We start from the raw sequence: 115,343 nt of genomic DNA on the forward strand, positions 1-115,343 counted from the left end.
AGCATTGGCCGGAATCGCGACGGTGTCGGTCACGGCAGAGGGGCAAAACGGCGCAGTGGCGGTGGTGGGGAGTTTGTATTTCACGGGAGTCCGGCGGGTGATTGCGATCAGCCATGAAGCTTAAACGCAGGGAAATATTTTGTCTTGAATCTCTGCAAAAGCTCTAACATGCGTCGTCCCACGGAACTGGAAAACAATAATGTCTTCGCTTTCGCCCTCCTCCGACCCTGCCCAAACCCCAATGGATGGCATCGACCCCGTTCGTGCCGCCCGGATTTCTGCCCGCATCGATCGCCTTCCTGCCGTTTCAACGATCTGGAAACTGGTGGCGCTGCTGTCCATCGGCGGGTTCTTCGAACTCTATGACCTGTTCCAGACCGCCTACATCAGCCCCGGTCTGATTCGCGACGGCCTCTTCGCCACGGGCGCGCAGGGCGTGTTTGGCTTTTCCGACCAGGCCGCATTCGCCTCGGCGACCTTTCTCGGCCTGTTTCTCGGCGCCAGCCTGCTTAGCCCGATTGCCGATCGCTTTGGCCGCCGAGCGATCTTCACCTTTGCGCTGATCTGGTACACCGTCGCCACGGTACTGATGGGCATTCAGACGTCAGCGCTGGGCATCATCTGCATGCGTTTTCTGGTGGGCATCGGCCTGGGCATCGAGCTGGTGACCATCGACGCCTACCTCTCGGAGCTGGTGCCCAAGCGCATGCGCAGTTCGGCGTTCGCCTTTGCGTTCTTTGTGCAGTTTCTGTCGGTGCCGTCGGTGGCGTTGATGTCTTGGTGGCTGGTGCCACAGGACCCGTTCGGCATTGCGGGCTGGCGTTGGGTGGTCATCGCCAGTGCGGTGTTCGCGCTGTTCATCTGGTGGTTGCGTTCACGGTTGCCGGAATCGCCACGCTGGCTGGCGCAGCACGGACGGTTCGCCGAGGCCGAAAAGATCATGGACGACCTCGAAGCACGCTGTGTGAAGGACCATGGCCAGGCGCTGGACGCTCCGGAAACCCACAACGTGGCTGTCGAAGGCAAAGGCCGTTTCGCTGACATCTGGCAGCCGCCTTACCGCCGTCGTGCGCTGATGCTCATTGTGTTTCATGTGTTCCAGGCCATCGGCTTTTTCGGCTTCGGCAACTGGCTGCCGGCCTTGCTCTCGGGTCAAGGCGTCAGCGTCACCCACAGCCTGGCATATGCCTTCATCATCACCCTCGCCTACCCGCTGGGGCCGCTGCTGTTCGTGAAGTTCGCCAACCGTTTCGAGAACAAGTGGCAGATCGTCGGTTCGGCGCTGGGGGCCATGATCTTCGGCACCCTCTTCGCGCAACAGAGTACGGCGGTGGGGCTGATCGTCTGCGGGGTGATGATCACGTTCTGCAATGCGTGGCTGAGCTTCGCCTATCACTCGTACCAGAGCGAGCTGTTCCCCACCAATATTCGCGCCCGCGCGGTGGGGTTCTGTTACTCGTTCAGTCGCTTGTCCACGGTGTTCAGCAGCCTGTTGATCGGCCTGTTCCTCGACCATTTCGGCACGCCGGGGGTGTTGACCTTCATCGTCGTCAGCATGCTGATCGTGATCATCACCATCGGCGCGTTCGGGCCGAAAACGCGGAACCTGGCGCTGGAGGATATTGCGCATCGGTGAGGGGCGCAGGGCAAGGGCTTTTGATTCTGGCCGAAGGCCGTGGGAGTCCAGCTTGCTGACGATCTGGTGCGAAGCAGCAGTAAAACCAATGAGCGCGATTTACCTGATACGACTGAGTTGTCAGGCTTTGCTGCCGGTGCCCGGCAGATCGTCAGCAAGCTGGACTCCTACGGCCTCCGGCCAGAATCAAAAGCGGAGCCTGGCGCTCACTTGATCGCCAATCGCTTGGCCAGCCGACTGAGGTTGGCCCGGTCTACGTTTAACTCGCGCGCCACCTCGGCCCACCGTCCCTGATGCCGGGCCAAGGCCTCATTGATCAACATCGTCTGAAACCCGTCGACCGCCTCTTTCAGCCCCTCGCCGGGTTTGACCACCGGATGCACGTCCGCCAGCAGCGGTGGCGTACGGGGGGCGATGGGCGATTCATCCTCCAGCCCCAGCGCGGGCGCCTCGATGGTCAGAATGCGGGGCCTTTCGCTGTGGGCCGACAGGGCTTTCAGCACAGCGCGGCTGATCAGGTGCTCCAGTTCGCGCACGTTGCCCGGCCATGAATAACCCAGCAACACCCCTTGCGCCTCGGGACTCATCCGTAGGCTGCGCAAGCCCATCCGTGCGCGGTTCTCTTCCAGAAAATACCCGGCGAGCAGCAACACATCCCGGCCTCGCTCGCGCAAGGGCGGCACCACCAACGGGTACACGCTCAGACGGTGATAGAGGTCAGCCCGGAAACGCCCGGCGCGCACCTCTTCCGCAAGATCACGATTAGTGGCGGCGATGATGCGCACGTCCACGTGATGCTCCTGATCGGACCCCACCCGCTGCAATTGCCCGCTCTGCAACACCCGCAGCAACTTGGACTGCACCGGCAGCGGCAACTCCCCTACTTCGTCGAGGAAGATCGAGCCCCCGTCGGCCAGTTCGAACTTGCCGCTGCGTCCACTGACTGCCCCCGAAAAGGCGCCTTTGACGTGACCAAACAGTTCGCTTTCCACCAGTAATTCAGGGAGGGCGGCGCAATTGAGGCTGATCAGCGGCTTCTGCGCACGAGGCGATTGCAGGTGAATGGCTTCGGCCACCAACTCCTTGCCGACCCCGGTTTCCCCAGTGATCAACACCGTCAGCGGGCTGTTGCCCACCAGCTGGATTTCCTGCTGCAAGCGGCGGTGCACCGCGCTTTGCCCTATCAACTCTCGGGGCCCGCGCCCTCCCGCGGCGCGTTTGTAGACTTCAGCCAGTTGCCGCTGATCTTCAACGCTGCGGGCCAGCAGGCTCATGCGTTCACTGGCCATGACCGTGGCTGCCGCCAGGCTGGCAAACGCTTGCAGATCCCGCAGATCGGCGCTGCCGAAACGCGCCGGGTCCAGCGAGTCCAGCGTGATCACGCCCCATAACGTATCCTGCACGTACAGCGGACAGCCGAGGCAATCGTGCACTTCGAGGTCGCCATGCACGCCGTCTACCAGACCGTCGTAGGGGTCCGGCAAGTCACAGTCGGTGGAAAAGCGCGTGGGCTCGCGGTTTTGCACGATGATGTCCAGCCGCGGGTGCTCGCCCAATCGAAAGCGTCTGCCCAAGGTGTCAGGGCTCAATCCCTCGACCGACAACGGCACCAAGACGTCCTCCTCAAGCCGGAGCAACGCGACGGCATCACAGGGCAGCAACTGCCGCAGCGAGCGTAACAGCCGCCGATAACGTTCCTGGTCTGGCAAATCGCGGGACAAGTCGGCCACAAGGGGCACGAGGGCCAGCAGCAAGGGGTGGGTCATAGAGCTCCAGAACACGGTTAAACGCCGAAAACGTTGTCATTATGACACTGGCTCGGAGCGCCGCCACGGCCAATTCGCGCCATTTCATCCATGCAACGGCTTGAATATACGTCATTAGTTGGTCGCCAATTAATCGCCGCGCGCTGTTTCACCCTTGAGACATTTGCACTTCATAGTGCGGGTAAAAATCGCTGTTTAATTCTGACGTCAGACACTCGTCGCACCGCGCAGGACCCTTTAATTTAAATGAAGTTTCGAAAAAACATTTTTGTTTATAGTCGGACTGATCCCCAAAGGAGCACCCGAACATGGCAAGAATTCAGGGAAGAGTTCAGGAAACGTTTCCCCCCCTGGTCGTTGATCTGGACGGCACATTGTTGCGTTCGGATCTGCTCATGGAAACAGCCATGGCCTTTGTCAGAGGCACGCCACTGAAGGCGTTCAGCCTCTTCAGGTGGTTGCTCAAAGGCAAGGCGGCGCTCAAGGAAGGCTTGGCACTGGGGACGGAAATCGACGTATCCGTATTGCCGTACGACCCCCAGATCATTGAAATGATCCAGTCCGAAAGAGCCACGGGACGCATGATCGTATTGGCCACGGCCAGCCATGTCAGCCTCGCTGAAAAGATTGCCGAACACCTTCAACTGTTTGACCTGGTATTGGCGTCCAACGCCAATCGCAACTTGTCCGGCAATAACAAACGTGACCTGTTAGTTGCGCACTACGGTGAAGGCGGCTTCGATTACATCGGCAACTCGAAAGATGATTTGCCGATCTGGAAAGTCTCCCGCCAAGCCTATGTGGTCAACCCGGATTCAGGAGTAGAGTCCCGCGTCGAGGCCATGACCCAAGTCGAACCGACGATCCGCACCAACACCGCCAGCCTGCGGGACTGGCGCAAGGCGCTGCGCATGCACCAGTGGCTGAAAAACGCCCTGATTTTTGTGCCACTGCTGGCGTCCCACCGCCTGGCGCAATTCGACCTGATGCGCGACGGCATATTCGCCTTCTTCTGCTTCGGCCTCTGCGCCTCCAGCGTCTACATCCTTAACGACCTGCTGGACCTGTGCGACGACCGCCACCATAAGAGCAAATGCAACCGCCCCTTCGCCAGCGGACGGCTGTCGATCAAGGCCGGGCTGATACTGGTGCCAACCCTGTTGCTCACGGCCTTCGGCGCGGCGTTGCTGTTACTGCCCTGGCAGTTCTCGGCGGTGATGGCGGCCTACTACGGCCTGACACTGGCTTACTCGCTGAAGCTCAAACGGCTGATGGCCTGGGACGTGATCGCGCTGGCGATGCTCTACACCGCGCGCATCATTGCCGGGGTCGCCGCGTTCAACCTCACGCTGACCTTCTGGATTCTCGCGTTCTCGATGTTCATCTTCTTGAGTCTGGCGATGGTCAAGCGCTACGCCGAGTTGCGCGACGCTCGCGCTCGGGAAGTGAACACCTTTGCCCGAGGGCGCGGCTATTACCCCGGTGACCTGGACATGATCGCCTCCCTCGGTGCGTCGTCCGGGTATCTGGCGGTGATGGTCCTGGCGCTGTACATCCAGGACGCCAAGACCACCGCGCTGTACGTCACGCCCCACGTGATCTGGCTGGCGTGCCCGCTGTTGCTGTTCTGGGTCACCCGCGTGTGGATGCTGACCCATCGCGGGCAGATGAACGAAGACCCGGTGGTGTTCGCCATCCGCGACCGCACCAGCCAGCTGATCGGCGCGATTTTCCTGCTGATGTTCTGGATCGCCGCATGAGCACACCCCTGTATTCCTGGGGCCGCTATCCCCAGAGTCCGCAAAAGGGTCACAGCTGCGTCTGGCTCGACGATCTGCCCGCGCACCTCGACCAGGTGATCGACGATCATCGCAGCAGCCTGCCTTATGGCAACGGCCGCAGCTACGGCGACAGTTGCCTCGCGACCAGCGATCAGGTGCTGCACATGCGCTCGCTGGACCGTCTGATCGAAGCCGACTGGGACAACGGCGTGCTCAAGATCGAAACGGGCATCACCCTCGCCGAAGTCCTGAGCGTCGCGATTCCCCACGGCTGGTTTCTCCCAGTCACCCCCGGCACCCAATTCGCCACCGTCGGCGGCGCCATCGCCAACGACGTACACGGCAAGAATCACCACGTGCGCGGCACGTTTGGCCGCCACGTGCGCAGCTTTGGTCTGCTGCGCCACGGTCAGCCCGAGATGGTCTGTTCCCCCAGCGTCAACGCGTCGCTGTTCGCGGCGAGTATTGGCGGTCTGGGGCTGACCGGGATCATTCATTGGGCGCAAATCCAGTTGATGCCGATCCGCGCCAGTCAGATCGACACCACCACCGTGCGCTTCGCCAACCTCGCCGAGTTTTTCGCGCTGTCGGATGAACTCGACGAGCAACACGAATACAGCGTCGCCTGGGTCGATTGCCTGGCCAAAGGCGCCGAAACCGGGCGTGGCGTGTTCATCGTCGGCGACCACGCGCAGTACGGCTCGCTGACCACCGAACGCCGCGCCAAATTGAGCGTTCCAGTGACGCCGCCGGTCTCGCTGATCAACAAACTGTCCCTGAGCGCTTTCAACAACTTGTATTGGCGCGTGCATCCAAGCAAGCGCACACCAGGGCGCAGCGCCTACGAACCGTTTTTCTATCCGTTGGATCGCATCCTGCACTGGAACCGCATCTACGGTCGCCGAGGCTTTCAGCAGTATCAATGCGTGATTCCTACCGCCAACGCCGAAGCGGCGATGGGCGAGTTGTTGCGCGCCATTGCCGATGCGGGGCAAGGCTCGTTTCTCGCGGTGCTCAAGCGCTGCGGCGACGTGCGTTCGCCGGGCCTGCTGTCGTTCCCGATGCCAGGCACCTCGCTGGCGCTGGATTTCCCCCAGAGCGAACACCTGGAAGACGTTGTATTCCCGCGCCTGGACGACATCGTTCGTGCTGCGGGAGGCCGCTTGTATCCGGCCAAGGATGCCCATATGAGCGGCGCGGACTTTCGTCGGGCGTACCCCGCCTGGGAGCGACTGGAAGCGCTGCGCGATCCCTCTCTGATGTCCCGTTTCTGGAGCCGCGTGCTGCTATGAACACACCCCACATGAAAAAAGTGCTGATCATTGGCGCGACATCGGCCATCGCCACTGCCTGCGCCCGTTTGTGGGCCACCGAGGGCAGCGATTTCTTTCTCGTCGCGCGCAACGTCGACAAGCTCCAGCAGACTGCCGCCGACCTCAAGGCCCGGGGCGCGAAGAACGTCACGCTGCACGAGATGGACGCCAACGACATCGATGCCCACCCGTTGATGATGGGCCGCTGCCTGACCGCCCTGGGCCAGATCGACATTGCGCTGATCGCCCACGGCACCCTCCCTGATCAGAAAGCCTGCGAACGCGATGTGCATCTGGCCCTGCGTGAATTCGCCAACAATTGCACGTCGGTCATCGCCTTGTTGACGGTGCTGGCAACGCAATTCGAGACCCAGCGCTGCGGCAGTCTGGCGATCATTTCGTCGGTGGCGGCAGATCGCGGGCGGCCTTCGAATTACCTGTACGGCAGCGCCAAGGCGGCGGTTTCCACCTATTGCGAAGGGCTGCAGGCGCGGCTGTTCAAGCTGGGTGTGCACGTCACCACGATCAAGCCGGGCTTCGTCGACACCCCGATGACACAAGGCCTGTCGCTGCCCGCCGCGCTGTTGGCGCAGCCGGCGCAGGTCGCGCAACGGATCGTCAAAGGCATCGCCAATAAGGTGCCGACCCTGTACGCGCCAGGGTTCTGGGCCTTGATCATGCTGATCATCCGCTCGATCCCGCAGCCGGTGTTCAAGAGGCTGAACCTGTGAACGCGACAGCCTCCGAAGAGCCGGTCCAGCTGTCGGGCTGGCGCTACCGCGCTGTCGTGCTGTCAGTGGTGGGCTCGGCGCTGGGCTACCTGGCCTTTTCGCTGTGGGGCGGCTGGCAGGCCGTGGGCGCGGCGGTGCGCGAGGTTGGCTTGATCGGCATCGTCATCGCGCTGTTCATGTCGTCGGTGAACTACGGTCTGCGTTTCGTGCGCTGGCAGGCCTACCTCAAGGTGCTGGGTCATCCCATGCCGTGGCGCCCGAGCCTGAACATTTACCTGGCCGGGTTCGCCTTGACCACCACGCCGGGCAAAGCCGGAGAAGCGTTGCGCGGCGTGCTGCTCAAACGCTGGGGCGTACCCTACCCGCAAAGCTTCGCCGCGTTCTTCAGCGAGCGCCTGTCGGACCTGTTCGCCGTGGTGCTGCTGACCCTCTTCGGCCTGTCGCTATACCCCGAGGCGATGCCGATGATCGTGGTCGGGGTCAGCCTGGTACTGGTCGGTCTGCTGGTGCTGTCGCAGCGACGTCTGCTGGAGCGCCTGATGCTGATGGTGCCCTCCGAGGGCGGCAAGGTCATCGGCCTGTTGCGCCATCTGCTGCAAGTGCTGGTGCACGCGCAGCAGTGCCATCGCCTGCGCCTGATGCTCGGCCTCACCGTCTTGAGCGTCGTGGCCTGGAGTGCGGAAGCGCTGGCTTTCGACTGGATTCTGCACTGGATGGGCGCCGAGATTCCGCTGACTTTCGCGGTGTTCGTGTACGCCTTGGCGATGCTCGCGGGGGCGGTGAGCTTCATGCCGGGCGGCCTCGGTGGCGCAGAAGCGGTGATGGTCGGGCTGCTGGTGTGGAAAGGCATGAACAGTGCCGACGCCGTGGCCGCCACCGTGCTGATTCGCGTGGCGACCTTGTGGTTCGCCGTGGCCATCGGCGCAGTCATGTTGTTCAAGCTCAAAGGTGAAACGGCGCCTCGGCGCGAAGCGGTTCAGTAAGGTTCACGCGCACCCCCGTTCGGCTGCGCGTCATGGAAAAACAGGGACAGGAGTGCAACTCATGGTGGCAGCTGTACGCAATCGATCAATGCTGATTTCCGCGCTGTTGATGATCGGGGCGATTCTCGCCAGCTTTCTCGCGTCAAGCGGGCCCATCCAGTGGATGGACAACGGCATGTTCCTCGCCGATGCGTCCCAAGGCCATTTCTTCAGCCAGACCCTCGGCCCGCTGGATCACCCGCTTTATCTGTTCGTCAGTACCGCGCTGTTCGCAGGCTTCGGGCCGCTGGTCTTGAGCTTCATGAATTCGCTGTTGCTGATCCCGCTGGGCTGGGCCATCTACCGTCTCGCCAAAGGCGTCGGCGCGACGAGCCAACAAGCGCTGATCGCGGTGGCCTCCGCTGTCCTGTGTCACTGCGTGTTCTGGGTCTCGACCAAGGCCGAGGTCTACATCCTGCACACGGTGCTGGTGATCTTCGCCTACATGATCCAGTTCAACGACAAACCGCGTCTGGGCGTGATGCCCGCGCTGTTCCTGATCGGCGTCTTGACCGGCCTCGCCGCTGCGATTCACCAGTTGACCTTCATCGTGCTGTTCCCGCTCTACGTACAGATGCTTTGGCAGCACAAGGCGCGGGTGCTCGTCACTCTGCCCGGCTTCGTGGTGGGTTTCGCCGTGGCGATCCCCGGCGTCATCAATGAAATGCACAACGGGCTCAGCCTCTACGACATCGGCCACCGCTACCTGATCGGCATCCCCGACCGCACCACGGAGCAAAGCTGGCAAGGCTCGCTGTTCCGCTTCGACGACATGTGGCACGAGAAAAACTCGGTGGTGCTGCTGATGCTTTCGCTGATCGGCCCGCAACTGGTTGGCCTGCTGCTGTTCCCCAAGCGTCCGGCGCTGCGGGTGTTGTGGGCGGCGGCGATGATGAACTTCATCTTCGCGGTCTCCTATAACGTCACCGACCGCTTCACCTTCTTCCTGCCAGGGGCCGTGCTGCTGAGCATCATCGGGGTGATTCAGCTGTACGCCCTGCTGCCGCGCAACGCCACCGGACTGGCGACCGCCTCGCCCCTCGCCGCCCCGGTGCTGATTCTCGCGGTATTCGCCGTCTACGCCAGCGGCGCGATCCAGTTGCCCGTGCACAAGGAAACCTTGCCGTTTCGCGACGACATTCACTATTTCATGGTGCCGTACCTGACCGACCGCTCTGCCGAAGAGTTCGTGCACAGCTACGAAAAGTCCGCCCCCGAAGGCGCCCTCATCATCGCCGACTGGACGCCCAACGGCGCGTTGCGCTCGGCCCAGGCCAGTGGTTTGCTCAAGGGAAGGACGTTTGAGTTGTGTGAGGAAGTCGCGAACATCGACGCTTATTTGAAAGGGCCAGGGGCGTACCTGGCAAGGACGAGTTACTGCGGAATGATTGCGGATCGGTTTACGTTGGAGACGCTGCCGGTGGGGTATGAGTTGAGGGTGAAGTAAAAGGCTGTTAGTGCCCCGCTTTGATGCTCGGTCACCCTTACATCACCAACAACCATCGTCTCCACAGGTGCTGCGAGTGATTACTTGGTCATCGTTAAATCATCGACGTAGAGCGCGTGCCAAGCGTCCGGGACAACGATCCTGGAACTGAACCTCAGAAACTTTATTTTCCGCTGCGCAGTACCACGGACCGTGACAGTGGCTGTCGTAAACTCAGGGCTGGGAAACGTATGGGTCTCGATCATCCCCCTGGAGGCGTCGAGCGCTTCTACCGTCACGGATGCTCTTCCTTCCCACCCGGTCTGAGATGTACTTCTAAACGAGACGACGGAATATTCTTCTTTAAAATCCATCACGTAAACCGTGCTGTAATCACCACTGCTGCCTGCTCTACCGTTGAACGAACTTATTAACAAAGACTTGCCCGATCCTGGATTATTACCTCCCTCTAAAATACGAGTGGGCGGATTAACACCGTTGCCCAGATGCCCCTCATAAGAAGTCGCACCCTGGTAATACGGACGAGAAAGCGCAAAAAAAGTCCCCATCGGTGCGGTCTCGAATGTTTCTTCGTGCGGCTTCTCCAATTCGACAATTACGCTCCACGCGGGCGACTCTTTACCTTTATAACTCGCCGTCAGACTGTGTGCAGCGACGGGTAATCCGGAGTGGGCATAGTCCCACTTTCCATCAACCACATCTGCCCAACCCAGGTGCTGGCCATTATCAAGAATTTCCAAGCGTTCCTCAGCAGATACTGTTTTCATCGATAAACCCCTTTCTATCAATAAATCACCTTGCCTCAGTATGGACACGAGAAAATCTTTTGCAACGGACGTTATTTACGTTGAGCGTTAGAAAAAAACAACACCCGCAACGTTCTCCCTGCCATTACAAGCACTTAGTACTTATAAATAGTGAATTGGAATAATGTTTAATTCGATCAAATCTAAGCCGCACAGCTTAATGTGAAAAAACAGAAACGCTTACGTCATCGGCATATGCCCAATTCACGTACAGTCTGTCCGCCCCGTACCTGAGCAGGATACGCTGAATACGACCTTACACCGCTTCACACCTTCTCCGACGCCCCTTCTTTATGCATCGCCAGATGCCCGGTCTTGTCACTCTTGACCTCATACTGCGGTTCATCTTTCGACGCAGGCCGATGCCGTCCCATGAATTCGACGTCCTTGGTATGCACCTGGGTGACCACTCCCACCACATGCCCCACGTCCGAATTCCAGCGCACGTGATCGCCTTTCTTTAATGTGTGGGCCATGTGACTGCTCCTTGATAAGCGTCAGGGCTGCCAGAGGTCTGGCTGCCCCAAGTTTGCGGTCGAGGAAAGTGGGGGCGCTGATGGGGCCATGTGGCTCAACGCCTGGAGCGTGTTGCCGACTGGATGGAAGTGAGTGTCGAGCCGACTGCCCCCCCCAACGGCGCCCCGCGCTCGGCCCAGGCCAGTGGCTTGCTTAAGGGGCGGACGTTTGAGTTGTGTGAAGAAGTCGCGAACATCGACGCCTATCTCAAAGGCCCGGGGGCGTACCTGGCGCGGACCAGTTACTGTGAGATGATTGCGGACCGGTTTACGTTGGAGACGTTGCCGGACTTCGGCACAGCAGATAGGCAGTGGCCACCGTCGTCTTCAGCTCGATGGGAAGTTGCGGAATGGTCAAGGCAAAGGTGCGGGAACTGGGGCAGAATGTGGTTGTGGTAATCGATGGGGGCGGTTCCGGTATAGCGATCTGTGCGTTCCACCAGAATCAAAGCTTTATCCGCTGTACCATCCTGTACGCCGCGCCCAAGGGTCTGACCTATCTGACGTGAGGCGCCAGGGTCAGTTGGGGAACATACATTTATTGGCGCTGGCGTGCACCTTTGAGATGCACGGAAGCAGGGTCATCATCGAGCAGAGACTTCGAGGGTGTCGACATAAATTCGGAGCGCCGCACCGCCTTCATCAGCGGGTATCAAATTGAATCGCAAAGCTCGTATCGAGCGCTCTCCATTGCTCAGAACAATCCGTTGCAACCCTCTGGTATGGGGTAATGTGAAGCTATTTAAAATGTCATTACTATCGTTCAACGTTTCGATCCATCTGCGCGACGCTTCGGTATGAGTCTGCACATAGCAGTCAAAGGTGACAGTTTTCCATAATGAATGGAATGTCATCGTATAGATGCAATCACTGACGATGCCATTCACCCGCTGAGCCACCAGATCGAGCGCTTTTCCATGGAGCCCAAGCCTAGAGCCGTTCAGTGTTGCTTTTGGCCTTAACGCATTGTTCGGATTTTGGGGCGCCCAAATCGCACTGTACCAAGATTGCTCGAACTCAGTGAAACGTTCACTAGGTAGCCCCTCAAAGTCCTCGACATATTCTGAAGCCCCCTGAGCAAATAGCCAGGGTGTGGAGTCCGTTCCCCGGTATCTGCCAACGACTCGGTGATCTCCCTCGTCCAGATCGCTTAAATCATAAGACCAGATTCCATCCTTGATATCCGCCCACCCCACATGTTCATCCTGATCCAGAATTTCCACCCGATCTTCCATCGATTCGGTATTCATTTCTCGACTCCTTGCCTCAGATAAACATCCCTCTACAGATTATGACCATGACCGGGCTAATTACAATCTGCTGCGCCGGACTGAGGACAGACAGCGATCACGATGAAAAGATTATTCTCATGTCCGACAGTCAGTTATGACTTTTCAAACATGCATTGGAAATAACAGTTACTTCAAATGATTCTAAAAACCGTGACCGCGTCAGGCGAGCAGAGTGACTTAAACTTTCTCCAACGCATTTTCTTTGTGCATTGCCAAATGCCCGGTCTTGTCACTCTTTACCTCGTACTGCGGCTCGTCTTTCGACGCAGGCCGATGCCGTCCCATGAACTCGACACCTTTGGTATGCACCTTGGTGACAACCCCCACCACATGGCCCACGTCGGAGTTCCAGCGCACGTGATCGCCTTTCTTGAATGCATGGGCCATGTGATTGCTCCTTGATGAGGGTCAGGGCTGCCAGAGGGTCTGGCTGCCTTCGAGTTTGCGGTCCAGAAAACTTGCCGCGCTGATGAGTGCCAGGTGGCTCAGGGCCTGCGGCGTGTTGCCCAGATGATGACCGTGGGTGTCAAACTCTTCGGCGTAGAGGCCGAGGGGGTTGGCGTAGCGCAGCAGTTGCTCGAATTCCAGGTGCGCCTGTTCCACGCGCCCTGCCCTCGCCAAGCATTCGACGTACCAGAACGAGCAAGCGACAAATGCACCTTCGTCGCCGTCGAGGCCATCGCCGTAGCTGTCGTCGTTGCGGTAGCGGAAGACCATACCGTCACGCACCAGGGTGCGTTCGATGGCATCGAGGGTCGATAGCCATTTCGGGTCGCTGGCGCCGACGAACCGCACCAGCGGCATGAGCAGCATCGAGGCGTCGAGGTTCTTGCTGCCCTTGTGCTGGACGAAATGGCCGAGGTCGTGGTCCCAGAAGTTTTCCCAGATGTCGTCGTGGATGGCCTGACGCTCGTTGGTCCAGCGCTCGAACGGCGCGGGCAGCGAACGCTTGAACGACAGACGCAGCGCGCGATCCAGTGCCACCCAGCACATCAGTCGCGAGTGCAGGAAATGCTGATCGTCGCCGCGCATCTCCCAAATGCCAACGTCCTTGCTGCGCCAGTTTTCGCAGAGTTCGTTGACCAGTCGGGTCGTGTGCTTCCAGCCTTCATGGGAGATGGCTTCGCCGTATTTGTTGGCCAGGTACACGGCGTCGAGCAGCTCGCCGTAGATGTCGAGTTGCGTTTGTTTGTAGGCCTCGTTGCCGATGCGGACCGGGGTCGCGCCGCCGTAGCCGGACAGGTGGGACAGGTTTTCTTCGGGCAGCTCTTCCTGACCCGCGAGGGAATACAGGATGCCGAGCTTGGTCGAGTCGTCGCAGCAATCACCCATGCGCTCGCGGACCCAGTGCATGAAGGCGTTGGCTTCGTCGATGTAGCCCAGGCGCATGAAGGCGTAGACGGTGAAAGACGCGTCGCGTATCCAGGTGTAGCGGTAGTCCCAGTTGCGCTCGCCGCCCTCTTCTTCCGGCAGCCCGAAGGTGGCCGCCGCAACGATGCCGCCGTGCTTGCGCGAGGTCAGAAGTTTAAGGGCGAGCGCGGAACGGTTGACCGTTTCCCGCCAGCGGCCCCGGTAGTTAGAGTGACGGCTCCAGTGTTGCCAATAGTCCACGGTGCTTTTGAGGTCGCAGTCGCATTGGGTGGCGCGGACGTTTTCGTCGTCGGCACCGCCGAGCATGAACTCAACGATATCGCCCTGCTTCATCTCGAATTCGGCAATGGCGGCGTGGCCGTCCAGCGACAGGTCCACCGTGGCGCAGAGGCGCATGGCCGGTTGACCATCAGCTTCGAAGCGCACGTCTTTGCCCTCCATCTGCGCGGTGGTTTCCGCGCGGCTGTAGTCGTGGCGGACGCGGCACAGCATCCGCGCTTTCGTCGTGCCATGGCGCACGTGAATGCGCCGTACCAGCCGTGGCAGGTCCTCGACATCGTCGGCGATGGGCATCAGGTCGGTGACTTCGACCACTGCATCCTTGGCGATCCAGCGGGTCATCAACACGTTGGTTTCGGGCAGGTACAGCTGCTGGCGGCGTGCGTCAGGAAGGATGGGCGACAGCTGGAAGATCCCGGCGTCCGGGGTGTCGAGCAGCGCAGTGAAGATGCTCGGGCTGTCGAAATCCGGCCAGCAACAGAAGTCGATGCTGCCGGTGTCGGCCACCAGCGCCGCGCTGCGCATGTCGCCAATGATGCCGTGGTTCTCGATGGCATTCTGCGGCTCGTCGCGCGGGTCGTGTTGCGTGCGGGAAGGCTCAGCCATTGTTGCGGAACTCCGGGTACAGGCTCATGCCGCCGTCGATGAACAGCGTGGTGCCGTGCACGTAATCGGAGGCGTCGGAGGCCAGCCAGACCACGGCGTTGGCGACGTCTTCGGCTTCGCCCACGCGGCCGTAGGGGATCAGTTTCAGGAGTGCTTTCTCGGCGTCGCCGGTGGTGGCTTTGGTGTTGATGGCCGTGCGAATGGCCCCCGGCGCGATGCTGTTGACGCGGATGCGCTGCTCGCCGACTTCCTGGGCGATGCTGCGCATCAGCAAGTCCACCCCACCTTTGGAGGCCGCGTAGTTAACGTGTCCGGCCCAAGGAATGACCTGGTGCACGGAACTCATATGAATGATCTTGCCCAGTGCGCGGGAAATCTCGGGACGGATTTCCTGTTTGGCGAACTGGCGCAACGCCGCACGGGCGCAGAGAAACTGGCCGGTAAGGTTGACGCTGATCACGGTGTTCCAGTCGTCGAGGCTGAGTTCGGCGATAGGGGCGTCTTTTTGCAGGCCCGAGTTGGCGAGCAGGATGTCCAGACGACCAAAGGCTTTCAGGGTTTCGGCGAACAGGGCCTCGACCTCCTCCTCTTTCGACACGTCGGCGCGGACGGCAATGGCCTGGCCTCCCGCTTTCAATATCTCATCTACCAGTTTTTCTGCGGGTTCGGGTTGGGAGTGGTAATTGACCACGACCGCGGCGCCGGAAGCCGCCAGCCCTCGGGCCGCGCCCAGGCCCAAGCCAGAGCTGGCACCGGTTACCAGTGCGACCTGGCCTTTCAAGGAAATCTGCATGGAATGTCGTGCCTCAGATGAGCGTTTAAATGCTGACTGATGGCGCTGGATGGAAGTTCATTGAGGCTGTCGCCAGACTGGACACGATCCGAATCTGTAGGAGCGAATTTATTCGCGAATCGTCGGCCCAGGCGCTGCATCTCCTTCGCCTGGAATACCGTTTTCGCGAATGAATTCGCTCCCACAAATTAGGTCCGTGTCTGGCTCAGACGCCGCAGCGCAGGTGAACCTGTGGGAGCGAATTCATTCGCGAATCGTCGGCCCAGGCGCTGCATCTCCTTCGCCTGGAATACCGTTTTCGCAAATGAATTCGCTCCCACAGGTCTGTGCGTCGGTCGACAGGCACAGGGCGCAAAGCCCTTCCGTTAACCAACCGGTCCGCGAAACATACGGTTACGCTGGACGGCGGGCGACAGCGCTCCATAAACTGCCGGTCATCATTTCGCAGGCTTTCAACGAGCAGGGTGACGAATGTCGCGTAACGGGGATCAGGTATGAATCGCAACGAACTGCGCAAGGCCGACATCAACCTGATGGTGGTGTTCGAGACCTTGATGCAAGAGCGCAACGTGACCCGTGCCGCCGAGAAGCTGTTCCTTGGCCAGCCCACTATCAGCGCCGCCCTGAACCGGCTTCGAGCGTTGTTCAACGACCCCTTGTTCATCCGCGTTGGCCATCGCATGGAACCCACGGCCCGCGCTAACGAGATCATCCATCACCTCTCGCCCGCCCTGGACGCGATGTCCGTGGCACTGAGCCTGACCCGCGATTTCGATCCCGCCAGCAGCGACATGACCTTCCGCATCGGCCTGTCCGACGATGTCGAATACAGCCTGTTGCCGCCCCTGTTGCGCGCCATCCGCCAGGAAGCACCGGGCGTCGTGATCGTCATTCAGCAGGTCAGCTACTGGAATGTCTCCGAATTGCTCATGTCCGGTGAGATCACGGTCGGTGTGTGCCTGACCCGCGAACTCCCCGCCAATGCCAAGCGCAAGTTGCTGCGCAGCGTGCAGCCGATGGTGGTGCGGGCAGACGATTCGCCCGAACCCTTGACCCTGGACGAATACTGCTCACGGCCGCATGTGGTGGTTTCTCACGTGGCGAACATTTCGAGCTTCGCGGATGAGTGGCTGGCGGCCATCGGGCGCAAGCGCAAGGCCGTCCTGTCTGTGCCGCAATACAGCACCCTGCCCGCCTTGATGGCCGGAACGGATCTGCTGTGCAACCTGCCGGATCATCTGACGTTGGCGATGGGCAATTCGGGACTGTTGAGGGGGGAGCCGTTGCCGTTCATCACCCCGAATCTGGAGCTGTCGATGGTCTGGCTGAGCGTGATGGACACTGATCCGGCCGAGCGCTGGCTGCGCAAGCGGCTGGAGCAGTTCATGGGGGATTACAGCCCGATTCCGCCGCTGCCCAAAGGCTGAGGTGAAGCAAGCCCAACTGTAGGAGCGAATTCATTCGCGAGGCGTTCAAACATCCGATAGAGAAGTGTCGGATGTACCGGCCCTTTGCGAATGAATTCGCTCCTACAGAGGTTTCGTGGTGCTGCAGGTCTACAAGGTGTTCGGGGTCGTGCCTGTGGCAACCCGGTTGAGCGGCCACAGGCAACGGCGTGGGGCGTGAATCAGCCGAAACGACCAGTGATGTAATCTTCGGTCTGGGTCTTGGTCGGCTTGGTGAAGATGGTGTCGGTGTCGCCGTGTTCGATCAGTTCGCCCAGGAACATGAACGCGGTGTAGTCCGAGCAGCGCGCGGCCTGTTGCATGTTGTGGGTCACGATAACCACCGTGAACTGTTCCTTCAGCTCAGTGATCAGTTGCTCGATGCGACCGGTGGAGATCGGGTCGAGTGCCGAAGTCGGTTCGTCCAACAGCAGCACTTGCGGACGCAGGGCGATGGTGCGGGCGATGCACAGACGCTGCTGCTGACCACCGGACAGGCTCTGAGCGCTTTGCTTGAGCTTGTCTTTCACTTCGTCCCACAGCGCAGCACCGCGCAGGGCTTCTTCGACACGCTCTTCCATCTCGCGACGCGACAGCTTTTCGTGGTGCTTTACGGCATACGAAATGTTGTCGTAGATCGACATCGGGAACGGCACTGGCTTCTGGAACACCATGCCTACGTGGCTGCGCAGACGGTTCATCGAATAGCCCGGCGCCAGGATGTTTTCGCCGTTGAGCAAGACTTCGCCCTTGGCTTCCAGTTTCGGGTACATCGAGTAGATCCGGTTGAACACGCGCAGCATGGTCGACTTGCCGCAACCCGACGGGCCGATGATCGCCGTGATGCGCTTCTCGGGAATGGTCATGTTGATGGACTTCAACGACTGGTGGCCGTTGTAGTAGAAGTCGAGGTTGCGGACCTGGATCTTGGTTTTTTCGTCGGCAAGCGAAAGGTTATTCATCAGGATGCCTTATTGCGCAGAAGAAGGAGACGGGAGCTGAGGCTCAGCAACAGTACGAACAGGGTCATGATCAGGGCGCCGGCCCATGCCAGAGAGTGCCAGTCGTCGAACGGGCTCATGGCGTATTGGAAGATCACGACGGGAATGCTGGCGATCGGCTTGAGCAGGTTACCGCTCCAGAACTGGTTACCGAACGCGGTGAACAGCAGCGGCGCGGTTTCACCGGTGATGCGCGCCAGGGCCAACAGAATACCGGTGACGACACCGGCACGGGCGGCACGCAGGACGATCTGCAGGGTCAGTTTCCACTGCGGAACGCCAAGGGCCAGGGCCGCTTCACGCATGGTCGCCGGTTGCAGTTGCAGCATTTCGTCGGTGGTACGCACCACGACCGGAATCACCAGCAACGCCAGGGCGAGCGCACCGGCAAAGGCCGAGAAGCCAATGCGGTGGTCGGTCACGGCACTGATCGGCAGGATCACGGCGGTGTAGACAAACAGGCCGAGCACGATCGACGGTGCTGACAGCAGGATGTCGTTGATGAAGCGAACGGCGTTGCCCAGCTTGGTGTGGCGCGCGAATTCCGCCAGCCAGATACCGGCCATCAAGCCGATAGGGGTGCCGATCAACAGACCGATGCCGGACATCAGGAAGCTGCCGTAGAAGGCGTTGGCCAAACCACCTTCGGCGCCGGGCGGCGGCGTCATCTCGGTGAACAGGCGCAGGTTCAGCGCCTGAAAACCGTTGACCAGGGTGGTGATCAGAATCCACACCAGCCACAGCAGACCGAACACGGTCGCGCCACAACTCAGGACCATCGCCAGCTTGTTTTTGAAAGCCCGCATCCGATACAGGTTTTCGTTGTCGACCTTACTCATAGGCCCTCCTTGCGCGACAGACGGGACAGCATCAGGCGGGCAATGGCCAGCACGATGAACGTAACAACGAACAGCAAGAAGCCCAGGGCGATCAGCGACGAGCGATGCAGGTCGGTGTACGCCTCACTGAATTCGTTGGCGATCACAGACGCAATCGAACTGCTTGGCATCATCAGCGATGCAGAGAACTGGTGAGCGTTACCCAGTACGAAGGTCACGGCCATGGTTTCACCCAGTGCGCGACCCAGCCCCAGAAAGACGCCGCCGACCACCGCCGAGCGGGTGTAGGGCAGGACGATGTCCCAGACCACTTCCCAGGTCGTGCCGCCCAGTGCGTAGGCCGACTCTTTCAGGGCGACTGGCACGCTGCGGAACACTTCCGTCATGACGGAGGTAATGAACGGGGTAATCATGATCGCCAGCACGATACCCGCGGTGAGCATGCCGATGCCGAGCGGCGGGCCTTGGAAGACCGGGCCGATCAGCGGCAACGCGCCGAGGTTGTCGTTGATCCACGGCGCCAGGTACGCAGCCATGAACGGGCCGAAGACGAACAGGCCCCACATGCCGTAGATGATGGAGGGGATGCCCGCCAGCAACTCGACAGCGGAAGCAATCGGTGTGCGCAGCCAGGGCGGCGCCACTTCAGTCAGAAAAATCGCGATGCCGAAACTCACCGGAACGGCAATCAGCAGCGCAAGGAAAGAGGTGACCAGCGTGCCGTAGATCGGCACCAATGCGCCGAAATGACCGGCGACCGGGTCCCATTCGGTACTGGTAAGAAATTCGAAACCAAAGGTCTTGAACGCCAGGGCACCGCCCCAGAGTGTCGAGCCGGCGATGCTCGCCAGCAACAGCAGCACCAACAGAGCCGCTCCCAGCATCGTGCGCCGGAACCAGGCGTCGTGTCGGTGATCGCGGGCCGCGCGTTTTTCGCTCTCGGATTCAGCATCCGGAATCACAGCGGACATATATTGGGTGTTCTCAGTCATGGTGGGTCCACTCGCAAGGAAACCCTGTCACCGAGCGCTCGGTGACAGGGGTTAGCCGGATAACGTCGAGTTCTTACTTGAACTCGGCTTTCCAGTAGGTTTCGATCTTGCTGACCAGCTCTTTAGGCAGTGGAACGTAGTCCAGGGACTCGGCTTGAGCCTGACCGCTTTCCAGAGACCACTTGAAGAAGTCGAAAGCGGCTTTGCTTTCTTCAGCCTTCTTCGGCTGCTTGTACATGATGATCCAGGTGGTGGCAGTGATTGGCCATGCCTCAGCGCCCGGGGCGTTGGTCATGATCAGGTTGAAGTCCTTGGCGCTTGCCCAGTCAGCGGTAGCAGCGGCAGCGGCGAACGCTTTGGCGCTAGGCTCGACCGTTTTGCCAGCAGCGTTTTCCAGCTTGACGTAGGAAATGTTGTTGGTCTTGGCGTAGGCGAATTCCACGTAGCCGATCGAACCCTTGATCTGCTTCACGTAAGCAGCCACACCTTCGTTACCCTTGCCACCCACACCGACTGGCCACTGAACAGCCGAACCTTCGCCAGGACCGGCTTTCCAGTCCGGGCTGACTTTGCTGAGGTAGTTGGTGAAGTTGAACGAAGTACCCGAACCGTCCGAACGGTGAACCACGGTGATCGCGGACTCAGGCAGCTTCAGGCCTTTGTTCAGCGCAACGATCGCTGAATCGTTCCACTTGGTGATTTTGCCCTGGAAGATGTCGGCCAGGACTTTGCCGCTCAGTTCCAGCTTGCCGGTTTCGATGCCTTCAACGTTGATGACTGGAACGATACCGCCGATCACGCTTGGGAACTGACCCAGGCCCGAAGCCTGCAGGTCTTCGGCTTTAAGAGGGGCGTCGGAAGCACCGAAGTCAACGGTGGCTGCCTTGATTTGTGCGATACCGCCGCCGGAACCGATCGACTGGTAGTTAACCTTGTTGCCGGACTTTGCGCTGTACTCGGTCGCCCATTTCGAGATGACTGGGAACACGAAGCTCGAACCAGCACCAGTGACGTCCGTAGCGTGTGCCATTCCGGACAAGGCCATCGAAGCCAGCAGGAGTGACAGGCGTGTTTTTGTCAGCAGATTCACGGCAATACCTCAGCAAGAGAATGTGTATGTGTGGTCGCAGTTGAAGACCCGATGCAGATTTAAAACCCGAAACATTTCTGTTTGATGACAGTCTTGGGACACACCTTCGAATCGAGGCGATTTTGTAGGTTATTTCCTACACCCTGTTAAAACAAAACCCCCGAATTCATTGGCTCCCAACCGGGTTGTCCACGTTTTTAGAAATTAATATCAATGCGCCACAATCGGCTCGATAACGGCTCTGAAACCCCGTGTTTTCGGCGTGAAGATGACAAAACGGTGTCAGGATGACCGGTGTTGATGTCGGTCTTGCGTGTGATGGGTCAACAGAACGTTGCGATGAAGTCATTAAGGTGTTTCCAGGTTTTTCAGACCGTTCGAAACGACCGTTCGTCGGGACCACGGCACGTCTCCGAACGGCTACCAGACCAATGTGTATCCACAACAGAAAGGGATTCACATCATGATCATGAAAAAACTGACGGCTCTGACCCTTGCCAGCCTGATGGCTATCGCAACCGGCTCTGCATTCGCAGGATCGACAGGCCCCACCAACCCGGTCGACACCAACTCCAACACCACCGGCCCGCGTAATGGCAGCGCCGGCCCGAACACTGACGGCACTCCAAAAGCCGGCAACAGTTCTACCCCAGGCACCAAAGGGATGGGCAGCTCGGACGGTAATGGCGCCGCTGGCCAGGGCGGCGGCATGAGCAATGGTAGCGGCATGGGCGGCAGTGGCGGTGGCGCGGGCGGCACCGGCGGGTCCAGCGGCAGCAAATAAAGGGCAGCGAGCCGCCAGCCTTGAGTCGCAAGCTGTGAGCCTCAAACCGTGCGCGGTGTTGCGACTGTCTATGAGCAGTCTTGAATCACAGTGAGGGGGAGCGAGATGATTCGCTCCCCCGCCGTTTCTGACAGCCGCTCAGCACCTTACCTCTCCCAACGCATTGGCCTCCCGCTCAATCCTCCGATTGGCCACTGGCATTTACGCCGTCCCCCACTAATATGGCTCCGTTGAAAGACGATATCGTTTGTGACGGAGACATTCGCATGACCCTGGAAACCTGCAACACCGTTCGGATTCACGCCGCTCATGGCCGCTCTCAAGAACTGGGCGAGTATTTGGCCGGTGTCGTCAAAAACCTCCCTTCCGTGTCCGGCTGCCTGAGCAGCACCCTCAACCGCGACGAAGCAGACCAGGATCTGTGGATCATCGACGTGCGCTGGCCGTCCTGCGAAGTCATGGCCGCCCACTTCGCCAAACCGAGCAATGAAGGCTTGAACGGTTTGCTGAGCAACTGTTTCGTGCGTCAGGTGGCGTTTGAGAGCGACGCTGAACATTGCAACTTTCCGACAAGTCGTTGAGCGTTCGGACAGGTGATTCCCCTTGAACAAACACTTTAACGACCCCGCTTAATTGCCTGTTAACTAATCCAATCGTCAGAAAAACGGCCTGTGGAGGGGCTGATTGCGCGCGGAAAGTGGCGAACTCAAAAACCCGGATTACGCTTCTGCTCTTGCAGGCAAGTGGACGCTATCGCACGCACGCCGTGATAGCACGTTGCCTCAGGAACTTGAGAGGTCATGCCATTATGAGAATGCTAAGTCTGAGCTTGATCGCACTGGCGGTTTCAGCGGGATATGTCCAATCGGTGGAAGCCGCCGAGGCGTTTGTCAGTGACCAGGCCGATGCCAAGGGCTTCGTCGAGGACGCCAAACTCAACGTGCTGTTGCGCAACTATTACTTCAACCGGGATGGCAAAAGCGGTGCCGGGGATCGTCGGGACTGGTCCCAGGCGGCCATGGCCAACTTCAGCTCTGGTTTCACGCCCGGCACGGTCGGTTTCGGCGTCGATGCCTACGGCTGGTACGGCCTGAAACTCGACGGCGGCGCGGGCCACTCCGGCACGGGCAATATTCCGGTCGACAGCAGCGGCAACCCAGAAGACGAATTCGCCACCGCTGGCGGTGCAATCAAAGCGCGCATCTCCAAGACCGAACTCAAGTGGGGCACGATGCAGCCTACCGCGCCGGTTTTCGCGGCAGGCGGCACCCGGCTGTTCCCGCAGACCGCCACCGGTTTCAGCCTGCAAAGCAGCGAACTGCAAGGGCTTGACCTTGAAGGTGGTCACTTCACCGCAGGCAACGGGCCGCAGCACACCAGCTCCAGCGGCGAGCTGTACGCCAGTTATGCCGGGGTGACCACGAGCAGCGTCGATTTCGTCGGTGGCAAGTACGCGATCAACGACAGCTTGTCCGTTCAGTTATACGGTTCCGAATTCGAAGACGTCTGGCGTCAGTACTACGCCAACGCCAACTATGTGCTGGCGATGCCGAGCGATCAGTCGGTGACCTTCGACTTCAACATCTACCGCACCAACGACGAAGGTCAGGCCAAAGCCGGTGAAATCAACAACACCACCTGGTCGCTGGCGGCCGCCTACAGTTTTCTGGCGGGGCACACCTTCACCCTCGCCTACCAGAAAGTCCATGGCGACGAGCCGTTCGACTACGTGTCTTTCGGCGACAACGGCCCTGGCACCACTGGCGACTCGATCTTCCTCGCCAACTCCGTGCAGTACTCGGACTTCAACGGCCCGGGCGAAAAATCGTGGCAAGCCCGGTATGACCTGTCGATGGCGACGTATGGCGTGCCCGGCTTAAGCTTCATGGCGCGTTACATCAACGGCCGCGACATCGACGGCACCAAAATGGCCGCCGACAGCCCCTACCGCGCCTATGGCTATGGTGAGGACGGCAAACACCACGAAACCAACCTGGAAGCCAAATACGTGATTCAGGACGGCCCGGCGAAGGATCTGTCGTTCCGCATCCGCCAAGCCTGGCATCGCGGCAATGCCGATCAAGCCGAGGGGGATCAGAACGAATTTCGCCTGATCGTCGACTACCCCATTTCTGTCCTCTAAAACGGGGCGCTGCAATTGGCCCCCTGATCTTTCCCCGGATTGGCAGTGTGACCGATGGCACGCGAGGCTTAGCGTGTCACCTGTCACCCCTTTTCGGAGCACCGTTCATGAAACTGCTGGCCACCACCCTCTCCTGCCTCGCGTTCTCCCTGTCGCTGTCCTTCACCGCGCAAGCCCACGACGACACACACGAAAAAATCACAATCCTGGAAAATCACCCGATGCTCAACGCGCCGGGCAAAAAGGCCATGGCCCTGACCGTCGATTACACGCCCGGCCAGGCTTCCATTCCCCATAGCCACACCGGCAGCGCCATTGCCTATGTGCTCGAAGGCGAAGTCGTTTCACGGGTCAACGACGGCAAGGCAACCACCTACAAGGCAGGGCAAACCTGGTACGAACCCGCTGGATCGAAACATTACGAATCGCGCAACGCCAGTGCCACACAACCGGCGAAATTGCTGGTGTTCATCCTGCTGGACGAAAACGGCGAGGTGCTGACGCCACTGCCGCAGTAACCTCGACGTCGACCCTCGCGGCGCTCTGGCACACCGCGCCGCCGGTCAGCGCCCCATCACGCAGCACTCAATTTTTTCGGTCAACTGTCGATAAGCCATCAGTAGAGCCCGAACACCGGGCCGGACTTGATGAACGAAAGGCACAGGCATGTACGACATTTATCTGCTGGTAGAACACGGCCGCGACCAGGGCGAAGTTTCCGTTTTGGGCTGGTTCGATGACGAGCGAGCGGCCAAAGACACGGCAGAAGCGATGGAATGGAAGGCCTACCGCGAAGAATCGAAGCGTCTGCATCAATGGTCCAGCCAGCCGCTGCTGCCTCCGGACCAGACCTCCCATCGCCGATTCTGGGTGAAAGGGATTTCGAAGTTTACCCACACACCCGCGCCACGCTCTTGGGCGGTGCATTGAGCTCGCGCTTGAATGACACGGCACCGGACCGCATGCCGTGCTCAACCCTGCCGTGGCTCTGGTGGCAGCGTTGTAGATGACTCCACGCCTGCAATGGGCTGCCAGTCGTTCAATGGGGTCAGGAAGTGAAGCTCGAACCGCCTGGACACGAACGCCCATTTCCCTGCCCGGCGTTCGAACCGGTCGTGATAGAGCCCGCTGACTTGCACCGGGCCTTTGTCGATGTCATGAAACAGGCAGTCCGCGGCGACGGTGCCTGTGGCACTGTCGCCTGCGATCTCGATCAGAGGATTGGCCATCCAGTGGTGCATATGGGGCATCTGGCGCCAGCTGTTTTCAGCCATGGCGAGGATGCCGTCACGGCCCGTCGCGGTGCCGAACCCCGGTAGATCGAGGCTGGCGTCGAGGTGCCAGATGTCCTTCAAGAGCCTCGCATCGATGCGGTCGAATGCGTTCGAGTAAGCGCTGATGAGTCGATCGATCGCGGCGCGGCTTTCCAGTGCGTCGAGTCGAGCGCTCAGGGTTTCGATGTCCATGGTGTTCTCCTGTGGGGCGTGAATGCCCCTGATTGATCCACGTGCCCCGTTGCTTCAAACGCGTTAGCGAAAGGTACGCAGCAACTTCAGATTTGCGACAAACCACCGTCGACCATCAATTCCACACCGTTCACGTAACGGGCATCGTCAGAGGCTAGAAACAGTGCGGCACTGGCGATTTCTTCCGGCTGTGCCATGTAGCCCAATGGGGTGATTTGCTCGACGTATTGTCGGAGGGCGGCAATGTCGCTTTCGCTCATTTTCAGCCCGTTGTCCATCAGCGGCGTACGGGTGAAGCCGGGGCTCAACACATTCGCGCGAATCTTTCGGTCCTTGAGCTCGTTGGCCCACGTGCGTGCAAACGAGCGAACGGCGGCCTTGGAGGCGTTGTACAGGCTCAGGCCTTCCATGCCGTTGCTGGAGCAGATCGAGGCGGTCAAGACAATGGAAGAGCCGTCCTTCATCAACGGCAAAAGCGTCTGAACACTGAAGAAAACCCCTTTGACGTTCACATCGAACATTGAGTAATAAGCGGTCTCGCTGGTCGCTCCCACCGGGTTTTTCTCACAGATACCGGCGTTCGCAAACACAACGTCCACCTGGTCGTCTCGCGCCTCGATGGTTGCCTTGAGTGCGTCGAGATCCGTCTGGCGTGAGACATCGGATATCACTGCGATGGCCTTGGGGCCCAGCCTGGACACTGCGGCCTCAAGCGTCCGCGCTGAACGCCCCGTGACGTAAACGCGTTTGGCGCCCTCGGCGATCAAGGCGTGCGCGATGGAAAAGCCGATCCCGGTGGAAGCGCCGGTCACGACGGCGACCTGATCGCTGAACTTACCTGACATGTCTGACTCCTGAGTCGTGAATAAACGGTCGTTTGGAACGACACGCCCATGGTGAACATCCCTGAAGCGGAGCGGCACTGCCACGAATGAACGACGGCCGTGCAGTTTTGTAAGGCGCAAAAACGGCGAGTGATCCTCAAAATCGGCGGCAATCGGCTTGACCCGAGTCGGCGAAAAACCTGCTCGACCGAGCCTGTTTTTCAATCGACGTCTCTCGTTCGCCGTAAACCTGAGTGGCCACACAGGATGCCTGTCATGTCTCAAATTGAAACCGAAGTGTCCGAGCCACGGCGCTGGGTGATGTTCGCCATCTTGCTCGTCGGCGCATTTCTGCCCCCCCTGGACTTTTTCATCGTGAATGTCGCGCTGCCCTCGATACAGGGAGATCTGGGTACAGGGTCCTCCGCCGAGCAGCTCGTGATCTCTTCCTATGCAACGCTCTACGCCGTGACGCTGATTACCGGCGGTCGACTCGGCGATCTGTACGGTCGCGGGCGGATGTTCTTTCTTGGCCTGCTGGGCTTCGCTGCCGCATCCCTGATGTGCGGCCTTGCGACGTCGCCCTGGGTCCTCATCCTCGGACGCGCCTTGCAAGGCGTCACTGCTGCCGTGATGGCGCCTCAGGCACTTACTTCGGTACAGGCCATTTTCCCGGCGTCGGAAAGGCCATTGGCATTGAGCTTGTATGGAGCGGTGTTTGGACTGGCGTCTGTGATCGGTCAAGCACTGGGCGGCGTTTTGATTGCGGTCGACGTGTTGGGCATGGGGTGGCGGGCGATTTTCCTGGTCAACCTGCCGATCGCTTTGCTGGTCATTGCGTTCGGTATCCCTCTGCTCAAGGAAACCCGCGCCCGGCACGCCAGCAAGCTGGACCTGGTGGGCACAGCATTGTCGATGTTGAGCCTGACCGCCCTGGTCGTGCCGTTGATTGAAGGCCGTGAGGCGGGGTGGCCCCTGTGGGCATGGTTGTCGCTCGCCGCCGCTGCCGTGCTGGCAGTCGTGTTCTGGCGTTACGAAAGCCGGCTGCACCGTGCTGGCGGAACCCCCATCCTCGCGCCCGCCGCCCTGAAAGCACCCGGCCTGGGCCGCGCGTTACTGGTCGCGCTGTGCTTCTATGCCATCGGGGTATTTTTCCTGCTGTTCTCGATGTACATGCAAGGTGCGCTGCGAATGACCGCGCTGCAGGCCGGCCTGATTTTCCTGCCATTTGGCGCAGGATTCCTGCTGGGCCCCCTGTCGGTCCCTCAACTCAGACGCGTCCTTGGCGGCTACGTGAATCCCGTGGGCATGGCACTGGAAGTGGTGGGGTTTCTATGGCTGGGCTGGCTCGTTTCAGTGACGCCACCTGCCCTCGCCCCGCCGCTCACGTCGCTGGCCACCATTCTTTTCTTGATTGGCTTTGGACAAGGGCTGGCCTTGCCGACCTTGATGCGCATGGTGACTAGCCGAGTCGCACCGGCGTATTCCGGGATGATTGCGGGCATCACCAGCGCCACGTTGCAGATCAGCACATCGCTGAGCGTCGCACTGATCGGCGGCGTTTTTTATACCTTGCTGGGGGACCAGACAACTGCGGCCAGCATCACTCATGCGTTTACGATTTCCGTGCTGTGCATCGCGGCTTGCCTGGCGGTCGGTGCTGCGGTGAGCCTGACCCTGGCGCGGGAGTCGACCCTGGCATCGGAGGTGTCAGGGGTTCGCTCGTCCTGAAGGGCATGGACGCTCTAACTCGAGCCGATCATGCTCGACGCAAGGTCGGCCAGCGCTCGCAGGCGGTCCATCTGGCGCATGTCCTGGTGATACCCCATCCAGATGTCCCTACCCGGCGGGGGCTCATGCTCATCCAGCAGTCGCAGTCCCGGCACCGAATCGCCCAGGACGCGTGGCAATACGGCAATCCCATGGCCCATCGCGCACATCTGCGCCTGGACGGTCCGGCTGCTGCTGGTGAACACGGTGCGCGCCTGCGGATAGCGCTGCTGAAGCCAGAGCACGTCCGGGTAGTGAGCCTGGGCGACGCTCATGAGGATCAGGCCCACACCTTCGCCCTCCGGATGGGGCGCCGGCGCATGCACAGCGGCATAGAGTCCGTATGGCAAGGTTGTCAACTTGCGGTGCACGACGTCGGGTTCGGTGAAGGGCACGATGCGGAATGCGATGTCGGCATCCCGCCGGGCAAGGTCGAACAGTCGATGCCCTGCGATGACTTCTGGAACGATCAATGGATACCGACGCACCAGTTCGCTCAGGACCGGTGACAATACATGACAGGCGAACCAGTCGGCCGATGAGATACGCAACAGCCCTTCCGGCTGATCGCTGTCCCCTGCCAGACGACGTTCGATGGCCAGGGCGCTGTGTTCCATGTCCTGCGCCAGACCGAGAATCCGCTCACCGCTGTCGGTGAGCACCAGCCCCTGCGCAGTTCGCAGAAAAAATGGCTGCCCACTGATTTGCTCAAGCACCTGCAACCGACGCCCGACCGTCGGATGACTGACCCCCAACTGCCGGGCAGCGCCACCCAGCGAGCCGCTGCGGGCAATCGCCAGGAAGATCCGCATGTCGCTCCAGTCCATGCTCCACCTCGTACATAAATGAACGACGAGGTTGCAACAACGGCACGCCGGCAGCAATCCCCCGCGCCAAAGCCGAGCGGCTCACGTTGCCTCCCGATAATCCCCCGGCAACGCCCCAAACCGGTCGCGGTACACCTCGCTCAACCAGTCGATAAACACCCGCACCCTCGGCGACAGATGCCGGTGGTGCGGGTACATCGCTGACACTGACAGGCCCGGGCTTTGGCAATCACGCAAGACCTCGACCAGTCGCCCATCATTCAACGCCTCCTCAATGTGGTAACGCGGCACCTGAATCAAGCCGCATCCGCGCAGTGCACACACCACGTAGCTTTCCGCGTCGTTGACCGCCATCCAGCCGTCGAGGTTGAACGGGCGGATCTGGCCGTCGATGATCAGCTCCAGAGGGAAACTCGAGGTCCCGGTGCTGGAGAAGAATTTGACGACCTGTTGGGTCGCCAGGTCGTCCGGCGTCTGGGGAGTGCCGAACCGCTTCAGGTAGTCGGGGCTGGCGCAGATGATTTGTGGCATCACGGCCAGCGGTCGAGCGACCAGCGTCGAGTCGCGAGGGGTGCCAGCGCGCACGACGCAATCCACTCCTTCCTGGACCAGATCGACCAGCCGGTCTCCCCCGCTGGCGGTCAGTTCGATGCCAGGGTAGCGCGCTCTGAACTCGTCGATTCTCGGCAGCACGATTTTGGTGGCGTGGGTGCCATGCATGTCCACCCGCAACATGCCTTGCGGGTTCGAAGCGACGTGGCGCAGGGATGACTCGGCGTCGTCCAGTTCGCTCAGCACAAACACGCAGCGCTCGTAGAACGCCTGCCCGTCAACGGTCGGGCGCACGTGTCGCGTGGTGCGTTCCAGCAAGCGGATGCCCAGCCTGTTCTCAAGTGCCTTGATCGCATGGGTCGCGGTCGCACGGGGGATGTTCAGCACAGCCGCCGCCCGGCTGAAACTGCTCAGCTCGACGATGCGGGTGAACAGCTGAAGCGAGTCGAAACGGTCCATGCATTGTTGTCCCCCGCTGAATAGTGTTGCCAATCTATACGTATTTATCCGGCAACAGCAAACAAGCATCATCGGCATCACAGGACGCTCATGCCCACCCACTCGAATGACTGGAGTTCTTCATGACCGACAAGATCGTGCAAACCGCCATCGTCACCGGCGGTTCCCGTGGCATCGGCCAAGCCATCGCCACTCGCCTGGCCGCCGATGGGTTCGCCGTGGTGGTCAACTTCACCCACAACGCCGCCAAGGCGCAGGAAACGGTCGCGACCATCGAGGCGGCAGGCGGAAAAGCCATCGCAGTGCAGGCCGACGTCGGTCAGCCGGACGAAGTCGCCGCCTTGTTCCGCGCCGCCAAAGACGCATTCGGCAGGATCGATGTCGTGGTCAACAGCGCTGGCGTCATGCCGATGGCGAACATCAGCGAAGCCAGCCTGGCGGACTTTGACAAGGTGATCGCAACCAACTTGCGTGGCGCGTTTCTGGTGCTGGCGCAGGCTGCCGCTCATGTCGAAGACGGCGGCCGCATCATCGCGTTGTCCACCAGCGTGATCGCCAAATCGTTCCCGGCCTACGGTCCGTACATCGCCTCCAAGGCCGGTGTCGAAGGGTTGGTCCATGTGCTGGCGAACGAGCTGCGCGGCCGTCGCATCACCGTCAACGCCGTTGCCCCTGGGCCTGTCGGCACCGATCTGTTCCTTGATGGCAAAACCCCGGAGCAGATTCAGCACATCGCGCAACTGGCACCGCTCGAACGCCTTGGCACACCGGAAGACATCGCCAATGCGGTGGCCTTTCTGGCAGGCCCGGACGGCGGCTGGATCAATTCGCAAGTGCTGCGCGCCAACGGCGGCTTCGCCTGAGACATTCGCCTGAGACCGACGACTCCATGAGGAATGCCCCCGTGACAGAAGCGATCAGCATCATCGAGGTTCACACCCGACACCTTGCCGCCTCGTCGTGCGCGTCGCAGCTCTCGTCGCTCGCGGCCCTCATGCTTGATACGCCGGGGTGCATCACCTATCAGGCCCTGCACAACCCTGGACGAAGCGGTCTCTGGATCATCACTGGCCTTTGGGAATCCACGCAGGCCATGGAACGCCACTTCCACCACCCTGCCCTCGGCGAACTGATCAACCTGCTGGGCGCAGAGTCGGTGAGCAAGGTCACCGCCAGTTCATTTCCATCCTCCGCAACAGCAAGGAGTTGTGACCATGGACACCTCGACACCTGAAAACCGGTCGCGCCGCCGGAATGAGCGCCTCGGCCCGAAACGCCTGCTGATTCCATCGTTGGCGCCGCTCTACGCACGCGCCGAGCCGCTCATGTACGCGCTTTTGCGTGCAAGCTTCGGGGTGATCCTGTTCACCCACGGCCTGCCGAAAGCCCTCGGTATCTCCCATGGTTCCATGGCCGACCCGATGGCGGGTTCGATCAACTAGATGGAGAACGTGCTGGGGCTGCCATTCGCCCATGAACTGGCGTTCCTTGTCATGCTGCTGGAAACGCTGGGCGCCATCATGCTCGCTGTCGGCTGGTGGACTCGACCGGTGGCGCTGATCGTGGCGATGGAAATGGTGGGCATCAGCTTTGCGTTGGGGCCAACCTGGCCATGGGTCGATCGGGGCATCGAATACCCGGTGTTGATGGCATTTCTCGCGCTTTACATGGCCGTGCGAGGGGGTGGAGGGTTTTCAATGGATCGCCGATGATCCGCCTTCGTCTGCGAAATTGCCGACGCCCCACTCCGCAATGGAACCATTGTCATCGCGGCGCACTCGTTCGATGACTCGAGTCGCGGACCGTGCACCGCCTCGAAGGCTCTGGAAAGGCACATTCAGCGGCCTTCTCCCACTGTCGGCACGGCCTTTTGGCCTTCTTTCAAAACCGCCCCGCTGAAAACGGGCTCCCAAAAAATGCGGCCAGAGCGCTTCGGCCTGCCGTTTCTCAGTCGTGCAACCCGCGTGCAGCGGGCAGCAGCCCCCGAAACTTCCTGTACCGCGCCTGCAAAACGGGTTGTGCCGATGGCATGGGCTGATACCGCGCCTTGATCGGCAGACCTTGCCGTGGCAGATCGGCCCCCTGCCCGATCGCCATGAACCCCAGTTTCGCGGCCCCGATGCACGCGCTCAGTTCGCTGCCCTGCAAGGTGAAGACTTCCCGATCCAAAATATTGGCCAGCAACTGCGCCCAGTATTCGCTGCGCGCGCCACCGCCCACCAGCGCGAAGGCGTTGACCGATGCGCCTGCCGACAGCGCGGCGTTCATTGCATCCAGCAACCCGAAACCGACGCCTTCCAGCACCGCGTAACCGAGCATCGCGGGCGTACTGTCGTGACCCAGGTTCATGAAACCGCCCCGCAGCAACGGGTCGTTGTATGGCGTGCGCTCACCTGCCAGGTACGGCAAGAACAGCGGTGCGTTTTCGGCGACAGGCTGGTCCACTGGCAGGGCTGTCTGCACCAGCGTCAGCAGCGTTTGTTCGTCCGGCTGACCGAGCAAGCGTGTCACCCAGCGCAGACAACTGGCGCCCGCGAGCATCGCGCCCATGGTGTACCAGCGGTTCGGCAGCGCATGGCAGAAACTGTGCACGGCGCTCGGTGGATGACCCGCTGCGTGATCGGTGATCGCGACGATGGCGGCGCTGGTGCCGAGGGTGACGAACGCATCCCCGGCGTTGACGGCGCCGATGCCCACCGCCGAAACCGGGTTGTCCCCGCCCCCGGCCGCTACGGGCAGGCTCACGGGGAGTTCAAGCTGCCGGGCCGCTTCAGTCGTCAGGTGGCCCGACAGTTGATCGGCTTCCAGCAGGCGCGGCATCTGCGCTAGGGTCAAGCCGGTAGCATGGAGCATCGGCGCGTACCATTCGCGCCTGGCCACGTCGAGCCAGAGAGTGCCCGCCGCATCCGACATGTCGCTGACCCGCTCGCCGGTCAACAGCAATCGCAGGTAATCCTTGGGCGACAAGACGCAGTGGATGCGGGCGAACAACGCGGGCTCGTGCTGCTTGAGCCACAGCAGCTTCGGCGCCGTCAGCCCGGCCATCGACAGGCTGCCGGTCGCTTCGGCGTAATCGGGAAAGTCGCGGTTCAATTGCTCGGCTTGCGCCATCGCTCGGGAATCGTCCCAGAGGATGGCGGGATAAAGCACCTCGCTTGCCTGATCGAGTAAGACCGCGCCGTGCATCTGCCCCGACAGTCCAATGCATTCGACGCGCTTCCACGCCTCGGGTTGTTCGGCGCGCAGTTGATCCAGCGCGGTCACGCAGGCCTGCCACCAATCGGCAGGATTTTGCTCCGACCAGCCGGATTGGCGGCGCGACACGCTGATGCGCGCCCCCGCCTGCCCCAGCACGTCACCCTCGGCGCTCATCAGCACGGCCTTGAGTTCCGAAGTGCCCAGATCGATGCCCAGAGAAACAGCATGACTCATCGTTGTTCAGTTCCTGTCAGCGAAAGAGGCTCAAGGGCATCCACATGAGTTTCGGATGCGTAACGTCGCGGCCAATCGCTCCGAGCCTCGTCGGCCCTCCGGGTTGTCGATGCGTTGCAGCAGCAATTGAACGGCGCGCTCGCCCAAGGCTTGCACCGGCTGCGCAATGACACTCAAACGTGGCAGGAAAAAATCCGCCCAGTCGAAATCGTCAAAACCCACCAACGCCATCTGCTCTGGCACCGCAATCTTCGCATCCCGCAACGCGTGCATGGCGCCGATGGTCATCAGGTTGTTGGCGGCCATGATCGCCGTCGGCGGCGTGGCCAGAACCAGCAATCCCGCAGCCGCCTTGCGCGCTGACTCGCTGTTGGATTCGCCATTCACCAGCAGCGTCTCGTCGAACGCAAGACCGGCATCTTCCAGCGCCAGGCGATAACCGTCGATGCGTTCCTCGGTGGTGCTCAAGCCGCGATGGCCGGCGATCATGGCAATGCGAGTGTGACCGTGGCCGAGCAGGTGCGTGACCAGTTCGCGGGTCGAATCGCGGTTCTCCACGCCGACCTGATCGAAGCCGTCTGCCGCGAGCCGATCCACCAGCACCGTGGGGATGGCATTGGCCTGGAGATAGGCCAGCGCCGCCTGTTCGGGATCGCTGGAGGGGGCCAGGAGGATGCCGTCCACCCGCCGATGGTGCAGCGCCCTGACCACGCGCAATTCCTGCGCGGGATCGTCGTGGGTGTCAACGAACAGCATCATGATGCCGTGGCGCGCACACTCGGTTTCGATCGCGTGAACGGTCTCGCTGAAGTAGTGGTTGGACAGCGCCGAAATCGCCACGCCGATGGTGTTGGTGCGCGAACGGGCCAGCGAGCGCGCGAGGGTATTGGGGATGTAGCCCAACTCCCGCACTGCCTGCTGCACCGCCTCCACCGTTTCCGGGCTGACCTTGCGCGTGCCGTTCAGCACGTGAGACACCGTCGATGTCGACACCCGCGCCCGTCGCGCCACGTCCTCCATTTTGACCACTGCGTTCACTCCCTCCGCTTTCCGTTTCAGCGCTTGCTCGACCAGCCAGTGTACGAACCGACGTTGTCACGGGTGATCAGCTTCGGCGTCAGTTGCGTGACGGCTTCGGCCGGTTTCTTGTCGTTGAGCAGGTCATTGCCGATGACCACGGCTTGCTGCGCCATGGCCCACGGGTCCTGGCTCGCGGAGGCCTGAATCGACGACTCGGATTTCAGTGCGTGCTCGATGTCCGGCGCGCCGTCCACCGAGGTGATGACGATGCCGCTGCGTTTGAGCTGACGGGCCGCGAGGTCGCTGCCGATGGCTTGCGGGTCGTTGATTGCAAACAGGCCGTCGATTTTCGGGAAGCGCGTGAGGTAGCCCTGCATCGCGTTCAAGCCGCCGTCGCGGGAGCCTTTGGCGTCCTGATCGTCGGACAGCACCTTGATGTCAGGCGCCGCAGCGAAGGCGGATTTGCAACCGGTCACGCGATCGGTCACGGCGGTCACTTGCGGGCCGTTTTCAATGATCACGTTGCCCTTGCCCGAGAGCTTGTCGACGATGAACTGGCAGGCTAGTTTGCCCGCTTCGACGTTGTCGGTCTGCACCGTGGCGTCCACACCGGTGGCGCTGACGTCAACGGCCACGACTTTGATACCTGCCGCCTGGGCTTTCTTGATCGCCGACGCGATGGCTTTCGGGTCCACGGCGTTGATCAGGATCAGATCCACGCCCGCCGCGATGAAGTTGTCGATCTGCGAGAACTGCTTGCTCAGGTCGTAATCGGCGGACACCGAGGTAACCTTGGCGTTGGGGTTGATCTCCAACGCCTTGGCCTTGGCGCCGTCGGCCAGGGTCACGAAATACGGATTGCCCAGCGAACCGAGGCTGATGCCCACGGATTTCAGTTCGCGGGCCTCGACGCCCTGGGACAATAGCGCCGCCAGGCACAGGGACACGACAGCAGGGAATTTGCGTTTGAAGTTCATGATGCCTCTCTTGTGGTTATTGTCAGAGCCAAGGGATGAAACGCGTACAGCCAGAATGACGAATCAGGTCCGCGCACCGGACTGGCGATAACGATCCAGCGCCACCGCGCCGATGATCACGATGCCTTTGATGATGTATTGCCAGATGTCCGAGACGCCGAGCAGCACCAGGCCGTTGGTTAACACCGCAATGATCAGCGCGCCGATCAACGTCCCGCCGATGGTGCCGACGCCACCGGTGAAACTGGTGCCGCCGAGGATCACTGCCGCAATCGCGTCCAGCTCGTAGGACTGCCCCAGTTGCAGGCCATTGGCAGCGAACAGGCGTGACGCGCTCATCACCGCGCCCAGCCCCGCCAGCGCGCCGGAAACGGCGTAGACGAACAGCAAGACCTTCCAGACCTTGATCCCGGACAACCGCGCCGCCTCGGGATTACCGCCCACGGAATAGATCTGCACGCCCATGACCGTACGCCGCAAAATGAACCAGGAGATCACGATGACGGCCACGGCGATGATCACCAGCCACGGCACGCCGAGCACCGAATCGTTGCCGATGAAGGCAAAGGGCAAATCAGGGTTGAAGACGGTTTTGTCGTCCGCCAGCAACCGCGCCAGACCGCGCATGGCGGTCAGTGCGCCGAGGGTGACGATGAACGGCGGCAGGCGCATGAAGGCGATCAATCCGCCGTTGACCAGCCCGAGCAACAGGCCGAACCCGACCCCGGCGAAAATCCCGAGCATGCCCCATTGCGGCGACATCGAGGCCTGCAACGCCACCACCGCCGACGCCGCGAGAATGGCGCCTACCGACAGGTCTATCCCCGCCGTCAGAATCACGAACGTCATGCCCGCCGCCAACACCACATTCACCGACGCCTGCTGGGTGATGATCGAGAGGTTCTGCAGGGTCATGAAGCTGTCAGTCATCAGCGCGAAGCCGATCAGCAGCAGGATCAACACCGGCAACATGCCGATGGTGCGCATCAGCTCACGCACCCGCTCGCGCTTGCTGATCGCGGCGACGGTGGGCGAGTTCTCCAGAGGCAGACTCATGGCCTGGGTTCCTTCTTGTTGTTATTGAATAGATTGGGCGCATCATCCCGATCGATCTGATCGAACGCCGGCGTCACCTGTAGGAGCGAATTCATTCGCGAGCGGCCAGTACATCCGACACATCTCTGTCGCCTGGCCTACCTTTCGCGAATGAATTCGCTCCTACAGGTTTTGCGTCATCCGCCACCTGTCGCCAGATCAATGATCCGCTCCTGAGAAATCGCTTGCCCCGACGCGCCGCCGACCTCCGCCACCAACTGTCCTTCGCGCATGATCAGCACCCGATCACAGGTACCGATGATTTCTGGCAGCTCGCTTGAAATCACCACGATGCCGACCCCGGCCTTGGCCAGTTCATTGATGATCCGATAAATCTCCGACTTCGACCCGATGTCCACGCCACGGGTCGGTTCGTCGAGAATCAGCACGTGGGGTTTGACCTCCAGCAGTCGCGCCAGCAGCACTTTCTGCTGATTGCCACCGGACAGCGCGCCAACGTTGACCTTGCCCGATGCCACGCGAATCGACAGCGAACGAATCGCTTCCACCGCCCGCTGCGCCCCGCGTCCACGATCCAGCACGCCACCGGCATGGGCATCGGGCACGCAGGCGCAGACGTTGATGTTGTCGCGCACGCTCATGTCGAGAAACAGGCCCTGAGCCTTGCGATCCTCAGTCAGATACACCACGCCCGCACGAATGGCATCGGTGGGATTGCGCAGTTCGGTAACCGGTTTTCCAGTGACTTCCAGCGTGCCCGAGGTGCGCGGGTCGGCGGCAAAAATCAGTCGTGCCAGCTCTGTGCGCCCTGCCCCGACCAACCCGGCGATGCCCAGCACCTCGCCCGCGTGCAGGTCGAAACTGCACGCCTTGACCCGCTTGCCGTCGGCCATGTCGCGGACGCGCATCACCACTTCGCCAGGGTCGTATGCCGCGTGTTCTTTCTTGTAAAACCCGGACAGATCGCGGCCCACCATCATCTTCACCAGCACGTCCGCCGACAGCCCGTCGCGCTGCAACATGCCCACGTACTCGCCGTCGCGCAGCACCGACACGCGATCCGAGAGCTCGTAGATTTCCGCCATGCGATGGCTGATGTAAATGATCGCCAAACCTTGATCCCGCAGCTGTTTGATCAATGCAAACAGCCGATCCGTTTCCCGGGACGACAGCGGCGTGGTCGGCTCGTCCATCACCAGAATCTTCGCGTTGGCGTGCAACGCCCGGGCGATCTCCACCAGTTGGCGCTCGGCAATCGACAACACGCTGACCTTGGTCGAAGGTTTGAAATCCGCACCCAAGCGGATCAGCACCTCGACGCAACCGGCCTCCATCGCCTTGCGATCAATGCTCCAGCCGCGACGCAGTTCACGTCCCAGGTAAATGTTTTCGGCGACGCTGAGGTTCGGGCACAGGCTCAGTTCCTGATAGATCACCGCAATGCCTTGGGCTTTCGCAGTGAGCGGATCGAACGCCGCCAGCGTCTGACCGCCAATGCGGATCTCACCCCCGGCGTCTGCCTGATAAGCCCCCGACAGGATCTTCATCAACGTCGATTTGCCCGCACCGTTCTCGCCCATCAGCGCATGGACTTCACCGGCATAGACTTTCAGGGCGACATTTTTCAGCACGCGCAGGCCGTTGAAGGTCTTGGAAATGGCGTTCATTTCCAGCACGGGCAAAGGATGTTCAGCGAGGACGGCACTCATGGGCGAGTGCCTGAAACAGGGAAAAACGGCGCATAAAGCGCAGGGAAAACACGCGGCAATCCAGCCAAAAAGCTGTTCATGGGTCTCTCCGAGGTTTCTTGTTCTTATCGGCGATCCACCTCGTTTTCGGGTGGCGCTCGGGAATAACGTTGAAACACTCTAGAACAGCTGAATCGTTTCACGCAAGCGCTTGCTTTTTGAGGGTGATGAAAGGCGGGCTGGTTGTGGGTCTCGTCATATCAGCACCCCATACCTTGGCTCTGAATGGCCCTCCAGTTCAAAACAACCCCATCTGCCCCCCAATCAATGTCGCGAAATCCTCCTGCACGAACGGCAATATCGCATCGGCAATCGGCTGCAGCTGTCGGGTGATGTAGTGGTCGTAGTCGATCGGCGCCGTGCGCACTTCCAGCGGTTCCGGCCCGGCCAGGGTGATGACGTAGCTGATCCAGCCCCGGTTCTGGTATTGCAGCGGGCGGCCTTGCTGGCGGTTGTATTCATCGGCCAGGCGGGCGGCGCGGACGTGGGGCGGGACGTTGCGTTCGTAGTCGTCCAGCGGGCGGCGCAGGCGTTTGCGGTAGATCAACTGGTCGTCCAGTTCCCCGGCGAGGGTGCGGCGCACGTAGTCGCGCAGGTAGTCCTCGAACGGGCGGTTGTTGAAGATGCGCAGGTAGAGTTCTTTCTGGAAGGTCTGGGCCAGCGGCGACCAGTCGGTGCGCACCACTTCCAGCCCTTTGTAGACCATTTCGTCTTCGCCATTCGCGCGGGTGACCAGCCCGGCGTAACGCTTTTTGCTGCCCTCTTCCGCACCGCGAATGGTCGGCATCAGGAAGCGTTTGAAGTGGGTTTCGAATTGCAATTCGAGGGCGCTTTCCAGCCCGTACTCCGCCTGCAAATGCTCGCGCCACCAATCGTTGACACCCTTGACCAGCGCGTTGCCGATCTGCGCCGCTTCTTCCTGACCGTGACGTCGCTTGAGCCAGACGAAGGTCGAGTCGGTGTCGCCGTAGATCACCTCGTAGCCTTGGGCTTCGATGAGTTCGCGGGTCCGGCGCATGATCTGATGGCCGCGCATCGTGATGGACGACGCAAGCCGGGTGTCGAAGAAGCGGCAGCCGCTGGAACCGAGCACACCGTAGAAAGCGTTCATGATGATTTTCAGGGCTTGGGACAGCGGCGCGTTGCGCTCGCGTTTGGCGACCTCGCGGCCCTCGGCAACCCGGGCGACGATGGCTGGCAGGCAATGCCGGGTGCGGGAAAAACGCCCGCCGCGAAAGCCTTCCACGGACTCGCTGTCATCGGGGTGTTTCAGGCCTTCGATCAGGCCCACCGGGTCGATGAGAAAACTGCGAATGATCGACGGGTACAGGCTCTTGTAGTCCAGCACCAGCACCGACTCGTACAGGCCGGGGCGAGAATCCATGACGAACCCGCCGGGGCTGGCTTCGGGCATGCGTTCACCGAGGTTGGGCGCGACGAAACCCTGCCGGTGCATCAACGGCATGTACAGATGCTCGAACGCCGCCACTGAACCGCCGCTGCGGTCGGCAGGCAAACCGGTGACCGTGGCGCGTTCGAGCAGGAACGTCAGCAGCTCGGTCTTCGCGAAAATCCGCGTCACCAGTTCGCAATCCTTGAGGTTGTAGCGCGCCAGTGCGGGCTTGTCCTCGGCGAACATCCGGTTGATTTCGTCCATGCGCTGGTAAGGCGTGTCGATGGCCTTGCCCTCGCCCAGCAGGGTCTGCGACACGTTTTCCAGGCTGAACGACGGGAAACTCCAGGTCGCCGAGCGTAGCCCCTCGATCCCGTCGATGATCAGACGCCCCGCTGCCGAGGCGAAAAAATGACTGTTGCGCGCGCCGTGTTCACGCCAGCCCATGGCCTCGCCGTCACGCCCCAGACGCAGCGGCACGTTGAGGCGACGGGAGTGTTCGTGCAGCACACGAAGGTCGAATTGCACGACGTTCCAGCCGATGATCGCGTCGGGATCGTGCAAGGCCATCCAGTCGTTGAGCCGTTCCAGCAACTGCGCGCGACTGTCGCAATAATCGAGTTTGAAATCGACGATGGCATCATCGCCATTGGGCGGGCCAAGCATGTACACCTGCCGCTCGCCACAGCCTTCCAGTCCGATGGAATACAGCTCTCCGCGCTCGGTGGTTTCGATGTCCAGAGACACCAGTTTCAGGCGCGGGCGATAGTGAGGATCGGGTTTGAGTTGCGCGTTCTGCCAGATACCGTCGGCATCCGGGGTGCCGCTGAACTGCACCGGCGCGGTGATGAAACGCTCCATCAGGTAGCGCTCGGGCGGACGGATGTCGGCTTCGTAGACGTCGACACTGGCCTGACGCAGCGCTTTCTCCAACCCCATCAATTGGCGATGGTGCCGGGTATAAAGCCCCAACACCGGACGGTGGCGAAAATCGCAGAGCTGCAATGGCTTGAGCTCGACGCCCTGTTCCTGCCGCAACACCGCCTCGGCCCGAGCCCGATGCTGTTCCGGAATGAACGCCGTGGAAGTTTGAAGAGGCAAGCGCAAGTGACGCGGGCCGTCGTCAGTGGCCAACCAGACGTCCACCTCTGTCCCCGCGTCCGTGTCGCGCCAATGCCGGGTCAGGACAAAGCCCTGCTGTAAATCCACCGCTGCAACCTCGAAAACTCACGTACCGAGGTGGGATTCTACGGGGATCGGTGTGGGAAAGCGCGTCGTCTGCGCCACCCAGCGCTCCCCCCTCAACGCTTATCCACTCATTCGAGGGGAACAATGCCGAACCACGGGTGATCAGACCCTACGAGACTCGCACATCATCTGAGGGATCCAGCATGCTCGTTCGACGCACCTCCCTGGCGACCGCCGTAGCCGCCTCGCTGCTTTGCTCCATGGCCTTCGCGGCCGACCTGCCCCCCGATCAACTGCTGAAAAAAGCCGAAGCTGAACAGAAGCCTTACCTGGCCACCGTCAAGCAATTGGTGGACATCGACACCGGCACCGGCCAGGCGCCGGGGCTGAAAACCGTCAGCGCGGTCTTGGTGGACCGGCTCACGGCGCTGGGTGCGACGGTCGAGACGACCCCGGCCACCCCGTCTGCCGGGGACAACATCGTCGGCACGATCAAAGGCACGGGCAGCAAGACCTTTCTGCTAATGATTCACTACGACACCGTGTTCGGGCCGGGCACGGCGGCCAAGCGACCCTTCCGCATCGATGGCGACCGCGCCTACGGTCCGGGCGTGGCGGATGCCAAGGGTGGCGTGGCAATGGTCCTGCACACGCTGAAACTGCTGCAAGATCAAAAATTCCAAGGCTTCGGCACGATCACTGTGCTCTTCAACCCCGATGAAGAAACCGGCTCCGCAGGCTCGAAAAAGCTGATCGCCGACCTCGCGCGCAAGCACGACTACGTGTTCTCGTACGAGCCGCCGGACAAGGACGCCGTGACCGTCGCCACCAACGGCATCAACGGGGTGTTCGTCGACGTCAAGGGCAAGTCGTCCCACGCAGGATCGGCGCCTGAAGCGGGGCGTAACGCCGCGATGGAGTTGGCCCATCAGCTGGTTCAACTGAAGGACCTGGGCGACCCGGCCAAGGGCACCACCGTGAACTGGACGCTGATCAAAGGTGGAGAAAAGCGCAACATTATTCCTTCCAGCGCCTCGGCCGAGGGTGACATGCGTTATTCGGACCTGAGCGAATCGGACCGGGTGCAGGCCGACGGTGAGCGCATCGTGAAAGACAGGCTGATCGACGGGACCGAGGTCACCTTCCGCCTCGAAAAAGGCCGTCCGCCTCTGGTGAAAAACCCCGCCAGCGAAGACCTCGCCCGCACCGCGCAAACGCTGTACGGCAAGATTGGTCGTACCATTGAACCCATTGCCATGCGCTTTGGCACCGACGCCGGTTACGCCTACGTCCCGGACAACCAGAAGCCTGCCGTGCTGGAGACCTTGGGCGTCGTCGGCGCCGGGCTACATGCGGATGACGAATATTCGGACCTGACCAGCATCGCCCCGAGGCTGTACCTGTCGGCGGCGATGATCATGACGTTGTCGGCGGAGAAATAAGGTCTGCCTGATGCAACCGAGGTAGCCGGTCTTGCTGCCGGTTCCCGGCAGATCGCAGGCAAGGTGGGGCGCCACCCCGGCAGCTCCTACACCTTCGGCAGAAGCTGGGCACGACGCGGCCATGGCTTCTGCTTCTGGCCGGAGGCCGTGGGAGCAAGCTTGCTCGCGATCTGTCGCGAAGCGACAGCAAACCCTGTGCACACGGTCTGCCTGACACACCTCGCCAGACGAAAACAACATCAATCCCTGCCCGTTCCACCCAAAACTCCCAGCACAGCCGCCACGATCCGCTCCACATCCCCGTCATCAATGATCAACGGCGGCAGCAACCGAATGGTCTGGCCCCGCGTCACGTTGATCAACACCCCATATTCCTGCGCCGCCATCAGGCACAGATCCCGCACCGGCGCCTTCAACTCGATCCCCACCATCAACCCCAATCCACGCACCTGCACCACGTTCGGATGCCCGGCCAAAGCATCGCGCAGCAGGGTCAGCAGCCGTTCGCCCTGCCCGGCCGCGTTGTTCAACAGGCCTTCGCGTTCGATGATGTCCAGCACCGTGCAGCCGACCCGGCACGCCAGCGGGTTGCCGCCGAAGGTGCTGCCGTGGCTGCCGGGTGTGAACAGCCGGGCCACGGCCGTGGTGGCAAGGCAGGCGCCAATCGGGACGCCATTGCCCAGCGCTTTAGCCAGTGTCACGACGTCCGGAACGATGCCGTCGTGCTGGTACGCGAACCAGCGCCCGGTGCGCCCGATACCGGTCTGGATTTCGTCGAGGATCATCAGCCAGGCGTTCTGCGTGCAATGGGCGCGCACGGCTTTCAAATACCCTGGCGGCGGCACCGCCACGCCGCCCTCGCCCTGCACCGGCTCCAGCATCACTGCGACGATCCGTTCACCATAGGTTGCGGCGGCCTGTTTGATCGCGCCCATGTCGCCGAACGGCACCTTGATGAATTCCCCGGACATCGGCTGATACCCCAGCCGCGCCGCACCGTTGTCACTGGCCGATAAGGTCCCAAGCGTGCGGCCGTGAAACGCGTTGTCCATCACCAGCACCAGCGGCTGTTCGATGCCCTTGGCCCAGCCATGCAGCCGCGCCAGCTTGAGCGCGGTTTCATTGGCTTCAGCGCCGGAATTGTTGAAGAACCCCTGATCCAGACCGGATAGCTGAGTCAGTCTGGCCGCCAGTTGCTGCTGCCAGTCGATGCGGTAATGGTTGGAGGTGTGCAGCAGTAAACCCGCCTGCTCGGTGATGGCCGCGACGATCTGGGGATGGCTATGGCCGACATTGGTCACGGCGACGCCCGCCACGGCATCGAGGTACTGGCGACCGGTGTCGTCCCAGAGTTGCGCGCCCTCGCCTCTGAGGAAACTCAAGGGCATCGATTTGTACGTGTTCATCAGGCAGGCGGCGGTCATGGCCTTCGCTCCAGCAGTGGTGTGTGACGCCAGTATCGTTAACCCGTTTTCCTGTATAAAGATCGACATTCTTGAGTGACTTTTAAGCAGGACTTGATAATGGACGTGTTCCAGGCGATGACCGTGTTCGTGAAAGTGGTGGAGACCGGCAGCATGACCGCCGCCGCCCGCCAGTGCGAAATGTCGACGACAATGGTAGGCAATCACCTCAAGGCGCTGGAGCAACGTCTGGGCGTGAGCCTGTTGCAGCGTACGACCCGTCGCCAGAACCTGACTGAATTTGGCATCCAGTATTACCGCCGTTGTGTCGAGGTGCTGGGGCTGGTCAATGACTCCGAGCGCATGGCCGAACACGTGCAGACCCAGCCCAGCGGCACGTTGCGCCTCACGGCAGCCCCGGCATTCGGCGCGGAGCGGCTGTCGCCGATGCTCAGTGCGTTCACCCAGCGCTACCCGGAAATCAAGGTGGAACTGGTGCTGAGCAACCAGTTGATGGACCTGGTCGAGCACGGGTTCGACGCCGCGATCCGCTTGGGCGTCCCCGAGTCATCGGCCTTGATCGCCCGCCCCCTGCGCGACTACACCCTGACCATCTGCGCGTCGCAGGATTACCTGAACCGCCGGGGCACGCCGCACACGGCAGACGACCTGCGCGATCACAACTGTCTGGCGTTCGCCTACCCCGCTGGCGACGACTGGCGCGCCGCCGACAAGCTGTGGAAGCTGACAGGGCCTGAAGGCGTGATGGAAATTCCGGTGTCTGGCCCGATGATCGTCAACAGCTCCCCCGCCCTGCGTCAGGCGGCCTTGGCGGGCATGGGCGTGGCGATGCTGCCGGACGTGCTGATCAGCGAGGATTTGAAGGCCGGCACCCTCATTCCGTTATTGCAGGCCTACACGCCACCGAGCCGCCCGATGTGGCTGATGTACCCCCAGGACCGCTACCGACTGCCCAAGGTCAGGCATTTCGTCGAAAGCGCCTTGGCGGCGTGGGGAAAATGAAAAGCTGCCACCGGGCACGCCGCAAAACCCGGTGGGAGCGAATTCATTCGCGAAGGGGGTACATCCGACGCTGACGTGTCGCCTGCCAAACACTTTCGCGAATGAAGTCGCTCCCACAGGGGGTACGGTGAACGTCGCTACCCCGCCACCGCAATCAAATCCATCTCCACCGTCGCGTTCTTTGGCAACTGGTACACCCCCACCGAACTGCGCGTGTGCGCCCCCGCCTCGCCGAACACGAAGAACAGCAACTCAGAGGCCCCGTCCGCGACTTCGCTCTGTTGGGTAAAGCTGTCGGTGCACTGCACGAACAGGGTCATGCGCAGCACGCGTTTAACCTGATCGAGACTGCCCAGACTGCGCTGCAACAATGCGATGGCGCGCAGGGCACTGATCTTCGCACCCAATTGCGCCTGTTCCAGGGTGACATCGCCTCCTGCACGCCCGGTCACCATGACGGTATCGCCGACCCGGGGAATCTGCCCGCTGATGTACAGCTGGTCCTCATGGCGCACCAACGGCACGTAATTGCCGCCGATCTTGATCTCGCCCTCGAAGTCATAACCCAACTGCTCGCACGCCTGTTTGAAGCGAAGATCACACGACATGGCCGGTTCCTGATTCCTGTTGCTGTGATTGAACAATGAGCGAACGTCGCGACGGTCGCCGCGAAAAACGCGTTATGTGGATGCCGGTGCCAAGAGTTCCAAAAACCCCAATTGATAACGGGCATGTCCGGTATCGACAGACAGAAATAGTCGATAAAGCCCTACCTCCGTAAAGTCATTACAACCCTAATCAAATGAGTCGAGGTTGGAAATGTCCCGCGCCATCAAATTTCATCGCTTCGGCAAAGCCGATGTGCTCAGTTGCGAGGAGCAGCCTGACCGGTCACCCGGCCCACAGGAAGTGCTGGTTCGTGCCGAAGCCATCGGCATCAGCTGGGATGATGTGTTGTGGCGGCAGAACCTGGCCCTCGCCCCCGTTCAACTGCCTGCGGGCATTGGCAGCGAAATGGCCGGTATCGTCGAGGCTGTGGGCCCGGACGTCACCGATCTGAAAGTCGGCGACAAGGTCGCCAGCTTCAAGGCCATGAGCGCCAACGACTACCCGGTGTGTGGCGACCACGTGCTGGTGCCGCGCACCGCTCTGGTCCGCTACCCCGACGTATTGACGCCGGTGGAAGCCAGCGTTCACTACACGCCCATGCTGCTGGCGTACTTCGCCCTTGTCGACCTGGCCCATGTCCAGGCGGGTCAGACCGTGCTGGTCACTGATGCGGCCTACAGCCCCGGCATCGCGTTCGTACAGTTGGGCAAGGCACTCGGCCTGCGGGTGATTGCGGCCACTCAGCACGCCGAAGACCGCGAATACCTGCTTGCCAACGGTGCTGAACGGGTGATCGTGACCGACGAGGACGACATCTGTCTGCGCATCGACGCCCTGACCCAGGGCCAAGGCATCGAAGCCGTGTTCGACGGTTTCGGCGGCATGCAGATGTCGATGCTCGGTGATGTTCTTGCGCCTCGGGGCAGCCTGGTGCTGTACGGCCTGCGCGGTGGTAACCGGACGCCGTTCCCGGCCCTGCAGGCGTTCAAGAAGAACATGCGCTTCTTTGTCCACTGCCTGGAAAACTTCACCGGTAAAGCGGAGTTGGGGATTGAACAGGACAGCGCGGCCATGAAACGCGCTCTCGAGGTCATCAATGAACTGACCGTCAATGGCCAGCTCAAGCCTGACATTCACCGCACCTGGCCGTTCGAACAGTTCGGCAAGGCGCACAACCATCTGGATGAAGACCCGGTGCGGGGCCGCGTGGTGTTGCTGGTCAAGTAAACGCGTCCGCAACACACCAGGTAACGTTTGCGCCGGCGCTGTTCGGTTGACCAAAGGCCAAAAGCAGACAAGTCTTTTGACCGATACCAAGGGCATGTACACGCCCGGGCGGCTCAGAGCAGCAGCCGCCTTTTACCACGTCAAGGACTGACACCATGAACCGCACTCAACGCCACGCAGGCGCGCCCGCTCACCTGAGCTGGATCGCCGAAACCCCTGACATCGAGCAACTGCGCATCGATGAACTGATCCTGCCGGGCACCCACAATTCCGGCAGCGACAAACAATCGCCCAATCTGGGCGTGCCCCAGGAATACGCACAAGACGAATCGCCGCTGGAACAACTGCGCCAAGGCATTCGCGTGCTTGACCTGCGCGTCACCTTCAAGGAAGGCTACGTCGAAGGCGACCCCAACCGCTTCCAGCTATTCCACCTAACCTCCTCTGGCCGAACCGTCGCCGTTGACATCGTCGAAGCCGTTCGCGAGTTCTTCGCAGAGCTGGAAAGCTCAGGTGAACCGGCACGGGAAATCGTCATTCTCGACTTCCACCAGTTCGACGGTTTCACTGATCGGGCTCATGCCCAGCTGCAAGCCATGGTCTTCAACGAACTGGGCGCTCGCGTCATACCGGATCGCCTTCGCGGCTGGGCGCTGGAACACCTCTGGGCGCAGCACCCTGGTCGTAATGTCGTCGTCGCCTACAACCACGACAGTGTGTCCGATGAAGGCTGGGATGGTGTGAGCCAGCGCTGGCCGGGTGAAAACCTGTTTAACACCAACACGCTCAAGGCCTTCGTGGACCAAGTGGCAGGGGAACACAAGCGCATCGAGCAACTGCGCGCCGTGCAATGCGCCAAATATTCTCTACCGCTCCACGCGCCGACCGACCTGAGCCACAAGGTCGATGAGTGGTTCGAGTCGGTCGACGAGAACAGTTACATCCAGAACTTCTACATCATTAATACGGACTGGACATCGCGCAGTCGGCTGGTCGCTAACTGCCGGCACGCCAACGCCATTCGTGGCGGGCGCAAACTGAGCCATCCCCGTGAGGAGTTGCAACCCCTGAAACGCTGATTCAGGTGCGGGTGATCAGCCCTTGCCGTGCAATGCGCGTCAGATGGCGGATCACCCCTGCAGCATCCTCGGCGGTCGGCGACTGAATGACGGCCAGGTCGAACTGGTCATTGCCAAACCGCTCAAGGGTGTCGTGAAGGTCGATGAATTGAATGAGAAAGGCGTGGGGGCCGTGCTGGCGCCGAGGCCAGCCATCGAGATAGCGCAACAGCGTGGGCTGGTGAGAACCGCCCAGCAGAATCTTCGGATTGCGACGGCTGAACTGGCTGCCGATAGGCGCCAGGCGAACGAGGGGGCGGGGGCTGGAATTACTGCTCATAGTGTCGTTTCTCTGCCTCAGTGTTCCGCTGGGCAGCGGTGAGAGGCAACACCGAACCAGCGCTTTAGCGGTATTTCGGTATCGTTGTTCACGACACCCGGCGCCCCGCAAGTAGCTGTTTAAATCGGCGCATGAGCGGCATCCTAGAGAAGCCGCACGGGGATTGTCAATTGAGTGTGTCAGGCTTTGCCGATTGTTTCGGTGAGATTCATTCGCGGATCGCCACCTTGCGCGGCGACGGGCTCTCCAGCGAACTGCGTTCCTGATCGTAAGCGAGGTAGTACTTGTTCACGCTGTTGACGTAGGTGACCACGTTCATCCCCACCTGCTCCATCGCCACCCGCTCCACCTGAAAGAACCACTGATTGGGGTTCAGGCCCTGACGCTTCGCTTCGGTGCGCATCGCCTGCACCCGCTCCGGACCCAGGTTGTAGGCGGCCAGGGTAAATGCCATGCGCTCGCGTTCGTTGATCTTCGGGCTGGCAAAGAACTTGTGACGAATCATCGCCAGGTATTTGCTCGCGGCCTGCACGTTGCCATCGACATCGTGGATATTGCCCACGCCGACCCGCTGCGCTGCTGACGGGGTGATTTGCAGCAAGCCCGTCGCGCCACTGCCGCCCTTGGCGCTCGGGTTGAGCTGGGATTCCTTGAACGCCAGCGCTGCCAGGTCCAGCCAGTCCATCTTCTGCGCATCGGCATGTCGTTGCAGGGTCGGGCGCAGTTTTTCCAGACGCTGGCGGTCTTCACGGGCCAGCGGATAGTGAACGCGGTACAAGTCCTTGTAAGCCTTCTGGAACGCGGCGTCTTGATTGGCGGGCGGCTCGTAGGTTTCGAGGAAACGATCCACCGTGGCGTGCAGCATCACCGCGTCTTTGCGCACGAACCAGCTCATGTCCCCCGGATCGCTCAGCGACAGCCCACGGTCGACCCGCAGTTTGGGCATGACCCGCGCCCAGCGCTCGGCAATCGGCTGCTCGACGACGGTCAGGTGATAGATTCCGGCCTGCACCATTTCCAGCACGTCTTCGACGGCAAGGCTGGGATCGACCCATTCGATTTTCACCGGCGGCAATTTGCGCAAGGCAAGCTTCTGGTTCAGTTGCACGAGGGCTTCGTCGGCGGCGCTGCCGTTGGTCAGCATGACCGTCCGGCCGGACAGTTGCTCGGGGCGCTTGAAAACCCGCTCGCCCCGCACACCGACCACGACCAGCGGCACATGGCTCACCACCGGTTCGGTGGCATCGACGTAATGGGCAGCGCTGGCGTCGAGCAGTTCGCCAGGGGCCACCATGTCGCCGTCGCCCCGTTGCAGCGCAGCGAGCAGTTGGTCCTTGGCCTTGGGGATCAGTTTGATCGAGACTTTCTGGCCGTCGCGGGCGTGGCCGTTGAGGTATTTTTCGAAGGCTTGCAGGCGGCGGTATTCGACGCCAATCGGCTCACCCTGCACTTCGCCGGAGCTGTTGCGGCTCTGATTGACGAGGACGCGCAGGACTTTGCTGCTGCGGATGGCCGACAGGTCGCGAATCTGGGTTTTCTTGACGATGACCGGCGGCCCTGCCGGGCGGGTCGAAACCTGGGCGGACGCCGGATGGCTAACGAGCAGCAGGCACAGCGAAATGAATGAGGCTCGGATCATTGACGCTCCGGGAAAATGCCGAAAAAACGGGCGTGAAGTCTGTGTCGGGCAGCTGCGTTCGCCTCAGGCGTGCGCCTGAGCTGGCAACATCACAGGGGTCTAATCATGCCAAGCAGTTGAGTCTGCTTGATTTTTTATGGCTTCAATCGCTCTGGTATTCTTCTCGGCCTCCGGCCTGAGGTGAACCATGCAACTAATCGACATCGGCGTCAATCTTACCAATCCAAGCTTTGCCTTGAAGGAACGCGACGTTCTCGACCGCGCCTACGCTGCCAGCGTGGGTCAATTGATCCTCACCGGCACCAGCGTCGAGGGCAGCGAACAGGCCTTGCAGATGTGCCGCCAACTGGACGAAAGCGGCCAGCGATTGTTCAGCACCGCCGGGGTTCACCCCCATTCGGCGAGCGATTGGACACTGGACACTGAAAAACAGTTGCACGCCCTCCTGAAAGAAAATTCCGTGTGCGCGGTGGGCGAATGCGGCCTGGATTTCAACCGTGACTTCTCCCCTCGCCCGCAACAGGAAAAGGTCCTGGAGGCCCATCTGGCGCTGGCCGTGGCCTTGAACATGCCGGTCTTTCTTCATGAGCGTGATGCTGACGAACGGCTGCTGGCGATCTTGCGCGAGTATCGCGATCACCTGCCCGGCGCGGTGGTGCATTGCTTCACCGGCGAAAAACGCGCGCTGTTCAATTATCTGGACATGGACCTGCACATCGGCATCACCGGGTGGATCTGCGACGAACGCCGGGGCACCCACTTGCACCCACTGGTGCGCGAAATTCCGCAAGGCCGCCTGATGCTGGAAAGCGACGCGCCGTACCTGCTGCCGCGCACCCTGCGGCCCAAACCGAAAAACGGCCGCAACGAACCGGCGTACCTGCCGGAAGTGCTGCGGGAGGTGGCCTTGCACCGGGGCGAAACCCCGGAAGACCTCGCTGCCCACACCACCGCCTGTGCGCGTGCGTTCTTTTCGCTGCCTGTGATTGATTGACACCCTCAGGTCATGCACCGAAATCCGGGCACGCCGCAGAACCCTGTAGGAGCGAATTCATTCGCGAAGGCGGTACATCCGACGCAGATGTGCCGCTGCCAAATCCTTTCGCGAATGAATTCGCTCCCACAGTGGGGTCTTCGCCTGGAGGCCGGTTTGCCGAACAGGCAACCGGAGGAATTGATACAGATCAACGCTTCTGTCATGCACAGCTGAGACACTGATGGCACCTTGCCTTATCACGTGCAATCACAGAAGAGCTTCCTCATGGGCCGCTGGTTGAGCAACATCTCGCTGAAATACAAATTCTGGGCGGTCAATGCCGTCGCGTTCATCACCACCTTACTGCTGGTGCTTTACGCACTGAACCTGGAACAGCACAGCCGCGCCGAGGACGCCAGGGTCGCGGCTCAGGCTCAGGCGCAGTTGTTGGCGGCGTGGCCTGCCGGGCAGCCGGCGCCCACGCCCCCGCCGCTCCCCACCGTGCCGGGGCTCAACGACCTGCTGGCCGAACATTTCACCGAATACGCGGTGGCCGTGCTGGTGCTGATGCTCGCCATGCTCAGCGCGTCGCAGTTGTTGATCCGTTTTCTCCTGACCCACCTCAACACCCTCAAGGACGTGATGCTGCACGTCGAGCGCAGCGGCGATCTGTCGGCGCGTGTGCCCCTCACGGGCGAAGACGAAGTCGGGCAAATGGCCAAGGCGTTCAACGCCATGCAGGCCGGGTATCAGCGCATCGTCGGCACCGTCGCGCAGTCGGCGGCGCGGCTGGATCAGGGCGCCGTGCACTTGGCGACCGGCATGAGCGATGTGCGCGAAGGCATGCTCGGTCAGCAAAGCGAAACCGACCAGGTCGCCACCGCGATCAACGAAATGACCGCCACGGTCTATCACATCGCCCAACACGCCAACGCCACCCGCGACCAATCGCAAAGCGCCGACGCCTTGGCGGGCAGCGGCAAGGCCGTGGTGGACCGGGTGCAGAGTTCGATTGCCGGGCTGTCCAGCGGCGTGCAGCAAACGGCAGGAATGATTCAGCGCCTGGCCGAAGACAGCCAGAAGATCAACGGCGTGGTCAACGTGATCCACAGCATCGCCGAGCAGACCAACCTGCTGGCCCTGAACGCCGCCATCGAAGCGGCGCGAGCCGGAGAAATGGGACGGGGTTTCGCCGTGGTCGCCGACGAAGTGCGCAACCTCGCCAAGCGCGTGCAGACCTCCACCGACGAAATCACCACCATGGTCGCCGCGTTGCAGGCGGGCACCCGCGATGCGGTGGACTTCATGCAGGAGAGTTCGTACAAGGCCGATGACTGTGTGCAGCACGCTCAGGAAGCCGGTGAAGCCCTGACGGCCATCGCCGATGCCGTGGCCCAGATGCGCGAAAGCAACACGCAGATTGCCGTTGCGGCGCAGCAGCAGAGTCAGGTCGCGGAAGAGATGAACCGGGCAGTGGTCAGCATCCGCGACGTCACCGAACGCACCGTGCGCCAGACCGTGGATTCAGCGAGTACCAGTGATGAACTGGCGACCCTGGCGGGCGAATTGAATACGGCGATCGGGCAGTTGAAATTGCGGGGATGACGTCAGCGTGCGGGTACCGGAGATGGGATTGCTCGCAAAAACCGGGCACGCCGCAGAACCCTGTGGGAGCGAATTCATTCGCGAAGGCGGTACATCCGACGTAGATGTGTCGCCTGCCAACTCCTTTCGCGAATGAATTCGCTCCCACAGTGGAGATACCGCTGTGCTTGCTAAAGGCGCAGGTGAAACCGCAGACGGGATTATTCGCAAAAACCGGGAACGCCGCAGAACCCTGTGGGAGCGAATTCATTCGCGAAGGCGGTATATCCGACACAGATGTGTCGCCTGCCAACTCCTTTCGCAAATAAATTCGCTCCCACAGTGGGGATACCGCCGTGCTTGCTAAAGGCGCAGGTGAAACCGCAGACGGGATGATTCGCAAAAACCGGGAACGCCGCAGAACCCTGTGGGAGCGAATTCATTCGCGAAGGCGGTACATCCGACGTAGATGTGTCGCCTGCCGAATCCCTTCGCGAATGAATTCGCTCCCACAGTGGGGACACCGCCGTGCTTGCTACAGACGCAGGTGAAAGGGGTCGATTGCTTTCCTCCATTCCACCTATGAAGCCCATAGCAAACCTCGATTCGCCGCGATGCACTCACAGGCCTATTCTGAACCCATCGAAAACGGTTCTTATTAGGCTTTGTGAGGTCAACGTCATGCCCAAATTCATTGCAAACCTGCACCTTGAAGATTTCTTCTCCAGCGCCCATAAGTCCGGGCTGTCGTCCAATCTGGTGCTGTCGTCTCTGGCGTTTCCGCTGTCGATCGTCTCGGGCCTGTTGCTGCTCGACGGTGCGCTGAGTGCCAGCATCACCTCGGCGGGCATCGGGATTCTGGGGCTCATTGCCGCGCAGGCGATCAAAACCCGAGGCCAGTAACGGTCTCGGGATGCCCCCTCCCCACCTGTCAATCAGCCAAACACGGTCACCGTCTGACGGCTGATCGCGACCAACTCCCCGCTCGACGCCCACAAGCCTGCTGCCACATGGCCGTAGCCGTCCCGCGCATGCTCAATCACCGCCTTGTATTGCGTCCAGTCATGGGTGGTCATGGCCGGAAGCGGCTGCACGAACTCAATCGTCCAGGTCAATGAACTGCCCGGCGCCGGTTTGCTCAGGTGCGGCAGGACCGCAGGCGGCCAGGTGTCGACCAGCGCCAGCACATGCGCTTCGGTCAATGGCTCTTCCTTTACATGCCGCAATCGCGCATACCCGCCGATCGCTGGCGATGGCGTACCGCTGTACGGAAAACCGCCCAGCGCCCAGCGCATCTCGATGAATTTCAAATATTCCGGCATCACGCCCGCAACAAACGGGAACGGCGATACGTCCTCCACGGGTTTCAACGTGGGCGCAGGCTCGGCAGCGACTGAAATCGATGACTCACGGGGCGCGCCGAAGCTGCCTTGAATCAAGGTCACCGTCTCGCCGTTCTGCACCGCCCGCCCCAGCACCTGACTGACCGCCTTGCCTTCGCGCAGGATTTCCACCTCGAACGAGATCGGCACATCAATGGCGGGAGGACCGACGAAACAGATCGCCAGCGAACGCACCGGGCGGTCGGCGGGCACTTTGGCGCGCATCGCTTCGAATTGCAGCGCCGCCATCAGGCCGCCGAAACAGGAGCGGCCCTGGGACCAGGACGCCGGAATGGTCACAGCCTGCGGGTGGGTGCGAACGGCGTCGAGCAGTTCGGAAAAGGTCATGGGCACTCCGTGGGGTTCACTGGAAACATGCCCGGATCTTAGCGAGACGCTGCTTCCCGAACAGCGCTCATAACTGCCAATTCTGCGGCCTGATCGGGATCAATGCCTCGGGGCATCGCCAAAGCAAGCGTGGGCGAGCTTGTCCAACGCCTTGTCCGACTTCTCTTCGGCACGCAGGATGCCCAATTCCCAGCCCGCCACACAGGGCGAAAGGTCGTGCTGATGTTCCGCTTGGGCGAGCCATTGCAGGTGATCGTGCCAGTCGCCCAGCGCCCCTTGCGCCGACTTCAAGCGTTTCTGCATGCCGTCGGGTTGATGACTGAGTTCGGGGTAGGCCTCGGCGGCGTAGCGCACGCGCTTGATCAACAGCCGCAGACGATGCCGGTCGTGAGCCGGGTCGGCCATGGCTTCGCGCAGTTTCTTCCACTGTTTGTCCATGCGCTTTTCAATGCGCTGGCGCAGCTTCTTGAGCAAGCCATGCCGCTGTTGGGCGCGCAGGAACGCGGGCAGTTGATCGAGCACCCCGAACAGACGGTTCAATTCCGGGGATGTCGCGACTTGCGGGCAGGCGGTTTTAAGAAACGTCATGCGTTTCTGCGCCGCCTGACCCTGGCCCTGCTCCGCCAAAAACGCTGCCAGCACCTGCATGTCACGCAGCGGCGTGGTCAGGTCACCGACGCCCTTGGCCGCTTCTTCGACTTGGTCCAGCCCCGGCAACCCCCGCAAAGGCCGCAGCACGCTGCGCAGACGCCGAACCGTGGTGCGCAGGTCATGCAGCGCTTCGCTGTCGGTGGACGCGGCCAACCTTGCATGGCACGCCAGCAGCTTGACATTGAGACTGAGAATCTCGGCGATCAGGTGATCGACCATGGCAGACATTGAACACTCCTTGGTTTTTCATGACGACGGTTCTTCATGACGACGGCTTGTCTTTGACCGCAGACAAGCGCCAGGGCAAACGGCGACGCAAATCTTTGAGACGCCGACGCAGGTGCCCGACCGAACCGGACACACCGGCATAACGCTGGGCTTCGAATTCCTGAGCGAACCCTTCGATGGCCTCGGCATGATTCGGGAAGCGCTGAGCGGCGCGGGATGCGAAGGCCCGAGCCCCTTCCCCCGGCTGACGTTTTAGACCGTGCCGCGCCAACAGACGTTCGAACCTGTTGAACAGGCGCAGTTGCGAATCGCTCTCCCGCCGCCACGGCTTGAACAGCCACAGCGCCAGCAGCCCGAGAATGACCAGCGCGCCGCCCGCGAACACCGGTGCCTGAAAGCCCGAAAACCAACGCCCCAGCACCTGCAATTGCTGCTGCCCCTGATACCCCAGCACCCAGCGCTGCCAGCCGTAATTGAGGTTATCCCAACTCAAGCGAATCGAATTGATCCAGGCCAAGTGACGGTAGCGCAGTACCGACATCGGCGAATCGGCAAGAAACTCCTCATCGTCGCCGAGTGCCGCTTCCAGCCCCTGTTCGATCCGCGCAGGTGATACGGCGGCGGTCGGGTCGACGCTGCGCCAACCGACGCCCGCCTGCCAATACTCGACCCAGGCATGGGCATCGAACTGACGGACGCTGATGTAATTGCCATCCGGGTTCAGCTCGCCGCCTTGATAGCCCGCAACCACCCGCGCCGGAATGCCCGCTGCCCGCAGCACGAAGGTCATGGCCCCCGCGTAGTGCTCACAGAACCCGGCGCGGCTGCCGAACAGGAAGTCGTCGATGCCGTTCGGCCCGAGGGTCGGCGGTTTCAGGGTGTAGCGGAACGGCTGTTCGGTGAAATACGCCAGCAGGCTTTCCACCAGCGCGTCAGGTTTGGGGTGGCGCCGGTGCATGTCCGCCGCCCATTCCCGTGCTTCCGGATTGCCTTTGGCAGGCAGTTGCAAATCCTGGGAGCGCGCTCCGTCACTGAGGCTGGTTTCCCGCACCGCATCAGGCCAGGCGTTGACGCTGTACAGCACCGACTGCTCAATGGGCCGCCGACGCTGCCAGCGGAAATCGCTCATCTGTCGCGCACCGACAAGGTCGGTTTCGCCGACGTCCAGGGTCATCAGCCACGGCTTGCCGCTGGGTTCCATGACCACGCTGTAGCTGACTTTTTCACCGGTCTTGCGCCAGTCAGGCGCATCGGGTACCAGCGCGCGGGACGACTGGGACCAGCGACGCCCGTCGAACTGCTCCAGCGTCAGGCCGCGCCAATACTGCTGATTACGCGGTGGAACCGGCCCTTCGAAACTGGCGCGAAACACCAGCGCCGCCGACCGGCTCAGCTCGGCCACGTCCCCCGGCGCCATCGTGTCGGAAAGCCCTGTCAGCCCCTTGTTGCTGGGCTGCGGCAGTGACCACAGAGGGTCGAGGCGGGGAAAGAACAGAAACAGCAAAACCATCAGCGGCACTGCCTGCAACAGCAGCTTGACCGCCAGTTTCAGGGTGCTAGCCGGTTTGCTGGACAGGCTGGACTGCTGCAGGCCGATCAGCCCCGCCAACAGGGTTGCCACCGGCAGAAGCGTGAACAGGCCCCAGAGCAGCGCGTCTTCGAACAGGTAACCGACTGCCACGCAGAAAAAGCCAAGGAAGATCAGCACCAGCGCGTCTCGCCGGGTCTGCATTTCCAGCATCTTGAGGATGAACGCGGCGATCAGCAGCGCAGCGCCAGCGTCGAGCCCGACCAGGCTGCCCCGCGCCAGAAAAATCCCGCCCGCCGTGCCCACCAGCAGGCCGCACTTGACCCATGTGCCAGGCATCCGCACACGCATGCGAAAAATCTGGATGCGCCAGAAACTGCACACCAGCCACAGCACCACCAAGGCAATGGGGATGTGCATCGAAAACGGCACGATGACCAAGGCCTGTGCGATCAGCAGCCAGTTGAGGCTGACCCGGGGGATCGGCTGGGCTAGGTTGACGGAGGTCATGCGTGCGCCGCCTTCAGGCTCGGTGTCATGCCCGCACCCCGTACAGCGCCAATTGCCGCAGGCAAGCCTCGCGGTGCGCGTCGCCGCTGTCCACCGCCGACAGGAAACCCGGGAGGCGCAAGGCGAACGGCTGCTGTCGGTGGGACAATTCCAGCACCCAATAGCACAGCCGCGACAGGCGTTCTTCGATGTCGCCGCCCAGGGCCATAAAGTCCAGGCACAGGTCGTGGCCGCTCAGGTCAGTGAATTCCTTGACCATCAACCCTTGCCCACGCGACCAGGCTTTCCAGTGCATGCGACGCATGGAATCCCCCGGCTGCCAGGGACGCAAGCCCTGATAATCATCAACGCCCTGCCCTTGGGTCGCCTGGCCATCGTCGTCGGCGTGGGGCTGAACCCCTTGCAGCAACGGCAGGCTGCCCGCCACCGGGCGCGGGTAGATCAACACCGTCTGCTCCAGGTCCAGCCAGCTCCAGGCACGGAAGATGCCCAGCGGAAACACGCTCTCGACCCGCAGACGCGGTGCCCGCAACCAGCCGCGATTGAGCGCGGGCAAGGTCAGCGCCACCTCCACCTGCTGTTCAGGCTCAACATCGGTTTGCTCCAGTTTTTCGGTGTCCCAGCCCAAGGCGATGGCCTGATGACCATTGGACGCACTCTCCAGACGCAGCCGCAACTGGACCGGCTCGCCGACAAACACCGAGCGGGCGTGGGTCGCGCTGAGCACCAGCCCGCTGAAATTGCGGTAGGTATGGAGAATGCCGAGGATGCCCACCGACGACATGAGGAACGTCAGGCCGTAGGCGAGGCTGTTCTGGTAGTTGATCGACACCAACAGCAGCAAAAACAGCACGAGCATGAGCGTGCCCCCCGCCCGGGTCGGCAGGATGAAGATTTGACGGTGATTCAGCTCGATCCGCGAAGCCGGGGGGATGCGACGTCCCACCCAGCGCTGCCAGAACGGCTTGAATTGGGGCATCAAAGCACCGGCACCTCACGCAGCAGCCATTGAACCAACGCCCCGCCGCCATGCCCGGTCGGGTCGCTGCGGTCGCGCAGACGATGACCGATCACTGCAGGCAGGATCGCTTGAACGTCTTCCGGGATCACGTAATCGCGCCCGATCAGCAGTGCCCAGGCCCGCGCCGCCGAGAGAATCGCCAGGCTCGCCCGGGGCGACAGGCCGTAGGCGAACTGCGGCTGACTGCGGGTGGCGTCCACCAACCGCAACACGTAATCCACCAGCGCGTCGCTGGCTCGCACCCGACGGGCTTCCGCTTGCAAGGCCGCCAGTTCAGTGTGGTCGAGAATCGGCTCGATGCGCGGTAATAGCTCGCGTCTCGATTCGCCCAACAGCAACGCCTTTTCAGCCGAGCGCGCCGGATAGCCCAGCGACAGTCGCATCAGAAAACGGTCCAGTTGCGACTCGGGCAACGCGAAGGTGCCACCCTGGCTGAACGGGTTTTGCGTGGCGATGACAAAAAACGGATCAGGCAGCAACCGGGTGGCGCCTTCGATGGTCACCTGCCCTTCTTCCATGGCTTCGAGCAACGCGCTCTGGCTTTTCGGCGTGGCGCGGTTGATCTCGTCCGCCAGCACCAGTTCGGCGAAGATCGGCCCGGGATGGAAGGTGAATTGCCCGGTCTCCCGGTCGAAAATCGACGTGCCGAGGATGTCTCCCGGCAACAGGTCGGAGGTGAATTGAATCCGCTGAAAGCTCAACCCCAGGACCCGCGCCAGCGTGTGGCTCAGGGTGGTCTTGCCCATGCCGGGCAAATCTTCGATCAGCAGATGACCGCCGCCCAACAGGCAGGTCAGGGCCAGACGGACTTGAGGCTCCTTGCCCAACACCACTTCGTTGATTGCGTTGAGACACGCATCCAGTTTTCTGCCCATCGGAAAGCCTCCCCAGGCGACAGCTCTTGGCTAGTAGGACTGCAGCAGATGCCAGACGTGCAGCCACTTTAAAGTCAGCGTAGGCCTTTTCGCCAGAGCGGATGAGAGGAATCGAGAGGATTTATGAGGAGGATGCGGGGACAGGCGTTCTGACGCGAGATTTTCAGGCCAGGCCGGGACCTGTAGGAGCGAATTCAGTCGCGAAAGCGGTACATCTGCGCAGATGAGGGCCTGCCAAATCCTTTCGCGAATGAATTCGCTCCCACAGGGGATGTGCGTGTCCGCTATACCGGCGCATCAACCGGCAGCGAGGCTTATCGCCCGGCGCGGGATTCACGGATGTAGAAACGCGCCTTCTCGGCTTTCTCGTTGCAGCCTTCGAACGCTTCGAACTGTTGCTGGGTCTTGGCGCCGGTCAACAGCGAAAGCGCTTTGGAGTAGCTGACGGTCCCGGCAAAACCTTCGGCTTTGGCGAGGTCCAGTTCGTGCCAGGCGGCGTCCAGGTTGGTGGCGCAACTGTCGCGATAAGCGGTTTTCCCCGCGCAGCCTGTGAGAACAAGGGCGAGCAGTGGCAGGCAGATCCAGGCTTTCATCGGGTGTTCCTCAAGGGTGGAAAGTCAATAATGGAATCAACGATGCGGGTTTGACGATGCGGCGATGTAAAAGTGCCATAACGACAGGTCGCAGGGCCGTTGTTTTTTGTCGTAGCGGTTATACACGCGCCGGATGAAAAACAGCACCCTTGGGCGTAGGGTAGAGCCACTGCAACGGGGAGCCTGCGAATGAAAAAAAGAATCGCGCTGGTATTGGGGTCCGGGGGCGCCAGAGGCTATGCACACATCGGGGTGATCGAAGAACTGGAGCGACGCGGGTACGACATCGCCTGCATCGCCGGTTGCTCGATGGGCGCGGTGATCGGCGGGATTTACGCAGCGGGCAAACTGCCGGAATACAAGGCCTGGATCGAGAGCCTGGATTACCTCGACGTGCTGCGGCTGGTGGACGTGAGCTTTCGGCTGGGGGCGATTCGCGGGGAAAAAGTCTTCGGGCAGATTCGCGAGATCGTCGGCGAGATCAACATCGAAGACCTGCGTATTCCCTACACCGCCGTGGCCACGGACCTCACCAATCAGCAGGAAATCTGGTTTCAGGAAGGCAACCTGCACTCGGCCATGCGTGCGTCGGCGGCAATTCCCAGCCTGTTCACGCCGGTGGTTCAGGGCAATCGCACGCTGGTGGACGGCGGCCTGCTCAATCCGCTGCCCATCGTGCCGGTGGTGTCCAGCCACTGCGACCTTATCGTGGCGGTCAACCTTAACTCCACCAACCAGAAGCAGTACCACTTGCCGGTGATCGAACGCCCGCCGGCCGTGAAGAAACGCTTTGACGCCCTGATCAACTCCATCGGCTCGCACCTGCCGTTCCGCCGCAAAATGGACGTGGCGGCGGGCGACGTGTTGCGTCTGGAGCAGGACAGCCTCAAGGCCACGGCGGCCACCCTGCCCGACTCCTGGCTGGGCCAACACGACGCCGACTCTGCTGATCCCCAAGGCCAGCAACCCGCCGCCGCGCCGACCGAACCGGGCGCCCCGAAATCGGCCAGCGGCTCAGTGATCATCGACAACGTCGGGCCTGCGTCCCTGCTCGATTTGATCAACCAGAGTTTCGAGGTGATGCAGACGTCACTGGCGCAGTACAAGATCGCCGGGTATCCACCGGACATCCTGATCAACGTGCCCAAGCGCGTGTGCCGGTTTTTCGAGTTCTACAAGGCCCCGGAACTGATCGCACTGGGACGGGAGATTGCGCGGGATACGCTGGATCGGTATGAGCGGGAGCATTGAGAGCAAGGGTGTACAGAAACCTCAAGACGCCACCAACCGATACCCCACCCCCGCTTCGGTCAGGATGAACCGGGGTGCAGCGGGGTCATCCGCCAGTTTTTGCCTCAAGTGCCCGACGACGATGCGCAGGTAATGGGTGTCTTCCACATGGGTCGGGCCCCAGATGTCCTTGAGCAGTTGCTGCTGGGTGATGACCCGCCCCGGATGCCGCGCGAGTTGCGCCAACACCGCGTATTCCTTTTTGGTCAGGGCGACTTCGTGGCCGTCCAGCAGCACCCGCCGATATGCCAGGTCCACGGTCAGCGGGCCGATCACCAGCGCCGAGTCGGCCTGCCCGGTGTCCGGCGCCTGCCGCAATAACGCGCGAATTCGCGCCAGAAACTCCTGAATTCCGAACGGTTTGGTCACGTAATCGTTGGCCCCGGCGTCGAGCGCGCGGACCTTTTCAGCCTCGCTGGCGCGCACGGACAGCACCAGCACCGGCACGGTCGACCATTCGCGAAACTGGACCAGCACGTCTTGTCCGTCGATGTCCGGCAAACCGAGGTCCAGCACCAGCAGATCCGGCTTGTTCAGCGCCGCTTGGGTCAAGCCTTCGGTGCCGGTTCCGGCTTCGATCACGGTGTAGCCTTGTGAGGCGAGGCTGATGCGCAGGAATTTGCGGATCTGCGGTTCGTCGTCGATCACCAGAATGGTTGCGGTCTGGCTCATGGTTTTCCTGTCACGTTGTCACCCTTGGTCCGTAACGGACCCAAAACCTGTAGGAGCGAATTCATTCGCGAAAAATAGTCCAGTCGATAGAACAGTGTCGACCGTACGATCCCTTCGCGAATGAATTCGCTCCCACAGGTTGATGGGCCACACCGGTGAGTCATTCATTTACAGGCCTATTTTTTTGTTAACACCGAGGGTAACCCATCGCCTATTCACCACACCTGCTCCACGTCCGCCTGCGGCTGGGCCTGCAACGGCAGGTGCAGCGAAATGCAGGTGCCACGTCCGTCGATGCCTTCGCCGACACTGATCCGCCCGCCATGGGCACCGACCATGCCCTGACAGATCGCCAGCCCCAGCCCGGTGCCCTGCCCGCCGCGATCCCCCCGGGCGGCGGTGTAGAACATGTCGAAAATCTTTGCCCGCTCGGCTTCGGGAATGCCCGGTCCTTCGTCGCTGACAGCAAAGGTCAGTTCATCGGTCGACGCGACGACCCGAATTTGCAGGCGGCCGTGACTTGGCGAAAAGCGCGCGGCGTTTTCCACCACGTTGATCAGCGCTTGTTCGATCAGCGCCGCGTGCACGTACAGCAGCGGCAGTTCGGCGGAGAGTTCCGTGCTGACCTGCAACGGCGCCAGCACCGCACGCAAGCGGTTGAGGGTGCTGCCGACGATGTCTCCCGGCGAGACCCAGTCCCGCGCCAGTTTCAGCGCGCCGTGGCCCAGTCGGGTCATGTCCAGCAGGTTCTGGATGTAGCGGTCCAGCCGCTCGGCCTCGTCGCGAGTGCCTTCCAACAATTCGCGGCGGTCGTCCAGCGGAATCGCCTCGCCCAGCGCCAACAGGCTGTCGATACTGCCGCGCATGGCGGTCAGCGGGGTGCGCAGGTCGTGGGACACCGAGGCCAGCAAGGCGCTGCGCAGTTGTTCGGTTTCGCCGTGCAAGCGCGCGGCTTCCAGGTCTTCGGCCAGTCGCGCGCGGGCCAACGCTTGTCCCAACGGCTGACTCAACGCGGTCAGCAAACGCCGACGCTGGGCGCTGAACGTCTGCCCCGGACGCGCCCGAACGCCGAGCAGCGCCAGCGGCGCCTCATCGACCCACAACGGCAGCCACCACCACTCACCCGACGGCAGCGTCCCGGTGCCTCGGCCTGCGGGCTGGCCGTGTTGCCAGGCCCAGTCGGCGGCGGCGCGTTCGAACTCGGAAAACTCCAGCGCGCCGCCAACCTCGACCTTCCAGCCTTGATCCCCGTCCCGGTCAAGCATGCACACGCTCAGTTCTTTCCAGCCCGCCAGGTGATGGTCGGCGGCGCTGAGCACGGCCTGCCGGTCGGTGGCAGCGGTGAGGCGTTTCGACAGGTCGAGCAACTCGCTGGTCTCTTCCTGAGTGTCGCGCAACGCCTGCAATTGGCGACGCTGGCGGGCGGCGAGATTGCCGGTCAGCGCGGCCATCATCAGGAAGAACAGCAGGGTCAGCACGTCTTCTTCGCGCTGAATGTTCAGGGAGAAATTCGGCGGGATGAACAGAAAGTCATAGGCCAGAAACGACAGCACCGAACAAACCATCGCCGGGCCCACGCTGCTGCGCACCGCCACCAGCAATACCGCGGCGAGAAACACCAGCGAGATGTTCGGCAAGGCCAAGACACTGGACACCGCCCAGGCCAGCGCGCTGGCGCAGACCGTCGCCAGCACGGCCAACAGATAGTCGAATCCGCTTAGCGTGCGGGGCGTGGTCGAATACGGCTGATCGGGCCGCGCTTCGCTGTCCAGCACGTTGATTTCCAGGCCGTGGGCGTTACGCAGCAGACGCGACGCCAGCCCACCGCCGAACACCCGCCGACGCAATAAAGGCCGCGACTGCCCCACCAGCACCAGACTGGCGCGGCGTTCGGCGGCGTGCTGGATCAGGGTTTTCGCCACTTCCGGGGCGCGCAGGACCACCACTTCGCCGCCCAGCCGTTCCGCCAGTTGCTGAGCGCGTTGCAGGCGGCTGCGCGCCAGTTCATCGAAAAAACGGCCATTGTCGACGTGCACCAGCGTCCACGGCAGGTGCCTGCGCTGAGCCACGCGGCTGGCGTGTCGCACGAGACGCTCGGCCTGGGCATCGCCATCGACCCCCACGAGCAGGCGCCCACGAACGGCGGGCGCCGACTGGCCCAATTGCCGATAACCCAGCGCCAAATCGTTATCGACCTGGGCCGCTGCGGTTTGCATCGCCAGTTCGCGCAGGGCGGTAAGGTTGGTCTGAGTAAAGAACGCGTCGATGGCCGCTCGCGCCTGCTCAGGCACGTACACCTTGCCGTCGCGCAGCCGCTCCAGCAGTTCTCGCGGCGGCAGGTCGATCAACACCAGTTCGTAGGCTTCCTGCAGCACCCAGTCCGGCAGGGTTTCGCGGACCTGCACACCCGTGATGCCGCGTACCTGATCATTGAGGCTTTCGAGGTGTTGCACGTTGACCGTGGTGTAGACGTCGATCCCCGCCGACAGCAGCTCTTGAATGTCCTGCCAGCGTTTGGCGTGGCGGCTGCCCGGCGCGTTACTGTGGGCCAGTTCATCCACCAGCACCAGTTTCGGCCGGGCCGCGAGCAGGCCGTCGAGGTCCATTTCTTCCAGCACCACGCCCCGGTATTCGGAACGCAGCATCGGCAATTGCGGCAGGCCACCGAGCAGCGCTTCGGTTTCGGCGCGGCCATGGGTTTCGACAACCCCAGCCAACAACGACCCCCCTTGGCGCAGTTGCGTGTGCGCGGCCTGCAACATGGCGAAGGTCTTGCCGACGCCGGGGGCAGCGCCGAGAAACACCTTCAAGCGGCCACGGTCATCCCGGGGGAGCGTGGCCAGCAAGGCATCGGCGCGGGTGTCTGAGTTCACGGGGTTGTCCTGATGTAATGATCAAATCGTAGCGCAGTGCCCCATTGTAGGAGCGTGGCTTGTCCCGCGACCGGCTGCGAAACAGTCGTGAATCCATACGCACTGGCCGTTTCAGATATACCGTGTGCACAGGTTTTACGACGGGTTCCCCGCCGATCGCGGGACAAGCCACGCTCCTACAGGTGGTACGTCGTTACTGGCGAATCTCACCCAAACTCTGATTCAACGCCAACACGTTGACCACTGCCGGGCCAATCAACGGGCTTTCGGTGTTGGCGACAACCAGCCGCTGCACTGTCTCCCGAGACACATGCCGCGCCGCCGCCACCCGCGTCACTTGATAATCGGCAGCGGCTGGCGACAGATGCGGGTCTAGGCCACTGCCCGACGTGGTCAGCAGGTTCAACGGCACTGGCCCCTGCCCTTCCACCTGTTCTTTCGCCGCATCATCACCGATCCGGGTCGCCAGCGCAGGATTGCTCGGGGCCAGGTTACTCGCGCCGCTCGCCACCGTGGCATAAGCCCCGGCCGACGGACGCGGGTGAAACCATTCTTCGCCGGTAAAATTCTGCGCGATCAATTCCGAGCCGCGCACCTTGTCCTGATCGTCATACACCAGGCTGCCGTTGGCCTGCTCCGGGAACGCCACTTGCGCAACGCCCGTCACCACCAGCGGATAAGCCACCCCGGTGATCAGGGTCATCAGCACGATCAGGCTCACAGCGGGACGCACTATAGTCGACATCATTCATTCCTCAATCAAATCGGGTCGCGACGAGGCAGGACACGCCACCCCGCCGCCGAAAAACAGCGCTTACACCAGATGCAGGCCGGTCAACAGCAGGTCGATCGCCTTGATCCCCACGAACGGCACGAGAATCCCGCCCAGCCCGTAGATCAACAGGTTGCGGCGCAGCAGGTGTGCCGCACTCGCCGCCTGCACTCGCACACCACGCAGGGCCAGCGGAATCAGCACCACGATGATCAGCGCGTTGAACACGATGGCCGACAAAATCGCGCTCTGCGGGCTCGCCAAGCCCATGATGTTGAGCACGCCCAGTTGCGGGTAGATCGCCGCGAACAGCGCGGGCAGGATCGCGAAGTATTTGGCCACGTCGTTGGCGATGGAGAACGTGGTCAGCGCGCCACGGGTGACCAGCAATTCCTTGCCCACTTGCACCACGTCCAGCAGCTTGGTGGGGTCGCTGTCGAGGTCGACCATGTTGGCCGCTTCCCGCGCCGCCTGGGTGCCGTCGTTCATCGCCATGCCGACGTCCGCCTGGGCCAGCGCCGGGGCATCGTTGGCGCCGTCGCCGCACATCGCCACCAGACGCCCGTCGTTCTGTTCCTGACGAATGCGCTCCAGTTTTTTCTCCGGCGTCGCTTCGGCCAGCACGTCGTCCACCCCCGCTTCGGCAGCAATCGCGGCGGCGGTCAGCGGGTTGTCGCCGGTGACCATGACCGTGCGAATGCCCAGTTTGCGCAGCTCGTCGAAACGCTCGCGGATGCCCGGTTTCACCACGTCCTTTAGGTGAATCGCGCCCAGCAACGTGTGATCCACCGATACCAGCAGCGGCGTGCCCCCGGTCTTGGCGATCTTGTCGATCTCCCGGGCCAGGCTTTGCGGCAGGTCGGCGCGGTCACGGCCAATGAATGTCAGCAGCGAATCCACGGCGCCTTTGCGGTACACGCGGCCGCTGAAGTCCACCCCGGACAGCCGCGTTTCAGCGCTGAACGGCACGGCGGTCAACTGGCTCGGCGCAGGCTCGGCCATGGGATTCAGGCCCCGCAAATACTCGACGATGGATTTGCCCTCGGCGGTGTCGTCCGCCAGCGAGGCCAGCAGCGTGCCTTCGCTCAGCTCCTTGCCGCTCACGCCGGGTGCCGCGTACACCGCTGCACAACGGCGGTTACCGAAGGTGATGGTGCCGGTCTTGTCCAGCAGCAACACGTGCACGTCCCCCGCCGCTTCCACGGCCCGACCGGATTTGGCGATGACGTTCAGGCGCACCAGGCGGTCCATCCCCGCGATGCCGATAGCGGACAGCAGGCCGCCGATGGTGGTGGGAATCAGCGTCACCAGCAGCGCCACCAGAAACACCAACGGCAGGCTGCCCCCGGCGAAATGGGCGAAGGGTTGCAGGGTCACGACCACGAGCAGAAAGATCAGGGTCAGGCCGATCAGCAGGATGTCCAGCGCGACTTCGTTGGGGGTTTTCTGGCGTTTGGCGCCTTCCACCAACGCGATCATGCGGTCCAGCGTCGACTCGCCGGGGTTGGCGCTGATGCGCACCAGCAGCCAGTCCGACACCAGTCGGGTGTTGCCGGTGACGGCGGAACGGTCGCCGCCGGACTCGCGAATCACCGGCGCGGATTCCCCGGTGATCGCCGCTTCGTTGACCGCCGCGATGCCTTCGATGACCTCGCCGTCACCGGGGATCAGCTCCCCCGCCTCGACGCGCACCACATCGCCCTTGCGCAACGTGCTCGCGTTGACCGTGATGAACGCGCCGTTTGCTCCTTGCAAACGCGCTTTCAGGCCTTCGCTCCCAGCCTTGAGGCTGTCGGCCCGGGCCTTGCCACGCCCTTCCGCCAAGGCTTCGGCGAAGTTGGCGAACAGCACGGTGAACCACAGCCACACCGCAATCTGCACCGCGACGAAGGTCGGCACGGCCGGGTTGGGGATCAGGCACAGGATGGTGGTGAGGATCGCGGTCAGCTCGACCACCAGCATCACCGGCGCACGTTGCAACTGACGCGGGTCAAGTTTGACGAAGGCCTGAACCAGCGCCGGACGCCACAGGGCGGCGATGGCGGTTTTCGCAGGTTCGGCGGTGTGCTCGGGGTTCTTTGTCACAGGCGCATGCATGTTCATGATTCGGTCCTCAGAAGCCCAGGCTCAAGTGTTCGGCAATCGGTCCCAACGCCAGGGTCGGCAAGAACGTCAGGCCCCCCACCAGCAAAATGGTCACGGTCAACAGGGTGACGAACAGCGGGCCATGGGTCGGGAAGCTGTTCAGGCCAAGGGGCGCGGTCTTTTTCGCCGCCAGACTCCCGGCCAGCGCCAGCACCGGCAGGATGTAACCGAAGCGGCCGATGAACATCGACAGGCTGAGCATCAGGTTGTGGAACAGGGTGTTGGCGCTGAACCCGCCGAACGCCGAGCCATTGTTCGCCGTGGCCGAGGTGTAGGTGTACAGCAGCTGGCTGAAGCCGTGGGCGCCGGGGTTGCTCACCGCCCCCGCAGGACCGGGCAACGACGCCGCCAGCGCACCGAACACCAGCACACCGACGGGCATGACGATCAAAGTCGCCACCAGCAGTTTCACTTCTCGGGCCTGCAATTTCTTGCCGAGGTATTCCGGTGTGCGGCCGATCATCAACCCGGCGAGGAACACCGCGATCAGTACGTTCAACAGCATCCCGTACAACCCCGCGCCGACGCCGCCGAAGATCACTTCCCCGACCATCATGTTGGCCAGGGCGATCATGCCGGCCAGCGGATTGAGGCTGTCGTGCATGCCGTTGACCGAACCGTTTGAGGCCGCCGTCGTCGTGGTCGCCCACAGCACCGTGGCGGTGGTGCCGAAGCGGGTTTCCTTGCCTTCCATCGGCGCGGTCTGCTCCACCGATGCCAGGTTCAGCGTCGGGTTAGGTTGGTATTCGGCCCACAACGCCGTGGCGCCGCCGATCAGGAACAGCACCAGCATGCAGGCCAGAATGGCCCGGCTCTGGCGCAGGTCCTTGACGTAATGGCCGAAGGTGAACACCAGCGCCACCGGGATCAAAATGATCGATGCCATCTCGAACAGGTTGCTCCACGCGGTGGGGTTCTCGAACGGGTGCGCCGAGTTGACGCCGAAGAAGCCGCCGCCGTTGGTGCCCAGTTGCTTGATCGCGATCTGGCTGGCGGCCGGGCCGAGGGGAATTGTCTGGTCGGCGCCTTGCAGCGTCACGGCGTCAACGTAATGGGCGAACGTCTGCGGCACGCCCTGCCAGACCAGAAACAGCGCCAGCACGACGCACAGCGGCAGCAAGCCGTAGAGGGTGGCGCGGGTCATGTCAGTCCAGAAGTTGCCGAGGTGCTGGGTCGAGCGACGGGCGATCCCGCGACAGAACGCGACCAGCACGGCAATGCCCGTGGCGGCGCTGACGAAGTTCTGCACCGTCAGGCCCGCCATCTGGCTCAGGTAGCTCAGGGACGATTCGCCGCTGTAGCTCTGCCAGTTGGTGTTGGTGACAAAACTCATTGCCGTGTTGAACGCCAGCGACCACTCCATCCCCGGCAGGCCTTGCGGATTAAGGGGCAGCGCGCCCTGGAACAGCAAAATCGCGAACAGCACGACAAAGCCCGCCAGGTTGAACGCCAGCAGGGCCAGTGTGTAGGTTTTCCAGTTTTGCTCGACCGTGGGATCGACGCCGGACAGGCGATAACACACACGCTCCACCGGCCCCATCACCGGGCTCAGCCACGTGCGCTTGCCTTCCATGACCTTGTAATAGAAGCGGCCCAACAGCGGCGCGGGCAACAGCACCAGCGCGAAGAACGCCAGAATCAGCAGATAGTCATACCCGTGCATGGCCGTCACTCCTCGACCCGACCGGCACGCAGCAGCGCCACCAGCAAATACACGAACAACCCTGCCGCCAACAGCAGAGACACCCCATCCAGAACGCTCATGAAAAACTCTCCGTCATACGGCGACTGCCGTGTGAGGGAATTGTCGGATCGGAGGGTGTAAAGGAACGAGATCGACGGGGCGCCAAACGCATAAAGAAAGCGTAAAGAGTCATGCTCAGAAGGGATCGAGGCCCGTCAGCAGTGGCTCGTGCGCCGCGCGTGCGGCAGTGAGGCGGGTATGGGGCTTCGCCTTAATGAAATGGCGTTATTGCGCCTTTTTTCGGTAGGCCATCGAATCATCGATCCGCTTCAATATATAGGCCCCGGCCGTCACCGGAGGGTATGACCCGGTGTCCACGCCCAGGTCACAGGGATCGACCACCGCACTGAACGTCGGGTCGTAAAACGTCGCAATCGAATACCGTTCATGCCCGGACTTATTGATGACCCGATGCAATGTCGAGCGGAAGCGGTCGTTGGACCAGCGCGCCAACAGATCCCCCACATTCACCACCAGGCTGCCTTCGATCGGCGTCGCATCGATCCAGCTGTCGGTGGACAGCTCACGCACTTGCAACCCGCCGCTGTTGTCCTGATACAACAACGTGATGCACCCGTAATCGGTGTGCGGCGCGACGCCGAATTGATCGGACTCTGCCATCGGAGGATGCGGCGGGTAATACACCATCTGCGTGCGCTGCAAACGCTTGCCGTATTTCGGCGAAAAGAACTCCGGCTCGATGCCCAGCCCCACCGCCACCGCTCGCAACAAATCCGCCCCTGCCCGACCCATTGCCTCGTAATAGGCGTCCAGCGCCAGGCGCAGTTCCGGCATGAAATCCGGCCACTGGTTCGGCCCGCGCAGCGCCTCCCCCGCCAGGACGCACGGATCGTCTTCCGGCAGCTCCAGCCCCATGCTGAAGAATTCCTTGAAATCCGGCTTGGTCGCCTCGTACATCAACGCCCCGCCTAACGCGTGCCAGCCGCGATGGCGTTTGTTTACCGCCACCTGGCGTTTCACTTCGGGCGAGAAGGCAAAGAAGGTTTTCGCCGCCGCCATCGCCGCATCGATCACCGCTTGCGGCACACCGTGGTTAATGATGTAAAAAAACCCGGTTTCACTACAGGCCTTGCGAATGGCCTCGCCGGCGCGATGCAGCGCGGCCTCGTCGCCTTCGCGGACACCGGCCATGTCGATCAGCGGGAGATTGGCAGTGACAGTCATGGGGGCTCCTGTGAAGGGGGAAATAGGGCTGTATAGACAGGAGGAAGCATTTTGTATGCCGCGCCTCTTTAGACGAATGGGTGCGTCAGATAAGCCCCTTCCCCACGGTCGCAACCTCCAATAGCCCCCCACCGTGAGCGTGTCGTGAATGCACGTCAGGTTTCGCAACGCCCCAGCAACGTGCACGCCGGATTCATTCGGTGCAACTTTTGGTGACATCGCTGTCACTGCCCCACTATCGAACAGCCCTGCCACGGGGTGCATGCTGGCTAATCTCAACTGGCCTGCATCTTGCCTCAGCTGTCTATACAGCTTGTCCAAGGACTCCCATGCGTCGTTATCACACCGGTTCCGATTGCCTGCGCGCGCACAGCATTGCCGAACTGGCCGACATGGCCCGTCGGCGGCTGCCGCATTTCGCGTGGGAATACCTCAACGGCGGCGCTGAAGAAGAGCTGACCCTGGCCCGTAACCGTCAGGCCTTCGCGGACGTCAGCCTGTTGCCGCGCACGCTGGTGCCGTGGAAGACGCCCGACACACGCCGCACCCTGTTCGGCCGCGAACAACCGCTGCCGATGGTGATCGCCCCCACCGGCTACAACGGCATGCTGCACCGCGACGCCGACATTCACCTGGCCCGGGCCGCCACCGAGCGCGGCCTGCCGTTCACCCTCAGCACCGTGTCGACCAGCTCGCTGGAGCAGATTGCCGCGGCCGTCCCGGACGTCAACCTGTGGTTTCAGCTCTACGCCATGAGCGACCCGCAAGTGCAGGAAGACTTGCTCGCACGGGCCGACGCCGTGGGCTGTCGCACGCTGCTGCTGACCACCGACGCCGTGCTGCTGGGCAATCGCGAATGGGACAAACGCAATTTCTCCCGGCCGCGCCAGTTGAGCCTGCGCAACAAGCTCGACGTGCTGCGCCGCCCGCGCTGGGTCCGGCAAACCCTCTGGCCCCACGGCATGCCGAGCATGGCCAACCTCGACCGCTACCTGCCCGCCGATCAGCGCAATGCCGCAGGCGCCGCGCATTTCATCGGCGCAAAGATGGAGAACCAGTTGAGCTGGGACTTCCTCGCCCGCCTGCGCGACCGCTGGCCTCATCGCCTGCTGCTCAAGGGCGTGATGCACCCGCAGGACGCCGAACAAGCCGTGCAGCTGGGGCTGGACGGCATTGTCGTCACCAACCACGGCGGCCGACAGCTGGACGGCGTGCCCGCCAGCCTCGATTGCCTGCCCGCGATTGCGGACGTGGCCAAGGGCAAATTGAGCATTCTGCTCGACAGCGGCATTCGTCGCGGCACCGACATTCTCAAGGCCTGCGCGCTGGGCGCCGATGCCGTGCTGCTGGGCCGCGCCACGTTGTATGGCGTGGCGGTAGGCGGTCAGGCCGGTGCCGGGCATGCGCTGGACCTGCTGAGCCGGGAACTGCACCTGGCCCTGACCCTGCTCGGCCAGCCCGACCTGAATCAATTGCGTGTGAGCCCGAAGGCTGACGCGACCTTTTCCGTGAGTTGACCCCATGAGTGACGTGCAACACACCCTCAAAGCATTACGCGCCGCGTTGGGCGATGCCCAAGTGCTGACCGGTGACGCCATCAGCCCGCGTCACCACACCGACTGGACCCGTCACGCGCCCGCCTGCCCGGCGGCCTTGATCCTGCCCACGGACACCAAGCAAGTCGCCACGGCCCTGCGCATCTGCAACGCGGCGCGCCAATCGGTGGTGCCCCAAGGCGGAATGACCGGCCTGGCGGGCGGCGCGGTCCCGCGTCCCACCGACTTCGCGCTGTCGCTGGATCGCTTGCAAGGCATCGAAGAGATCGACGAAGCGGCGGCCACCGTCACCGTCAAGGCGGGCACCACGCTGCAGTTGATTCAACAGGCGGTGGCCGACGCGGGCTATCTGTTCCCGCTGGATCTGGGTGCGCGGGGTTCGTGCCAGATCGGCGGCAACATCGCGACCAATGCCGGGGGCAACGCGGTGATTCGCTACGGCATGACCCGCGATCTGGTGCTCGGCCTGGAAGTGGTGCTGGCCGACGGTCGCGTGTTGAACCTGATGAACAAGATGATCAAGAACAACTGCGGTTATGACCTGAAACAGTGCTTCATCGGCAGCGAAGGCACCCTTGGGGTGATCACCCGCGCCGTGCTGAAAATGGCGCCGCAACCCGGCCACAGCACCACGCTGTTGTGCGCCCTGCCCGACTACCCCAGCGCCGTCGCCTTTTTGCGTCGTGTGCAGCGCAGCGCCGGGACGCCGCAAGCCTACGAACTGATGTGGCAGGACTTCTACCGCATGGGCGTGTCATGGCTGGAAAACCCCGTCGCGCCGATGCCCGATCATCATCCGCTGTACGTGCTGCTGGAATCATCGGCCAGCGCCGAGGTGCTGGAACAGACGTTGAACGCGGCCCTCGAAGCAGGCGAGGTTGTCGATGCGATCCTCGCCAGCTCGCAGGCCCAGGCCCGCAGCCTGTGGAAGATTCGCGAAGCCACCGGCGAATTCCCGGTGCGCCTCGCGCCGCTGAATTTCGACATTAGCCTGCCCATCGGCCAGATCGGTGAATTCGCCGACCTGTGTCGCCAGCGTCTGGACCTGCGCTGGCCGGGCAATCACAGCGTGTATTTCGGCCACATCGGTGACAGCAACCTGCACCTGACCGTAGACCTGAACAGCCTGCCCCAGCCCGCGCCGGTCTTTGAAATCGAAGACCTGGTGTACCGCGCCGTGGGCCAGTTGGGCGGCGCGGTGTCGGCGGAACATGGCATCGGCCTGCTCAAGCGCGAGTTTCTGCACCACTCCGTGAGCGCCGAAGCGTTGCAAACCATGGCCGAGCTCAAGCGCAGCTTTGACCCCAACGGCATTTTGAATCCGGGAAAAATCTTCGATTAGACGCTGTGCGGGTTGTATAGACCGGTATGGCACGCTAACTGCACATTCACATCACACAACCGTTCCACCTGACCCCGATCACGACGACACAACACTGCATCTGATGAATGAGGAGTGACCCCATGCAACTCGATTCCCGCTTCGGTACACACGTGTTCAGCAAGACAGTCAAAAGCCTGAGCATGGCAGTGGCACTCGCCCTGTTGCCTCTGGCCGCCCACGCCGACCAACTGGCCGACGTGAAGAAAGCCGGTGAGCTGGTGGTCGGTACGGAAATGCAGTTCGCCCCGTTCGACTTTCTCGAAGCAGGCAAACAGCAGGGTCTGAACGCCGAGCTGTTCGCCGAGCTGGGCAAGGAACTGGGGGTCAAGATCAAGTTCCTCGACCTGCCATGGCCAAGCGTGCTGCCGGGCCTGGAAGCGAAGAAATTCGACGTGGTGGCCGGTCCTATCATCGTGACCAAGGCGCGCAAGGAGCGTTACCACTTCGTCTCGCCGATTGCCGAAGCGACCGTGGCGCTGATGGTCGGCGCCAAGGACGACAGCATCAAGAAGCCTGAAGACATCGCGGGCAAGACCGTCGGTGCAGGCAAAGGCTCGGCGCAACTGGAAGAGCTGAAAACCTTCGCCGCGACCCTGCCGGAGAAGGTCACCATTCGCGAATACGTCGACAACAACCAGGCCTACGCCGACCTCGCCGCCAAGCGTATTGTCGCGGTGGCCAACTCGCTGCCAAACATCTCGTTCGTCGCCGCACAGAAAGCCAATCTGTACAAAGTGGTGCAGCCGCCGTTCGGCAAGAAATCCTACTTCGCCTACCTGGGCCGTAAAGACGCCGACGCCGACAGCCTGATCGCCGCGCTCGATGCCGCCGTGAACAAAATGCACGACGACGGCCGCCTGGCTGCCCTGCAAAAGAAATGGCTCGGCGCCGAAATGGACGTGCCGAAGGGTGATTTCGAACCGACCTGGTAAGGCCATAGCCCTCTGAAACATCACGCGGACAACGAGATTGTCCGCGTCCCTGTGGGAGCGAATTCATTCGCGAGACGTAGGTACAGCCGATAGAGATTTTTCGAATGTACCGGCCCATCGCGAATGAATTCGCTCCAACAGAGGGAAACGGGTTCAGCCTGAAAATCAGAGGAGCCTGCGTAAATGAAGGTCTTGTCCCGAAAACCGGTCGCTGCACGATTTACTGTGGGAGCGAATTCATTCGCGAAAAAATCTTCAGGCGCTGGAGATGTATCGCCTGTACTGCCCTTCGCGAATGAATTCGCTCCCACAGGGCATCTCCACAGGGCGTAAACACATCGTTCGAACTTGCACCGATCCACAGCTGGAGTCACACCGTGTTCGATTGGCCCTTGCTGCAACAGAACGCACCTTTATTGCTCGGCGCCCTGTGGGTGACGTTGCAGGTGTCCATCGCCGCGCTGGCGATCGGCTTCGTCATTGGCGTGGTCGTCGGGGCGTTGCGCCTGTCGCCGATTCCCCTGCTCCGCCGTCTGGGCGGGGCCTATATTTTCGTGTTCCGCGGCATTCCGCTGCTGGTGCAACTGCTGTTCATTTATTACTTCCTGCCCCGCGTCGGCCTGCCCAACGTCTCGCCCACCGTGGCCGCCGTGATCGGCCTGTCGCTGGCGGCAGGCGCCTATACCGCTGAAATTCTGCGGGGTGGATTCCTGGCCATTCCGGGCGGCCAACTGGAAGCCGCCGGTTTGCTGGGCCTGAGCGCCAGCCAGATGCTCGTGCGCATCCGCGTGCCCCAGGCCGTGCGCCTGACCCTGCCCGCGCTGGTCAACGAAATGATCCTGCTGATCAAGGCCTCGTCGCTGGTGTCCGTGGTCGGCCTGGCTGACCTGACCCGCACCGCGCAAAACCTCGCCGCCAGCGACTACATGTTCGTCCAGGATTACCTGATGCTCGCGGGCTTCTATTGCCTGATCAACATCCCGCTGGCGTATTTTGGTGGCGTGCTGGAACGCCGGTTGAAGGAGCAAGGCGCATGATCTTCGACCCGAAAATCATCACCGATTACCTGGACGACATTGGTTCGGGTTTTCTGGTCACCCTCGGCACCTGGAGCAGCGGCGTGGTGCTCGGCATCGTACTGGGCATGCTGATCGCCGTCGCGCAAATCTTCGGCAACAACCTGGTGCGCGCGCCACTGCGGGTGTTCATCGAACTGATCCGCAGCACGCCGTTTCTGGTGCAGTTGTTCCTCGTTTATTACGGCGGCCCGTCGTTCGGCCTGAGCCTCGATCCGATCCCGGCGGGCATCCTTGGGCTGGGGGTGTACGGCAGCGTGTACTTCGCCGAAATCTTCCGCTCCGGTTTCGATTCGGTCGCCCGTGGTCAACTGGAAGCAGCGGATTGCCTGGGCATCACCCGCCTGCAATGCATCTGGCGGATTCAGGTGCCGCAGATGCTGGTGATCATCCTTCCGGCGCTGATCAACATGATCACCGTGCTGTGCAAGGAAACCGCCGTGCTGTCGATCATCACCATTCCGGAGCTGACGATGGTCCTGACCGGCATCGGTTCGGAGACCTTCGCCTTCGTCGAAACCCTGCTGATGCTGTGCATCGGCTACCTGATTCTGGTGGAACTGTGCTCGCGGCTGGGCATGTTCCTGGAAAGCCGCGTCGGCCGCTTCATGAACAAACAACCACGATGAACAGCCTCCTGATTCCCAGCGGCGCCGTGTCCGAAAATACACGCGAGAAACAAGGTGAACGCATGAAGACTTCGGCAACCCCACCCGGCGAGCAGCCCACCATTCTGACGCTGAACAAGGTCGGCAAAAGCTTCGGCACCCTGCGCGTGCTCAAGGGCATCGATTTGCAGGTGCAGCGCTCGGAAGTGGTGTGCCTGATCGGCCCGTCCGGCTCCGGCAAGAGCACGCTGTTGCGCAGCATGGCGTTCCTTGAGGAGTACGACGAAGGCTCGATTCACATCGAAGGTCAGTTGCTCGGCTGGCAGGACACTGACAAGGGCCGTCGCCGCGCGCCGCAATCGCAGATCAATCAGGTGCGCCGCAACGTCGGCATGGTGTTCCAGCAGTTCAACCTGTGGCCGCACATGACCGCCATCGGCAACGTCTGCGAGGCCCTGCGCCGGGTGCGTAAATTGTCCGCCGATGAGGCGAACAAACGCGGCATGGCGATGCTGGATAAGGTCGGTCTGGCGCACAAGGCCACGGCCTACCCGGCGCAGTTGTCGGGCGGTCAGCAGCAGCGCGTGGCGATTGCCCGGGCGCTGGCGATGGAGCCGCACATCATGCTGTTCGATGAACCGACCTCGGCGCTGGACCCGGAACTGGTGGGCGAAGTGCTGCAGGTGATGAAAACCCTCGCCAAAGAAGGCATGACCATGGTCGTGGTGACCCACGAAATGGGCTTTGCCGCGCAGGTGGCGGATTCGGTGATCTTCCTCGATCAAGGCGAAGTGGTCGCTCGGGGTACACCGCAGCAGATCTTCCACAACGCCGAACAGCCGAGGTTGCAGCAGTTTTTGCAGAATTATCTGGACCGCAATGCGTTTTGGCAGGATGGCAAAGCGTAGCGCCAAGAGGTCGTGATGGACAAACCCGCCCCACAGGCCCTTTACCGAAAAGCCAAGGATTTCGTGCAGGGCAAGCTGGTGTCCGGGGAATGGAAACCGGGCGACCTGATCCCGTCGGAGAACCGGCTGGTGCTGGAGCTGGGCATGTCGCGCATGACGGTCAACCGGGCGCTGCGCGAGCTGACCGAAGAAGGTCGTCTGCTGCGAATCTCCGGGGTCGGTACGTTCGTCGCCGAGAGCAAACCGCAGTCAAACCTGCTGCACATCACCAACATCGCCGATGAAATCCTCGCCCGGGGCCACCGCTACCGTTGCCAGGTGCTGCACCTGGCGCGGGAATCGGCGTCGATGCCCATCGCATCAGCGCTGTCGTTGCCTACCGGCGCGTCCGTGTTTCATCTGCTGTGCGTGCATTATGAAGACGACGTGGCGGTCCAGCTGGAAGATCGCTACGTCAATCCGCAGACAGCGCCGGAGTTCCTGCAACAGCCGTTTGGCGACACCTTGCAGTCGGCGCGCTACCTGCTGAAAATCATCCAGCCGGACGAAATGGAGCACATCGTCGAGGCCAGCCACCCCTCTCCCGACGAGCTCAAGCACCTGCAAATCGAGGCCGACGAACCCTGCCTGGTGTTGATCCGCCGCACCTGGAACAACGGCCGCGTCGTCACCTACGTGCGCCTCGCTCACCCTTCATCCCGCTATCGCCTCGGCAGTCGCCTGCCCGTGACTGGCGCTTACCGCGACAGCTGACAACCGCTCGGCAGATTCATCGAACGCCTGCAACGCGCTGCCCTCGATATCGATAAGCCCCGGAGAATCCGGTATCAAGAAGAGGTGCATATGGCTACCCAAGATACGCGTCAAACCAACGACCGCAACGACCCGGCCATCGACCCGGACACCCCTGACAATCACATGGGTCAGGACAAGCCACCGGCGTCGGGAGGGTCGCAAAGCCAGAGCAACAACGGCGCGCAAAGCCAGGAGAACAACGGCAACCGTTCAGGCGAGAACAGCTTCACCCCTGACTTCGAGCCGGAAGAGCACGAGTCGCCGGACAAGACCAAGGACGAGAACCAGACCGGGGCTACGGATCGGGATATTGATACCGCTGGCGGTTAAACTGGGTTTCAGGCCCTGTGGGAGCGAATTCATTCGCGAAACGCACGTACAGCCGCAAGCTATGCTTCGGATGTACCCGCCCCTCGCGAATGAATTCGCTCCCACAGGCTTATGCGTCGTGTCTGTCTCCGGTGAATCATCCAATAATCCGCTTCAATTCCTGCGCTCTGTCCATTGCATAGCCCCCTAACAAAGCGGCACCATCACGCTTCTGATTGCGTATGCAGCCCTGCCTGCACTTTTCTCCGGAGCGTTGTCGATAATGGCCCAACCTGTCACTCAAGATGCCCAGCGCGTCAGCGATAAACTCACCTCCCGCGAATTTCGCGGCATGGTGGCGATTTTGCTGTCCATCGCCCTCGCTACCCTCGACACGGCCATCGCCAACACCGCCCTGCCGGCCATTGCCGCCGACCTCAACGCTTCCCCCGCCGCGTCGGTGTGGATCATCAACGCCTATCAACTGGCGGCAGTTGCAACATTGCTGCCCTTTGCGGCCTTGAGCGGGGTGTTGGGCCAGCGCAAGGTGTACCTCGGCGGCCTGATTCTGTTCGTGGTGTCGTCAGCGTTGTGCACCTTTTCATGGTCGTTGCCGACCCTGACCGTGGCCCGCGTGCTGCAAGGCATCGGCGCCAGCGCGATCATGAGCGTCAACGCCGGGCTGATCAGCTCGATCTTCCCCGCCGAACGCCTCGGGCGCGGGCTGGGGATGAACGCGCTGGTGGTCGGCACGTCGTTCTCCATCGGCCCGACCATCGCCTCGCTGGTGTTGTCGGTGGCCCATTGGCCGTGGCTGTTCGCGATCAACTTGCCTATCGGTATTTTCGCGCTGGTGTTCGCCTGGAATTCGTTGCCGGTGACCAAACCCGGCAGCCTGACCTTCGACCGCGTGACGGCGATCCTCAACGTCATCACCTTTGGCGCCCTGATTTTCGCCTTGAGCCAGGCAGCGCAGTTGGGGTCGATGAGCAGCGTGTTGATTGCGCTGGCGATCTTTCTGGTGGGTGGCGCGGCGATGCTCAAACGCGAGGCCGGGCACCCTGCGCCGATGTTTCCGCTGGATTTGTTGAAACGCCCGATGTTCGCTCTCTCGGCGCTGACAGCCTTTTGCTCGTTCGCGACCCAAGGCCTGGCGTTCGTGTCGCTGCCGTTCTTTTTTGAAACCACGCTGGGTCGCGATCCGGTGCAGACCGGGTTTCTGATGACGCCGTGGTCAGTGGTGGTGGCGATGATCGCGCCGTTTGCCGGGCGTATGTCGGACCGATATCCGCCGGGGCTATTGGGTGGGATCGGGCTGGCGATGCTCTGCGTCGGGATGATTTCCCTGGCGACCATGCCGGCCGACGCGAGCGTGATCTCGATCATCGTGCGGATGATTCTGTGCGGCATCGGCTTCGGGTTCTTCCAGGCGCCGAACCAGAAAGCCCTGATGACCAGCGCGCCGAAGGAGCGCTCCAGCGGCGCCAGTGGAACCATTGCCACCGCCCGTTTGATCGGGCAAGCCACCGGCGCGGCGTTGGTGGCGTTGAGTTTCGGCATTTCCAATGCCCATGGGCCAGTGCTGGCGTTGAGCATCGGCGCAGGGTTTGCGGCGGTGGGCAGCATTGCCAGCGGGTTGCGGTTGGTGACTAATAACACGGCGAATCCTCGGGTCTGAGCCCCGATCAGGCAACCGGCACAGAACCTGTGGGAGCGACTTCATGTTGGGCGGCAATCCGACGATGGGCCGGTTCACCCCACCCGTCTCCACCGCCTGAATCCATTCGCGAATAAATTCGCTCCCACAAAGGGCGTGTGGCGTTGTCGATATCCACGGCAGAATCAGGCAATCATCGCGTAGAACTGGGTGAGCGGGTTTCGGTCTGCTGTTCCTACCATGGGGACTTTCTGCAACCGCAACACGCTTCGAGAGGGAAACGTTATGAGTTCGACAAAAACCCTGTTCATCACCGGCGTCAGCACAGGTTTCGGCAAGGCACTGGCCGCTCAGGCATTGGCCGCGGGACACAAGGTCATCGGCACGCTGCGCAATCAGGACGCCATCGAAAGCTTCGAAGCCCGGGCCCCTGGCCGCGCCCACGGCGTGCTGCTGGACGTGACTGAATTCGCCGCCATCGACAGTGTGGTCAACGATGTCGACAAAGCCTTTGGCCCGGTGGACGTGCTGGTCAACAACGCAGGCTACGGCCACGAAGGCGTGTTCGAGGAGTCGACGCTGGAGGAGATGCGTCACCAGTTCGACGTCAACGTGTTCGGCGCCGTGGCGATCACCAAAGCCTTCGTCCCGCTGTTCCGCCAGCGCCGCAGCGGGCACATCATCAACATCACGTCCATGGGCGGCTTCATCACCATGCCGGGGATCTCGTTCTACCACGGCAGCAAGTTCGCGCTGGAAGGCATTTCCGAGACGCTGGGCAAGGAATTGAAGCCGTTCAACGTGTTCGTGACGGCGGTCGCACCGGGCGGTTTCCGCACCGACTGGGCCGGTCGCTCGATGCAGCGCTCGCCACGGCAGATCGCCGATTACGATGAGTCCTTCAACCCGATCCGCAAGGCCCGGGAAGAGCGCAGCGGCAAACAACCGGGTGATCCGGTCAAGGCCGCGAACGCGATCCTGACGCTGATCGCCAGCGACGCCCCGCCCGCGCATTTGTTGCTGGGCAGCGATGCGTTGAAGCTGGTGCGGGACAAGTTGGCGCAACTGGAAGCCGAGATTGCCGCGTGGGAAGACGTGACGCGTTCGACGGATATTTGAGACCGTGGGGGGTGGGGGCAGCCCGAACGCGTGGCTGTCCCCGATCCTCTGTAGGAGCGAATTCAGGCTGGCCAAAACATCCCGACTGCCCTCGATTTTCTGTGGGAGCGAATTTATTCGCGAAGGGATCGTTCAGCCACCGCATCTCCGTCGTCTGCCCCATCATTCGCGAATGAATTCGCTCCCACAGAAATCGGCAGGCATCCATTCTGCCGCGCATTGCGATGTTTCACCGGGCAGCTCTCGCAGTACGCCAACCCACCGACGAGATATCGCACGCAGCACACCCGCCGCTGGCGCTTCAATTCGGTTTGCCCCTCGACCTGCAGATAACGCACCGGCTGGTACAGCGGATTGCGTCGCCCATCGGGCAGGGTCTTGGCGTTGAGCACGTCACGCCCATGACGCAGTTCGGCGTGAGGCACCTCCCCCGCCAGCACGCCCAGCAACCAATCAAAATAATTGCCCGCGTTGCTCCACAGCACATGGGGCGACAGGCGTATGCGACTCGTCACGCCCTCGATGAAGGGGCGCAGGTGATGCTCGATCAGGTCGTCGAAACGCTCAAATCCATCGGCAGGTTCAGGTGACCATCGCCGACCGGAATCGGGGAGTTTGAACCCCCGCGGCATGCCCTGCCCGTCCAGCATCAGCTGCAAGTCAGCGAAGTCCAGCGGCAGCCGGTGGTCAAGAATCAGCGAGGCCGCCGCCACCGGCGGGATCAGTTTGACGCAGTAATGCTTGGTCCAGATCGAGGCCAGGCCGCGTCGGTCGCTGTCGGGGTATTGCTCGCCGAAACGGGTCAGGGTGTCGTCGAATGCACCCGACGTGAAGAAGGTGCGCAGCGGCACGCTTGGGCGTGGATCGTCGTCGAGCACAAGGACGTCGCGGTAGTGCGCGAAATCGCCAATGAACAACGGCGTCAGCGCGGGGATCACTGCACGAATCACCGGGCCGACGCCGTTTTTTCCAGCAAGATGTTAATGAGGCTGACGCCGCGCCAACACCAGCAATCCCTGCTCCAACGCCGGGAACAGGCTGTTGTTGAAGTTGTTCCAGCGCAGTTCGAGGATGGTGTCGTCCGGCGCAATCGGCGTGTCGAGCACGTCAAAAATCACCTCGCCCGAATCGATGCCGTTGTCCACGTAATGGAACGAGGCGCCGGTCATGTCCACCACCGGGATGTCGACGGTTTCGCGGGTTTGCCAGTCAATGACTTTCTTGCCCTGCGCGCCGTACAGCGCGTCGAGGGTGGCGTAGGCGCCGCGACGTTCATAGGGCGATTCCAGGCGGGTGATGCCCGGGTGGATATTGACGATGCGACGATGGAAATCCGCGTCGGGACGCACCAGTTCGTCGAGGATCACCAGCAGCCCGTCGAGGACCACGACCTCGGCTTTCAGGGCGTGCAAACGCTCCCCTAGGCGTCGCTCGAAATCCGATTTTCCCGCTGGACGCTGGCTGTCGCCCAACGGCAAGGCACGGTAGGTCGAGGGGACGTTTTCCAGCAAGTCGTTGACCGGACGGCCCTGCACCTTGAGGTCTGCCGGGTAGAACCAATGCGCCCCCTGTCCCGGCGCGAAGCCGTAGTCCTTGATGTTCTCGCGGTCCCGCGCCGACTCGGGGTTGTCGTCGCAGATGATGCCTTCCAGCGAGTAATGATCGCCCAGTGGCGTGTCGTTGAGCGCCTGCACCAGATACTCCAGCGGCGACTTCATGTAGCGTTGTTCGCCGTGGTAATCGACGTATTGACCGGCTTTGTCAGCCGCGCCATTGCGCAGCGACCAGACGTACACCAGTTTGATTTTTTGCATGGGTTTCGAACTCATGGGGTGTTAAGCAGCGCGTCGCCATTGACGCCTTCGGCCATCGCAACGACCACTTTTCGCTCGCCGCTGAAGGGCTTGCGCGAGTGGGCAGTGAGCATGTTGTCGAGCATCAGCACGTCGCCGGTGTGCCAGGGGAAGACCACTTCGCACTCGCCGAGCACGCCGCGAATTTCCGCCAGCGCGTCGTCTTCCAGCGGGCTGCCGTCGCCGTAATAGACATTGCGGGGCAGGCCTTCCTCGCCGACGGTGTCCAGCAGGATTTCCTGCATTTCCGGGTCGAGGTTGGAGAGGTGGAACAGGTGCGCCTGGTTGAACCAGACCCAGTCCTTCGTGCGCGGATGTTGGGCAACGCCCTGGACGCGTTGTCGGGTGCGCAGGTCGCCGTCTTCGTTCCAGTCGCACTGAATGCCGCGCTTGCGACAGTAATCCTCGACCTCGCTGTGGCGCTCGGTGTTGAACACCTGTTGCCAGGTCAGGTCGAGGCCGTTGCCGTAGTTGCGCACGTACATCAGGCGCTTCTCTTCAAAGCGCTTGCGCAGGGCCGGGTTGATGCGACGGAACACCTCGCGGCTGTCGGCAATCGGCGTTTCGCCTCCGCTGGCGGCGGCCTTGGCGCAGTAGAACCAGATGCGCATCGGCCACTCGTTGGTGTAAGCCTGTTCGTTGTGCAGCGGGATCGAGCGGTGCGCCGGGTATTCGGTGGAGGTGTAGACCCCTTTCCCGTCCACCTGACTGCGCGGGGTGGAGCCAAACTCATAGTTGAGCAGCGGATGGCCGAACGCGGCGGCGAAACGCTGGAAGCCGTCGACGCCTTCACTGTTGAACCCGCTGAACAGAATGGCGCCGTCGCGTTCGAGCAACCGGTCAACCACGCCGCGCAGGGATTCGAATTCGGCGGCCAGGGTCGCGCCGGTCTGGCCGGGGTAGACCCGCAGTGGGAAGCCGGTTTCGACGTGGAGGGTGTGTGGCGTGAGCATGCTCATGTTCATGGGCAAGACGCTCCAGGGCAGCAGTTCAAAAAAGGGGGTGAATCAGGCCATGGCCTTGCGCAGGCTCAGGGGCCGCATGTCGGTCCAAGTGGTTTCGATGTAGTTGAGGCAGGTCTGTTTGTCGCCTTCGACGCCGACGCTTTTCCAGCCTTCGGGGATGGCTTTGTAGTCGGGCCAGATGGAGTACTGTTCTTCGTGGTTGATGACTACGCGGAATTGGGTGTTTTCGCCGTCAAAGCTCATGGGGTTGCCTCTTCGTGATGAGTGGCCGCGTGTGATGCGGGTTTATCTAGAAGACGAATGAGGGGGGCGGATGATTAGTGTTTTTTCTTGAAGCGGGTCAGCGGTGGCGCATCGTTACGTGTGTTTATCCATTGCTGCGGTAACGGCTGCTTAGGGTTCCGCCCTTACGGCGGGTCACTTTTGGCAAAAACGCCCCAAAAGTAACCAAAAACGCTTTGCTCCTGGTTTGGCTTCGACTTCGTCGAAGTTCCCTCACTCCGGCGATGCTCCGTGGGCCCGCGCCGAACGGACATCCATGTCCTTGCGGCGCTCTCGCGGCATCCATGCCGCTCGACCCACTCCGCATCGCCTGCGTTCGGCCTGCACCCAAGTCGCGTTCGGCGGTGTCTGGAATTTCTCGGTACAAAAGCCAAAGCCAAAGCCAAAGCCAAAGCCAACATCGCGATTTGAGGTGGACATTGTTCTTTCTGCTGGCCCGATTTCACGGCTTATCAGGATCTCGCTTCTGCCGAAGGCGTGGGAGCTGGCTTGCCTGCGATCTGACGCGCAGCGGCAGTAAAGCCAGAGACCTCGGTTATGTCAGAAACCCCCCGCGTACAGGGTTTGAGGGTTTGCTACTGCTCCGCAGCAGATCGCAGGCAAGCCAGCTCCCACGCCTTCGGCAGAAGCACGATCCCGACACCAAGTCAAATACGGTTAGCTCCAAGGAGGACATGCACATCGAACCGCTACATCGGGTGTTGCTCTTGCTCTTCAATCGCGACAGCCCAGACACCGCCGAACGCGACTTGGGCGCAGGCCGAACGCAGGTGGCGCGGAGTGGGTCGAGCGGCATGGATGCCGCGAGAGCCGCGCTGGGCCATGGATGGCCCTTCGCGGCGGGCCCACGGAGCGTCGCCGAAGTGAGGGAACCCGAGGAACGAGGGCCTAGCCAGGAGCCTGAGCGCTTTGGTTACTTTCGCGCTTTTCGAAAGTGACCCGCCGGGGGGCGGAAAGGTGAAGGTGGGCCGCCACCAAAATTGGAAATGGACTAATAACGAAGCGCCACAAAAAACAAAAAGGGCAGTCACGTCACCCGTGCCTGCCCTTCTCTTCAACCGCCAATTCTTACCAGCGGAACGCCACCGTACCCAGCACGGTACGCTCTTCGCCCCAATAGCAACGACCAGCGTTGTTACACCCGCTGACATACTCCTTGTCAAACAGGTTCTTCGCGTTCACATCCACCGACCAATGCTTGTCGATGTCATACCCGACCAACGCATCCACCAGCGTCACATCGCCCGTCTTCAACTTGCCGTACAACGTCGGCGCGGTGTACGCGAAGGTGTTGTCGAAATACCGCACACCACCGCCTACACGGAAGCCGCTCAGCGGACCGTCGAGGAAGCGATAGGTCGCCCAGCCCGACGCCTGGTTACGCGGAATACCGGTCAACTGGTGATCCTCGAACAACGACCCCGGCGCATCCTTGGTCACCCGTGCATCGGTGTAGGTGTACGACGCCGTCAGGCTCAGGTTCTGGGTGATGTCGCTGTTGGCTTCCAGCTCGATGCCCTTGGACTTGCTCTCGCCCACCTGCTGGCTGAAACCGTTGGACCCGGCCACGACGTCGTCGGTCTTGGTGAGTTCGAACACCGCTGCGCTGAACGTAGTGTTCCAGCCTTTCGGCTCGATTTTCACACCGGCTTCGTATTGATGGCTGAGGATCGGGTGCAGCAAATCACCATTCGGCTGCGACGACTGCTGCACCGGAGTGAAGGCCGTCGAATAGCTGACGTACGGCGAGATGCCGTTTTCGAACTGGTACATCAGGCCGGTCTGCCAGCTGAAACGGTGATCCCAGCCGTCCAGATCCGCCACGCCGCTGGTGGTACCGGCGCGGTTGCGGTATTTGCTGTTCACGAAGTCCTGGCGACCGCCGAGCAGGAAGATCCAGTTGTCGTACTTGCTCTGCAACTGGCTGTACAAACCGTACATCTGCTGGTCGAGCTGCGAGTTCTGGATCGTCGCGAGCATCCGTGGATTGCCCGCCGGGAACACCGGGTTGAAGGCGTTGAACGTACCACCGTTGCCCGCCGCCCAATCCTGGTTGAACGAGGTGCGGTCGTAGCTCGCGCCCAGCAGCACGGTGTTGTCCAGCGCGCCGGAGGTGAAGTGGCCTTCGATCTGGTTGTCGACCGAGTAGGCGATGGATTTGTTGTCGCGGTCGTACGCGGTGCTGGTCAACGTGCTGCCGAAGCCGCCGTTGTTCAGGTTGTTCGGCCAAGTCTCGTGGCGGTCGATGCGCGATTCCATGTAGCGCGAGTTCTGGCGGAACTGCCAGTTCTCGTTCAACTGGTGGCTGAACTCGTAGCCCAGGGTCCAGCTTTCACGCTCGAAATCGTCCCAGTTCGGGTTGCCGTTGAATTGGCTCTTGCCGATCTTGCCGTTGGGGTTGTTCAGCAGCGTGCCCGCCGCCGGGTAGCCCAGTTCCAGTTTGGTGCGATCGCGCTGGTAGGAAGACAGCAGGGTCAGCGCGGTGTCTTCGTCGAAGTTGAAGGTCATCGACGGCGCGATGTAAATGCGGTCGTCCGGCACGGAATCGACCTGGGTGTCGGCGTTGCGGCCGAGCATGACCACACGGCCCAGAATGCGGTTGTCGTCGGTCAGCGGGCCGGAGACGTCCAGGCTGAGTTGACGACGGTTGTTGCTGCCGTAGGTGAACTTGGCTTCGCCTTGCGCGACTTCGGTCGGGCGCTTGCTGACCAGGTTGACCAGACCGCCCGGCGCGTTTTCGCCGTAGAGGATCGAGCTCGGGCCACGGAACACTTCGGTACGTTCCAGACCATACGGCTCGGTGGTGGTGTCGTAGCGGTTGCCTTGCAAACGCAGGCCGTCCTTGAGCAGGCCGTAGCCGTAGTCGGTGGCGTTGTAGCCGCGAATGGAGAACAGGTCACCGGCCAGGCCGTCGCCGACCGCGAACGGTGGCGCGAAAATGCCCGGCACGTAGCCGAGGATGTCGGTCAGGGTTTGGGACGCCTGATCCTGCATGCGCTGACGTGTCACGACCGATACAGAACGCGGCGTTTCCGATAATGGCGTGCTGGTCTTGGTGCCCGCCGTGCTGTTTTTCGCCTGGTAGCCTACGTCCGTTTCAGCCACCGGGGCTTCGCCTGACACCACCGAATTCTGCAATTGAATGGTGGCGCCTTTCGCCGGTTTCGCAGGGGCATCGTCGGCCCATGCCAGACCGTGGCACGCGACTGTTGCAACCAGCGCTGCCAGGGCTTTCACCTTGAATTGATTATTGTTGTTGCTGACCATCCGAACTCCCCCTCCCTTGAAGAAACACGGGGCCTCTGGCCCCAAATTTTGACCGCATATGTCAAAAAAGCGTGAAAATGTAACAGAGAAACGTTCTCATTACTATTGCTATTCATTACCGAATGCGAAGCGCAGTCCCTTGTCACTTCGCGGATACAGGGGTGGGTTTAACGGGTGTGGACGGCGGCCGATACGGCGGCACTGAAGATGTCGGCGATCTGGTCGATCTGCGTCGCGGTGACGATCAGCGGCGGCAGGAAACGGATGACGCTGGAGTGACGTCCACCGACTTCGATGATCAGCCCCCGTTGCAGGCACTGGCGCTGAATCTTCGACGCCAGTTCACCGCTGTGGGGGAAACGCCCGAGCAGGTCCGGACGCCCTGCGGGATCGACCATTTCCACGCCGAGCATCAGGCCCATGCCGCGCACGTCGCCCATCTGCGGGTAGTCTTTTTGCAGGGCACGCAGATGGCCGGTCAAGCGGTCGCCCATGGCGGCCGCGTGCTGGTCCAGTTGCTGTTCGCGCACGAGGCGCAGGGTGGTGGAACCGGCGACCATCGCCAGTTGGTTGCCACGGAAGGTTCCGGCGTGAGAGCCCGGTTTCCAGACGTCCAGCGCCTTGTTGTAGACCACCACCGCCATCGGCTGACTGCCGCCGATGGCCTTGGACAGCACCAGCACGTCCGGGACGATGCCCGCATGCTGGAAGGCAAACGGCTTGCCGGTGCGCGCCACACCGCACTGGATTTCGTCGAGGATCAGCGGCACCCCGGCGTCGTGGGTGATGCGGCGAATCTCGCGGAGCCAATGGGCCGAGGTTGGCACCACACCGCCCTCCCCTTGCAGGGTTTCGAGGATCATCCCGGCCGGTGGCAGCACGCCGCTCTCCGGGTCGGTCAGTTGGTTCTCGATGTAATGCAAGCCGATGCGTTCCCCCGCTTCACCGCCCACGCCGAACGGGCAGCGGTAGTCGTAGGGGAACGGCAGGAACTGCGCGTTCGAGGCCATGCCTCCCAGATACGCCTTCGGCCCCAGGTTGCCCATCAGGCCCAACGCGCCCTGGGTCATGCCGTGGTAGGCGCCGTGGAAGGCCATCAGGTTGCTGCGCCCGGTGGCGGTGCGCACCAGTTTCAGCGCCGCCTCGACCGCGTCGGTGCCTGCCGGGCCGCAGAATTGAATGCGCGCGTCCTTGGCGAATTCCGGCGGCAGCAAGGCGTACAGCTCGCGGATGAATTCATCCTTGGCCTCGGTCATTAAATCCAGGGTGTGCAGTGGACGCTGGCCGTCCAGCAGGTCGCGCATCGACTGCACCACCTCAGGGTGGTTGTGGCCCAATGCAAGGGTGCCCGCACCGGCCAGGCAATCGATGAACCAGCGCCCTTCGCTGTCCTGCACGTGAATGCCCTGGGCGCGCTTGAGTTCCAGCGGAATGCGCCGTGGGTAGCTGCGGGCGTTGGACTCCACGGCGGCCTGCCGCTCCAGTCGCGGCGTAGGCGCGAAGCGGTAATCGGCGTTGATCAGTGCCGCCTCGGGGCTCAGCTCGCCAATGGACGTCACGTTGCGTGGGCTATGCATATTCCTGCTCCTGGAAATCGTGGGACTGAGGGCGCTCGTTGACCTGCGCGAGGGACTCGGCCAATTGGGTAATGAACGACTGATCACGGACGATCGAGAGGTGGTCGGCATCGATCCAGGCCGAAACCCGCATGCGCCCACCCATGCCCTGCTCCAGAAGAGCCGGTGCGTTTTCGTTGTTTTCCGGAGACCGCTCGGCCCACCAGGCGTACACCGGCACGCGGAGGGCGGGGATGTCCCGGCATTGGTTGGCCAACTGGCGCATGTGCCGCTCGACGCCGAGCAACTGCTGCCAGTGTTCGTCGCCTTCGGCCTCGCCGTCAGTCAGGGACTGAGGCGCCGTTTCAGGGACCGGCGGACGCGGCTGCCCGGCGCCCGGCACGTAGCCGTCGATCAGGCCGACGAATTCCACGCGCTTGCCCAGGCGGGTCAGCAGACGGGCCATTTCCAGCACCATCGTGCCGCCCATCGACCAGCCGATCAGGCGATACGTCCCGGACGGCTGCTGCTCCAGCAACGCCTTGACGTAGTCGCGGGCCATTTGCTCGATGGACGTGTCGCGCCACTGGCCGTCCAGCACCTGACGGTTCTGAATCCCCCACACGTCCCACTGCGCCGAAAGACGCCGCGCCAGCGCGTAATAACCCACCACCGTGCCGCTGACCGGGTGCACGCAGAACACGGCGGGTTTGTCGCTGGCACCGCTGCTCAGGCGGATCAGCGGGTTCGGCGTGCCAGGGTTGCTGGCCGCTTTGGCCTGAGCGGCTGGCGAGGCGTCTTTGATCGGCAGGCCATCCAGCAACGCCACCAGCGCGGCGCGATACGCCGCCTGCAGCCGCTCGATGGTCTTGCGCTCGTAACGCTGACCGCTGAAGCGGAAGGTCAGCCCCAGTTGCCCGGCGAAGACCTGGCCGTTGATTTCCAGTTCGCGATTGAGTGGCGTGGCCGGGTCGATCAGGTCACCGGCAGGCACCTTCGACGGCGCGAAACGGCCATCCCCCAAATCCTGATCGAACTGGCCGAGGTAATTGAACACCACCTTCGGCTCCGGCAAGGCGGCCAGTCGTTGACGCACGGATTCGCTGCCCAGGTAACGCAACAGGCCGAAACCGACGCCTTTGTCTGGCAGGCCCCGTACGACGGCGCGCACCTGTTCGACGGTCTGCCGAATGCCGCTCGCGGCCTCGACCCGCACCGGGAACAGGCTGGTGAACCAACCCACGGTGCGACCGACGTCCAGCCCTTCGCTGAGCGCTTCACGACCGTGGCCTTCCAGCGCGACGAGGTTGGCACGTTGACCGGTCCAGCCACCGAGGGCCTGAGCCAATGCGGCCAGCAGGATCTCATCCACCCGCGCCTCCAGCGCCGCCGGGGCTTCGCGCAGCAGGCGACGGGTCAGCTCGGCGTCCAAGAGGAGCTCCGTCTGTTCAAGGTCTTGCTGGGTGGCGCGACCTTCAGCATGGTCCACCGGCCAGACGCCCTCGCCCTGCCCTGTTTGCGCGGCCCACCACGCGGCTTCAGCCTGGCGTTCAGGAGCCTGCGCCGCCTGCACCAGATGCTGCGCCCAGCGCTGGTAACTGCTGGATTTCGGACCGAGATTGACGACCGTGTCCGACGCCAGTTGTGCGTAGGCCCGGGACAGGTCTTCCAGCAACACACGCCAGGACACGCCATCGACCGCCAGGTGATGGGCCACCAGCAACAGGCGTTGCCGTTGAGCCGTCTGCGCCAGTACCAGTCGCAACAGCGGTCCGTTTTCCAGATCGAGGCTGCGTTGCGCCTCCTGACACAACGCCGTCAACCCGGCGTCATCGGCCACATCACGCACCCACAGGCTGTCGCTGGCCGGGGTCTGGCGATACGCCTGTTGCCAGGTGCCATCGTCGCGGCGTGTGAAGCTCAGGTTCAGCCCGTCGTGGTGACGTAGCACGGCGTCCAGCGCACGATCCAGCACCGACGCCTCCACCGGACGCTGAACCTCCAGCAGCAGCGCCTGATTAAAGTGCCCGCGACTGACCATCGACTGTTCGAAGAAATGCGCCTGAATCGGCGTCAGCGGCAGTTCGCCGGTCGGTGTTTCATCGACGATCACTTCCGCGCTGGCTTCAACCGCTGTCAGGCGCAGGGCCAGGTCTTTCAGCCGTGGGTGGCTGAACACGTCCTTGGGCACCAGTTTCAAACCGACCTGACGCAAGCGGGTGATCACCGCCAGCGACTGAATCGAATCGCCGCCCAGCTCGAAAAAGCTGTCCTGGCGGCTCACGGTGTCGATGCGCAGCAACTGCTGCCAGACCTGCGCCAATTGCGCTTCGCGCTCGCCTTGAGGCGCTTCGAAGGTGTGGCTGCTGATCTGCGGATTCGGCAGCGCGTTGCGGTCGAGCTTGCCGTTGGGCAGCTGCGGCAGACGTTCCATGATCACGATATGAGCGGGCACCATGTATTCCGGCAACGTGCGGCCCAGTTGCTGCTTGAGACTGTCTTCGCTGAGGACATTGCCGCCCACATCTCCGCCGACATAGCCCAGCAACTGTTTACCGCTCGCCCCGTCACGGACGATGACCAAAGCCTCACGCACGCCGTCGCAACCCTTCAACGCCGCTTCGATTTCACCGGCCTCGATGCGGAAACCGCGAATCTTGATCTGGTGATCGATGCGGCCCAGATACTCCAGCAGCCCTTCGCTGTTCAGACGCACGCGGTCGCCGCTGCGGTAGAGGCGTTCACCGGCGCGGAACGGGTGCGGCAGGAAGCGTTCAGCCGTGGCGCCCGGACGGTCCAGATAGCCCCGTGCGACAGCGCCGCCGAGATACAGCTCACCGGCAATGCCTTGGGGCAGCGGGTTCAAATCCGCGTCCATCACGTAGCCCTGACGATCACCGACCAAGTCGCCGATTGGCGCATAGGCCGTGGTGAAGTCCGCCGTTTCCGAGGACGCCAGCCAGAGCGTTGGGGTGACCACCGTTTCGGTCGGGCCGTAGCCGTTGATGATCCACAGCGGCTGCAAATTGCGAATCACATCGTGGAGCATTTCGCGGGTGAACGCCTCACCGGCGAAGCAATAGGTTTTCACCCCTGGCCCTTTGCCCTGCAAACCGGCCCAGTCCGACAGCTGACGCAGGTAGCTTGGCGGGAACGAGGCCACGGTGATGCCTTCGCGAATCAGCGTGTCGTAGGTCTGCTCGACGCTCCACAACTCCTGATCGCGCAACACGACACGAGCGCCGTAACACATCGGCATCATCCAGCCTTCATGAGCACCGTCGAAGCTGATCGACAGAAAGTGGAATTTGCGGTCTTCGGCGGTGAAGCGGTAACGCTCGCCGATGGTCTGGATGTGCATTGAAATGTCGGCATGGGCAATGGCCGCGCCTTTGGGTTTGCCGGTTGAGCCTGAGGTGTAAATCAGGTAGGCCAGCTGTTGCGGATGGATCACAACGTCGGGCGCAGTGTGCGGTTCAGCTGTAATGTCCAGCTGATCCAGATTGAGCAACGGCACGTCGCCCACCGGCACGCGATTCAATGCCGCATCGTGGGAGATCAGCAGCTTCACACCGCCGTCTTCCAGCATGTAGCGCAGGCGTTCGGTCGGGTAATCCGGGTCGAGTGGGATGTACGCCCCGCCCGCTTTCAGCACCGCCATGAACGACACCCACAAATCGACGCCGCGCTCCATGGCAATCGCCACCCGCACTTCCGTACCGATGCCGCGAGCCCGCAGGGCGTGGGCCAACTGGTTGGCGCGGCGGTCAAACTCGGCGAAGGTCAGGCGTTGTTCGCCGTGGACCAGCGCGATGCTGTCAGGACGCAAGCGGGCGTGATCGGAAATCAGCTCATGAATCGGGCGATCCACGTATGGCGAGAACAGCGGCGTGTTCCATCGATCCAGCGCCGCGAGGTCGGCCTCACTGAGCAACGGCAGATCGCCGATGGCGGTGCCCGGCGCGGCGCATACGGCGTTCAGCACGGTCAACAGTTGATCGTACAGACGCGCCACCGTGGAGGCGTCGAACAGATCGGTGGCGTAATCAAGGTAGCCGCTGAGGCGGTCGTCCTGATGTTCAAAGGTGCCGAGCACCAGGTCGAACTGCGCGCCTTTGATGTCCCACTGCTGCGCTTCGATGCTCAGGCCATCGAATTGCAGGCGGGACATGTCCGGCTGTTGCTGGTGGTTGTAACTCACCTGGAACAGCGGGTTGACGCTCAGGCTGCGCGCCGGTTGCAGCGCTTCCACCAATTGCTCGAACGGCAGGTCCTGATGAGCATGGGCGCCCAACAAGTTGTCCTTCACTTGGGCCAACAATTGGGTAAACGGCTGACCGCCGCTGACCTGCGCTCGCAGCACCAGGGTGTTGACGAAGAAGCCGATCAGGCCTTGGGTTTGCAGGTCAGCACGCCCCGCCACCGGCACACCGATGCGCAGGTCGCGCTGGCCGCTGAGGCGATACAACAGAGTGTCGAACGACGCCAGGAACAGCATGAACAGCGTCGCGTCCTGCGCCTTGGCCGTGCGCCGCAGCCGGTCGGCAAGGTCCTGCGGCAACACGAAGGCGTGGCGCCCGCCCTTGCCGTCGCGCTCGACGGGACGGGAACGGTCAGACGGCAATTCCAGCACCGGCTGCTCGTCGCCCAACGCCTCGCGCCACCAGCTCAATTGCCGCTCACGCTCACGACCGCTCAGGTAGTCACGTTGCCAGGCGGCGTAGTCGGCGTATTGAATCGTAAGGGTCGGCAATTGCGCATCGATGCCTTCAGAGAACGCGCGGTACAGCTGCGCGAAGTCGTCGAGCATGACCTGCACCGACCAGCCATCGGAGATGATGTGGTGCATGCACAGCAGCAGGCGCCATTGATCATCGGCCACCCGCGCCAGCCCTACACGCCAAGGCGCGACATCGGCGTCGAGATTGAACGGTTGGTTCATGAAGCCCTGGGCCAGTTCGGCGAAGTCGGCCTCCGGTTGGACGCTGTCCCGCAGGTCATGGCGGGCGATCTGCACGGAGCCGACCGGCAGAATGCGTTGCAGCGGCACGCCCTGCTCACCCGGCGCGAAGCAGGTGCGCAGGCTTTCGTGACGTGCCGCCAGCCCATCGAAGCTGCGCTGCAAGGCATCGACCTTCAGCGTGCCGCTCAGGTTGAGCACGCACGGCAGGTTGTACGCAGCGCTCTCCGGCTCCAGTTGCGCGAGGAACCACAGCCGCTGTTGCGCGAACGACTGCGGCGCAAATTCACGCTCAACGCGGGGCAACAACACAGGCATGGCCGCTTGCTCGGCGCGGGTGTTGAGGAACTGCGCGAGATCGACCAGCACCGGCGACTCGAACAGCGCCCGCAACGGCAGCTCCAGCTTAAGGTCGCGCCGGATCTGCGCCACCAACTGGATGGCCAGCAATGAATGCCCGCCGAGTTCGAAGAAATTGTCCTGACGGCCGACCTGCTGCACGCCGAGCAGGTCTTGCCAGAGTTCTGCCAGTTCGCTTTCAACGCCTTCCAGCGGGGCTTCGAAGGTTTGTTGTTGCAGCTGCGGTTCCGGGAGTGCCTTGCGGTCCAGTTTGCCGTTGGCCGACAGCGGGAATTTTTCCAGCGTCACCAGATGTGCCGGAACCATGTAGTCCGGCAGGCGTTGCTTCAGTTGGCTGCGCAGCTGCTCTTCGTCGAACATGTCTGCAACCAGATAGCCCACGAGCTGCGTACCGGTGGCGAGTTGACGGGCGACGACCACGGCCTCGCTGATCGCCGGATGATCCAGCAGCGCCGCTTCGATCTCGCCGATTTCCACGCGAAGGCCACGCAGTTTGATCTGGTGGTCGAGGCGTCCCAGGTATTCAACCGCGCCGTCGGCACGCCAGCGTGCCAGATCCCCCGTACGGTACAGACGCTCGCCGTTGCCGAACGGGCTGGCGACGAAACGTTCGGCGGTGAGGCTCGGACGTTGGTGGTAGCCGCGAGCGAGGCCAGCGCCGCCGATGTACAGCTCGCCCGGCACGCCGATGGGTTGCGGGTTCAGGCGGCTGTCGAGGATGTGGACGTGCAAGTTGGCAATCGGGCGGCCAATCGGCACCGAAGCGCCAGGCTCAGTGGTGCAAGTCCAGTGGGTCACGTCGATGGCCGCTTCAGTCGGGCCGTAGAGGTTGAACAGGCCCGCGTTCGGCAGACGTTGCAGGGTTTCCCGCGCCAGATCGGCAGGCAATGCTTCGCCGGAGCAAACGATGCGTTTCAGCGAAGCGCAGCCGGACAGGTCTTCTTGAGCCATGAACGCAGCGAGCATCGACGGAACGAAGTGCAGCGTGGTGATTGTGTGCTGTTTGATCAAAGCCGTGAGCAACGCAGGGTCGCGATGATCCCCCGGCTGCGCCATGACCAGCCGCGCACCGACCATCAGCGGCCAGAAAAACTCCCACACCGAGACGTCGAAGCTGAAGGGTGTTTTTTGCAAGACGGCGTCGGAGGCGTCCAAACCGTAAGCGTTCTGCATCCACGCCAGCCGGTTGAACAGCGCGGCGTGCGTGTTGCCTGCACCCTTCGGTTGGCCGGTCGAGCCGGAGGTGTAGATCATGTAGGCCAGTTGTTCGGGGTGAATCTCCACATCCGGCGCCATGATCGGTTGATCGTCGGCAGCCAGTCGATCCAGATTCAGCACCTGCAACCCGTCAATAACCGGTAGGTCATCGATCACCGCATCGTGGCTCAACAGCAAACCAATCCCCGCGTCTTCCAGCATGTAACGCAGGCGATCCACCGGATACTCAGGGTCCAGCGGCACATAGGCAGCCCCGGCCTTCACCACCGCATACAGCGCAACGACCATTTCCACCGAACGCAACGCTGCCACGCCCACCAGTGATTCCCGGCCCACGCCCTGCCCTCGGAGGTAATGAGCGAGTTGGTTGGCACGCTGATCCAGCTGCCGATACGTCAGCACCTGCTCCCCACAACGCAACGCTTCACGTTCAGGGTGCAACTGCGCCAGACGCTCGAACTGACGATGCACGACAAGCCCATCAACGCCCCAATCACGAACGGTGTCATTGGCCTGAACCAACTGCGCCCGGTCCTGCGCATCCAGCAGTTCAACATCGCCAATCGCCGCCTCAGGCCGCTTGAGCAACTCATCGAACAGCTGCACGAAACGCTGATGCAAACGCTCGACGCTGCGGTGATCAAACAGGTCCGTTGCGTAATTCCACGACCCGCCCAACGAACCGTCCACGTCTTCCCACGTGTTCAGCGCCAGGTCGAACTGGCTGCTGCCATCGGCCAACGGCAGCACCTCAGCGGACAGCCCCGTCAGGTCGGCGAGCGGTTCGAAGTCCCGTTGCTGATGGTCGTACGCGACCTGGAAAAGCGGGTTGTGGCTCAGGCTGCGGTCCGGTTGCAGCGCTTCCACCAGTTGCTCGAACGGCAGGTCTTGATGGGCCTGGGCGCCGAGGGTCGTTGCCTTGGCCAGCGCCAACACGTCGTGGAAAGTCAGATCGGCAGACACCTCGGCACGTAGCACCTGGGTGCTGACGAAGAAGCCAATCAATCCTTCCACTTCCAGCTGCGAGCGCCCGGCAATCGGTACGCCGATGCGCAGGTCGTTCTGCCCGCTCAGACGATGCAGCAGCACTTGATAGGCCGACAGAATCGCCATGAACGGCGTGACGCCCTGGGCCTTGGCGAACGCACGCAGGCGCTGGCTGAATGCGGCATCGAAGCCGAACAGCAGGCGATCACCCTGATAACTCTGCTGGGCCGGACGCGGCCGGTCGGTGGGCAATTCCAGCACCGGGTGCTCGTCGCCGAGCTGCTGTGTCCAGTACGCCAGTTGGCGCTCGCCCTCGCCCGCCGCCAGCCATTCGCGTTGCCAGACCGCAAAGTCTGCATACTGCACGGGCAACGGCGCCAGCTCCGGCGAACGGTTTTCCACTGCGGCGCGGTACAGCTCGCTGAATTCCTGCAACAGCACGCGGACCGACCAGCCGTCAGAGATCATGTGGTGCAGGCACAGCAGCAGACGCTGTTCATCCGCCGCGACCCGCACCAGCGCCAGACGCCAGACCGGGCTGTGCGAAAGATCAAAGGGACGTTTGACGAAGGCCTGCGCCAGCGTATTGAACGCGGTTTCAGCATCCGTTTCGTGGCAGAGGTCCAGACGCTCGATCTGCACCGCACTGGCCGGTTCGATCTGCTGCAACGGCACGCCGTCGCCCGCGACGAAGCGGGTGCGCAGCACTTCATGACGGGCTGCCAGCCCATCGAACGCCGACTGCAACGCGACTTCGTTGAGGTCGCCGCGCAGGCGCACGGCCCCCGGCAGGTTGTAGGCGTGGCCGCCCGGTTGCAGTTGGTCGAGGAACCACAGCCGCTGTTGCGAGAAGGACTGCACGGCACGGGTCGCATGACGCGAGGTCAGCGCCAATTGCGTGTCCGGCTGTTCCCGCTGCGCGATGCGCAGGGCGAAATCCACCAGACGCGGCGCGTCGAACAACGCCCGCAGCGGCACACTCAGGTCGTGTTCATGGCGCAGGCGCGAGATCAGCTGCATCGCCAGCAACGAATGGCCACCCAGTTCGAAGAAGTGATCGTTGCGACCGACGGCTTCGAGGCCCAGCAGCGATTGCCAGGACGCCGCGAGCTGCTGTTCCAGCGGGCCTTGCGGGGCCTGATAGTCGCTGGAACTGACCTGCGGGTCCGGCAGCGCGTTGCGGTCGAGCTTACCGTTGGGCAGTTGCGGCAGGCGCGCCATGACGATGATGTGCGCCGGAATCATGTACTCCGGCAGGGTCACCTTGAGGTGCTGTTTGATCCGCTCGTCGTTCAGGTCGTTGCCGTCCACATCACCGCCGACATAGCCGAGCAACTGTTTGCCGCTCGCCCCGTCGCGGACGATGACCAGCGCCTCGCGCACACCCTCGCAACCCTTCAACGCCGCCTCGATTTCACCGGCCTCGATGCGGAAACCGCGAATCTTGATCTGGTGGTCGATGCGGCCCAGGTACTCCAGCAGACCTTCGCTGTTCAGACGCACACGGTCGCCGCTGCGGTAGATGCGTTCACCGGCGCGGAACGGGTGCGGCAGAAAGCGTTCAGCGGTGGCACCCGGACGGTCCAGATAGCCCCGTGCGACAGCGCCCCCTAGGTACAGCTCGCCCGCGATGCCTTGAGGCAGCGGGTTCAAATCCGCGTCCATCACGTAGCCCTGACGATCACCGACCAAATCACCAATCGGCGCGTAGGCCGTGGTGAAATCGGCAGCCTCCGAAGAGGCCAGCCACAACGTTGGCGTGACCACCGTTTCGGTCGGGCCGTAGCCGTTGATGATCCACAGCGGCTGCAAATTGCGAATCACGTCATGGAGCATTTCGCGGCTGAAGGCTTCACCGGCGAAGCAATAGGTTTTCACCCCCGGGCCTTTGCCTTGCAAACCGGCCCAGTCGGAGAGCTGGCGCAGATAACTCGGCGGGAAAGACGCAACCGTGATGCCTTCATGAATCAGCGTGTCGTAGGTCTGTTCGACGCTCCACAGTTCCTGGTCGCGCAACACGACCCGAGCGCCGTAACACATCGGCATCATCCAGCCTTCATGAGCGCCGTCGAAGCTGATCGACAGGAAGTGAAACTTGCGGTCCTCGGCGGTGAAGCGGTAACGCTCGCCGATGGTCTGGATGTGCATCGATATGTCGGCGTGGGCGATGGCCGCGCCTTTGGGTTTGCCGGTCGAGCCTGAGGTGTAGATCAGGTAGGCCAGCTGTTGCGGATGGATCACAACGTCGGGCGCAGTGTGCGGTTCAGATGAAACATCGAGCTGATCCAGATTGAGCAACGGCACGTCGCCCACCGGCACGCGATTCAATGCCGCATCGTGGGAGATCAGCAGTTTCACGCCGCCGTCCTCCAGCATGTAGCGCAAACGTTCGGTCGGGTAATCCGGGTCCAGCGGAATGTACGCCCCACCCGCCTTCAGCACCGCCATGAACGACACCCACAAATCGACCCCACGCTCCATGGCGATCGCCACCCGCACTTCCGTGCCGATGCCGCGAGCGCGCAGGGCGTGGGCCAGTTGGTTGGCGCGGCGGTCAAACTCGGCGAAGGTCAGGCGCTGTTCGCCATGGACCAGCGCAATCGCCTCGGGACGCAAGCGGGCGTGATCGGCGATCAACTCATGAATCGGGCGGTCCACGTACGGCGAGAACGGCGGCGTGTTCCAGGCGTGCATCTCGCGGACGTCGCGCTCGGTGAGCATCGACAGGTCGCCAATGCGCGCTTCTGGAAAGCGGCAAATGCCGTCCAGCAACGCTTGAAAATGGCCGCACAGGCGGTCGATCTGTTCGGCGCTGAACACGTTGCTGTGGTAGTTGACGTGAATGTGCGCACGCTCGCCCGCCACCACCGCGAGGCTCAGTGGGTAGTGGGTTTTGTCGCTGAGTTCGACGGCCCCGATGTTCACGCTGCCTGCCTGCTTGTCGCGCAGCACGGCGTCCACCGGGTAGTTCTCGAACACCACCAGGCTGTCGAACAGGTCGCGCCCGGCATGCCCGGCGAAACGCTGGGCTTCGAACAGCGGCGTGTGTTCGTGCTCGCGCAGTTCAAGGTTGTGCGCTTGCAGGTCGTTGAGCCAGTCGCCGACCTTCTGCTGCGCGTCCGGCGCTTGCACCAGTGGCAGGGTGTTGATGAACAGCCCGAGCATGCGCTCGATGCCCGGCACCTCGGCCGAGCGACCCGACACGGTGGCGCCGAAGGCCACACGTTTTTGCCCGGTGTAACGCTGCAACAGCAGCACCCAAACCGCTTGAATCAGGGTGTTGGCGGTGACGCGCTGACGGCGGGCGGCGCTGTTGAGCAGTTCGCTGTTCAGGTCCATCGACGTGACCCGCACCTGGGTCGGCAGCGGTTCGCCGTTGGCCGACATCGGCGCGGTCAGGGCCGTCGCCATCAGGGTCGGCTGTTCGAAACCGGCCAGGTGGGTCTGCCAGAACTGCGCGCTGCGCTCGGCGTCGCGGCTCAGCAGCCACTCGACGTAATCGCCGTAATGCCCGGCCGGCATCGGCGCGGTGTCGGACATCGCGGCTTGAATCACCTCGCCCAGCACCGCCGCACTGCTCCAGCCGTCGAGCAGGATGTGGTGGAACGTCCAGACCAGTTTCCACAGTGTGTCGCTCTGGCGCACCAGCAGCACGCGCATCAGCGGCGCTTGGTGCAGGTCGAACGGGGTTTCACGCTCGGCGGCCAGTATGTCGGACAGCGATTCAGTGCTGCTGCGCAAATCCAGCTCGCGCACTGCCAGCACGGCGTCGCGGCGAACCAGCTGGACCGGTTGCTGGCTGCCACTCAGGCGCAGGAACGACGCCCGCAGGATCGGGTGACGTTGCACCGCCGCCGTCCATGCCGATGTGAAGCGGGCCAGCGGCAGGTGATCGACATCCAGCGCCACCTGATTGATGTACAGGTCTCGCGCATCGTCGCCGGACTGCACAGCGCTGAGTTCGCTGTGAAACAACAGGCCCTGTTGCATCGGCGTCAGCGGGTACAGCTGTTCGATGTGGCGGGCGGCGACCGGCAGTGCATCGAGCTGCGCCTGAGTCAGCGACAGCGCCGGGAAGTCCGACGGGGTCACGGCCGAGTGAGCGCGGCAGTGCTCGATCACTTCGTTCAACGCCACAGCGTAGGCGTCGAGCAGGTGCTGAATCGACGCGCTGTCGTGACGTTCGCCGCTGTAGCTGCACGTCAGAGTGAACTGGCCGTCGCGCACCTGCGCATCAAGGGACAGCTCGCAGGCCAACGGCGCGTCGGCGGCGCGTTGGGCGCCACTGCTTTCGTGGGCCAGAGTGAACAGGCCGCTGCTGTTTTGCACGCGACCCATGTAGTTGAACAGCACGCAGCTTTCCAGCGACGGCAATGCTTCGCCACGCAGGTGACGCAGCAGGCCGTAGCCGACGCCGCCGTGGGGCACGGCACGCAGGGTTTCTTTGGTGTGTTTCAGCGCCGCATCGAGGCTGTCGTGGGCGTGCAGGCTGACCGGGTACAGGCTGGTGAACCAACCCACGGTACGCGAGGGGTCGACACCGTCGAACAGGTCTTCGCGGCCGTGGCCTTCCAGCGCAATCAACGCACGGGGTTCGCCGCTCCAGCGTTGCAGCGCACGGGTCAGTGCGGTCAGCAGCAGGTCGTTGATCTGCGTGCGATAGGCCGCGGGGGCTTCATTGAGCAGCGCGTGGGTTCGGGCGGCGTCCAGTTGCAGGTGTTGCTGCTGCACGACGCTTTGCTGCGCCTTGCCTTGAGGGTTGGCGCACGGCAGTGGCGGCGCAGGTGGCAGGTTGCGCCAGTAGTCGGCCTCGGCCAGCACGGCGTCGCTGTAGGCAAAGTCCAGCAAGCGGTTGGCCCAGCGCTGGAACGGCAGGCCCTTCTCCCCCAGATCGACGTTCAGTCCGGCCTGGGCCTGGGTATACGCGTTGTGCAGGTCTTCCAGCAGCAGCCGCCACGAAACCCCGTCCACCACCAGGTGATGCACCACCAACAAAAGGCGCTCGCCACCTTCGGCCAGTTTTAAATGCACGGCGCGCAGCAGCGGGCCGTCCTTGAGGTTGAGGCTGGCCTGGGCTTCGTCACAGGCGTGAGTCAGCTGATCGGTGCTGACTTCGCGCTGCCACAGCAGTCCCTCGGCGCTCTCTTCGACGCGATAGCGTTGCTGCCAGTGGCCGTTGTCCTGTTGCGTGAAGCTCATGCGCAGGGCGTCGTGATGAGTGATCAACGCGTGCAGGGCTTGAGCCAGCGCCGGGGTTTCCAGCGCTTCGGTCGGGGTCAGCAGCAGCGACTGGTTCCAGTGGCTGCGTTGGCGCATTGGCTGCTCGAAAAACCAATGCTGGATCGGCGTGAGCGGAATGTCGCGGTTGTACGCGATGCGCGCCAACGCGGCGGCCTCATCGCGATCCACCACCTGCGCGACCTGGGCCAGTTCGGCGATGGTCTGGCGCTCAAACATCTGCCGGGGCGACAGCTGAATGCCGCGCTTCTTGGCGCGGGAGATGATTTGCAGGCTGAGGATCGAATCGCCGCCCAAGGCGAAGAAATTGTCCTGACGCCCGACTTGCTGCACGCCGAGCAGGTCTTGCCACAGTTCTGCCAGTTCGCTTTCGACGCCTTCCAGTGGAGCTTCGAAGGCCCGTTGTTGCAGCTGCGGTTGCGGGAGTGCCTTGCGGTCCAGTTTGCCGTTGGCCGACAGCGGGAATTTTTCCAGCGTGACCAGATGGGCCGGGACCATGTAGTCCGGCAGGCGTTGTTTCAATTGGGTGCGCAGGTGTTCTTCGTCGAACGCTTGGGCAACGAGGTAGCCCACGAGCTGCGTACCGGTGGCGAGTTGGCGGGCGACCACGACGGCTTCGCTGATCGCCGGATGATCGAGTAACGCCGCTTCGATTTCTCCGATTTCCACGCGAAGGCCACGCAGTTTGATCTGGTGGTCGAGACGGCCCAGGTACTCGACAGCCCCGTCCGCACGCCAGCGCGCCAGGTCGCCGGTGCGGTACAGCCGCTCGCCGTTGCCAAACGGGCTGGCGACGAAACGTTCGGCGGTGAGGCTCGGACGTTGGTGGTAGCCGCGAGCCAGGCCAGCGCCGCCGATGTACAGCTCGCCGGGTACGCCGATGGGTTGTGGGCTGAGGCGGCTGTCGAGGATGTGGATTTGCAGGTTGCTGATCGGGCGGCCGATCGGCACCGAAGCGCCGGGTTCAGGGGTGCACGTCCAGTGCGTCACGTCGATGGCCGCTTCAGTCGGGCCGTAGAGGTTGAACAGGCCCGCGTTCGGCAGACGTTGCAGGGTTTCCCGCGCCAGATCGGCAGGCAGGGCTTCGCCGGAACAGACGATGCGTTTCAGTGATTCGCAGCCCGACAGATCGTCCTGGGCCATGAAGGCGGCCAGCATCGACGGAACGAAGTGCAGCGTGGTGATCGTGTGCTGTTTGATCAAAGCCGAGAGCGACGCAGGATCACGATGATCACCGGGCTGCGCCATGACCAGCCGCGCACCGACCATCAGCGGCCAGAAAAACTCCCACACCGAGACGTCAAAGCTGAAGGGTGTTTTTTGCAGCACGGCGTCGGTGGCCTCCAAACCGTAGGCGTCCTGCATCCACGCCAGACGATTGAACAGCGCGGCATGGGTGTTGCCCGCGCCCTTCGGTTGGCCGGTCGAGCCGGAGGTGTAAATCATGTAGGCCAGTTGTTCGGGTTGAATTTCCACATCCGGCGCCGTGATCGGTTGATCGTCAGCAGCCAGTCGATCCAGATTCAGCACCCGCAAGCCTTCCACCACGGGCAGATCGTCGATCACCGCATCGTGACTCAACAGCAGCCCAATCCGCGCGTCCTCCAGCATGTAACGCAGGCGATCCACCGGGTACTCAGGGTCCAGCGGCACATAGGCAGCGCCCGCCTTCACCACGGCGTACAACGCCACGACCATTTCCACCGAGCGCAACGCCGCTACGCCCACCAGCGATTCCCGCCCAACGCCCTGCCCGCGCAGGTAATGGGCAAGCTGATTGGCGCGCTGGTCCAGCTGCTGATACGTCAGCACCTGATCCCCACACCGCAACGCTTCACGGTCAGGGTGCAGCTTTGCCAGACGCTCAAATTGACGATGCACCAACAACGATTCAGCACCCCAATCCCGCGCCGTATCGTTCACCTCAACCAACTGCGCCCGGTCCTGCGCATCCAATAATTCAACATCACCAATCGCCGCCTCAGGCCGCTCCAGCAACTGCGCAAACAGCTGCACGAACCGCTGATGCAAGCGCTCAACGGTGGTGTCGTCATACACGTCCGTCGCGTAATTCCAGTTACCCGCCAGCTCACCGGCCGCGTTTTCCCACGTGTGTAACGCCAGGTCGAACTGCGCGCTGCCGCTGTCCAGCGGCATCAGGGTCGCATTGAGGCCAGGCATCAATTGCAGCGCTTCGTCCTGACGCTGTTGATGGTTGTAGAGCACCTGAAACAGCGGGTTGTGGCTCAGGCTGCGCTCGGGCGCCAGCGCGTCCACGAGTTGTTCGAACGGTAAATCCTGATTCGCCTGCGCGCCTTGGGAGGCCAGGCGAACGTTGTCGATGATCTGGTGGAACGTGGCATCGGCCGTGACCTCGCCACGCAGAATCTGGGTGTTGACGAAAAAGCCGATCAGCCCCTCGGTTTCTGCGCGCTGACGCCCGGCAATCGGCACGCCGATGCGCAAATCGTGCTGCCCGCTCAGCCGGTGCAGGAGCACCTGATACGCGGCGAGCATTACAGTGAACAAGGTCGTGCCGCGCTGTTTCGCCAGTTCGCGCAGGCGTGCCGAGAGCGTGGCGTCGACGCTGAACGGCAGGCGTGCGCCGCGAAAACTCTGGCGCGCCGGGCGGGGTCGGTCGGCGGGCAATTCCAGCACCGGTGGCTCATCGCCGAGCTGCTGTTTCCAGTAATCGAGCTGACGGTCCGCCTCGCCCGCGTCCAGGCAGGCCCGCTGCCAGAGGGCGACGTCGGCATAACTCAAGGGCAACGGCTCAAGGGCGTCGTCGTCACCTTCGAGATACGCGCGGTAGGCCTGAACGAAGTCCAGCAACAGCACCTGAATCGACCCGCCGTCAGCGATGATGTGGTGCAGGCAGACCAGCAGCACGTGTTCGTCATCGCTCAACGTGACCAGCGCCACCCGCCACAACGGGCCTTGGGCGAGGTCGAACGGGCGCCGGGCGAAGGCATCGGCCAGCCCTTGCAGTTCACCCTCATCAGCGGCGTGCACCTGTTCGAACGGCATTAGCTGGGACGCCTGAATCACCTGTTCCGGCGTGCCGTCTTCAGCGGTGCCGAACACCGTGCGCAGGCTGGCATGCCGCTCGGCCACGCGTGCAAACGCGGACTGCACGGCGGCCACATTCAGCGTGCCTTTCAGGCGCAAGGCACCCGGCAAGTGATAGGTGCTGTTGCCCGGTTCCAGCTGTTCGAGGAACCACAACCGCTGCTGGGAGAACGACGTCGGACTGCGCTCCCCCGCCACCCCCGGCGGAATCGGCAAGGCCGATGCATCCAGCCCCTGCTCGCGCAGCTTGCCCAGAAACACCCGACGTTGCGCGGCGTTGAGGCTGAGGAAGCGTGTGGCGAGGGCCAGCAGCTTGCTTTGCGAAGTCATGCTCGGTTGCGACATCAGTTGCTTTCCTCCAGCTCATTCATGAACTCGTCCAGGGCATCGAGCCGGTCGAGCGTCAGGGTCTGCCCCTGCAAGGTGTCGATCAGGGCCGCCTGCGCGGCGACGGTGGTTGCTTCGAAGGCTTGCGCCAGCGGAATGCTCACCCCGAGGCGCTCGCGGATGCGTGACAACAGACGCGTCGCCAGCAGCGAGTGCCCACCCAGTTCAAAGAAGTTGTCGTCGCGCCCCACCCGCTCGACTTTCAGCAGGCTTTGCCAGAGTTCGGCGAGGACTTCCTCGCGCTCGCCCACAGGCGCTTCGAAATGGCGTTCCTCCACGGTCGGCGTTGGCAGCGCCTTGCGGTCGAGTTTGCCGTTGGCGTTGCGCGGCAGACGCGCCAGCAGCATCACGTGGGCCGGGACCATGAACGCGGGAAGCGCTTGCGCCAGCGCGGTTTTCAGCACGTCGGCGGACAACGCCTGCTCCGCTTCGGCGACCACGTAGGCCACCAATTGCGGGCCGTGGGGCGTGGGTTGCGCGCTGACCACGGCGTCGCGCACCGACGGTTGAGCCAGCAGGACGCTTTCGATTTCCCCCAGCTCGATGCGCTGGCCGCGAATCTTCACCTGGAAGTCGGCCCGGCCCACGTATTCCAGCGTGCCCTCGGCATTCCAGCGCGCCAGGTCGCCGCTGCGGTACAGACGCGCCCCCGGTTCACCGAATGGGTCCGGCAGGAAGCGCTCGGCGGTAAGGCCAGGGCGCGCCGCATAACCGCGACCGACGCCCACGCCACCGATGTACAGCTCGCCCACTACGCCCGGTGCCGCCAGTTGCAGGCTGGAATCCAGCACGTACAAACGGTTGTTGTCGGTGGGGCGGCCGATGGGCATGTTGGCCTTTGCGGCCGGTGCGCCGGTGAGGGTATGCAGCGCCACGTCGTCGGCGCATTCGGCCGGGCCATAGGCGTTGACCAGCGGCACGTTCGGGTAGCGATTGAACCAGCGGGTCGCCAGGTCCACCGTCAGCGCCTCGCCGGTCGGAATCAGCCAACGCAAGGCGTCGAGCCGATGGGGGACGACCGCGAGCATGCCGTCGATCACGGCGGGCACGCATTCCAAAACGCTGACGTGGTGGGCGACCACTTCTTCCAGCAGCCGTTGCGGGTCATGCACCACGGCGTCCGGCAGGATTTCCACGCGACCGCCGAACAGCGGCGCCGTGAGGAACTGCCACACCGAAATGTCGAACCCGGTGGCGGCGGTTTGAGCAATCACATCGCCCTCGCCCAATCGCAGGTACGGCAGCTTCGACATCTGGTTGTTGAGCATGCCGCGCTGGTTGACCATCACCCCTTTCGGCTCGCCGGTGGAGCCGGAGGTGTAGATCACGTAGGCGAGCTGCTCGGCGCTGGCGTAGCGGCCGGGATTGTCGTCGCGGTCGTTGGCCAGCAGGTCTTCGAGCATCAGCAGGCGAGGCGGGTTCTCCATCAGCGCCAGAATCGCCTCGACCTGAGCCAGACAGTCACGGGGCGTGAGCAACACGGGCGCGGCGCTGCTCACCAGCATGCGCGCACTGCGGCTCGCGGGATGACGATCGTCCAGTGCCAGGTACGCGCCACCGGCCTTGAACGCGCCGACGATCATGCTCAGCAACGGCAGGCCACGGGGAGCGAACAGCGCCACCACATCATCGCCCCGCACCCCCTCTGCGATCAGGCCGTGACCGATGCGGTTGGCGCTACGATTGAGCGCGTCGTAGCTCAGGCTCTCGCCTTGGCATCGCGCCACTTCCCGTGTCGGATGGGCCTGCACCCGCGACTCGAAACGCTCCAGGTAGCTGATGTCGTACCAATGTTTTTGCACCGGGCCTTGGCCCTGTTCCAGCAGTTGCTCGCGCTCGGCCTGTTCCAGCACCTGCAATTGGCTGAGGGTCTGTTGCGGGTTGTCGATCAGCTGTGCGAGCAGGCGACGGAAGTGGCCGACCAGCGTGTTCATGTCGCCGTCGTTGAAGTGGCGGGTGTCGTAAGTCAGCTGCAATTGCAGGGACTCGCCGGGCAGCAGCACCACGGTCAACGGGTAGTTGGTGTGAGTGCGGTTGGCGAGCGGTTGGATGCGGTATTCGTTCACGGCCTGCTGAACCTCGGCGCCCAACGGAACGCTTTCAAAGACGAACAGGCTGTCGAACAGCGGCTGACCGCGCGGGGTGTCCGCCAGCAGCTGAATGTCGGCCAGCGACAGGTGTTCGTGCTGACGCATTTCGGCGTTTTGCGCCTGCAACGCGTTGAGCAGGTCCAGCGCCGATGCGCCCAGACCCGGACGCCGAATGCGCAATGGCAACGTGTTGATGAACAGCCCCAACGCGCCTTCGATGCCTTCCAGTTCAGTGGGACGACCGGCCACGGTGACGCCAAACACCACGTCGTCGCGGTCGCTGTGACACATCAGCAGCAAAGCCCACGCGGCCTGCACGAAGGTGTTGGCGGTCAGACGATGCTGACGGGCCTGATCGGCCAGTCTGGCGGTCTGCGCGTTACCGAGGGCCAGGGTCACGTCGCGCATCTGCGGCTCACCGTGAGGACTGTGACGGTACGGCAGCGGCGTAACGTCGGTGAACCCGGCCAGCGCCTCGCGCCAGTAATCGCGGCTGACCGCTTCATCCTGCTCGGCAAGCCAGGCGAGGAAATCCCGATACGGGCGAGCGGCAGGCAAGCTGACGTGGCGCCCTTCCAGAAACGCGCGGTAGTGGGCGAAGAACTCGGTAAGCATCAACCCCCGGCACCAGGCATCGATCAGCGCGTGGTGGTGGCTCTGCACGATGCGGAAATCCGCCGCGCCAAACTTCACCAAACGCAGACGCAGCAACGGCGCCTTGGCGAAATCAAAGCCCTGTTCGCGCTCGGCGCTGAGCAGCGCTTCCAGCTCGGCCTCGGCGGCAGCGCGGGACAAATGGCTGAGGTCGATCAGTTGCGCAGGCGACGGCACGCGGCGCATGACCACCTGACGCTGCACGCCGCTTTCCAGCCCGTGGAATGCCGTGCGCAAGGCTGGATGGCGCTGCACCACCTGCTGCCACGCGTGTTTGAACGCCTCGAAAATCACGTCGCTGCCGACGGCGTACTGGTCTTGCATCAGGTAGATGCCGTTGCCCTGTTCCAACAGGCTGTGCAGCAGAATCCCTTGCTGCATGGGCGCCAATGGCAGGATGTCTTCGATCTCCCGCGCTGGAATCGCCAGGGCGTCCAGTTGCGTTTGGGTGAGGCCCGCCAGCGGGAAGTCCGACGGGGTCAGGCCGGCGTTGTGCTCGTCGCTGCAATGATTGATCAACTGCACCAGCTGCGCACGATACAGCGCCACCAGTTGCTCGATGGTTTCGCGACTGAAACGCTCGCGACTGAAGGTCCAGTCCAGGTGCAACTGGCCGCCGCGCACCTGACCGTCGATGGCCAAGGCGTTGGCCAGTGGGCCTTTCGGGTCCCGCAGGTGCTGGAGGGTTTGGCTCGACAGCGAGAACAGCGCGTCCCCGGAATCACCGAAACTGTCGTCAAAACGACCGAGGTAATTGAAGGTCACGCCCTGCCCCACCAGCTCGGGCAAATCGGCCCCGGCGAGGTATTTCAGAACACCGTAGCCAAGGCCTTTTTCCGGCACGGCACGCACGGCTTCCTTGACCGATTTGAGCGTGGCAATGGCGTCGTCATCCGCCTCCAGCGCCACCGGGTACAGGCTGGTGAACCAGCCGACGCTGCGGCTCAGGTCCAGCGCGTTGCCGTTTTCAAAGACGTCTTCACGGCCATGGCCTTCGAGGCTGATGACATGACGCCGACGCCCGCTCCACTGCCACAACGCTTGAGACAGCGCGGCCAACAACAGGTCGTCGATGCGGGTGCGATACGCCGCCGGGGCTTCGCTGAGCAGGCGACGGGTGTCCTGTGCATCGAGGGTCAGGCTGATCGTGTCGCCCGCGCCGATCAGGCTGTGAACCGAGGTGTCGCCCGGCAGGCAGGCGTCGGCGGCTGACAGCTCCTGCCAATGGGGCAACTGCGCGGCCAGTTCAGGGCTGCGCGCCAGCTTATGCAGGGACTGCGACCAGCGCTGGAAGCTTGCGGTTTTTTCGGCCAGCGCGACCGATTGCCCCACCACCAAGCGGCTGTAGGCGTGTTGCAAGTCTTCCAGCAGCACGCGCCATGACACGCCGTCCACGGCCAGGTGATGGATGGCGATCAGCAGCCGCCCCTCACCCGACGGCAGACGGGCATGGACCACGCGCAGCAGCGGACCGGTCTCAATGTTGAGACTGCGCTGGGCTTCGTCGCTGAGGGACGCGAGGTCTTCTTCGCGGCTCAGCTCGCAGGTCCACAGCAATCGCTCGGCGGTTTCGGTCTCGCGATAGCGCTGCTGCCATTGGCCGTCGTCGCTTTGATGAAAGCTCAGGCGCAGGCTGTCGTGATGCGCCAACAGCACGGCCAGGGCCTGTTGCAAGACGCTGATGTCCAATGCGTTCGGCAGGTTCAGCAACAGTGACTGGTTCCAGTGGGAACGCTGCGCAACGGGCAAGGCAAAGAAACGCGCCTGAATCGGGGTCAACGCGAAATCACGGGGCATTACCGGCGCAGACACGGGGGCAGCGACCGGTTTGGCGTCGGCCAGCACCGCCACTTGGGCCAGCTCGGCGATGGTCTGTTTTTCGAACAATTGCTTGGGCGTCAGGCGAATGCCCTGACGGCGGGCGCGGGCGATGATTTGCAGGCTGAGAATCGAGTCGCCACCGAGGGTGAAGAAATTGTCGTGACGGCCTACGGATTCAACGTTGAGCGCGTTTTCCCACAGCGCGGCCAACGTGGCTTCGACACCTTCACGGGGGGCTTCGAAGGTCTGGGAGACTGTGTGCGGCGCAGGCAGCGCGGCATGATCGAGCTTGCCGTTGGGCGTGACCGGGAAGGCTTCCAGCGTCAGCACGTGGCTAGGCACCATGTAATCCGGCAGGCGCTTGGCCAGTTGCGCCCGCAGGGCTTCGCCGTCGGTTTGCGTCCCTTTGGCGATCAAGGCATAGGCGATCAATTGGCCGCGGTCGTCGACCCGCACATGGGCGTCACGCAGGCCGTCCAGCTGACGCAGGCGCTGGGCGATTTCCCCCAGGGCCACGCGGTAACCGCGGACCTTGACCTGGTCGTCGGCGCGCCCGAGGAATTGAATCTGCCCGTTGGCCAACAGTCGCGCCCGGTCGCCGCTGCGGTACAGGCGACGGCCACGGCCACTCGGGTCGGGAATGAACACGGCGGCGGTCATGGCCGGGCGGTCGTGATACCCCCGCGCCAGGCCCGGTCCGCCGATGTACAGCTCGCCGACGTCGCCCTGCACCACCGGTTCCAGCTGCTCGTTGAGGATTAGCGCAGTAGCGTTGGGCAGCGGACGGCCAATGGGGGCGCTGTCGGCTGCGGTCTGGAGTTCTGCCAGCTCGTTGCTCAGCACGCCGACCGTGGTTTCGGTCGGGCCGTAGTGGTTGATGACGCGGCACGCCGGTTTCAAGCATTTGACCTGCGCCACCAGCTCCCACGGCAAGGCATCGCCGCCAAGAATCAACGCCTGCTCCGGCAGCACGTCGGCAGGATTGGCTGCTTGCAGCAGGCCGCTCAAATGGGTCGGCACGATTTTCAGCACGCCCACGTTGTGAGCCGCCATGTACGCGGCAAAGCGGTCGGCGTCAGTGGTGCGTTCCGGGCTGATCAGGTGCAGCGTGCGCGCCGAACACAGGGCGCCGAACAGCACGGTGTGGCCCAAGTCGGCACCTACCGTGGAGACCATGGCCATGCTCGCGTCAGCGTCCAATGACAGACGCGACAGCAAGCCCTGCACGTAATCGGCCAGCGCGCCGTGGCTGATGACCACGCCCTTCGGCGTGCCGCTGGTGCCGGAGGTGTAGATCAGGTACGCGGCTTGTTCAGGGTGCAGCGGCAGGTTCAGCGCCGTGGCCAATTGGCAACGCCACATGGCCGCCGCCTCAACGCCGATGACCTCGCCGCTGAAATCGGCAGGCGCAGGCGCATCGCTGATCAGCCAGCGAGCGCCGCTGTCAGCCAACACGAACGCCTGACGCTCGGCCGGCCATTTCGGGTCCAGCGGCACGTAGGCAGCGCCGGTCTTGAGGATCGCCAGCACACCGACGACGAACTCCACCGAGCGTTCCAGCAGCAGGCCGACGCGGCTTTCCGCGCCCACACCGGAAGCGCGCAGGTGCTGGGCGAGTCGATTGGCGTCAGCGTCGGCAGTGGCGAAATCGATGCCGTGATCTTCACCCTGCAATGCCAGCGTTTGAGGCTGCGCGCTGACACTGGCATTCCACAGCGTCAGCACGTTGGTGGCCGGGAATGACACCCGCTCGGCCTTCAGCTGTGACGGCACGGCAGACACTTTCAGGTCTGCCAGTCGCGCGTTGGGGTCTGCCACGACTTGCGCGCAGAGGCGCACCAGGTCGGCGGCAAAACCGGCGATGCTTGGTTCGTCGAACAGGTCGCAGGCGTAGGTGAAAACCGCCTGAATACCTTCGTCGCTGTCGGTGATGTCCAACCCCAGGTCAAAGTGCGCGGAGAAGTCATCCAGCTGGTTCACGTCCATGCGCATGCCGCCCATTTCAAGGTTCTGTGGCAGCGGGAATTGCTGGGTGAATTTCACCTGGCACAGCGGGTTGTGACTGAGGTTGCGGGACACGCCCAAGGCTTCGACCAGGTGTTCGAACGGCAAGTCCTGATGGTTCTGGGCACCCAACGCGGTGTGTTTGACCGCGTCGATCAACGTGCTGAACGAGTGCAGCGGTGAGACTTCGGTGCGCAGCACCAGCGTGTTGACGAACAGCCCGATCAGGCCTTCGGCTTCGGTGCAAGTCCGCCCTGCCACAGGCACGCCGACGCGCAGGTCGGTCTGGCTGCTGTAGCGCTGCAACAGGGTTTTGTAGGCCGCGAGCATGACCATGAACAGCGTCGCGCCGTGAGCACTGGCGAGGTCGCGCAAGCCTTGGCTCAGCGCACTGTCGAACGCGAGGGCATAGCGGGCGCCACGGTGGCTTTGTTGCGCAGGACGTGGACGATCCGCTGGCAAGGTGAGCACCGGCTGGGTGTCCCCCAGACGCTCACGCCAGTAGGCCAGTTGCCGCTCACCTTCGCCCCCTGCCAGGCGCTGGCGTTGCCAGGCGGCGACGTCGGCGTATTGAATCGGCAGTGGCGCCAGCGCTGGTACCTGCCCTTTGGCGTGAGCGCTGTAGAGCGCCGCGAAGTCCTTGAGGATGACCTGCACTGACCAGCCGTCAGCGATGATGTGATGCAGCACCAGCACCAGTTGCTGCTGACCGGGGGCTAGCCGCACGTTGAGCACGCGCCACAACGGTCCGGTCTGCAAGTCCATGGGTTGCTCGACGGCGGCCTTGGCCAGTTCGCCCAAAGCTTCGAGGGGTTGTGCGTGCAGGCTCAAGTCGTGCTGTTCGATGACCACCGGCTGGGCGCCGTGGATGCGCTGCACCAGCACTTCGTTGGCGTCGATGGCGAAGGTGGTGCGCAGGCTTTCATGGCGGGCGACCAGCTCGTCGAAACTGTGTTGCAAGGCGACGTCGTCGATGGCGCCGCTCAGGCTCAACTGGCCACACAGGTGATAGGCGCTGCTGTCCGGTTCCAGTTGCGCGAGGAACCACAAGCGTTGTTGAGCGAACGACTGCTCAGGCGCGGTATCGCGGGAAATCCGCGTTACGGCGGGGGTACGCTCAGCGGTGCGGGTTTGGCTTGCAACGTGGGCGCTGAATGCACCAAGCGTCGGGTGTTCGAACAGGTGCGCGGGTTCCAGCTTCAGGCCCAGCTCGCTGTTGAGGCGCGACAATACCTGCGCAACGCCGACCGAATCGCCGCCACGGGCGAAGAAATGGTCGGCGGCTTTCAGCTCATCCTTTCCCAGCACTTCTCGCCATGCGGCGACCACTTCGGGCAACAGCGAGACGTCATCCACCGGCTCGCCCTCGACGTCCAGCAGACGACCGTCCTGCCAGACCGCGAAGCTGTCGAGGCTGCCGTTCTGCCAGCCGACGCGGCAGGCGGAGCGTTGCAATTTGCCGCTGGTGGTGCGCGGCAAGGCGCCGGGTTCCAGCAGCACGATGACTTTCGGTGCCACGAGAAACAGTTCCGACACGGCATCGCGGACGGCGTCGCAGATCATCTGCGGCTTCATCAGGCGGCGCACGTTGCGGCTGATTTCCAGCGCCAGGCCGACGCCTTCCGCGCCTTGTTCATCGGTCACCGGGAATGCGGCGATACGCCCGCGACGCAGCAGCTCGACGGTTTTTTCCAGCGACTGTTCGATGTCCTGCGGATAAAGGTTCTGGCCGTTGAGAATGATCAGATCCTTGAGGCGGCCGGTGATGAACAGCTCGCCACCGCTGGCGATGCCAAGGTCGCCGCTGCGAAGCCAGCGCTGGCCGTCTTGCTGCACAAAGGTCTGCGCGGTGGCCTCGGGGTTCTGCCAGTAGCCTTCGGCAACGCTGGGGCCGCCGATCCAGATTTCGCCGACCTGCCCTTCCGGCAAAACGGCCTGACTGGCGGGGTCGACAATGCGCAGCCCATGGTCGTCGCGGCACCAGCCGCAACCGGGCAAACGACTCGTCGCGTTCTGGTGGGCGAACAGCGCTTCGTCGGCATCACCCGCAGCGAGCTGACTGCCGTCGAACCGCTTGATGCCGAAGGGCACGGCCCGGTGGGCGGCGCTGACGAACAACGTCGCTTCGGCGAGGCCATAACTCGGGGTCAGGGCGCGGCGGTCGAAACCGGCGGCTGCGAAGTGCTCGCTGAAGGCGTCCAGCGTGGCGATGCGAATCGGCTCGGAGCCGGAAAACGCCAGGCTCCAGTGGTCCAGCTTGAGGCCCTTGACCGCGCTCGGCTTCACCCGCTCGACGCACAGGCGATAGGCGAAATCCGGGCCGCCGGAGAAGGTGCCGTTGTATTCGCTCATCACTTCCAGCCAGCGCGCCGGGCGACCAAGGAAATAATTCGGCGACATCAGCGTCAGGGTGCCGCCGTAGTACAGCGGCAGCAGCAGGCCGCACATCAGGCCCATGTCGTGGTAGAGCGGCAGCCAGCTCACCCAGCTTTCGGTGGAGGCGTCGGTGACGAAGTGCCGGGCCATGGCGACTTCGTTGGCCATGAGGTTGTTGTGAGAGACCATCACGCCTTTTGGCGCGCTGGTGGACCCCGAGGTGTATTGCAAAAAGGCGAGCGACGAAGTGTCGATCAACGAGGGCTGGAACGTGCCTTGCCCACCGTCGATGTCTTCAATGGCGATGAAGCGTCCGCCCGCGGGCATGAACGGTTGCAATAGGTGTTGGAATTTATCCAGGTCTTCGCGGCGGCCCAGCACCACGCCCGGCGCCGCGTCCTGAAGAATGCCCGTTAGCCGATCCAGGTGCGTCTGCCGGTTGTACTCGGGCGCAAACGCGGGCACGGCGATGACTTTTGCGTACAGACAGCCGAGAAAGGCCGCCGCGTAATCGGCACCAGTGGGCAGGATCAGCACGCAGCGCTCGCCGCCTTGCGCACCCAGCTGATGCTGCAACACACCGGCCACGGCCCGGGCCTGGCGGTCCAGCTCGGCGTAGGTGGTCAGCAGCGGGGCCTGATCTTCATGGACGATGTGTCGAAGGGCAATCCGGTCCGGCTGGCGCTGCGCATACAAGCCCACCAGTTCGGGAAAATGCGCGGCCTGATCTCGTATGGATGTCATGCTTTCACCTGTTTGTTTCGGCAAGGCTCAACCCACGGAAGGCCCGGTCAGGCCTCCCGCAACGTTGTGAAAAAGGATGAGGCGGCCGCGAACGGCCACCGTTTGGCGACGAGCGCTACATCAGCGCGCCAGCTTCAGCGCCACCCGCTCATGGGGGTGCGCCGGTCGGGCTGAGCAAGGCTGCTCGTAGTCGGCGAAGATCGACTCCACCACTTCCTGGGAACGCACGGCCAGCACGGACAGCAGCGTGTCGCTCAGGCCATGGCTGTCTTCGCAGCAACCTTGCAGAAAGATGCCCGCTTCGCTGCCCGCGCTCAGTGGCAGACGATAATTGCGGTCAACGTTCGAGCCCTGGATGTACGCCTGCACACCGGCCAGCAGCTCAAGGTGATAGTCGCGACGGTAACCGGTGGCCAACACCACGACGTCGAAGGACTCGCTGTGCATCTGGTCATGGGGCGCGTCGCGCAGGAACAGCTCGATGCCCGCCGCGCTGACTTCGGCGTGGGCCACTTCGCGGTTGGTCAGCAAGCGATGACGCTGCTCACCGCGAACCTTCTGCTGGTACATGCGCTGGAAGATGGTTTCGATCAGGTCGGTGTCGACCACCGAGTAATTGGTGTTGCGGAACTCAGTGAACAGCGCGTCGCGGCGCTCTTCGCTGTGATTGAAAATTGTGTCGGTGAACGACGGGTTGAAGATCTGGTTGACGAAGGGGCTGTCGTCGGAGGGCTTCAAGGCGCTGCCACGAATCACCAGGCTGGCCTCGACATTGTCGAAACGGCTGGCCAGATCCTCGAAGATTTCCGCCGCACTCTGACCGCCGCCGACCACGGCCACGCGCACGGGGCCAGGGCGGTTGGTCAGCAGCTTCTCGATGCCGCCACGATAGCCCGCCGAGTGCAGGATGCGCGGGTCGCTCAGGCCGTCAAACGCCGCCGGGGCTTGGGGAATGCCGCCGATGCCGAACACCAGATTGCGTGCGCGACGGCGGGAAACGCCACCGCCCGGCCCTCGGGACAGCACGTCCACCGCGACGAAGCGGCCGTCCAGAAAATGCGGCTCGACCGAGATCACTTCTTCACCGTAATGGGCCTGCTCATTGAAGTGCGAGGCCGCCCAGCTCAGGTAATCGGTGTACTCCTCGCGGGTCGGAAAGAATGTCTTGAGGTTGATGAAATCCTGCAGACGCCCCCGCTCCTTGAGGTAGTTGACGAAGGTGAAACGGCTGGCCGGATTGCGCAGCGTCACCAGATCTTTGAGGAAGGAAATCTGCATCGTCGAGCCGTCGATCAGCATGCCTTCGTGCCAGTTGAACGCGGGCTTCTTTTCGAGGAAACACACCTGGGGCGCCAGACCGTTGCGCAGTGCATGCTCCTGGGTGGCGATCGCCAAAGCCAGGTTCGACGGGCCGAAACCAATGCCGATGTAGTCGTAGACGAGTTCCATGCTTCCCTCTCGTTAGGCGCGATGCGCGATGAGATCCAGCTGCAAAGGTATTGCCACAAGCAGTTGGGGGCAGTTCACGCGCATCAGTGATGAATAGGACTGATTATCATTAAAGACGCCTGAGCCTTTCGGCTGTTTAGTCTTCGGGGGTGAAAAACTTACAAAGCCTTTACGGTTTTCAGCGAATACGCGCCGCCGATTTCTTCCACGGCGTCACGGCTGGCGTTGTCGCGGCGA

Annotated in this window: 86 protein-coding genes (2 of these 86 only partly in view); 36 read left to right on the top strand and 50 right to left on the bottom strand. The window is 62.4% G+C overall.

The annotated features are described in order from the left end of the window. A protein-coding gene (locus tag ACIQAL_RS06720; protein WP_401143896.1) for an Nramp family divalent metal transporter crosses the window boundary here: on the bottom strand, positions 1 to 84 show its 5' portion. The gene continues 1,236 nt to the left of window position 1, outside the view; only the first 84 of its 1,320 coding nucleotides appear in the window; its start codon is at positions 82 to 84; its stop codon lies beyond the left edge, outside the window. Positions 85 to 199: 115 nt separating this feature from the next. Here ACIQAL_RS06720 and ACIQAL_RS06725 point away from each other — a divergent pair, with 115 nt between their 5' ends. Further along, positions 200 to 1,636, top strand: coding sequence for an MFS transporter (locus ACIQAL_RS06725; RefSeq protein ID WP_401143898.1), 1,437 nt, complete (start codon positions 200 to 202; stop codon positions 1,634 to 1,636). Between the two features lie 206 nt (positions 1,637 to 1,842). On the opposite strand, the gene norR is transcribed toward ACIQAL_RS06725, so the two are convergent. Next, positions 1,843 to 3,402, bottom strand: coding sequence for a nitric oxide reductase transcriptional regulator NorR (norR, locus tag ACIQAL_RS06730; protein ID WP_401143900.1), 1,560 nt, complete (start codon positions 3,400 to 3,402; stop codon positions 1,843 to 1,845). Positions 3,403 to 3,710: 308 nt separating this feature from the next. Here norR and ACIQAL_RS06735 point away from each other — a divergent pair, with 308 nt between their 5' ends. From ACIQAL_RS06735 to ACIQAL_RS06755, 5 genes are all read left to right on the top strand, one after another. Next, the gene (locus tag ACIQAL_RS06735; protein ID WP_401143902.1) at positions 3,711 to 5,162 is read left to right on the top strand and encodes a UbiA family prenyltransferase; all 1,452 of its coding nucleotides are present in this window, start codon (positions 3,711 to 3,713) and stop codon (positions 5,160 to 5,162) included. Then, positions 5,159 to 6,475 carry an FAD-binding protein gene (locus ACIQAL_RS06740; RefSeq protein WP_401143904.1) on the top strand — a complete coding sequence of 439 codons (1,317 nt, stop codon included), beginning with the start codon at positions 5,159 to 5,161 and terminating at the stop codon, positions 6,473 to 6,475. Before ACIQAL_RS06735 ends, ACIQAL_RS06740 begins: the two co-directional genes overlap by 4 nt. A gap of 11 nt (positions 6,476 to 6,486) precedes the next feature. Continuing rightward, on the top strand, positions 6,487 to 7,227 hold the full coding sequence (locus tag ACIQAL_RS06745) for an SDR family oxidoreductase (RefSeq protein ID WP_341964529.1): 741 nt from the start codon (positions 6,487 to 6,489) through the stop codon (positions 7,225 to 7,227). Then, entirely contained in the window at positions 7,224 to 8,210 is a 987-nt protein-coding gene (locus ACIQAL_RS06750; protein ID WP_401143906.1) for a YbhN family protein, read from the top strand. Before ACIQAL_RS06745 ends, ACIQAL_RS06750 begins: the two co-directional genes overlap by 4 nt. A 61-nt stretch (positions 8,211 to 8,271) precedes the next feature. Then, positions 8,272 to 9,696 (top strand): DUF2723 domain-containing protein, encoded by a 1,425-nt coding sequence (locus tag ACIQAL_RS06755; RefSeq protein ID WP_401143908.1) that lies wholly within the window; start codon positions 8,272 to 8,274, stop codon positions 9,694 to 9,696. A gap of 80 nt (positions 9,697 to 9,776) precedes the next feature. Here the strand turns inward: ACIQAL_RS06755 and ACIQAL_RS06760 are convergent, their stop codons facing one another. Together ACIQAL_RS06760 and ACIQAL_RS06765 are read right to left on the bottom strand one after the other, a co-directional pair. Continuing rightward, on the bottom strand, positions 9,777 to 10,463 hold the full coding sequence (locus ACIQAL_RS06760; RefSeq protein WP_401143910.1) for a hypothetical protein: 687 nt from the start codon (positions 10,461 to 10,463) through the stop codon (positions 9,777 to 9,779). Between the two features lie 305 nt (positions 10,464 to 10,768). Further along, entirely contained in the window at positions 10,769 to 10,978 is a 210-nt protein-coding gene (locus ACIQAL_RS06765) for a DUF2945 domain-containing protein (protein ID WP_401143912.1), read from the bottom strand. 350 nt (positions 10,979 to 11,328) lie between these two features. Between ACIQAL_RS06765 and ACIQAL_RS06770 the strand changes: the two genes are divergently transcribed. Beyond that, positions 11,329 to 11,526 carry a hypothetical protein gene (locus tag ACIQAL_RS06770; RefSeq protein ID WP_401143914.1) on the top strand — a complete coding sequence of 66 codons (198 nt, stop codon included), beginning with the start codon at positions 11,329 to 11,331 and terminating at the stop codon, positions 11,524 to 11,526. Between the two features lie 75 nt (positions 11,527 to 11,601). Here ACIQAL_RS06770 and ACIQAL_RS06775 read toward each other — a convergent pair whose 3' ends face one another. The 4 genes from ACIQAL_RS06775 to ACIQAL_RS06790 form a co-directional block, all read right to left on the bottom strand. Next, positions 11,602 to 12,267, bottom strand: coding sequence for a hypothetical protein (locus tag ACIQAL_RS06775; RefSeq protein ID WP_401143916.1), 666 nt, complete (start codon positions 12,265 to 12,267; stop codon positions 11,602 to 11,604). Between the two features lie 219 nt (positions 12,268 to 12,486). Beyond that, complete coding sequence (locus ACIQAL_RS06780) at positions 12,487 to 12,696, bottom strand: DUF2945 domain-containing protein (RefSeq protein ID WP_401143917.1); 210 nt, start codon at positions 12,694 to 12,696, stop codon at positions 12,487 to 12,489. A 21-nt stretch (positions 12,697 to 12,717) separates the two neighbouring features. Next, positions 12,718 to 14,565 carry a glycoside hydrolase family 15 protein gene (locus ACIQAL_RS06785; protein ID WP_401143919.1) on the bottom strand — a complete coding sequence of 616 codons (1,848 nt, stop codon included), beginning with the start codon at positions 14,563 to 14,565 and terminating at the stop codon, positions 12,718 to 12,720. Further along, positions 14,558 to 15,358, bottom strand: coding sequence for an SDR family oxidoreductase (locus ACIQAL_RS06790; protein ID WP_341964028.1), 801 nt, complete (start codon positions 15,356 to 15,358; stop codon positions 14,558 to 14,560). The genes ACIQAL_RS06785 and ACIQAL_RS06790 overlap by 8 nt, the downstream gene beginning before the upstream one ends. A gap of 494 nt (positions 15,359 to 15,852) precedes the next feature. Here ACIQAL_RS06790 and ACIQAL_RS06795 point away from each other — a divergent pair, with 494 nt between their 5' ends. Then, positions 15,853 to 16,785, top strand: a complete 933-nt coding sequence (locus ACIQAL_RS06795) for a LysR substrate-binding domain-containing protein (RefSeq protein WP_341964027.1) — start codon at positions 15,853 to 15,855, stop codon at positions 16,783 to 16,785. A 200-nt stretch (positions 16,786 to 16,985) separates the two neighbouring features. On the opposite strand, the gene pstB is transcribed toward ACIQAL_RS06795, so the two are convergent. From pstB to pstS, 4 genes are all read right to left on the bottom strand, one after another. After that, on the bottom strand, positions 16,986 to 17,765 hold the full coding sequence (gene pstB, locus ACIQAL_RS06800) for a phosphate ABC transporter ATP-binding protein PstB (RefSeq protein ID WP_166595250.1): 780 nt from the start codon (positions 17,763 to 17,765) through the stop codon (positions 16,986 to 16,988). Further along, complete coding sequence (gene pstA, locus ACIQAL_RS06805) at positions 17,765 to 18,643, bottom strand: phosphate ABC transporter permease PstA (protein ID WP_401143922.1); 879 nt, start codon at positions 18,641 to 18,643, stop codon at positions 17,765 to 17,767. The genes pstB and pstA overlap by 1 nt, the downstream gene beginning before the upstream one ends. Next, the gene (gene pstC, locus ACIQAL_RS06810) at positions 18,640 to 19,635 is read right to left on the bottom strand and encodes a phosphate ABC transporter permease subunit PstC (RefSeq protein ID WP_166595248.1); all 996 of its coding nucleotides are present in this window, start codon (positions 19,633 to 19,635) and stop codon (positions 18,640 to 18,642) included. Before pstC ends, pstA begins: the two co-directional genes overlap by 4 nt. Before the next feature lie 73 nt (positions 19,636 to 19,708). Further along, entirely contained in the window at positions 19,709 to 20,725 is a 1,017-nt protein-coding gene (pstS, locus tag ACIQAL_RS06815) for a phosphate ABC transporter substrate-binding protein PstS (RefSeq protein WP_401143924.1), read from the bottom strand. Between the two features lie 463 nt (positions 20,726 to 21,188). Here pstS and ACIQAL_RS06820 point away from each other — a divergent pair, with 463 nt between their 5' ends. From ACIQAL_RS06820 to ACIQAL_RS06840, 5 genes are all read left to right on the top strand, one after another. After that, on the top strand, positions 21,189 to 21,509 hold the full coding sequence (locus tag ACIQAL_RS06820) for a hypothetical protein (protein WP_306167752.1): 321 nt from the start codon (positions 21,189 to 21,191) through the stop codon (positions 21,507 to 21,509). A gap of 266 nt (positions 21,510 to 21,775) precedes the next feature. Further along, positions 21,776 to 22,090 carry a putative quinol monooxygenase gene (locus ACIQAL_RS06825; RefSeq protein WP_401143926.1) on the top strand — a complete coding sequence of 105 codons (315 nt, stop codon included), beginning with the start codon at positions 21,776 to 21,778 and terminating at the stop codon, positions 22,088 to 22,090. Between the two features lie 227 nt (positions 22,091 to 22,317). Next, positions 22,318 to 23,652, top strand: a complete 1,335-nt coding sequence (locus ACIQAL_RS06830; protein ID WP_401143928.1) for an OprD family porin — start codon at positions 22,318 to 22,320, stop codon at positions 23,650 to 23,652. 107 nt (positions 23,653 to 23,759) lie between these two features. Then, the gene (locus ACIQAL_RS06835) at positions 23,760 to 24,170 is read left to right on the top strand and encodes a cupin domain-containing protein (protein WP_401143930.1); all 411 of its coding nucleotides are present in this window, start codon (positions 23,760 to 23,762) and stop codon (positions 24,168 to 24,170) included. Positions 24,171 to 24,318: 148 nt separating this feature from the next. Beyond that, entirely contained in the window at positions 24,319 to 24,582 is a 264-nt protein-coding gene (locus ACIQAL_RS06840; RefSeq protein ID WP_401143932.1) for a hypothetical protein, read from the top strand. 41 nt (positions 24,583 to 24,623) lie between these two features. Here the strand turns inward: ACIQAL_RS06840 and ACIQAL_RS06845 are convergent, their stop codons facing one another. Continuing rightward, positions 24,624 to 25,118, bottom strand: a complete 495-nt coding sequence (locus ACIQAL_RS06845; RefSeq protein WP_401143933.1) for a nuclear transport factor 2 family protein — start codon at positions 25,116 to 25,118, stop codon at positions 24,624 to 24,626. An 86-nt stretch (positions 25,119 to 25,204) separates the two neighbouring features. Further along, on the bottom strand, positions 25,205 to 25,963 hold the full coding sequence (locus ACIQAL_RS06850) for an SDR family NAD(P)-dependent oxidoreductase (RefSeq protein ID WP_401143935.1): 759 nt from the start codon (positions 25,961 to 25,963) through the stop codon (positions 25,205 to 25,207). A 255-nt stretch (positions 25,964 to 26,218) separates the two neighbouring features. Between ACIQAL_RS06850 and ACIQAL_RS06855 the strand changes: the two genes are divergently transcribed. After that, positions 26,219 to 27,673 (top strand): MFS transporter, encoded by a 1,455-nt coding sequence (locus ACIQAL_RS06855; RefSeq protein WP_401143937.1) that lies wholly within the window; start codon positions 26,219 to 26,221, stop codon positions 27,671 to 27,673. A gap of 14 nt (positions 27,674 to 27,687) precedes the next feature. Here the strand turns inward: ACIQAL_RS06855 and ACIQAL_RS06860 are convergent, their stop codons facing one another. Together ACIQAL_RS06860 and ACIQAL_RS06865 are read right to left on the bottom strand one after the other, a co-directional pair. Beyond that, positions 27,688 to 28,539, bottom strand: a complete 852-nt coding sequence (locus ACIQAL_RS06860; protein WP_401143939.1) for a LysR family transcriptional regulator — start codon at positions 28,537 to 28,539, stop codon at positions 27,688 to 27,690. Between the two features lie 81 nt (positions 28,540 to 28,620). Next, positions 28,621 to 29,550, bottom strand: a complete 930-nt coding sequence (locus tag ACIQAL_RS06865) for a LysR family transcriptional regulator (protein ID WP_401143941.1) — start codon at positions 29,548 to 29,550, stop codon at positions 28,621 to 28,623. Positions 29,551 to 29,672: 122 nt separating this feature from the next. Between ACIQAL_RS06865 and ACIQAL_RS06870 the strand changes: the two genes are divergently transcribed. The 4 genes from ACIQAL_RS06870 to ACIQAL_RS06885 are packed head-to-tail and all read left to right on the top strand — an operon-like array spanning position 29,673 to position 31,262. Next, entirely contained in the window at positions 29,673 to 30,413 is a 741-nt protein-coding gene (locus ACIQAL_RS06870) for an SDR family oxidoreductase (RefSeq protein WP_401143943.1), read from the top strand. A gap of 41 nt (positions 30,414 to 30,454) precedes the next feature. Further along, positions 30,455 to 30,784, top strand: a complete 330-nt coding sequence (locus tag ACIQAL_RS06875) for an antibiotic biosynthesis monooxygenase family protein (RefSeq protein ID WP_401143945.1) — start codon at positions 30,455 to 30,457, stop codon at positions 30,782 to 30,784. After that, positions 30,765 to 30,992, top strand: coding sequence for a hypothetical protein (locus ACIQAL_RS06880; RefSeq protein WP_401143947.1), 228 nt, complete (start codon positions 30,765 to 30,767; stop codon positions 30,990 to 30,992). The genes ACIQAL_RS06875 and ACIQAL_RS06880 overlap by 20 nt, the downstream gene beginning before the upstream one ends. Then, complete coding sequence (locus tag ACIQAL_RS06885) at positions 30,993 to 31,262, top strand: DoxX family protein (protein WP_401143949.1); 270 nt, start codon at positions 30,993 to 30,995, stop codon at positions 31,260 to 31,262. It abuts the gene before it with no gap. A gap of 235 nt (positions 31,263 to 31,497) precedes the next feature. On the opposite strand, the gene xylB is transcribed toward ACIQAL_RS06885, so the two are convergent. From xylB to ACIQAL_RS06915, 6 genes are all read right to left on the bottom strand, one after another. Next, the gene (gene xylB, locus ACIQAL_RS06890) at positions 31,498 to 32,982 is read right to left on the bottom strand and encodes a xylulokinase (RefSeq protein WP_401143950.1); all 1,485 of its coding nucleotides are present in this window, start codon (positions 32,980 to 32,982) and stop codon (positions 31,498 to 31,500) included. Between the two features lie 30 nt (positions 32,983 to 33,012). After that, positions 33,013 to 34,011, bottom strand: coding sequence for a LacI family DNA-binding transcriptional regulator (locus ACIQAL_RS06895; protein WP_401143952.1), 999 nt, complete (start codon positions 34,009 to 34,011; stop codon positions 33,013 to 33,015). A 26-nt stretch (positions 34,012 to 34,037) separates the two neighbouring features. Next, the gene (locus ACIQAL_RS06900; protein ID WP_341964013.1) at positions 34,038 to 34,979 is read right to left on the bottom strand and encodes an ABC transporter substrate-binding protein; all 942 of its coding nucleotides are present in this window, start codon (positions 34,977 to 34,979) and stop codon (positions 34,038 to 34,040) included. 63 nt (positions 34,980 to 35,042) lie between these two features. Then, positions 35,043 to 36,035, bottom strand: a complete 993-nt coding sequence (locus ACIQAL_RS06905) for an ABC transporter permease subunit (RefSeq protein ID WP_166595227.1) — start codon at positions 36,033 to 36,035, stop codon at positions 35,043 to 35,045. 176 nt (positions 36,036 to 36,211) lie between these two features. After that, the gene (locus ACIQAL_RS06910; RefSeq protein ID WP_401143955.1) at positions 36,212 to 37,744 is read right to left on the bottom strand and encodes a sugar ABC transporter ATP-binding protein; all 1,533 of its coding nucleotides are present in this window, start codon (positions 37,742 to 37,744) and stop codon (positions 36,212 to 36,214) included. Between the two features lie 277 nt (positions 37,745 to 38,021). Further along, positions 38,022 to 40,385: a DNA polymerase II gene (locus ACIQAL_RS06915; protein ID WP_401143957.1), complete on the bottom strand. Its 2,364-nt coding sequence runs from the start codon at positions 40,383 to 40,385 to the stop codon at positions 38,022 to 38,024. A gap of 182 nt (positions 40,386 to 40,567) precedes the next feature. Here ACIQAL_RS06915 and ACIQAL_RS06920 point away from each other — a divergent pair, with 182 nt between their 5' ends. Then, complete coding sequence (locus ACIQAL_RS06920) at positions 40,568 to 41,806, top strand: M20/M25/M40 family metallo-hydrolase (protein ID WP_401143959.1); 1,239 nt, start codon at positions 40,568 to 40,570, stop codon at positions 41,804 to 41,806. A gap of 239 nt (positions 41,807 to 42,045) precedes the next feature. On the opposite strand, the gene ACIQAL_RS06925 is transcribed toward ACIQAL_RS06920, so the two are convergent. Next, entirely contained in the window at positions 42,046 to 43,230 is a 1,185-nt protein-coding gene (locus ACIQAL_RS06925; protein WP_401143961.1) for an aspartate aminotransferase family protein, read from the bottom strand. 99 nt (positions 43,231 to 43,329) lie between these two features. Between ACIQAL_RS06925 and ACIQAL_RS06930 the strand changes: the two genes are divergently transcribed. Beyond that, positions 43,330 to 44,232: a LysR family transcriptional regulator gene (locus tag ACIQAL_RS06930; protein WP_166595223.1), complete on the top strand. Its 903-nt coding sequence runs from the start codon at positions 43,330 to 43,332 to the stop codon at positions 44,230 to 44,232. A gap of 137 nt (positions 44,233 to 44,369) precedes the next feature. Here the strand turns inward: ACIQAL_RS06930 and ACIQAL_RS06935 are convergent, their stop codons facing one another. Further along, the gene (locus tag ACIQAL_RS06935) at positions 44,370 to 44,840 is read right to left on the bottom strand and encodes a RidA family protein (RefSeq protein ID WP_341964008.1); all 471 of its coding nucleotides are present in this window, start codon (positions 44,838 to 44,840) and stop codon (positions 44,370 to 44,372) included. Between the two features lie 211 nt (positions 44,841 to 45,051). Here ACIQAL_RS06935 and ACIQAL_RS06940 point away from each other — a divergent pair, with 211 nt between their 5' ends. Further along, a complete protein-coding gene (locus ACIQAL_RS06940; RefSeq protein WP_401143963.1) occupies positions 45,052 to 46,068 on the top strand; it encodes a zinc-dependent alcohol dehydrogenase family protein in 1,017 nt (338 codons plus the stop codon). Between the two features lie 155 nt (positions 46,069 to 46,223). After that, positions 46,224 to 47,147, top strand: coding sequence for a hypothetical protein (locus ACIQAL_RS06945; RefSeq protein WP_401143965.1), 924 nt, complete (start codon positions 46,224 to 46,226; stop codon positions 47,145 to 47,147). A gap of 1 nt (position 47,148) precedes the next feature. Here ACIQAL_RS06945 and ACIQAL_RS06950 read toward each other — a convergent pair whose 3' ends face one another. Continuing rightward, the gene (locus ACIQAL_RS06950) at positions 47,149 to 47,466 is read right to left on the bottom strand and encodes a class I SAM-dependent methyltransferase (protein WP_401143966.1); all 318 of its coding nucleotides are present in this window, start codon (positions 47,464 to 47,466) and stop codon (positions 47,149 to 47,151) included. A gap of 208 nt (positions 47,467 to 47,674) precedes the next feature. Next, a complete protein-coding gene (locus ACIQAL_RS06955; RefSeq protein ID WP_401143968.1) occupies positions 47,675 to 49,105 on the bottom strand; it encodes a transglycosylase SLT domain-containing protein in 1,431 nt (476 codons plus the stop codon). 187 nt (positions 49,106 to 49,292) lie between these two features. Here ACIQAL_RS06955 and ACIQAL_RS06960 point away from each other — a divergent pair, with 187 nt between their 5' ends. The 3 genes from ACIQAL_RS06960 to ACIQAL_RS06970 all read left to right on the top strand — a co-directional run bounded on the left by ACIQAL_RS06960 (position 49,293) and on the right by ACIQAL_RS06970 (position 52,568). After that, positions 49,293 to 50,099: a TatD family hydrolase gene (locus ACIQAL_RS06960; protein ID WP_401143969.1), complete on the top strand. Its 807-nt coding sequence runs from the start codon at positions 49,293 to 49,295 to the stop codon at positions 50,097 to 50,099. 267 nt (positions 50,100 to 50,366) lie between these two features. Next, positions 50,367 to 51,686, top strand: a complete 1,320-nt coding sequence (locus ACIQAL_RS06965) for a methyl-accepting chemotaxis protein (protein WP_401143971.1) — start codon at positions 50,367 to 50,369, stop codon at positions 51,684 to 51,686. A gap of 660 nt (positions 51,687 to 52,346) precedes the next feature. Continuing rightward, on the top strand, positions 52,347 to 52,568 hold the full coding sequence (locus ACIQAL_RS06970) for a hypothetical protein (RefSeq protein ID WP_166595216.1): 222 nt from the start codon (positions 52,347 to 52,349) through the stop codon (positions 52,566 to 52,568). Between the two features lie 32 nt (positions 52,569 to 52,600). On the opposite strand, the gene ACIQAL_RS06975 is transcribed toward ACIQAL_RS06970, so the two are convergent. The 6 genes from ACIQAL_RS06975 to ACIQAL_RS07000 all read right to left on the bottom strand — a co-directional run bounded on the left by ACIQAL_RS06975 (position 52,601) and on the right by ACIQAL_RS07000 (position 58,801). Beyond that, the gene (locus ACIQAL_RS06975; RefSeq protein ID WP_401143973.1) at positions 52,601 to 53,395 is read right to left on the bottom strand and encodes an acyl-CoA thioesterase; all 795 of its coding nucleotides are present in this window, start codon (positions 53,393 to 53,395) and stop codon (positions 52,601 to 52,603) included. 99 nt (positions 53,396 to 53,494) lie between these two features. Next, entirely contained in the window at positions 53,495 to 54,274 is a 780-nt protein-coding gene (locus ACIQAL_RS06980) for a CHAD domain-containing protein (protein ID WP_401143974.1), read from the bottom strand. A gap of 34 nt (positions 54,275 to 54,308) precedes the next feature. Next, positions 54,309 to 56,312: a DUF3488 and DUF4129 domain-containing transglutaminase family protein gene (locus tag ACIQAL_RS06985; protein ID WP_401143976.1), complete on the bottom strand. Its 2,004-nt coding sequence runs from the start codon at positions 56,310 to 56,312 to the stop codon at positions 54,309 to 54,311. Between the two features lie 25 nt (positions 56,313 to 56,337). Further along, complete coding sequence (locus ACIQAL_RS06990; RefSeq protein WP_401143978.1) at positions 56,338 to 57,291, bottom strand: DUF58 domain-containing protein; 954 nt, start codon at positions 57,289 to 57,291, stop codon at positions 56,338 to 56,340. Continuing rightward, a complete protein-coding gene (locus tag ACIQAL_RS06995; protein WP_401143980.1) occupies positions 57,291 to 58,208 on the bottom strand; it encodes an AAA family ATPase in 918 nt (305 codons plus the stop codon). The genes ACIQAL_RS06990 and ACIQAL_RS06995 overlap by 1 nt, the downstream gene beginning before the upstream one ends. A gap of 314 nt (positions 58,209 to 58,522) precedes the next feature. Beyond that, a complete protein-coding gene (locus tag ACIQAL_RS07000) occupies positions 58,523 to 58,801 on the bottom strand; it encodes a hypothetical protein (protein ID WP_166595210.1) in 279 nt (92 codons plus the stop codon). A 189-nt stretch (positions 58,802 to 58,990) separates the two neighbouring features. On the opposite strand from ACIQAL_RS07000, the gene ACIQAL_RS07005 reads away from it, so the two are divergent. After that, positions 58,991 to 60,052 (top strand): patatin-like phospholipase family protein, encoded by a 1,062-nt coding sequence (locus ACIQAL_RS07005; protein ID WP_401143982.1) that lies wholly within the window; start codon positions 58,991 to 58,993, stop codon positions 60,050 to 60,052. A 21-nt stretch (positions 60,053 to 60,073) separates the two neighbouring features. On the opposite strand, the gene ACIQAL_RS07010 is transcribed toward ACIQAL_RS07005, so the two are convergent. The 7 genes from ACIQAL_RS07010 to ACIQAL_RS07040 form a co-directional block, all read right to left on the bottom strand. After that, positions 60,074 to 60,763: a response regulator gene (locus tag ACIQAL_RS07010; protein ID WP_401143984.1), complete on the bottom strand. Its 690-nt coding sequence runs from the start codon at positions 60,761 to 60,763 to the stop codon at positions 60,074 to 60,076. A 215-nt stretch (positions 60,764 to 60,978) separates the two neighbouring features. After that, on the bottom strand, positions 60,979 to 63,636 hold the full coding sequence (locus tag ACIQAL_RS07015) for a DUF4118 domain-containing protein (RefSeq protein ID WP_401143986.1): 2,658 nt from the start codon (positions 63,634 to 63,636) through the stop codon (positions 60,979 to 60,981). A 193-nt stretch (positions 63,637 to 63,829) separates the two neighbouring features. Then, complete coding sequence (kdpC, locus tag ACIQAL_RS07020; protein ID WP_401143988.1) at positions 63,830 to 64,381, bottom strand: potassium-transporting ATPase subunit KdpC; 552 nt, start codon at positions 64,379 to 64,381, stop codon at positions 63,830 to 63,832. A 69-nt stretch (positions 64,382 to 64,450) separates the two neighbouring features. Next, complete coding sequence (gene kdpB / locus ACIQAL_RS07025) at positions 64,451 to 66,511, bottom strand: potassium-transporting ATPase subunit KdpB (protein WP_401143989.1); 2,061 nt, start codon at positions 66,509 to 66,511, stop codon at positions 64,451 to 64,453. Between the two features lie 10 nt (positions 66,512 to 66,521). Further along, positions 66,522 to 68,216, bottom strand: a complete 1,695-nt coding sequence (gene kdpA, locus ACIQAL_RS07030; RefSeq protein WP_401143991.1) for a potassium-transporting ATPase subunit KdpA — start codon at positions 68,214 to 68,216, stop codon at positions 66,522 to 66,524. 5 nt (positions 68,217 to 68,221) lie between these two features. After that, on the bottom strand, positions 68,222 to 68,317 hold the full coding sequence (kdpF, locus tag ACIQAL_RS07035; RefSeq protein WP_037009437.1) for a K(+)-transporting ATPase subunit F: 96 nt from the start codon (positions 68,315 to 68,317) through the stop codon (positions 68,222 to 68,224). 205 nt (positions 68,318 to 68,522) lie between these two features. Further along, the gene (locus tag ACIQAL_RS07040) at positions 68,523 to 69,482 is read right to left on the bottom strand and encodes an isopenicillin N synthase family dioxygenase (protein WP_401143994.1); all 960 of its coding nucleotides are present in this window, start codon (positions 69,480 to 69,482) and stop codon (positions 68,523 to 68,525) included. Between the two features lie 329 nt (positions 69,483 to 69,811). On the opposite strand from ACIQAL_RS07040, the gene ACIQAL_RS07045 reads away from it, so the two are divergent. The 10 genes from ACIQAL_RS07045 to ACIQAL_RS07090 all read left to right on the top strand — a co-directional run bounded on the left by ACIQAL_RS07045 (position 69,812) and on the right by ACIQAL_RS07090 (position 79,826). Continuing rightward, positions 69,812 to 70,999 (top strand): alpha-hydroxy acid oxidase, encoded by a 1,188-nt coding sequence (locus tag ACIQAL_RS07045; RefSeq protein ID WP_401143996.1) that lies wholly within the window; start codon positions 69,812 to 69,814, stop codon positions 70,997 to 70,999. Between the two features lie 4 nt (positions 71,000 to 71,003). Next, positions 71,004 to 72,380 carry an FAD-binding oxidoreductase gene (locus tag ACIQAL_RS07050; RefSeq protein WP_401143997.1) on the top strand — a complete coding sequence of 459 codons (1,377 nt, stop codon included), beginning with the start codon at positions 71,004 to 71,006 and terminating at the stop codon, positions 72,378 to 72,380. Between the two features lie 122 nt (positions 72,381 to 72,502). Beyond that, positions 72,503 to 73,354, top strand: coding sequence for a transporter substrate-binding domain-containing protein (locus tag ACIQAL_RS07055; protein WP_401143999.1), 852 nt, complete (start codon positions 72,503 to 72,505; stop codon positions 73,352 to 73,354). Positions 73,355 to 73,731: 377 nt separating this feature from the next. Next, on the top strand, positions 73,732 to 74,391 hold the full coding sequence (locus ACIQAL_RS07060; RefSeq protein ID WP_401144001.1) for an amino acid ABC transporter permease: 660 nt from the start codon (positions 73,732 to 73,734) through the stop codon (positions 74,389 to 74,391). Beyond that, complete coding sequence (locus ACIQAL_RS07065) at positions 74,388 to 75,059, top strand: amino acid ABC transporter permease (protein ID WP_401144003.1); 672 nt, start codon at positions 74,388 to 74,390, stop codon at positions 75,057 to 75,059. The genes ACIQAL_RS07060 and ACIQAL_RS07065 overlap by 4 nt, the downstream gene beginning before the upstream one ends. A 62-nt stretch (positions 75,060 to 75,121) precedes the next feature. Further along, the gene (locus ACIQAL_RS07070; RefSeq protein WP_401144004.1) at positions 75,122 to 75,946 is read left to right on the top strand and encodes an amino acid ABC transporter ATP-binding protein; all 825 of its coding nucleotides are present in this window, start codon (positions 75,122 to 75,124) and stop codon (positions 75,944 to 75,946) included. Positions 75,947 to 75,961: 15 nt separating this feature from the next. Continuing rightward, positions 75,962 to 76,699, top strand: coding sequence for a histidine utilization repressor (gene hutC, locus ACIQAL_RS07075; RefSeq protein ID WP_401144005.1), 738 nt, complete (start codon positions 75,962 to 75,964; stop codon positions 76,697 to 76,699). A 90-nt stretch (positions 76,700 to 76,789) separates the two neighbouring features. Further along, a complete protein-coding gene (locus tag ACIQAL_RS07080) occupies positions 76,790 to 77,071 on the top strand; it encodes a hypothetical protein (RefSeq protein ID WP_401144007.1) in 282 nt (93 codons plus the stop codon). 331 nt (positions 77,072 to 77,402) lie between these two features. Continuing rightward, positions 77,403 to 78,728, top strand: coding sequence for an MFS transporter (locus ACIQAL_RS07085; RefSeq protein WP_401144531.1), 1,326 nt, complete (start codon positions 77,403 to 77,405; stop codon positions 78,726 to 78,728). Positions 78,729 to 78,992: 264 nt separating this feature from the next. Beyond that, complete coding sequence (locus ACIQAL_RS07090) at positions 78,993 to 79,826, top strand: oxidoreductase (RefSeq protein ID WP_401144009.1); 834 nt, start codon at positions 78,993 to 78,995, stop codon at positions 79,824 to 79,826. Between the two features lie 113 nt (positions 79,827 to 79,939). Here the strand turns inward: ACIQAL_RS07090 and fhuF are convergent, their stop codons facing one another. The 11 genes from fhuF to ACIQAL_RS07145 all read right to left on the bottom strand — a co-directional run. Further along, on the bottom strand, positions 79,940 to 80,776 hold the full coding sequence (gene fhuF, locus ACIQAL_RS07095; protein WP_401144011.1) for a siderophore-iron reductase FhuF: 837 nt from the start codon (positions 80,774 to 80,776) through the stop codon (positions 79,940 to 79,942). A 30-nt stretch (positions 80,777 to 80,806) separates the two neighbouring features. Next, the gene (locus ACIQAL_RS07100; protein WP_401144013.1) at positions 80,807 to 81,640 is read right to left on the bottom strand and encodes a formyltransferase family protein; all 834 of its coding nucleotides are present in this window, start codon (positions 81,638 to 81,640) and stop codon (positions 80,807 to 80,809) included. An 11-nt stretch (positions 81,641 to 81,651) separates the two neighbouring features. After that, positions 81,652 to 82,638, bottom strand: a complete 987-nt coding sequence (locus ACIQAL_RS07105) for a TauD/TfdA family dioxygenase (protein WP_401144533.1) — start codon at positions 82,636 to 82,638, stop codon at positions 81,652 to 81,654. Between the two features lie 48 nt (positions 82,639 to 82,686). Then, positions 82,687 to 82,887, bottom strand: coding sequence for an MbtH family NRPS accessory protein (locus tag ACIQAL_RS07110; protein ID WP_081569556.1), 201 nt, complete (start codon positions 82,885 to 82,887; stop codon positions 82,687 to 82,689). A gap of 728 nt (positions 82,888 to 83,615) precedes the next feature. After that, positions 83,616 to 83,750 carry a hypothetical protein gene (locus tag ACIQAL_RS07115; protein ID WP_401144014.1) on the bottom strand — a complete coding sequence of 45 codons (135 nt, stop codon included), beginning with the start codon at positions 83,748 to 83,750 and terminating at the stop codon, positions 83,616 to 83,618. Between the two features lie 244 nt (positions 83,751 to 83,994). Continuing rightward, positions 83,995 to 86,193: a TonB-dependent siderophore receptor gene (locus tag ACIQAL_RS07120; protein WP_401144016.1), complete on the bottom strand. Its 2,199-nt coding sequence runs from the start codon at positions 86,191 to 86,193 to the stop codon at positions 83,995 to 83,997. 167 nt (positions 86,194 to 86,360) lie between these two features. After that, the gene (locus tag ACIQAL_RS07125) at positions 86,361 to 87,770 is read right to left on the bottom strand and encodes an aspartate aminotransferase family protein (RefSeq protein ID WP_401144017.1); all 1,410 of its coding nucleotides are present in this window, start codon (positions 87,768 to 87,770) and stop codon (positions 86,361 to 86,363) included. Further along, the gene (locus tag ACIQAL_RS07130) at positions 87,763 to 103,926 is read right to left on the bottom strand and encodes a non-ribosomal peptide synthase/polyketide synthase (protein WP_401144019.1); all 16,164 of its coding nucleotides are present in this window, start codon (positions 103,924 to 103,926) and stop codon (positions 87,763 to 87,765) included. The genes ACIQAL_RS07125 and ACIQAL_RS07130 overlap by 8 nt, the downstream gene beginning before the upstream one ends. Continuing rightward, the gene (locus ACIQAL_RS07135) at positions 103,926 to 113,657 is read right to left on the bottom strand and encodes an amino acid adenylation domain-containing protein (RefSeq protein ID WP_401144021.1); all 9,732 of its coding nucleotides are present in this window, start codon (positions 113,655 to 113,657) and stop codon (positions 103,926 to 103,928) included. The genes ACIQAL_RS07130 and ACIQAL_RS07135 overlap by 1 nt, the downstream gene beginning before the upstream one ends. Positions 113,658 to 113,777: 120 nt before the next feature. Next, positions 113,778 to 115,106 carry a lysine N(6)-hydroxylase/L-ornithine N(5)-oxygenase family protein gene (locus ACIQAL_RS07140; RefSeq protein WP_401144023.1) on the bottom strand — a complete coding sequence of 443 codons (1,329 nt, stop codon included), beginning with the start codon at positions 115,104 to 115,106 and terminating at the stop codon, positions 113,778 to 113,780. Positions 115,107 to 115,264: 158 nt separating this feature from the next. Next, positions 115,265 to 115,343 carry the 3' portion of a multidrug ABC transporter permease/ATP-binding protein gene (locus tag ACIQAL_RS07145; RefSeq protein WP_401144025.1) on the bottom strand. 1,616 nt of this gene lie beyond the right edge of the window, so 79 of the gene's 1,695 nt are visible here — the last part of the coding sequence; its start codon lies beyond the right edge, outside the window; the stop codon is at positions 115,265 to 115,267.

It is taken from the genome of Pseudomonas sp. NPDC088368 (assembly GCF_044753445.1).
In the GTDB taxonomy this organism is placed as follows: domain Bacteria; phylum Pseudomonadota; class Gammaproteobacteria; order Pseudomonadales; family Pseudomonadaceae; genus Aquipseudomonas; species Aquipseudomonas bambusae.

Excerpts from the sequence above, each read along its gene's own strand:
- ACIQAL_RS06725 (WP_401143898.1), top strand. The coding sequence starts at position 200 with ATGTCTTCGCTTTCGCCCTCCTCCGACCCTGCCCAAACCCCAATGGAT.
- norR (WP_401143900.1), bottom strand. The coding sequence starts at position 3,402 with ATGACCCACCCCTTGCTGCTGGCCCTCGTGCCCCTTGTGGCCGACTTG.
- ACIQAL_RS06735 (WP_401143902.1), top strand. The coding sequence starts at position 3,711 with ATGGCAAGAATTCAGGGAAGAGTTCAGGAAACGTTTCCCCCCCTGGTC.
- ACIQAL_RS06740 (WP_401143904.1), top strand. The coding sequence starts at position 5,159 with ATGAGCACACCCCTGTATTCCTGGGGCCGCTATCCCCAGAGTCCGCAA.
- ACIQAL_RS06745 (WP_341964529.1), top strand. The coding sequence starts at position 6,487 with ATGAAAAAAGTGCTGATCATTGGCGCGACATCGGCCATCGCCACTGCC.
- ACIQAL_RS06755 (WP_401143908.1), top strand. The coding sequence starts at position 8,272 with ATGGTGGCAGCTGTACGCAATCGATCAATGCTGATTTCCGCGCTGTTG.
- ACIQAL_RS06760 (WP_401143910.1), bottom strand. The coding sequence starts at position 10,463 with ATGAAAACAGTATCTGCTGAGGAACGCTTGGAAATTCTTGATAATGGC.
- ACIQAL_RS06765 (WP_401143912.1), bottom strand. The coding sequence starts at position 10,978 with ATGGCCCACACATTAAAGAAAGGCGATCACGTGCGCTGGAATTCGGAC.
- ACIQAL_RS06775 (WP_401143916.1), bottom strand. The coding sequence starts at position 12,267 with ATGAATACCGAATCGATGGAAGATCGGGTGGAAATTCTGGATCAGGAT.
- ACIQAL_RS06780 (WP_401143917.1), bottom strand. The coding sequence starts at position 12,696 with ATGGCCCATGCATTCAAGAAAGGCGATCACGTGCGCTGGAACTCCGAC.
- ACIQAL_RS06785 (WP_401143919.1), bottom strand. The coding sequence starts at position 14,565 with ATGGCTGAGCCTTCCCGCACGCAACACGACCCGCGCGACGAGCCGCAG.
- ACIQAL_RS06790 (WP_341964028.1), bottom strand. The coding sequence starts at position 15,358 with ATGCAGATTTCCTTGAAAGGCCAGGTCGCACTGGTAACCGGTGCCAGC.
- ACIQAL_RS06795 (WP_341964027.1), top strand. The coding sequence starts at position 15,853 with ATGAATCGCAACGAACTGCGCAAGGCCGACATCAACCTGATGGTGGTG.
- pstB (WP_166595250.1), bottom strand. The coding sequence starts at position 17,765 with ATGAATAACCTTTCGCTTGCCGACGAAAAAACCAAGATCCAGGTCCGC.
- pstA (WP_401143922.1), bottom strand. The coding sequence starts at position 18,643 with ATGAGTAAGGTCGACAACGAAAACCTGTATCGGATGCGGGCTTTCAAA.
- pstC (WP_166595248.1), bottom strand. The coding sequence starts at position 19,635 with ATGACTGAGAACACCCAATATATGTCCGCTGTGATTCCGGATGCTGAA.
- ACIQAL_RS06820 (WP_306167752.1), top strand. The coding sequence starts at position 21,189 with ATGATCATGAAAAAACTGACGGCTCTGACCCTTGCCAGCCTGATGGCT.
- ACIQAL_RS06825 (WP_401143926.1), top strand. The coding sequence starts at position 21,776 with ATGACCCTGGAAACCTGCAACACCGTTCGGATTCACGCCGCTCATGGC.
- ACIQAL_RS06830 (WP_401143928.1), top strand. The coding sequence starts at position 22,318 with ATGAGAATGCTAAGTCTGAGCTTGATCGCACTGGCGGTTTCAGCGGGA.
- ACIQAL_RS06835 (WP_401143930.1), top strand. The coding sequence starts at position 23,760 with ATGAAACTGCTGGCCACCACCCTCTCCTGCCTCGCGTTCTCCCTGTCG.
- ACIQAL_RS06840 (WP_401143932.1), top strand. The coding sequence starts at position 24,319 with ATGTACGACATTTATCTGCTGGTAGAACACGGCCGCGACCAGGGCGAA.
- ACIQAL_RS06845 (WP_401143933.1), bottom strand. The coding sequence starts at position 25,118 with ATGGACATCGAAACCCTGAGCGCTCGACTCGACGCACTGGAAAGCCGC.
- ACIQAL_RS06850 (WP_401143935.1), bottom strand. The coding sequence starts at position 25,963 with ATGTCAGGTAAGTTCAGCGATCAGGTCGCCGTCGTGACCGGCGCTTCC.
- ACIQAL_RS06855 (WP_401143937.1), top strand. The coding sequence starts at position 26,219 with ATGTCTCAAATTGAAACCGAAGTGTCCGAGCCACGGCGCTGGGTGATG.
- ACIQAL_RS06860 (WP_401143939.1), bottom strand. The coding sequence starts at position 28,539 with ATGGACTGGAGCGACATGCGGATCTTCCTGGCGATTGCCCGCAGCGGC.
- ACIQAL_RS06865 (WP_401143941.1), bottom strand. The coding sequence starts at position 29,550 with ATGGACCGTTTCGACTCGCTTCAGCTGTTCACCCGCATCGTCGAGCTG.
- ACIQAL_RS06870 (WP_401143943.1), top strand. The coding sequence starts at position 29,673 with ATGACCGACAAGATCGTGCAAACCGCCATCGTCACCGGCGGTTCCCGT.
- ACIQAL_RS06880 (WP_401143947.1), top strand. The coding sequence starts at position 30,765 with ATGGACACCTCGACACCTGAAAACCGGTCGCGCCGCCGGAATGAGCGC.
- ACIQAL_RS06885 (WP_401143949.1), top strand. The coding sequence starts at position 30,993 with ATGGAGAACGTGCTGGGGCTGCCATTCGCCCATGAACTGGCGTTCCTT.
- xylB (WP_401143950.1), bottom strand. The coding sequence starts at position 32,982 with ATGAGTCATGCTGTTTCTCTGGGCATCGATCTGGGCACTTCGGAACTC.
- ACIQAL_RS06900 (WP_341964013.1), bottom strand. The coding sequence starts at position 34,979 with ATGAACTTCAAACGCAAATTCCCTGCTGTCGTGTCCCTGTGCCTGGCG.
- ACIQAL_RS06905 (WP_166595227.1), bottom strand. The coding sequence starts at position 36,035 with ATGAGTCTGCCTCTGGAGAACTCGCCCACCGTCGCCGCGATCAGCAAG.
- ACIQAL_RS06910 (WP_401143955.1), bottom strand. The coding sequence starts at position 37,744 with ATGAGTGCCGTCCTCGCTGAACATCCTTTGCCCGTGCTGGAAATGAAC.
- ACIQAL_RS06920 (WP_401143959.1), top strand. The coding sequence starts at position 40,568 with ATGCTCGTTCGACGCACCTCCCTGGCGACCGCCGTAGCCGCCTCGCTG.
- ACIQAL_RS06925 (WP_401143961.1), bottom strand. The coding sequence starts at position 43,230 with ATGACCGCCGCCTGCCTGATGAACACGTACAAATCGATGCCCTTGAGT.
- ACIQAL_RS06930 (WP_166595223.1), top strand. The coding sequence starts at position 43,330 with ATGGACGTGTTCCAGGCGATGACCGTGTTCGTGAAAGTGGTGGAGACC.
- ACIQAL_RS06935 (WP_341964008.1), bottom strand. The coding sequence starts at position 44,840 with ATGTCGTGTGATCTTCGCTTCAAACAGGCGTGCGAGCAGTTGGGTTAT.
- ACIQAL_RS06940 (WP_401143963.1), top strand. The coding sequence starts at position 45,052 with ATGTCCCGCGCCATCAAATTTCATCGCTTCGGCAAAGCCGATGTGCTC.
- ACIQAL_RS06945 (WP_401143965.1), top strand. The coding sequence starts at position 46,224 with ATGAACCGCACTCAACGCCACGCAGGCGCGCCCGCTCACCTGAGCTGG.
- ACIQAL_RS06950 (WP_401143966.1), bottom strand. The coding sequence starts at position 47,466 with ATGAGCAGTAATTCCAGCCCCCGCCCCCTCGTTCGCCTGGCGCCTATC.
- ACIQAL_RS06955 (WP_401143968.1), bottom strand. The coding sequence starts at position 49,105 with ATGATCCGAGCCTCATTCATTTCGCTGTGCCTGCTGCTCGTTAGCCAT.
- ACIQAL_RS06960 (WP_401143969.1), top strand. The coding sequence starts at position 49,293 with ATGCAACTAATCGACATCGGCGTCAATCTTACCAATCCAAGCTTTGCC.
- ACIQAL_RS06965 (WP_401143971.1), top strand. The coding sequence starts at position 50,367 with ATGGGCCGCTGGTTGAGCAACATCTCGCTGAAATACAAATTCTGGGCG.
- ACIQAL_RS06970 (WP_166595216.1), top strand. The coding sequence starts at position 52,347 with ATGCCCAAATTCATTGCAAACCTGCACCTTGAAGATTTCTTCTCCAGC.
- ACIQAL_RS06975 (WP_401143973.1), bottom strand. The coding sequence starts at position 53,395 with ATGACCTTTTCCGAACTGCTCGACGCCGTTCGCACCCACCCGCAGGCT.
- ACIQAL_RS06980 (WP_401143974.1), bottom strand. The coding sequence starts at position 54,274 with ATGTCTGCCATGGTCGATCACCTGATCGCCGAGATTCTCAGTCTCAAT.
- ACIQAL_RS06985 (WP_401143976.1), bottom strand. The coding sequence starts at position 56,312 with ATGACCTCCGTCAACCTAGCCCAGCCGATCCCCCGGGTCAGCCTCAAC.
- ACIQAL_RS06990 (WP_401143978.1), bottom strand. The coding sequence starts at position 57,291 with ATGCCCCAATTCAAGCCGTTCTGGCAGCGCTGGGTGGGACGTCGCATC.
- ACIQAL_RS06995 (WP_401143980.1), bottom strand. The coding sequence starts at position 58,208 with ATGGGCAGAAAACTGGATGCGTGTCTCAACGCAATCAACGAAGTGGTG.
- ACIQAL_RS07000 (WP_166595210.1), bottom strand. The coding sequence starts at position 58,801 with ATGAAAGCCTGGATCTGCCTGCCACTGCTCGCCCTTGTTCTCACAGGC.
- ACIQAL_RS07005 (WP_401143982.1), top strand. The coding sequence starts at position 58,991 with ATGAAAAAAAGAATCGCGCTGGTATTGGGGTCCGGGGGCGCCAGAGGC.
- ACIQAL_RS07010 (WP_401143984.1), bottom strand. The coding sequence starts at position 60,763 with ATGAGCCAGACCGCAACCATTCTGGTGATCGACGACGAACCGCAGATC.
- kdpC (WP_401143988.1), bottom strand. The coding sequence starts at position 64,381 with ATGTCGACTATAGTGCGTCCCGCTGTGAGCCTGATCGTGCTGATGACC.
- kdpB (WP_401143989.1), bottom strand. The coding sequence starts at position 66,511 with ATGAACATGCATGCGCCTGTGACAAAGAACCCCGAGCACACCGCCGAA.
- kdpA (WP_401143991.1), bottom strand. The coding sequence starts at position 68,216 with ATGCACGGGTATGACTATCTGCTGATTCTGGCGTTCTTCGCGCTGGTG.
- kdpF (WP_037009437.1), bottom strand. The coding sequence starts at position 68,317 with ATGAGCGTTCTGGATGGGGTGTCTCTGCTGTTGGCGGCAGGGTTGTTC.
- ACIQAL_RS07040 (WP_401143994.1), bottom strand. The coding sequence starts at position 69,482 with ATGACTGTCACTGCCAATCTCCCGCTGATCGACATGGCCGGTGTCCGC.
- ACIQAL_RS07045 (WP_401143996.1), top strand. The coding sequence starts at position 69,812 with ATGCGTCGTTATCACACCGGTTCCGATTGCCTGCGCGCGCACAGCATT.
- ACIQAL_RS07050 (WP_401143997.1), top strand. The coding sequence starts at position 71,004 with ATGAGTGACGTGCAACACACCCTCAAAGCATTACGCGCCGCGTTGGGC.
- ACIQAL_RS07055 (WP_401143999.1), top strand. The coding sequence starts at position 72,503 with ATGCAACTCGATTCCCGCTTCGGTACACACGTGTTCAGCAAGACAGTC.
- ACIQAL_RS07065 (WP_401144003.1), top strand. The coding sequence starts at position 74,388 with ATGATCTTCGACCCGAAAATCATCACCGATTACCTGGACGACATTGGT.
- ACIQAL_RS07070 (WP_401144004.1), top strand. The coding sequence starts at position 75,122 with ATGAAGACTTCGGCAACCCCACCCGGCGAGCAGCCCACCATTCTGACG.
- hutC (WP_401144005.1), top strand. The coding sequence starts at position 75,962 with ATGGACAAACCCGCCCCACAGGCCCTTTACCGAAAAGCCAAGGATTTC.
- ACIQAL_RS07080 (WP_401144007.1), top strand. The coding sequence starts at position 76,790 with ATGGCTACCCAAGATACGCGTCAAACCAACGACCGCAACGACCCGGCC.
- ACIQAL_RS07085 (WP_401144531.1), top strand. The coding sequence starts at position 77,403 with ATGGTGGCGATTTTGCTGTCCATCGCCCTCGCTACCCTCGACACGGCC.
- ACIQAL_RS07090 (WP_401144009.1), top strand. The coding sequence starts at position 78,993 with ATGAGTTCGACAAAAACCCTGTTCATCACCGGCGTCAGCACAGGTTTC.
- ACIQAL_RS07100 (WP_401144013.1), bottom strand. The coding sequence starts at position 81,640 with ATGCAAAAAATCAAACTGGTGTACGTCTGGTCGCTGCGCAATGGCGCG.
- ACIQAL_RS07105 (WP_401144533.1), bottom strand. The coding sequence starts at position 82,638 with ATGAGCATGCTCACGCCACACACCCTCCACGTCGAAACCGGCTTCCCA.
- ACIQAL_RS07110 (WP_081569556.1), bottom strand. The coding sequence starts at position 82,887 with ATGAGCTTTGACGGCGAAAACACCCAATTCCGCGTAGTCATCAACCAC.
- ACIQAL_RS07115 (WP_401144014.1), bottom strand. The coding sequence starts at position 83,750 with ATGGCCCAGCGCGGCTCTCGCGGCATCCATGCCGCTCGACCCACTCCG.
- ACIQAL_RS07120 (WP_401144016.1), bottom strand. The coding sequence starts at position 86,193 with ATGGTCAGCAACAACAATAATCAATTCAAGGTGAAAGCCCTGGCAGCG.
- ACIQAL_RS07125 (WP_401144017.1), bottom strand. The coding sequence starts at position 87,770 with ATGCATAGCCCACGCAACGTGACGTCCATTGGCGAGCTGAGCCCCGAG.
- ACIQAL_RS07130 (WP_401144019.1), bottom strand. The coding sequence starts at position 103,926 with ATGTCGCAACCGAGCATGACTTCGCAAAGCAAGCTGCTGGCCCTCGCC.
- ACIQAL_RS07135 (WP_401144021.1), bottom strand. The coding sequence starts at position 113,657 with ATGACATCCATACGAGATCAGGCCGCGCATTTTCCCGAACTGGTGGGC.
- ACIQAL_RS07140 (WP_401144023.1), bottom strand. The coding sequence starts at position 115,106 with ATGGAACTCGTCTACGACTACATCGGCATTGGTTTCGGCCCGTCGAAC.